General features: G+C 57.9%; 98 protein-coding genes (1 of these 98 only partly in view). 61 read left to right on the top strand and 37 right to left on the bottom strand.

Annotation, left to right across the window (positions count from 1 at the left end):
* A protein-coding gene (locus tag IM284_RS08930) for a 6-phospho-alpha-glucosidase (protein WP_041908712.1) crosses the window boundary here: on the bottom strand, positions 1-781 show its 5' portion. Its footprint begins 587 nt before the window's first position; the window shows 781 of its 1,368 coding nt (coding positions 1-781); the start codon lies at positions 779-781; its stop codon lies off the left edge, out of view.
* Positions 782-793: 12 nt separating this feature from the next.
* Positions 794-2,338, bottom strand: coding sequence for a PTS transporter subunit EIIC (locus IM284_RS08925; protein WP_041908714.1), 1,545 nt, complete (start codon positions 2,336-2,338; stop codon positions 794-796).
* A 287-nt stretch (positions 2,339-2,625) separates the two neighbouring features.
* On the opposite strand from IM284_RS08925, the gene IM284_RS08920 reads away from it, so the two are divergent.
* The 17 genes from IM284_RS08920 to IM284_RS08840 all read left to right on the top strand — a co-directional run bounded on the left by IM284_RS08920 (position 2,626) and on the right by IM284_RS08840 (position 26,942).
* Positions 2,626-7,578, top strand: a complete 4,953-nt coding sequence (locus IM284_RS08920; RefSeq protein WP_193055773.1) for an alpha-2-macroglobulin — start codon at positions 2,626-2,628, stop codon at positions 7,576-7,578.
* A gap of 1 nt (position 7,579) precedes the next feature.
* Positions 7,580-9,907 carry a peptidoglycan glycosyltransferase PbpC gene (gene pbpC, locus IM284_RS08915; protein ID WP_047368099.1) on the top strand — a complete coding sequence of 776 codons (2,328 nt, stop codon included), beginning with the start codon at positions 7,580-7,582 and terminating at the stop codon, positions 9,905-9,907.
* Positions 9,908-9,995: 88 nt separating this feature from the next.
* Positions 9,996-12,374, top strand: a complete 2,379-nt coding sequence (locus IM284_RS08910; protein ID WP_047368098.1) for a DMSO/selenate family reductase complex A subunit — start codon at positions 9,996-9,998, stop codon at positions 12,372-12,374.
* Positions 12,371-13,000, top strand: coding sequence for a DMSO/selenate family reductase complex B subunit (locus tag IM284_RS08905; RefSeq protein WP_003860631.1), 630 nt, complete (start codon positions 12,371-12,373; stop codon positions 12,998-13,000). Before IM284_RS08910 ends, IM284_RS08905 begins: the two co-directional genes overlap by 4 nt.
* The gene (locus tag IM284_RS08900; RefSeq protein ID WP_047368097.1) at positions 12,993-13,781 is read left to right on the top strand and encodes a DmsC/YnfH family molybdoenzyme membrane anchor subunit; all 789 of its coding nucleotides are present in this window, start codon (positions 12,993-12,995) and stop codon (positions 13,779-13,781) included. The genes IM284_RS08905 and IM284_RS08900 overlap by 8 nt, the downstream gene beginning before the upstream one ends.
* The gene (locus tag IM284_RS08895; RefSeq protein WP_047368096.1) at positions 13,781-14,656 is read left to right on the top strand and encodes a 4Fe-4S dicluster domain-containing protein; all 876 of its coding nucleotides are present in this window, start codon (positions 13,781-13,783) and stop codon (positions 14,654-14,656) included. The genes IM284_RS08900 and IM284_RS08895 overlap by 1 nt, the downstream gene beginning before the upstream one ends.
* A 123-nt stretch (positions 14,657-14,779) precedes the next feature.
* The gene (gene ndk / locus IM284_RS08890) at positions 14,780-15,211 is read left to right on the top strand and encodes a nucleoside-diphosphate kinase (protein ID WP_003860625.1); all 432 of its coding nucleotides are present in this window, start codon (positions 14,780-14,782) and stop codon (positions 15,209-15,211) included.
* Between the two features lie 147 nt (positions 15,212-15,358).
* Complete coding sequence (locus IM284_RS08885) at positions 15,359-16,525, top strand: bifunctional tRNA (adenosine(37)-C2)-methyltransferase TrmG/ribosomal RNA large subunit methyltransferase RlmN (RefSeq protein ID WP_028014062.1); 1,167 nt, start codon at positions 15,359-15,361, stop codon at positions 16,523-16,525.
* Between the two features lie 291 nt (positions 16,526-16,816).
* Positions 16,817-17,824, top strand: coding sequence for a cytoskeleton protein RodZ (gene rodZ / locus IM284_RS08880; protein ID WP_047368095.1), 1,008 nt, complete (start codon positions 16,817-16,819; stop codon positions 17,822-17,824).
* Between the two features lie 26 nt (positions 17,825-17,850).
* The gene (gene ispG / locus IM284_RS08875) at positions 17,851-18,969 is read left to right on the top strand and encodes a flavodoxin-dependent (E)-4-hydroxy-3-methylbut-2-enyl-diphosphate synthase (RefSeq protein WP_025757688.1); all 1,119 of its coding nucleotides are present in this window, start codon (positions 17,851-17,853) and stop codon (positions 18,967-18,969) included.
* An 80-nt stretch (positions 18,970-19,049) separates the two neighbouring features.
* Positions 19,050-20,324 (top strand): histidine--tRNA ligase, encoded by a 1,275-nt coding sequence (gene hisS / locus IM284_RS08870; RefSeq protein WP_028014060.1) that lies wholly within the window; start codon positions 19,050-19,052, stop codon positions 20,322-20,324.
* Positions 20,325-20,337: 13 nt separating this feature from the next.
* Positions 20,338-20,958, top strand: a complete 621-nt coding sequence (locus IM284_RS08865) for a YfgM family protein (protein WP_028014059.1) — start codon at positions 20,338-20,340, stop codon at positions 20,956-20,958.
* A 10-nt stretch (positions 20,959-20,968) separates the two neighbouring features.
* The gene (gene bamB, locus IM284_RS08860; protein ID WP_028014058.1) at positions 20,969-22,147 is read left to right on the top strand and encodes an outer membrane protein assembly factor BamB; all 1,179 of its coding nucleotides are present in this window, start codon (positions 20,969-20,971) and stop codon (positions 22,145-22,147) included.
* A gap of 112 nt (positions 22,148-22,259) precedes the next feature.
* Positions 22,260-23,735, top strand: coding sequence for a ribosome biogenesis GTPase Der (gene der / locus IM284_RS08855; protein WP_028014057.1), 1,476 nt, complete (start codon positions 22,260-22,262; stop codon positions 23,733-23,735).
* Between the two features lie 300 nt (positions 23,736-24,035).
* Entirely contained in the window at positions 24,036-25,580 is a 1,545-nt protein-coding gene (locus tag IM284_RS08850) for a peptide MFS transporter (RefSeq protein WP_047368094.1), read from the top strand.
* Between the two features lie 58 nt (positions 25,581-25,638).
* Positions 25,639-26,673 (top strand): oxidoreductase, encoded by a 1,035-nt coding sequence (locus tag IM284_RS08845; protein WP_047368093.1) that lies wholly within the window; start codon positions 25,639-25,641, stop codon positions 26,671-26,673.
* A 47-nt stretch (positions 26,674-26,720) separates the two neighbouring features.
* Positions 26,721-26,942, top strand: a complete 222-nt coding sequence (locus IM284_RS08840) for a zinc ribbon domain-containing protein (RefSeq protein ID WP_047368092.1) — start codon at positions 26,721-26,723, stop codon at positions 26,940-26,942.
* Here the strand turns inward: IM284_RS08840 and IM284_RS08835 are convergent.
* The 3 genes from IM284_RS08835 to xseA are packed head-to-tail and all read right to left on the bottom strand — an operon-like array spanning position 26,939 to position 29,741.
* Positions 26,939-27,289, bottom strand: a complete 351-nt coding sequence (locus tag IM284_RS08835; protein ID WP_047368091.1) for a protealysin inhibitor emfourin — start codon at positions 27,287-27,289, stop codon at positions 26,939-26,941. The genes IM284_RS08840 and IM284_RS08835 overlap by 4 nt on opposite strands.
* Positions 27,290-28,309: a M4 family metallopeptidase gene (locus tag IM284_RS08830; protein WP_047368090.1), complete on the bottom strand. Its 1,020-nt coding sequence runs from the start codon at positions 28,307-28,309 to the stop codon at positions 27,290-27,292.
* A 58-nt stretch (positions 28,310-28,367) separates the two neighbouring features.
* A complete protein-coding gene (gene xseA, locus IM284_RS08825) occupies positions 28,368-29,741 on the bottom strand; it encodes an exodeoxyribonuclease VII large subunit (protein ID WP_047368089.1) in 1,374 nt (457 codons plus the stop codon).
* 158 nt (positions 29,742-29,899) lie between these two features.
* On the opposite strand from xseA, the gene guaB reads away from it, so the two are divergent.
* Together guaB and guaA are read left to right on the top strand one after the other, a co-directional pair.
* On the top strand, positions 29,900-31,366 hold the full coding sequence (guaB, locus tag IM284_RS08820; RefSeq protein ID WP_014884799.1) for an IMP dehydrogenase: 1,467 nt from the start codon (positions 29,900-29,902) through the stop codon (positions 31,364-31,366).
* Positions 31,367-31,432: 66 nt separating this feature from the next.
* Positions 31,433-33,010, top strand: coding sequence for a glutamine-hydrolyzing GMP synthase (gene guaA / locus IM284_RS08815; protein WP_003860599.1), 1,578 nt, complete (start codon positions 31,433-31,435; stop codon positions 33,008-33,010).
* Between the two features lie 56 nt (positions 33,011-33,066).
* Here the strand turns inward: guaA and IM284_RS08810 are convergent, their stop codons facing one another.
* Positions 33,067-33,897 carry a MurR/RpiR family transcriptional regulator gene (locus IM284_RS08810; protein ID WP_008502123.1) on the bottom strand — a complete coding sequence of 277 codons (831 nt, stop codon included), beginning with the start codon at positions 33,895-33,897 and terminating at the stop codon, positions 33,067-33,069.
* A gap of 292 nt (positions 33,898-34,189) precedes the next feature.
* Between IM284_RS08810 and IM284_RS08805 the strand changes: the two genes are divergently transcribed.
* The 10 genes from IM284_RS08805 to iolB all read left to right on the top strand — a co-directional run bounded on the left by IM284_RS08805 (position 34,190) and on the right by iolB (position 47,311).
* Positions 34,190-35,695: a CoA-acylating methylmalonate-semialdehyde dehydrogenase gene (locus tag IM284_RS08805; RefSeq protein ID WP_047368088.1), complete on the top strand. Its 1,506-nt coding sequence runs from the start codon at positions 34,190-34,192 to the stop codon at positions 35,693-35,695.
* An 11-nt stretch (positions 35,696-35,706) separates the two neighbouring features.
* Positions 35,707-37,632, top strand: a complete 1,926-nt coding sequence (gene iolD, locus IM284_RS08800) for a 3D-(3,5/4)-trihydroxycyclohexane-1,2-dione acylhydrolase (decyclizing) (RefSeq protein WP_047368087.1) — start codon at positions 35,707-35,709, stop codon at positions 37,630-37,632.
* Positions 37,633-37,932: 300 nt separating this feature from the next.
* A complete protein-coding gene (gene iolG, locus IM284_RS08795; RefSeq protein ID WP_047368086.1) occupies positions 37,933-38,919 on the top strand; it encodes an inositol 2-dehydrogenase in 987 nt (328 codons plus the stop codon).
* A gap of 31 nt (positions 38,920-38,950) precedes the next feature.
* Positions 38,951-39,880 carry a sugar ABC transporter substrate-binding protein gene (locus tag IM284_RS08790; protein ID WP_041908742.1) on the top strand — a complete coding sequence of 310 codons (930 nt, stop codon included), beginning with the start codon at positions 38,951-38,953 and terminating at the stop codon, positions 39,878-39,880.
* A gap of 48 nt (positions 39,881-39,928) precedes the next feature.
* Entirely contained in the window at positions 39,929-41,476 is a 1,548-nt protein-coding gene (locus IM284_RS08785; RefSeq protein ID WP_028014046.1) for a sugar ABC transporter ATP-binding protein, read from the top strand.
* 11 nt (positions 41,477-41,487) lie between these two features.
* Entirely contained in the window at positions 41,488-42,516 is a 1,029-nt protein-coding gene (locus tag IM284_RS08780) for an ABC transporter permease (RefSeq protein WP_028014045.1), read from the top strand.
* Positions 42,517-42,524: 8 nt separating this feature from the next.
* Entirely contained in the window at positions 42,525-43,658 is a 1,134-nt protein-coding gene (locus tag IM284_RS08775; RefSeq protein WP_047368085.1) for a Gfo/Idh/MocA family protein, read from the top strand.
* A gap of 12 nt (positions 43,659-43,670) precedes the next feature.
* Positions 43,671-45,575 (top strand): 5-dehydro-2-deoxygluconokinase, encoded by a 1,905-nt coding sequence (gene iolC / locus IM284_RS08770; RefSeq protein ID WP_193051229.1) that lies wholly within the window; start codon positions 43,671-43,673, stop codon positions 45,573-45,575.
* Positions 45,576-45,586: 11 nt separating this feature from the next.
* Positions 45,587-46,477, top strand: coding sequence for a myo-inosose-2 dehydratase (iolE, locus tag IM284_RS08765; RefSeq protein ID WP_047368083.1), 891 nt, complete (start codon positions 45,587-45,589; stop codon positions 46,475-46,477).
* A 9-nt stretch (positions 46,478-46,486) separates the two neighbouring features.
* Positions 46,487-47,311: a 5-deoxy-glucuronate isomerase gene (gene iolB, locus IM284_RS08760; RefSeq protein ID WP_047368082.1), complete on the top strand. Its 825-nt coding sequence runs from the start codon at positions 46,487-46,489 to the stop codon at positions 47,309-47,311.
* An 89-nt stretch (positions 47,312-47,400) separates the two neighbouring features.
* Here the strand turns inward: iolB and IM284_RS08755 are convergent, their stop codons facing one another.
* The 3 genes from IM284_RS08755 to IM284_RS08745 are packed head-to-tail and all read right to left on the bottom strand — an operon-like array spanning position 47,401 to position 49,903.
* Positions 47,401-48,144 carry an alpha/beta fold hydrolase gene (locus tag IM284_RS08755; protein ID WP_047368081.1) on the bottom strand — a complete coding sequence of 248 codons (744 nt, stop codon included), beginning with the start codon at positions 48,142-48,144 and terminating at the stop codon, positions 47,401-47,403.
* Between the two features lie 12 nt (positions 48,145-48,156).
* Positions 48,157-48,624, bottom strand: a complete 468-nt coding sequence (locus IM284_RS08750; RefSeq protein ID WP_047368080.1) for a DUF6130 family protein — start codon at positions 48,622-48,624, stop codon at positions 48,157-48,159.
* A gap of 49 nt (positions 48,625-48,673) precedes the next feature.
* The gene (locus IM284_RS08745; RefSeq protein ID WP_047368079.1) at positions 48,674-49,903 is read right to left on the bottom strand and encodes an MFS transporter; all 1,230 of its coding nucleotides are present in this window, start codon (positions 49,901-49,903) and stop codon (positions 48,674-48,676) included.
* 97 nt (positions 49,904-50,000) lie between these two features.
* On the opposite strand from IM284_RS08745, the gene IM284_RS08740 reads away from it, so the two are divergent.
* A complete protein-coding gene (locus tag IM284_RS08740; protein WP_047368078.1) occupies positions 50,001-50,891 on the top strand; it encodes a LysR family transcriptional regulator in 891 nt (296 codons plus the stop codon).
* Here the strand turns inward: IM284_RS08740 and IM284_RS08735 are convergent.
* Positions 50,888-51,058, bottom strand: a complete 171-nt coding sequence (locus IM284_RS08735) for a YfgG family protein (RefSeq protein ID WP_023337595.1) — start codon at positions 51,056-51,058, stop codon at positions 50,888-50,890. The two genes, IM284_RS08740 and IM284_RS08735, sit on opposite strands and share 4 nt — an antisense overlap.
* Positions 51,059-51,429: 371 nt before the next feature.
* On the opposite strand from IM284_RS08735, the gene IM284_RS08730 reads away from it, so the two are divergent.
* Entirely contained in the window at positions 51,430-53,670 is a 2,241-nt protein-coding gene (locus IM284_RS08730) for an EAL domain-containing protein (RefSeq protein WP_192986434.1), read from the top strand.
* Between the two features lie 4 nt (positions 53,671-53,674).
* On the opposite strand, the gene ppx is transcribed toward IM284_RS08730, so the two are convergent.
* From ppx to purM, 4 genes are all read right to left on the bottom strand, one after another.
* On the bottom strand, positions 53,675-55,213 hold the full coding sequence (gene ppx, locus IM284_RS08725) for an exopolyphosphatase (protein WP_028014034.1): 1,539 nt from the start codon (positions 55,211-55,213) through the stop codon (positions 53,675-53,677).
* A gap of 3 nt (positions 55,214-55,216) precedes the next feature.
* A complete protein-coding gene (gene ppk1 / locus IM284_RS08720) occupies positions 55,217-57,277 on the bottom strand; it encodes a polyphosphate kinase 1 (RefSeq protein WP_028014033.1) in 2,061 nt (686 codons plus the stop codon).
* 182 nt (positions 57,278-57,459) lie between these two features.
* On the bottom strand, positions 57,460-58,101 hold the full coding sequence (purN, locus tag IM284_RS08715; RefSeq protein ID WP_047368077.1) for a phosphoribosylglycinamide formyltransferase: 642 nt from the start codon (positions 58,099-58,101) through the stop codon (positions 57,460-57,462).
* Positions 58,098-59,135 carry a phosphoribosylformylglycinamidine cyclo-ligase gene (gene purM, locus IM284_RS08710; RefSeq protein ID WP_041908759.1) on the bottom strand — a complete coding sequence of 346 codons (1,038 nt, stop codon included), beginning with the start codon at positions 59,133-59,135 and terminating at the stop codon, positions 58,098-58,100. The genes purN and purM overlap by 4 nt, the downstream gene beginning before the upstream one ends.
* Positions 59,136-59,401: 266 nt before the next feature.
* Between purM and IM284_RS08705 the strand changes: the two genes are divergently transcribed.
* The 4 genes from IM284_RS08705 to IM284_RS08690 all read left to right on the top strand — a co-directional run bounded on the left by IM284_RS08705 (position 59,402) and on the right by IM284_RS08690 (position 63,846).
* Entirely contained in the window at positions 59,402-60,832 is a 1,431-nt protein-coding gene (locus IM284_RS08705; protein WP_047368076.1) for a 6-phospho-beta-glucosidase, read from the top strand.
* 217 nt (positions 60,833-61,049) lie between these two features.
* Entirely contained in the window at positions 61,050-61,676 is a 627-nt protein-coding gene (upp, locus tag IM284_RS08700) for a uracil phosphoribosyltransferase (RefSeq protein ID WP_008501641.1), read from the top strand.
* 82 nt (positions 61,677-61,758) lie between these two features.
* A complete protein-coding gene (gene uraA, locus IM284_RS08695; RefSeq protein WP_017692944.1) occupies positions 61,759-63,048 on the top strand; it encodes a uracil permease in 1,290 nt (429 codons plus the stop codon).
* 96 nt (positions 63,049-63,144) lie between these two features.
* Positions 63,145-63,846, top strand: coding sequence for a DnaA inactivator Hda (locus IM284_RS08690; RefSeq protein ID WP_211438414.1), 702 nt, complete (start codon positions 63,145-63,147; stop codon positions 63,844-63,846).
* Between the two features lie 86 nt (positions 63,847-63,932).
* Here the strand turns inward: IM284_RS08690 and IM284_RS08685 are convergent, their stop codons facing one another.
* The 3 genes from IM284_RS08685 to celB are packed head-to-tail and all read right to left on the bottom strand — an operon-like array spanning position 63,933 to position 67,630.
* Positions 63,933-65,351, bottom strand: coding sequence for a M17 family metallopeptidase (locus IM284_RS08685; protein ID WP_193055775.1), 1,419 nt, complete (start codon positions 65,349-65,351; stop codon positions 63,933-63,935).
* Positions 65,351-66,307 carry a N(4)-(beta-N-acetylglucosaminyl)-L-asparaginase gene (locus IM284_RS08680; protein ID WP_047368074.1) on the bottom strand — a complete coding sequence of 319 codons (957 nt, stop codon included), beginning with the start codon at positions 66,305-66,307 and terminating at the stop codon, positions 65,351-65,353. Before IM284_RS08680 ends, IM284_RS08685 begins: the two co-directional genes overlap by 1 nt.
* 3 nt (positions 66,308-66,310) lie before the next feature.
* Positions 66,311-67,630: a PTS cellobiose transporter subunit IIC gene (gene celB / locus IM284_RS08675; RefSeq protein ID WP_047368073.1), complete on the bottom strand. Its 1,320-nt coding sequence runs from the start codon at positions 67,628-67,630 to the stop codon at positions 66,311-66,313.
* Between the two features lie 147 nt (positions 67,631-67,777).
* Here celB and IM284_RS08670 point away from each other — a divergent pair, with 147 nt between their 5' ends.
* Positions 67,778-68,602 carry a helix-turn-helix transcriptional regulator gene (locus IM284_RS08670; protein ID WP_047368072.1) on the top strand — a complete coding sequence of 275 codons (825 nt, stop codon included), beginning with the start codon at positions 67,778-67,780 and terminating at the stop codon, positions 68,600-68,602.
* On the opposite strand, the gene arsC is transcribed toward IM284_RS08670, so the two are convergent.
* Together arsC and bepA are read right to left on the bottom strand one after the other, a co-directional pair.
* Positions 68,599-68,955, bottom strand: coding sequence for an arsenate reductase (glutaredoxin) (arsC, locus tag IM284_RS08665; protein WP_047368071.1), 357 nt, complete (start codon positions 68,953-68,955; stop codon positions 68,599-68,601). The two genes, IM284_RS08670 and arsC, sit on opposite strands and share 4 nt — an antisense overlap.
* 13 nt (positions 68,956-68,968) lie before the next feature.
* On the bottom strand, positions 68,969-70,432 hold the full coding sequence (bepA, locus tag IM284_RS08660; protein WP_041908772.1) for a beta-barrel assembly-enhancing protease: 1,464 nt from the start codon (positions 70,430-70,432) through the stop codon (positions 68,969-68,971).
* 221 nt (positions 70,433-70,653) lie between these two features.
* On the opposite strand from bepA, the gene IM284_RS08655 reads away from it, so the two are divergent.
* On the top strand, positions 70,654-71,718 hold the full coding sequence (locus tag IM284_RS08655) for an AI-2E family transporter (protein ID WP_028014023.1): 1,065 nt from the start codon (positions 70,654-70,656) through the stop codon (positions 71,716-71,718).
* 95 nt (positions 71,719-71,813) lie between these two features.
* Here the strand turns inward: IM284_RS08655 and bcp are convergent, their stop codons facing one another.
* Positions 71,814-72,284, bottom strand: a complete 471-nt coding sequence (gene bcp / locus IM284_RS08650) for a thioredoxin-dependent thiol peroxidase (protein ID WP_014171119.1) — start codon at positions 72,282-72,284, stop codon at positions 71,814-71,816.
* The gene (locus IM284_RS08645; protein WP_028014022.1) at positions 72,284-72,853 is read right to left on the bottom strand and encodes a glycine cleavage system transcriptional repressor; all 570 of its coding nucleotides are present in this window, start codon (positions 72,851-72,853) and stop codon (positions 72,284-72,286) included. Before IM284_RS08645 ends, bcp begins: the two co-directional genes overlap by 1 nt.
* 145 nt (positions 72,854-72,998) lie before the next feature.
* Here IM284_RS08645 and dapA point away from each other — a divergent pair, with 145 nt between their 5' ends.
* The 6 genes from dapA (at position 72,999) to ypfH (ending at position 79,456) form a co-directional block, all read left to right on the top strand.
* Positions 72,999-73,877 (top strand): 4-hydroxy-tetrahydrodipicolinate synthase, encoded by an 879-nt coding sequence (gene dapA, locus IM284_RS08640; protein ID WP_028014021.1) that lies wholly within the window; start codon positions 72,999-73,001, stop codon positions 73,875-73,877.
* 16 nt (positions 73,878-73,893) lie between these two features.
* Positions 73,894-74,928, top strand: coding sequence for an outer membrane protein assembly factor BamC (bamC, locus tag IM284_RS08635; RefSeq protein WP_028014020.1), 1,035 nt, complete (start codon positions 73,894-73,896; stop codon positions 74,926-74,928).
* A 109-nt stretch (positions 74,929-75,037) separates the two neighbouring features.
* The gene (purC, locus tag IM284_RS08630; protein WP_023332985.1) at positions 75,038-75,751 is read left to right on the top strand and encodes a phosphoribosylaminoimidazolesuccinocarboxamide synthase; all 714 of its coding nucleotides are present in this window, start codon (positions 75,038-75,040) and stop codon (positions 75,749-75,751) included.
* A gap of 120 nt (positions 75,752-75,871) precedes the next feature.
* On the top strand, positions 75,872-76,741 hold the full coding sequence (locus IM284_RS08625) for a neutral zinc metallopeptidase (protein ID WP_041908778.1): 870 nt from the start codon (positions 75,872-75,874) through the stop codon (positions 76,739-76,741).
* Positions 76,741-78,687 carry a tRNA(Met) cytidine acetyltransferase TmcA gene (locus IM284_RS08620; RefSeq protein WP_047368070.1) on the top strand — a complete coding sequence of 649 codons (1,947 nt, stop codon included), beginning with the start codon at positions 76,741-76,743 and terminating at the stop codon, positions 78,685-78,687. The genes IM284_RS08625 and IM284_RS08620 overlap by 1 nt, the downstream gene beginning before the upstream one ends.
* Positions 78,688-78,760: 73 nt before the next feature.
* A complete protein-coding gene (gene ypfH / locus IM284_RS08615; RefSeq protein WP_047368069.1) occupies positions 78,761-79,456 on the top strand; it encodes an esterase in 696 nt (231 codons plus the stop codon).
* Positions 79,457-79,494: 38 nt separating this feature from the next.
* Here ypfH and IM284_RS08610 read toward each other — a convergent pair whose 3' ends face one another.
* Genes IM284_RS08610 through IM284_RS08600 form a run of 3 tightly spaced genes read right to left on the bottom strand, consistent with a single transcriptional unit; the run spans position 79,495 to position 81,204 of the window.
* A complete protein-coding gene (locus IM284_RS08610; protein WP_013098222.1) occupies positions 79,495-79,692 on the bottom strand; it encodes a YpfN family protein in 198 nt (65 codons plus the stop codon).
* Between the two features lie 24 nt (positions 79,693-79,716).
* Positions 79,717-80,844 (bottom strand): succinyl-diaminopimelate desuccinylase, encoded by a 1,128-nt coding sequence (dapE, locus tag IM284_RS08605; RefSeq protein WP_028014016.1) that lies wholly within the window; start codon positions 80,842-80,844, stop codon positions 79,717-79,719.
* Between the two features lie 3 nt (positions 80,845-80,847).
* On the bottom strand, positions 80,848-81,204 hold the full coding sequence (locus IM284_RS08600; protein WP_045261161.1) for an ArsC family reductase: 357 nt from the start codon (positions 81,202-81,204) through the stop codon (positions 80,848-80,850).
* 387 nt (positions 81,205-81,591) lie between these two features.
* On the opposite strand from IM284_RS08600, the gene ypfM reads away from it, so the two are divergent.
* A complete protein-coding gene (gene ypfM, locus IM284_RS08595; RefSeq protein WP_015572204.1) occupies positions 81,592-81,651 on the top strand; it encodes a protein YpfM in 60 nt (19 codons plus the stop codon).
* Positions 81,652-81,759: 108 nt separating this feature from the next.
* Here the strand turns inward: ypfM and acrD are convergent, their stop codons facing one another.
* Entirely contained in the window at positions 81,760-84,873 is a 3,114-nt protein-coding gene (acrD, locus tag IM284_RS08590; protein WP_048999955.1) for a multidrug efflux RND transporter permease AcrD, read from the bottom strand.
* A 142-nt stretch (positions 84,874-85,015) separates the two neighbouring features.
* Entirely contained in the window at positions 85,016-86,710 is a 1,695-nt protein-coding gene (narQ, locus tag IM284_RS08585) for a nitrate/nitrite two-component system sensor histidine kinase NarQ (protein ID WP_028014013.1), read from the bottom strand.
* A 236-nt stretch (positions 86,711-86,946) separates the two neighbouring features.
* Here narQ and nudK point away from each other — a divergent pair, with 236 nt between their 5' ends.
* Complete coding sequence (gene nudK, locus IM284_RS08580; protein WP_047364146.1) at positions 86,947-87,537, top strand: GDP-mannose pyrophosphatase NudK; 591 nt, start codon at positions 86,947-86,949, stop codon at positions 87,535-87,537.
* 109 nt (positions 87,538-87,646) lie between these two features.
* Complete coding sequence (locus IM284_RS08575) at positions 87,647-88,690, top strand: DUF1176 domain-containing protein (protein ID WP_047368067.1); 1,044 nt, start codon at positions 87,647-87,649, stop codon at positions 88,688-88,690.
* A gap of 23 nt (positions 88,691-88,713) precedes the next feature.
* Here IM284_RS08575 and tkt read toward each other — a convergent pair whose 3' ends face one another.
* Together tkt and tal are read right to left on the bottom strand one after the other, a co-directional pair.
* A complete protein-coding gene (gene tkt, locus IM284_RS08570) occupies positions 88,714-90,702 on the bottom strand; it encodes a transketolase (RefSeq protein WP_028014010.1) in 1,989 nt (662 codons plus the stop codon).
* Between the two features lie 19 nt (positions 90,703-90,721).
* Positions 90,722-91,672, bottom strand: coding sequence for a transaldolase (tal, locus tag IM284_RS08565; protein ID WP_047368066.1), 951 nt, complete (start codon positions 91,670-91,672; stop codon positions 90,722-90,724).
* A gap of 246 nt (positions 91,673-91,918) precedes the next feature.
* Here tal and maeB point away from each other — a divergent pair, with 246 nt between their 5' ends.
* Positions 91,919-94,198 (top strand): NADP-dependent oxaloacetate-decarboxylating malate dehydrogenase, encoded by a 2,280-nt coding sequence (maeB, locus tag IM284_RS08560; RefSeq protein WP_047368065.1) that lies wholly within the window; start codon positions 91,919-91,921, stop codon positions 94,196-94,198.
* Between the two features lie 64 nt (positions 94,199-94,262).
* On the opposite strand, the gene hemF is transcribed toward maeB, so the two are convergent.
* Together hemF and amiA are read right to left on the bottom strand one after the other, a co-directional pair.
* Positions 94,263-95,162: an oxygen-dependent coproporphyrinogen oxidase gene (gene hemF, locus IM284_RS08555; protein ID WP_047368064.1), complete on the bottom strand. Its 900-nt coding sequence runs from the start codon at positions 95,160-95,162 to the stop codon at positions 94,263-94,265.
* Positions 95,162-96,037, bottom strand: a complete 876-nt coding sequence (gene amiA / locus IM284_RS08550) for an N-acetylmuramoyl-L-alanine amidase AmiA (RefSeq protein ID WP_193055772.1) — start codon at positions 96,035-96,037, stop codon at positions 95,162-95,164. The genes hemF and amiA overlap by 1 nt, the downstream gene beginning before the upstream one ends.
* A 212-nt stretch (positions 96,038-96,249) precedes the next feature.
* Between amiA and IM284_RS08545 the strand changes: the two genes are divergently transcribed.
* From IM284_RS08545 to pdxK, 10 genes are all read left to right on the top strand, one after another.
* Positions 96,250-96,675, top strand: a complete 426-nt coding sequence (locus IM284_RS08545; protein ID WP_003861292.1) for a GNAT family acetyltransferase — start codon at positions 96,250-96,252, stop codon at positions 96,673-96,675.
* Positions 96,662-97,111, top strand: coding sequence for a DUF2919 domain-containing protein (locus IM284_RS08540; RefSeq protein ID WP_047368062.1), 450 nt, complete (start codon positions 96,662-96,664; stop codon positions 97,109-97,111). Before IM284_RS08545 ends, IM284_RS08540 begins: the two co-directional genes overlap by 14 nt.
* A gap of 63 nt (positions 97,112-97,174) precedes the next feature.
* Positions 97,175-97,750 carry an RpoE-regulated lipoprotein gene (locus IM284_RS08535; RefSeq protein WP_047368061.1) on the top strand — a complete coding sequence of 192 codons (576 nt, stop codon included), beginning with the start codon at positions 97,175-97,177 and terminating at the stop codon, positions 97,748-97,750.
* Between the two features lie 92 nt (positions 97,751-97,842).
* On the top strand, positions 97,843-98,742 hold the full coding sequence (locus IM284_RS08530) for a Dyp-type peroxidase (RefSeq protein ID WP_047368060.1): 900 nt from the start codon (positions 97,843-97,845) through the stop codon (positions 98,740-98,742).
* A 175-nt stretch (positions 98,743-98,917) separates the two neighbouring features.
* Complete coding sequence (locus tag IM284_RS08525) at positions 98,918-99,931, top strand: sulfate ABC transporter substrate-binding protein (protein WP_047368059.1); 1,014 nt, start codon at positions 98,918-98,920, stop codon at positions 99,929-99,931.
* Positions 99,931-100,764, top strand: coding sequence for a sulfate/thiosulfate ABC transporter permease CysT (gene cysT, locus IM284_RS08520; protein ID WP_004123378.1), 834 nt, complete (start codon positions 99,931-99,933; stop codon positions 100,762-100,764). The genes IM284_RS08525 and cysT overlap by 1 nt, the downstream gene beginning before the upstream one ends.
* Complete coding sequence (gene cysW / locus IM284_RS08515; protein WP_047368058.1) at positions 100,764-101,639, top strand: sulfate/thiosulfate ABC transporter permease CysW; 876 nt, start codon at positions 100,764-100,766, stop codon at positions 101,637-101,639. The genes cysT and cysW overlap by 1 nt, the downstream gene beginning before the upstream one ends.
* Positions 101,629-102,723 (top strand): sulfate/thiosulfate ABC transporter ATP-binding protein CysA, encoded by a 1,095-nt coding sequence (gene cysA / locus IM284_RS08510; RefSeq protein WP_047368057.1) that lies wholly within the window; start codon positions 101,629-101,631, stop codon positions 102,721-102,723. The genes cysW and cysA overlap by 11 nt, the downstream gene beginning before the upstream one ends.
* Before the next feature lie 67 nt (positions 102,724-102,790).
* Complete coding sequence (gene cysM / locus IM284_RS08505) at positions 102,791-103,702, top strand: cysteine synthase CysM (protein WP_041908803.1); 912 nt, start codon at positions 102,791-102,793, stop codon at positions 103,700-103,702.
* A gap of 5 nt (positions 103,703-103,707) precedes the next feature.
* Positions 103,708-104,544 carry a pyridoxine/pyridoxal/pyridoxamine kinase gene (gene pdxK / locus IM284_RS08500; RefSeq protein ID WP_028013997.1) on the top strand — a complete coding sequence of 279 codons (837 nt, stop codon included), beginning with the start codon at positions 103,708-103,710 and terminating at the stop codon, positions 104,542-104,544.
* Between the two features lie 44 nt (positions 104,545-104,588).
* Here the strand turns inward: pdxK and crr are convergent, their stop codons facing one another.
* The 5 genes from crr to cysZ form a co-directional block, all read right to left on the bottom strand.
* Positions 104,589-105,098 (bottom strand): PTS glucose transporter subunit IIA, encoded by a 510-nt coding sequence (gene crr / locus IM284_RS08495; protein ID WP_003861316.1) that lies wholly within the window; start codon positions 105,096-105,098, stop codon positions 104,589-104,591.
* Positions 105,099-105,138: 40 nt separating this feature from the next.
* Positions 105,139-106,866 carry a phosphoenolpyruvate-protein phosphotransferase PtsI gene (gene ptsI, locus IM284_RS08490; RefSeq protein ID WP_008501604.1) on the bottom strand — a complete coding sequence of 576 codons (1,728 nt, stop codon included), beginning with the start codon at positions 106,864-106,866 and terminating at the stop codon, positions 105,139-105,141.
* A gap of 44 nt (positions 106,867-106,910) precedes the next feature.
* A complete protein-coding gene (gene ptsH / locus IM284_RS08485) occupies positions 106,911-107,168 on the bottom strand; it encodes a phosphocarrier protein Hpr (protein ID WP_000487600.1) in 258 nt (85 codons plus the stop codon).
* A 317-nt stretch (positions 107,169-107,485) separates the two neighbouring features.
* On the bottom strand, positions 107,486-108,457 hold the full coding sequence (gene cysK, locus IM284_RS08480) for a cysteine synthase A (protein ID WP_047368056.1): 972 nt from the start codon (positions 108,455-108,457) through the stop codon (positions 107,486-107,488).
* A gap of 163 nt (positions 108,458-108,620) precedes the next feature.
* Entirely contained in the window at positions 108,621-109,382 is a 762-nt protein-coding gene (cysZ, locus tag IM284_RS08475; protein WP_028013995.1) for a sulfate transporter CysZ, read from the bottom strand.
* Between the two features lie 230 nt (positions 109,383-109,612).
* Here cysZ and zipA point away from each other — a divergent pair, with 230 nt between their 5' ends.
* The 3 genes from zipA to IM284_RS08460 all read left to right on the top strand — a co-directional run bounded on the left by zipA (position 109,613) and on the right by IM284_RS08460 (position 112,889).
* Entirely contained in the window at positions 109,613-110,587 is a 975-nt protein-coding gene (gene zipA / locus IM284_RS08470) for a cell division protein ZipA (RefSeq protein WP_047368055.1), read from the top strand.
* A 69-nt stretch (positions 110,588-110,656) separates the two neighbouring features.
* Complete coding sequence (ligA, locus tag IM284_RS08465; protein ID WP_193055771.1) at positions 110,657-112,672, top strand: NAD-dependent DNA ligase LigA; 2,016 nt, start codon at positions 110,657-110,659, stop codon at positions 112,670-112,672.
* Between the two features lies 1 nt (position 112,673).
* Positions 112,674-112,889: a DUF3820 family protein gene (locus IM284_RS08460; protein ID WP_003861328.1), complete on the top strand. Its 216-nt coding sequence runs from the start codon at positions 112,674-112,676 to the stop codon at positions 112,887-112,889.
* Here IM284_RS08460 and IM284_RS08455 read toward each other — a convergent pair.
* Positions 112,886-113,881, bottom strand: a complete 996-nt coding sequence (locus tag IM284_RS08455; protein ID WP_041908807.1) for a bile acid:sodium symporter family protein — start codon at positions 113,879-113,881, stop codon at positions 112,886-112,888. The genes IM284_RS08460 and IM284_RS08455 overlap by 4 nt on opposite strands.
* Positions 113,882-113,970: 89 nt before the next feature.
* Here IM284_RS08455 and IM284_RS08450 point away from each other — a divergent pair, with 89 nt between their 5' ends.
* On the top strand, positions 113,971-114,906 hold the full coding sequence (locus IM284_RS08450) for a LysR family transcriptional regulator (RefSeq protein WP_041908810.1): 936 nt from the start codon (positions 113,971-113,973) through the stop codon (positions 114,904-114,906).
* Here the strand turns inward: IM284_RS08450 and IM284_RS08445 are convergent.
* On the bottom strand, positions 114,903-115,241 hold the full coding sequence (locus IM284_RS08445; RefSeq protein ID WP_041908812.1) for a FlxA-like family protein: 339 nt from the start codon (positions 115,239-115,241) through the stop codon (positions 114,903-114,905). The two genes, IM284_RS08450 and IM284_RS08445, sit on opposite strands and share 4 nt — an antisense overlap.
* Positions 115,242-115,343: the final 102 nt, after the last annotated feature.

Below are 115,343 nucleotides of genomic sequence, written 5' to 3'. Positions count from 1 at the left end.
GGAAGTTATCCATAATCGGCTTGATGTTGCGCCAGGTTTTAACCCACGAAGGATCCGAGTGCTGCGGATCGGTTTTTGCGGCATCTTCCGTCAGCAGGCCAAACTTCGCGATATGTTTACGCAGCTCCGGTAATTTGTCCTCGCCGTCCACCAGCACGCGGGTAAACCAGCCGAAGTGGTTCAGGCCAAAGTAGTCCACCTCCAGTTTGCGACGATCGACACCCAGAATGGCCCCCATATTACGCATCGCCGCGACCGGCATATCGCAGATGTTCAGCACGCGAGCATTTGGTCGCAGGCGTCGCACACCCTCCGCGACGATCGCCGCCGGGTTGGAGTAGTTCACGATCCAGGCTTTCTCATGCGCGTAGCGATCCACCAGATCGATAAGCTCGACCATTGGCAGGATCGTGCGCAGTCCGTAGGCCAGCCCGCCGGGGCCGCAGGTCTCCTGGCCGACCACGCCGTGACGCAGCGGGATCTTCTCATCCTGCTCGCGCATTTTGTACTGGCCGACGCGCATCTGGGCGAAAACGAAATGCGCGCCGCTGAAGGCCACTTCCGGGTCACTGGTGACGGTAAATTTGATGCTCTGACTGTGGTCGCGAATCACTTTCTCAACCACCGGCGCAATGGTGTTCTGACGCGCCTCGTCGATGTCATAGAGGCGGATTTCGGCCAGCGGGAAATCCTGCAGGCGCACCATCAGGCTTTTCACAATACCCGGCGTGTAAGTGCTGCCGCCGCCGGCAATCGACAGAATGAATGGGGGTGTAAACATCTTTAGCTCCTTTCAGAGAAACGTCTCAACGGCTTCTCGCATTTTTTTGACGTGCAGCCCGTAGACCACCTGAACGTTGTTACCTTGTTTGATAACCCCTTTCGCGCCGGTCGCCTTCAGGCGCGGCTCGTCGATGATGGCAACATCCTTCACCGTGACGCGTAAGCGGGTGTAGCAGTTATCCACAACCTCAATATTTTCCCGGCCGCCCAAGCCCACCACGATGGACTCGCCCAGCCCGTCGTTATTGCCTTTCGCCTGGTACTCCTGCTTGCTGTAGAGGCGTGTCTCCTGATCTTCATCCTCACGGCCCGGCGTTTTCATGTTGAAACGCAGGATCAGGAAGCGGAACACCACGAAGTAGAGGGCAAACATGATCAGCCCAACCACGATGTACATCGGCCAGTTGGATTTCTCGGTGCCGAGCGGCAGGTTGTAGAGAATGAAATCGATAATCCCGTTGGCACCGATGGCATGAACGCCCAGCAGCGAGAACAGCATCATGCCAATACCGGTCAGGACCGCATGCACCACGAACAGTAGCGGGGCGACGAACAGGAAGGAGAATTCAATCGGTTCGGTTACGCCGACCAGCAGCGAGGTCAGCGCCGCCGGGATCAAAATAGCTTTCGCAACGGCTTTACGCTCCGGCTTCGCAGTCATGTACATCGCCAGCGCGGCGGCGGGCAGGCCGAACATCTTGCTGATGCCGCGCGCGTCCCACACTACCGTGCTGCTGAGCTGCTTCACGTCCGGGCAGGCCATCTCGGCGAAGTAGATATTGCGCGCCCCCTGGTAAGCCGTGCCGCACACCTCCTGCGTGCCCCCCAGTTCGGTATACAGGAACGGCGTATAAACCAGATGGTGCAGGCCGGTCGGCACCAGAATGCGCTCAAGGAAACCGTAGATCGCCACCCCGAACGGGCCGGAGCCTTTAATTGCCAGCGCCAGGGCGCTAATGCCATGCTGGGCAAACGGCCAGAGTTCGCTCATTACCACGCCGAGTAGCATAGAGACGGGCAACATGACAATCGCCACAAAACAGTGGCCGGAGTAAATCGCCATCGCGCCGTTAAACTGTACGCCGGAGTATTTGTTGTACAGATAACCGGAGAGCGCCCCGGTCAGGATCCCGGCGAAAACGCCCATCTCCAGCACCTGAACGCCCAGCACCATGCTTTGCCCGGCGGCTTTCATCTGCTCAGCAGGGGCAAGCTCGCCCTGCAGCTGCAGCGTCACGTTCATGGCGTTGATAAAGACCACGAAAGTCACCAGACCAATCAGCGCCGCGTAGCCTTTATCGCGCGTCGCCAGACCAATCGGGATCCCGACGGCAAACACCAGCGCCAGGTTGACCAGCACCGACACGGCAGATTTGGCGATCAGCTGGCCGATACTCTGGATAAGCGGATGGCCAAGGAACGGCAGGTATTCGGCCAGGTTACCGTTGCCCAGCACATTGCCAAAGGCGATAAACAGACCGACAATCGGTAAGATAAGTACCGGTCCGTATAATGATTTTCCGAAATTTTGTAGGGCGTTCACGGCTCGTTTCATGGCTTTCTCTCTTTTTGAACCGCGCACTCGGGGTGCGTCATGGTCATAAAACTAGCAGGCTCTGAGCGAACATATCCAGCTATCTTCTTGTTTTAAAAACAAATGACGTAAAAGGTAACATGTGACGTTATGCGCTGTGATCGCGGTTCCATCCCGGTGTAGCGGCGTGATGCCATTCTGCGAGGCGCTTTCCAGATTCTTAAATTGGACTTTTTGTATTAACGAAACTTGCGGATAATACTTATCCGGACGACGACCAACAGGCCCCCTCAGGCCAGGGACACAGGATGAAACCGTTTCGCTTAGCCGCGATCTCTCTCGCGCTGCTCACCACCTTTACGCTTGTCGGCTGTGATAACAGCGACGATAAACCTCAGGCTGCGGCTCCCGCAGCATCCACCGCATCAACACCGAAAGCCGCGGAAAAGCCCGACGCTGAAAAGCTGGCTAAAATGGCTGCCCAGAGTCAGGGAAAAGCGTTGACTCTGCTTGATGCGTCTGAAGTGCAACTGGACGGCGCCGCTACGCTGGTGCTGACCTTCTCTGTCCCGCTGGATCCGGAACAGGATTTCGCGAAGACGGTTCACGTCGTGGATAAGAAAAGCGGCAAAGTTGACGGGGCGTGGGAACTTGCGCCTAACCTGAAAGAGCTGCGCCTGCGCCATCTGGAGCCTAACCGTAATCTGGTTATCACCGTGGATCGTGGCCTGGTGGCGCTGAACAAAGCGACCTTTGGCATTGATTATGAAAAAGCCCTGACCACGCGAGATATAGAGCCGTCGGTCGGTTTCGCCAGCCGCGGCTCGCTGCTGCCGGGCAAAGTGGTGGAAGGGCTGCCGGTGATGGCGCTTAACGTCAACAATGTGGACGTCAATTTCTACCGCGTGAAGCCGGAATCGCTGGCCTCGTTTGTCAGCCAGTGGGAGTACCGCAACTCGCTGACCAACTGGGAATCTGACAATCTGCTGAAGATGGCGGAACTGGTCTATACCGGTCGTTTTGACCTCAACCCGGCGCGCAACACGCGTGAAAAACTGCTCCTGCCGCTTAAAGATATCAAGCCGCTTCAGCAGTCCGGCGTTTATATCGCCGTCATGAACCAGGCAGGGCACTACAACTACAGCAATGCCGCAACGCTCTTTACCCTGAGCGATATCGGTTTGTCTGCTCACCGCTATCATAACCGGCTGGACCTTTTCACCCAGAGCCTGGAAAACGGTGCAGCGCAGTCCGGCGTCACCGTCACGCTGCTGAATGACAAAGGTCAGACGCTCGCCGAAGCCAGCAGCGACGCCGACGGCCATGCGAAGCTTGAAACAGACAAAGAAGCCGCGCTGATCCTCGCCAGCAAAGACGGCCAGACTACGCTGCTCGATCTCAAGCTCCCAGCGCTCGACCTGGCAGAGTTCGACATCGCCGGTAGCCCCGGCTTCAGCAAGCAATTCTTTATGTTTGGCCCACGCGATCTCTATCGTCCGGGTGAAACGGTGATCCTAAACGGCCTGCTGCGCGACAGCGACGGAAAACCGCTTCCCGATCAGCCCGTGAAGCTTGACGTGCTGCGCCCGGACGGCCAGGTGGCACGCACGATCGTTGTTCAGCCTGAGAACGGCCTCTACCGCTTCAACTACCCGCTGGATAGCGGTGCCCAGACCGGCATGTGGCATATTCGCGCGAATATCGGTGATAACCAGCAGCGCCTGTGGGATTTCCACGTCGAAGATTTTATGCCCGAGCGTATGGCGCTCAATCTGACGGGACAAAAAGCACCGGTTTCCCCACAGGATGAGGTGGACTTCAACATCGTGGGCTATTACCTGTATGGCGCTCCGGCCAACGGCAATTCTCTTCAGGGCCAGCTTTTCCTGCGTCCGCTGCGTGAGGCCGTTGCTGCGCTGCCCGGCTTCCAGTTTGGTGATATTGCGGAAGAAAACCTGAGCCGCAGTCTGGATGAAGTGCAGCTTACGCTGGATGAGCAGGGGCACGGGCAGGTCACCATCGAAAGCCAGTGGAAAGAGGTACACTCGCCTCTTCAGCTGATCCTGCAGGCGAGCCTGCTGGAATCAGGCGGTCGTCCGGTGACGCGCCGCGCGGAGCAGGCTATCTGGCCGGCGGCGCAACTGCCGGGTATCCGTCCGCAGTTCGCCAGTAAGGCGGTCTACGACTACCGTACCGATACCACCGTCAACCAACCGATCGTCGACGAGAACGGCAACGCCAGCTTTGACATCGTCTATGCCGATGCCAGCGGCGCGAAAAAAGCGGTATCCGGCTTACAGGTACGCCTGATCCGTGAACGCCGTGACTATTTCTGGAACTGGTCCGAGAGCGAAGGCTGGCAGTCTCAGTTTGATCAAAAAGAGCTGATTGAGGGCGAGCAGGAGCTTAGCCTTAAGGCCGATGAAACCGGCAAAGTTACCTTCCCGGTGGAGTGGGGCTCATACCGTCTGGAAGTGAAAGCGCCTGATGATGTGGTCAGCAGCGTGCGCTTCTGGGCAGGTTACAGCTGGCAGGATAACAGCGACGGCACGGGTGCGGTGCGCCCTGACCGCGTGACCCTGAAACTGGATAAACCGGCCTATCAGCCAGGCGATACCATCCAGCTGCACATAGCAGCGCCAGCCGCAGGCAAGGGCTATGCGATGATCGAGTCCAGCGAAGGGCCGCTGTGGTGGAAAGAGATCGACGTACCGGCAAACGGGCTCGATCTTTCCATTCCGGTGGATAAAGCCTGGAAACGTCACGATCTCTATCTCAGTACGCTGGTGGTGCGTCCTGGCGATAAATCCAAATCCGCCACGCCGAAGCGCGCGGTTGGTCTGCTGCATCTGCCGATGGGCGACGAAAATCGCCGCCTGAACATTGCGCTGGATAACCCGCAGAAAATGCGTCCAAACCAGACGCTCTCTGTGAAAGTGAAAGCCAGCGTAAAAGAGGGGGCGGTTCCGCAGAAAGTGAACGTGCTGGTGTCGGCGGTGGACAGCGGCGTGCTGAACATTACCGATTACGTTACGCCAGATCCATGGCAGGCCTTCTTCGGCCAGAAGCGTTACGGCGCCGATATCTATGATATCTACGGCCAGGTCATTGAAGGGCAGGGCCGCATGGCCGGGCTGCGTTTCGGTGGTGACGGCGATGAACTCAAGCGCGGCGGTAAACCGCCGGTGAACCACGTCACCATTATTGCCCAGCAGGCTCAGCCGGTTACGCTGGATGCCAACGGAGAAGGCACCGTTACGCTGCCTATTGGTGATTTCAACGGCGAACTGCGTCTGATGGCGCAGGCGTGGACGGAAGATGATTTCGGCAGCAGCGAAAGCAAGGTTGTGGTGGCCGCGCCGGTTATTACCGAGCTTAATACTCCGCGCTTCCTGGCAAGTGGAGATACCTCACGGCTGACGCTGGATCTCACTAACCTGACCGACAAACCGCAATCGCTGAACGTCGCCCTGAGCGCGACAGGAAAAGTGTCGCTGGAAGGTGCACAGCCGCAGCCGGTTCAGTTGCCGCCGGGCGCGCGCAGTACCCTGTTTATTCCGGTGCGTGCGCTGGAGGGTTATGGTGACGGTGAGGTGACGGCGCAGGTTACCGGCCTGGAGCTTCCGGGCGAAACCTTTGCCCCGCAGCAGAAGAGCTGGAAAATTGGCGTACGTCCGGCATTCCCGGCGCAGACGGTCAATACCGGTGCCATGCTGAACCCCGGCGAGTCCTGGACCGCACCGGCGCAGCACAGCAACGGTTTCTCTCCTGCCACCCTGCAGGGGCAACTGCTGCTGAGCGGCAAACCACCGCTCAACCTGGCGCGCTATATTCGTGAACTGCAGGCGTATCCGTATGGCTGCCTGGAGCAGACCACCAGCGGCCTGTTCCCGTCACTCTATACCAACGCCGCGCAGCTTACCGCGCTTGGTATAAAAGGAGATACCGATGACCAGCGCCGTGCTGCCATTGATATTGGGATCTCCCGTCTGCTGCAGATGCAGCGTGACGATGGCGGTTTTGCCTTGTGGGATAAAAATGGCCCTGAAGAGTACTGGCTGACCGCCTATGTGACTGACTTCCTGGTGCGCGCGGGCGAGCAAGGTTATAGCGTACCTGCCGATGCGGTGAACAACGCCAACAACCGTCTGCTGCGCTACCTGCAGGATCCGGGCATGATGTCTATCCGCTACAGCGACGACGCCAAGGCCAGCAAATTTGCCGTGCAGGCGTATGCCTCGCTGGTGCTGGCGCGTCAGCAAAAAGCCCCGCTGGGCGCGCTGCGTGAAATCTGGGAGCGCCACGGGCAGGCGGCTTCCGGGCTGCCGCTGATGCAGCTGGGCATGGCGCTCAAACTGATGGGCGATGCGCCGCGCAGCCAGCAGGCGCTGGATCTGGCGCTCAAAACACCGCGTAACGACAGAAAAACATGGATGGCCGATTACGGCAGCCCGCTTCGCGATAACGCGCTGATGCTCTCCCTTCTGGAGGAGTATAAATTGCTGCCGGATGCGCAAAATACGCTGCTGAATGCTCTTTCTGAACAGGCATTCAGCCAGCGCTGGCTATCCACCCAGGAGAGCAATGCGCTGTTCCTGGCCGGACGTTCGCTGCAAACCCTGTCAGGCGCATGGCAGGCGAAAACCACGTTGTCTGATACCGCATCAGGCGGCGATAGGGCGCAGGTACAAAACGTAAGCGGCGACCAGCTTGGTGCGCTTCAGGTAACCAATACCGGCACGGCACCGCTGTGGGTACGTCTGGACAGCACCGGCTATCCGGAATATGCGCCTCAGCCGAGTTCCAACGTGCTGCAGGTTGAACGTCATATCCTGGCAACCGATGGCAGCAGCAAATCGCTCTCTTCGCTGAAAAGCGGTGAGCTGGTGCTGGTCTGGCTTGAAGTGAAAGCCAGCCAGAACGTTCCGGATGCGCTGGTTGTGGATCTCCTCCCTGCTGGTCTGGAGCTGGAAAACCAGAACCTGGCGAGCAGCAGCGCAAGCCTGCAGGACAGCGGCAGCGAAGTGCAGAACCTGCTCAGCCAGATGCAGCAGGCGGACATTCAGCACATGGAGTTCCGCGACGACCGTTTTGTGGCCGCCGTGCCGGTAAACAGAGGTCAGCCGGTTACGCTGGTTTATCTGGCCCGTGCCGTAACGCCGGGCACCTACCAGGTGCCGGTTCCGATGGTGGAGTCTATGTACTTTCCGCAGTGGCGGGCAACGGGTGCGGCCAGCGGCCCGCTGATTGTTGTTCCGTAATATGTTGATAGCGCGTCTGACACGCTCCCGCTGGCTTTGGCTGGCGGGAGCGCTTCTCGTTTTAGGGGGGCTGATTGTCGCCGCCGACCGCCTGTGGCCGCTGCCTCTGAAAGAGGTTAACCCCGCACGAGTTGTGGTGGACGAGAAGGGCGCGCCGCTCTGGCGTTTTGCCGACAGCGAAGGCATCTGGCGCTACCCGGTGACCATTGAAGAGGTTTCTCCCCGTTATCTTGAGGCTCTGATCCAGTACGAAGATCGCTGGTTCTGGGAGCATCCGGGCGTAAACCCGCTCTCTGTCCTGCGCGCCGCCTGGCAGGATCTCAGTTCCGGAAGAGTGGTTTCGGGAGGAAGCACGCTTACCATGCAGGTGGCACGCCTGCTGGATCCGCATCCGCGCACCTTTGGCGGCAAAATTCGCCAGCTCTGGCGGGCGATGCAGCTGGAATGGCACCTCTCTAAGCGTGACATTCTTACGCTCTATCTCAATCGTGCTCCGTTTGGTGGCACGCTGCAGGGCGTGGGAGCAGCAAGCTGGACCTACCTTGGGAAACCCCCGTCGCAGCTGAGCTACTCCGACGCGGCGTTGTTGGCGGTACTGCCGCAGGCACCCAGCCGTCTGCGCCCGGATCGCTGGCCCGAGCGGGCCGAAGCGGCACGCAACAAAGTGCTCGATCGCATGATGATTCAGGGCGTCTGGTCAGCAAAGCAGGTGAAGGAGTCCCGTGAAGAGCCTGTATGGCTGGCTCCCCGGCAGATGCCGCAACTGGCGCCGCTCTTTGCACGCATGATGCTCGGCAAAAGCCGCGACACAAAAATTGTCACTACGCTGGATGCCGGACTGCAACGGCAGCTGGAAGAGCTGGCGATGAACTGGAAATCCCGCCTGCCGGCACGCAGTTCGCTGGCGATGATCGTGGTCGATCATACCGACATGAAGGTGCGCGGCTGGGTCGGCTCGGTGGATATCAACGATGACACGCGTTTCAGCCATGTGGATATGGTTAACGCGATCCGATCCCCGGGATCGGTATTGAAACCGTTTATCTACGGTATGGCGCTGGATGATGGCCTGATCCATCCCGCCTCGCTGCTTCAGGACGTGCCCAGAAAAACCGGTGATTATCGCCCGGGAAATTTTGACAGCGGGTTCCACGGGCCGGTCAGCATGAGTGAAGCGCTGGTGCGCTCGCTCAACCTGCCAGCCGTCCAGGTGCTGGAAGCCTACGGTCCCAAACGGTTTGCCGGGATGCTGAGTAACGCAGGCCTGCCACTGATCCTGCCTGCCGGAGCGCAGCCGAATCTGTCGCTGATCCTGGGTGGCGCAGGCGCGAGGCTGGCAGATATCGCCGCCGCGTACAGCGCCTTTGCAAGGCATGGCAAGGCGGGCCGGCTGCGCTTACAGCCGGGCGACCCGCTAACTGAACGCCCGCTGTTATCGCCAGGTTCGGCGTGGATTATTCGCCGTATTCTGGCGAATGAAGCGCAGCCGCTGCCGGACAGTGCGCTGCCGCAAATTGCGCCGCTGGCGTGGAAAACGGGCACCAGCTATGGCTACCGCGATGCCTGGGCCATCGGTCTCAATGCCCGGTATGTAATAGGTATCTGGACAGGGCGACCTGACGGCACGCCGGTAGCGGGGCAGTTTGGTTTTGCCAGCGCGGTTCCGCTATTAAACCAGGTGAATAACCTGCTTCAGTCACGCTCGACAATAGACGAGGCCCGCCTGCCGCGCGATCCGCGCCCGGAAAGCGTTGGGCGGGGCGTGATCTGCTGGCCGGGCGGCCAGTCGCTGCCGGAAGGCAGTGAAAACTGTCGGCGTCGTCTTTCGACCTGGCTGCTGGAAGGGAGTGAACCACCCACGCTGCTGCTGCCGGAACAGGAAGGCATTCGCGGCATTCGTTTCCCGGTCTGGGTGGATAAAAAGGGCAAACGTGTGGCCGCAGATTGCTCCGATGCTACAGAGAAAGTCCTGGACGTCTGGCCGCTGCCGCTGGAGCCGTGGCTGCCCGCTGCTGAAAAAAGGGCTGCGCGTCTCCCTGCCCGATCAACTGACTGTCCGCCTCTGGACAATAACAATGTAGCGCCGCTTATGATTTCGGGTATCAGAGAGGGGGCTGTTATTAAGCGACTTCCCGGTGAAGGTAATGTCACGCTTTCTGTTATTTCAACAGGAGGGGAAGGGGAGCGCTGGTGGTTTTTAAATGGAGAGCCTTTAGCGGGGCGGAATTATAATTATTCATTAAAATTATATTTACCGGGTGAATATCAATTACTGGTAATGGATAAATCAGGCCAAACGGCGACGGTCAATTTTGAATTAGACCGTTAAGTATTACCTCTGAAGAGTTAGCTTGATAATTATCAATATGCGTTCCTGAAAAAAAACGAGAATGCGTTTTTATTTGTAGGAACGAGCAATGAAAGAGAATAAAAATCAGGAAGAGGGTCTTATTCCTGCCCTGTCCCGGCGGCATTTTATTCAGGCAGGATCGGCTCTGGCCGCACTCCCGTTTGTGGTGACAACCAGCAAAGCACGGGCACAGGGCACGGTGGCAGCAGACGTGACGCCTGAAGAAAAAGTCGTGCAGACCTGTAGCACGTTTGACTGTGGCGGGAAGTGTGATATTCGTGCTCACGTTAGTGAGGGCGTTGTAACCCGAATTTCTACCCGCCCGGACAATGCGTTAGATCCGGAGATGCCGATAATGCGCGCCTGCGTTCGTGGACGCGCGTATCGAAAATTTGTTTATCATCCCGATCGGCTTAAATATCCAATGAAACGCGTGGGTAAACGTGGCGAAGGAAAATTCGAGCGTATTACCTGGGACGAAGCCACCACGCTTATTGCGAATCAATTAAAAACGATTACGCAAAAATACGGCGCTGCCTCACGCTATGTGCATGTGGGCACTGCGGTATCCGGCGGAACGTTTTCCGGCGATAAAATGGTTCGTCGTCTGCTCAACTTAACCGGCGGCTATCTTGAAAGCTATCACTCGGTCAGTATGGGCAACACGGCGGCAGCCACGCCGTATACCTACGGCACCGCCGCCAGCGGCAGCTCTCTGGACACGCTGCTGGACACCAAACTGGTCATCCTCTGGGGGCATAACCCGACGGAGACGATCTTTGGTCACAGCAACTACTTCTATCAGAAGATGAAGCAAAACGGCACGCGCTTTATCGTTGTCGATCCGCGCTATTCCGATACGGTTTCCTCCTTGGCTGACCAGTGGATCCCGCTGCTTCCCACAACAGACAACGCCCTGATGGACGCCATGATGTACACGATCGTCACGGAGAACCTGCACGATCGCGACTTCATTCAGCGCTATACCCTGGGCTTTGACGAAGCATCCATGCCGGAAGGCGTTCCGGCCAATGAATCCCTGATGGCTTATCTGAGCGGCGCAAAAGATGGCGTGGCGAAAACGCCCGAGTGGGCAGAGAAAATCACCCACGTGCCTGCGCAGACCATTCGTCAGCTGGCGCGCGACTACGCAACCACCAAACCCGCCGCGCTGATCCAGGGCTGGGGACCGCAGCGCCATAACTGCGGCGAGCGCACCGCGCGCGGCTCGACGTTACTGGCAACGCTGACGGGTAACGTTGGGGTGAAGGGCGGCTGGGCGGCAGGCTATGGCGGCTGCGCTAATCGTAAATTTGCTGCCGGGCCGGAGATGCCGGATAACCCGGTAAAAGCCAAAATATCGGTGATGAACTGGGTGCAGGCCGCCGATGATGCTTCTAAGGTAACGGCGGAAGACGGCCTGAAGGATGCAGAGAAGCTGGACAGCAATATCCGCATCCTCTTCTCGCTGGCGGGAAATTATCTGGCTAACCAGAACCCGGATCTGCATCAGGCGACGCGCGTGCTGGAAGACGAGTCGAAAATCGAGTTTATCGTCGCAAGCGATCTGTTTATGACGCCGAGCGCCCGATACGCCGATCTTCTCCTGCCGGAAACCAGCTTTATGGAACGCTGGAATATCGGCGAAACCTGGGGCACGGCAAGCTATCTGATCCTGTCGGAAAAGCTGATTGAACCTGAATTCGAACGCCGTTCAGACTACGACTGGCTGCGGGAAGTTGCTGCTAAGCTTGGCGTCGAACCTGCATTCAGCGAGGGCCGTGACGAAAAAGCGTGGATTGAGCACATCTGGGAGCAGACGCGGCTCTCCATGCCAGATGAAAACCTGCCGGACTTCGCGACGTTACAAAAGACGCGCCAGCATCTTTTCAAAAGCGCGCCGTTCGTCGCTTTTGAAGACAATATTCGCGATCCGCAAAATCATCCGTTCCCAACGCCGTCCGGGAAAATTGAGATCTTCTCGAAGCGTCTGTACGACATGCAGCACCCGGAGATTCCGGCGCTGTCGCACTACGTGCCCGCCCACGAAGGGCCGGAAGACGAACTGGCGAAAACCTTCCCGCTGCAGCTGATCACCTGGAAAGGCAAAAACCGTGCTAACTCAACCCAGTACGCCAACCCGTGGCTGATTGAGGCGCAGCAGCAAAAGCTGTGGATCAACCCGCAGGACGCGCAAAAGCGCGGCATTTCCCAGGGGGATACCGTGCGCATTCATAACGCGCGCGGCATTTGTGAAATTCCGGCTGAAGTCACGCCGCGCATCATTCCGGGCGTTGTTGCCATGCAGGCAGGCGCCTGGTGGCAGCCGGACGAACAGGGCGTCGATAAAGGCGGCTGCGCGAACGTGCTCAGCTCTGCCCGTATTACCGCGCTTGCGAAAGGGAATTCCCATCAAACCATGCTGGTGGAGGTAGCTAAAGCATGAGTCAGTTTAAACACTACGCGCCGGTGAGCGATAAACAGCTGGGTTTCTATATTGACTCTTCCCGCTGCTCGGGCTGCAAGGCATGCCAGGTGGCGTGCAAAGACAAAAACAACCTTGAGGTCGGACGTCGTTTCCGTCGCGTATACGAAGTCAACGGCGGGAATTTCATCCCAACCGGGCAGGGCGGCGTTAGCAACAACGTTTTTGCCTACACGCTCTCTATTTCCTGTAACCACTGTGCGGACCCGATCTGCACCAAAAACTGCCCGACCACCGCAATGCACAAGCGTCCGGGCGACGGCATCGTGCGCGTCGATACGGACAAGTGCGTTGGCTGCGGCTACTGCGCGTGGTCTTGCCCTTACGGCGCGCCACAGCTCAACGAGCAGACCGGGCAGATGTCCAAATGCGATTTTTGCGTGGATCTGCAGGCGAAGGGCGAGCAGCCTGTCTGCGTGGCAACCTGTCCGCTTGAGGCGATCAAATTTGGGCCTATTGATGAACTTCGGGCGAAATACGGTGCGGTATGCGATGTGAAGGGCTTGCCTGATTCCTCGATTACAAAACCGAACCTGGTGATCAAAGCGCATCAGGGCGCAGAGAAAGAGGGGAAACGTCATGCATGAGTTACCGCTGCTGATTTTTACGCTGTTCCTGCAGGGATCGGTTGGCGTGACGCTCTGGCTGGCGTTCGGAGGAGCGCATACTACACCGCGTAGCGCGCTGCTGCCTGCCGCTGGGGCGTTTGTGCTGGCGAGCCTGGGGCTGCTCGCCTCAGCGCTGCATATGGGCTATCCGCTCAACGCCCTGAACGCGCTACGCCACGTCTCCAGTTCGTGGCTGAGCCGCGAGATTATCTTCGCCAGCCTTTACCTGGCGGCGCTTGGCCTCGCCGTGCTGCTGATGTTTTCCAATAAGCCAGGCTGGAAGCTGCTTTTGGCCGTGGCGGGTCTTGTCGGGCTGGTGGACGTGTTCTGCATGGCACAAATCTACATGCACGCGTCCGTGGTGACCTGGAAGCACATTAACACGCTGGTACTGTTTATCGGCTCGGTGGGTATCATCGGTTCATCCTGCATGGCAGTTGGGATGCGTTCCCAGACTACCTTGCGTGCGGCGGTTGTCATTATCACGCTGGTGGTGCTTGTGCGTCTGGTGATGCAGCCCGTCTGGCTGGCAGACATCACTGTCATGGACAATACCGTGGTGACGTTCCCTCACGCTCCGCTACGGATGCTCGAACAGCTGCGCGCGGTACATCTGCTGAGCTGGTGCGTGTCCGTTGCAGGTATGCTCTGCTTTGCTGCGGGCGGCCTGAAAGCGGCGCGCGGCACGCTGCTGCTGGGCAGCGCCTTGCTGATTGTGGGTGAGCTGATGCTGCGCTTCGTTTTCTTCAGTATTGGCTGATGGGCAGATTGACGTTTGCCCCGGCGATGGACGTGACGCATGCGTGCGTCCGTCGCCGTTTTCGCCACGCTTCCTGCTGCGCCTGCGCGGACGTTTGTCCAGCGCAGGCTTTTTCTTTTACGGAAACCGGCGTCTCGGTTGATGAAAATCGCTGTATTGAATGCGGTGACTGCCTGTTCGTCTGCCCCTCCGGGGCCATTACCGGCATCGCGCCGCGAAAGCGATTTCTGCGTGGAGATACCCTTGTTGGGCCTTTTACTGAACGCGCACCTGGGGTGAATGAGCTGCTGCTGTGGCACGCGCAATGCCAGGTTCGTTTTATCAGTATCGACGCAGAGCAATACCCTGACTGGCTGCTGGCGCTTGCCCGGCTTAATCTTGCGCTTCGTCGCCGTGGTGAAGCGGAGTGGGGGTTTAAGCTCATACCGATCGGCGAGGTGAATATCGCTCGTCGTGCGCTGATGCACGTTCCCCGCGAGGATGTAAAAGCCTGTCGCGTTTCCCCGGGGCCGCGGGAGCTGCGCAGGGCATTCTCGACATTTAGCGAGTCAGATATCGCACTCGATATTAATAAGTGCGTGCTGTGCGGTGCGTGCTGGCGAAGCTGCCCGGAAAACGCGATTCGGTTTGAGAACGCCGCGCTGGTGGTGGAGACCGGGCGCTGTACCGGCTGCGGTGGCTGTGAGGCAGTATGTCAGCACGAGGCGATAAACGTCGCAGAAACAGATGGACCGGCAAAAAACGTGGCCACTCCCGCATATAAAGCAGTTTGCCTGACGTGCCAGCGCCAGTTCTGGTCATTTACGCCTGATGAAAAGCAGTGCCCGCTCTGTTTACGCCATCAACACGGTATGCGAAATCCGGCCTGTTGCTAATCTTCGTCTCATTTTAAAAAAATGTTATGCAGAACCATAGGCAATGGCGCTATTGCTCTTTATAATCCGCGCCACACCATACTCAGGTATGCAAAACAACAGAACATTTTACAGAGGTTATCAATGGCTATTGAACGTACTTTTTCCATCATCAAACCAAACGCGGTGGCAAAAAACGTTATTGGCAGCATCTTCGCTCGCTTTGAATCAGCAGGGTTTAAGATCGTTGGCACCAAAATGCTGCACCTGACCGTTGAGCAGGCTCGCGGCTTCTACGCTGAGCACGAAGGTCGTCCATTCTTTGACGGCCTGGTGGAGTTCATGACCTCCGGTCCAATCGTGGTCTCCGTGCTGGAAGGCGAAAACGCGGTACAGCGTCACCGCGATCTGCTGGGTGCAACCAACCCGGACAACGCGCTGGCAGGTACCCTGCGCGCTGACTACGCGGACAGCTTCACCGAGAACGGCACTCACGGTTCCGACTCCGTTGAGTCTGCCGCGCGCGAAATCGCGTTCTTCTTCGCTGAAGGCGAAGTGTGCCCGCGCACTCGCTAATAATTTCGTAAATGCCGCGTGCAAACGTGGCATCCCTGCGCCAGACTTTGTACAATGCAACGCCCCGGACGAGCAGACCGCTTTCCGGGGCGTTTCTTTTCAACCCACCAAGGGCCACAACGTGTAACAACGAGGCCGGAAAAAATTATGTCTGAACTAGTGAATACCTCCGAAGTCGCCATTCCTGCGGTTCCCAATAAAAATGGAAAAATTAACCTGCTGGACCTGAACCGTCAGCAGATGCGCGAGTTCTTTAAAGATATGGGTGAGAAGCCGTTTCGTGCCGATCAGGTAATGAAATGGATGTACCACTACTGCAGCGACAACTTTGATGAGATGACCGACATCAACAAAGTGCTGCGCAACAAGCTCAAAGAAGTGGCTGAAATCCGCGCGCCGGAAGTGGTGGAAGAGCAGCGCTCGGCAGACGGCACCATCAAATGGGCGATTGCCGTAGGCGATCAGCGCGTTGAAACCGTCTACATCCCGGAAGACGATCGTGCCACGCTGTGCGTCTCTTCTCAGGTGGGCTGTGCGCTGGAGTGCAAATTCTGCTCTACGGCTCAGCAAGGTTTTAACCGTAACCTTCGCGTGTCTGAAATCATCGGTCAGGTCTGGCGCGCCGCGAAAATCGTGGGTGCAGCAAAAGTGACCGGCACGCGTCCTATCACCAACGTGGTAATGATGGGAATGGGCGAACCGCTGCTGAACCTGACCAACGTGGTGCCGGCGATGGAAATCATGCTGGATGACTTCGGTTTTGGCCTGTCCAAGCGCCGCGTGACGCTGTCTACCTCAGGCGTTGTGCCTGCGCTGGATAAGCTCGGCGACATGATTGACGTTGCGCTGGCTATCTCCCTGCACGCGCCAAACGATGAAATTCGTGACGAAATTGTACCGATTAACAAAAAGTACAATATCGAAACCTTCCTCGCTGCCGTGCGTCGCTACCTGGAGAAATCCAACGCAAACCAGGGCCGCGTCACCATCGAGTACGTGATGCTGGACCACGTCAACGACGGTACTGAGCACGCGCATCAGCTGGCTGAACTGCTGAAGGATACGCCATGCAAAATCAACCTGATCCCATGGAACCCGTTCCCGGGCGCGCCGTATGGCCGTAGCTCGAACAGCCGTATCGACCGTTTCTCCAAGGTGCTGATGGAGTATGGTTTCACCACCATCGTGCGTAAAACCCGCGGTGATGATATTGATGCTGCATGCGGACAGTTGGCCGGTGACGTCATTGACCGTACCAAACGTACCCTGCGTAAACGCATGCAGGGCGAGACCATTGCGGTTAAAGCTGTTTGATTATTATGCATCACGGCGCATTATCTACGCTGTGATGCATAATCTGACTGAATAATCAGTCAGATTCGTGACGTTTGATTAATAATTACGGTGCGTTTCATATGAGTTTCGGGCAGTATGTAACGACGTAACAACAGTTTAGCCACGCGGGCAGAGCTGCACTGTCATCTACCGGCTGACAGTCTTATACTGTCTGTTCAAGGTTAACTGACCTGAAGTTTCGCGGTGCGGGCGGCATTGTGACTCACCGGCACCTGAACCCTTTTTTTCACGTACCAGTAGTTGTAGCGAATGAATACTGAAGCCACTCACGACCAACATGAAGCACTCTCCACTGGCGTTCGTCTTCGCAACGCCCGTGAACAACTCGGACTCAGCCAGCAAGCTGTTGCAGAACGCTTGTGCCTGAAAGTTTCCACGGTTCGCGATATTGAAGAAGATAAGGCGCCTGCCGATCTGGCTTCAACATTTCTGCGCGGCTATATCCGCTCTTACGCAAAACTGGTGCACATCCCCGAAAACGAATTACTGCCAATGATGGAGAAGCAGGCACCGGTTCGTGCAGCAAAAGTTGCCCCGATGCAAACTTTCTCCCTGGGGAAACGTCGTAAAAAACGTGATGGCTGGCTGATGAGCTTTACCTGGCTGGTGCTGTTTGTTGTTGTCGGCCTGACCGGCGCATGGTGGTGGCAAAACCACAAGGCGCAGCAGGAAGAGATCACCACGATGGCCGATCAATCCTCCGCTGAACTCAATCAGGCGAGCAATGGTGGTGCCCAGAGCGTTCCGCTTAACACCGACGGTGCGGCGGCCTCAAGCGAGCCGCAAACAACGGCTCCGGCAACCGATGCAGCACAGGCTCCGGCCGCAACGGCGAACACCGCTGCGCCTCAGGCTCAGGATCAAAACGCGGTCGTCGCCCCTTCTCAGGCAAATGTCGATACTGCGGCGAACGTCCCTGCAGCGACTCAGCCGGCGAACAACGCCGCAGCGTCCCTGCCGACCGACCCGGCGGCAACCGCCGCGCCAGCCGCCGATCCAAACGCGCTGGTGATGAACTTCACGGCTGACTGTTGGCTGGAAGTGACTGACGCGACAGGTAAAAAACTGTTCAGCGGCCTGCAGCGGAAAGATGGCACGTTAAACCTAACGGGTCAGGCACCTTACAAACTTAAAATCGGCGCTCCGGCAGCGGTACAGATCCAGTATCAAGGAAAACCTGTCGACCTGAGCCGCTTTATCAGAACTAACCAGGTTGCACGTCTTACCGTTAATGCCGAACAATCAGCAGCACAGTAACAGACGGGCAACGCGGGAGATTTTTCATGCATAACCAGGCTCCGATTCAACGTAGAAAATCGAAACGGATTTACGTTGGGAATGTGCCAGTCGGCGATGGGGCACCTATCGCCGTCCAGTCGATGACCAATACGCGCACCACGGATGTGGAAGCAACGGTCAACCAAATCAAAGCATTAGAGCGTGTAGGCGCGGACATTGTTCGCGTCTCAGTGCCCACGATGGATGCCGCTGAGGCGTTCAAGCTGATCAAACAGCAGGTCAGCGTGCCGCTGGTTGCAGATATCCACTTCGACTACCGTATCGCGCTGAAAGTTGCTGAATACGGCGTTGATTGCCTGCGTATTAACCCGGGCAACATCGGCAATGAAGAACGCATTCGCATGGTGGTTGACTGCGCCCGCGACAAAAACATTCCAATCCGTATCGGCGTAAACGCCGGCTCTCTGGAAAAAGATCTGCAGGAAAAATATGGCGAGCCAACGCCGCAGGCGCTGCTCGAATCCGCCATGCGTCACGTCGATCATCTGGATCGTCTTAACTTCGATCAGTTCAAGGTCAGCGTAAAAGCCTCTGACGTTTTCCTGGCCGTTGAATCGTATCGCCTGCTGGCAAAACAGATCGACCAGCCTCTGCATCTCGGGATCACCGAAGCGGGCGGCCTGCGTAGCGGTTCGGTGAAGTCTGCGATCGGCCTGGGCCTGCTGCTCTCCGAAGGGATCGGCGACACCCTGCGCGTCTCGCTGGCGGCGGATCCGGTAGAAGAGATCAAGGTCGGTTTCGATATTCTGAAATCGCTGCGTATCCGCTCGCGTGGGATCAACTTCATTGCCTGCCCAACCTGTTCGCGTCAGGAATTTGACGTGATCGGCACGGTGAATGCCCTGGAGCAGCGTCTGGAAGACATCATCACCCCGATGGACGTCTCCATCATCGGCTGTGTCGTGAACGGTCCGGGTGAAGCGCTGGTCTCAACCCTGGGCGTAACCGGCGGTAACAAGAAAAGTGGTCTCTATGAAGATGGCGTTCGTAAAGATCGTCTGGATAATAGCGACATGATTGACCAGCTTGAAGCCCGCATCCGCGCCAAAGCCGCGATGATGGACGAGACACAGCGTATCAGCGTTCAGCAGGTTGAAAAATAACGTGATGGGAAGCGTGCCGCTTCCCATGTATGATTGAACCCATTCTTTGGGTTTTTTTTGTATATAGAAAGAGAATAAACGTGGCAAAAAACATTCAAGCCATCCGCGGCATGAACGATTACCTGCCTGGCGAAACCGCCATCTGGCAGCGCATTGAAGGCACGCTGAAGCAGGTGCTCGGCAGCTACGGTTACAGCGAAATCCGTTTGCCGATTGTAGAGCAGACCCCGTTATTCAAACGCGCGATCGGTGAAGTGACCGACGTGGTTGAAAAAGAGATGTACACCTTTGAGGACCGCAACGGCGACAGCCTGACCCTGCGTCCGGAAGGTACGGCGGGCTGCGTACGCGCCGGCATCGAACATGGTCTTCTGTACAATCAGGAGCAGCGCCTGTGGTATATCGGCCCGATGTTCCGCCACGAACGTCCGCAGAAAGGTCGTTATCGCCAGTTTAACCAGCTGGGTGTGGAAGTCTTTGGCCTGCAGGGCCCGGACATCGATGCCGAACTGATTATGCTGACCGCTCGCTGGTGGCGCGCCCTCGGTATCTCTGAGCACGTTTCGCTGGAACTGAACTCAATCGGTTCTCTGGAAGCGCGCGCTAACTACCGCGATGCGCTGGTGGCGTTCCTGGAGCAGCATAAAGAGAAGCTGGACGAAGACTGCAAACGTCGCATGTACAGCAACCCGCTGCGCGTGCTGGATTCCAAAAACCCTGATGTTCAGGCGCTGCTGAACGATGCCCCTGCGCTGGGTGACTACCTGGACGACGAGTCTCGCGAACACTTTACCGGCCTGTGCAAGCTTCTCGAAGCGGCGGGCATTGCCTACACCGTGAACCAGCGTCTGGTGCGCGGTCTGGACTACTACAACCGCACCGTATTTGAGTGGGTAACCACCAGCCTCGGTTCTCAGGGCACCGTGTGTGCCGGCGGCCGTTATGACGGTCTGGTTGAGCAACTGGGTGGTCGTGCGGCGCCTGCGGTTGGCTTCGCGATGGGTCTTGAGCGACTTGTTTTGCTGGTTCAGGCAGTTAATCCGGAATTTAAAGCAGATTCCGTTGTCGATATATACCTGGTGGCTTCAGGCGCGGAAACGCAGTCTGCGGCGATGCAGCTTGCCGAACGCGTGCGCGATGCGCTGCCGGGCGTTAAGCTGATGACCAACCATGGCGGCGGCAACTTCAAAAAACAGTTTGCTCGTGCCGATAAGTGGGGCGCAAGTATTGCACTGGTGCTGGGCGAGTCCGAAGTGGCTAACGGCGAAGTGGTAGTAAAAGACCTGCGCTCTGGTGAGCAGACAACGGTAACGCAGGACGGCGTTGCGGCGCACTTGCGCACTCTATTGGGCTAAGGAGAAAGACGGCGTGGAAATGTACGAGAACGAACACGATCAGGTCGACGCGATTAAACGCTTCTTTGCTGAAAACGGCAAAGCGCTGGTTGTTGGGGTTATTTTAGGTGTGGGTGCGCTGGTGGGCTGGCGTTACTGGAACAACCATCAGGCGGATTCCGCGCGCGGCGCGTCCCTGTCCTATGAAAATACCGTTAGCGCGATTCGTGCCGACCAGCCGCAAACGCTGGCTGCGGCAGAGAAATTTGCCGCTGACAACAAAAACACCTACGGTGCACTGGCAGCGCTGGAAGTGGCTCAGCAGTACGTTGATAAAAACGAACTGGATAAAGCCGCTGCTCAGCTGTCTCAGGGCCTTGCTGCTGCCAGCGATGAAAACCTGAAAGCGGTGATCAATCTGCGCCTGGCACGTATTCAGGTTCAGCAGAAAAAAGCTGACGACGCGCTGAAAACGCTCGATACCATCAAAGGCGAAGGTTTTGCTGCCATCGTTGCCGATCTGCGCGGTGAAGCACTGCTGAGCAAAGGTGACAAAGCAGGCGCGCGTAAAGCGTGGCAAGCTGGCGTAGAGAGCAAAGCGTCACCTGCGCTGAGCGAAATGATGCAGATGAAAATAAATAATTTGTCCGTCTGAGAGGGACCCGATGCAATTGCGTAAATTACTTCTGCCAGGACTGCTTTCTGTTACGTTATTAAGTGGTTGTTCACTGTTCAGTGGCGAAGAAGACGTTGTGAAAATGTCCCCACTGCCGACGGTTGAAAACCAGTTTACCCCATCCACCGCGTGGGATGTCTCCGTGGGTAGTGGGATTGGTGATTTCTATTCCAACCTTCATCCTGCGTATGCAGACAGCGTTGTCTATGCCGCTGACCGCAAAGGTACCGTGAAAGCGGTGAACGCCGATGACGGGAAAGAGGTCTGGTCTGTTAACCTGGCGGAAAAAGACGGCTGGTTCTCCCGTAAACCTGCACTGCTGTCTGGCGGCCTGACCGTTTCCGGTGGGCATGTCTACGTGGGCAGCGAAAAAGCGCAGGTTTACGCGCTGAATGCCAGCGATGGTTCTGTTGCATGGCAGACCGCCGTAGCCGGTGAATCCTTGTCACGTCCGGTCGTGAGCGACGGGCTGGTGCTGATCCATACCAGCAACGGCCAGCTGCAGGCGCTGAACGAAGCGGACGGTCTGGTGAAATGGACCGTTAACCTGGATATGCCTGCGCTCTCTCTGCGCGGTGAATCCGCACCTGCAACCGCATTTGGCGCTGCCATTGTGGGCGGTGACAACGGTCGCGTGAGCGCCGTGCTGATGCAGCAGGGCCAGATGATCTGGCAGCAGCGTATCTCGCAGGCCACTGGCTCAACGGAAATCGACCGCCTGAGCGACGTAGACACTACCCCGGTTATCGTTGACGGTGTGGTTTACGCCCTGGCCTATAACGGCAACCTGACCGCGCTGGACTTGCGCAGCGGCCAGATCATGTGGAAACGTGAGCTGGGCTCTGTGAATGATTTCATCGTGGACGGTAACCGCATCTATATGGTTGACCAGAACGATCGCCTGCTGGCGCTGAGCACCGAAGGCGGCGTGACGCTGTGGACGCAAAGCGATCTGCTGCACCGTCTGCTGACCGCGCCAGTGCTGTACAACGGTAGCCTGGTGGTTGGCGACAGCGAAGGCTATATGCACTGGGTTGATCCAGAGAATGGCCGCTTCGTGGCGCAGCAGAAAGTGGACGGTTCAGGCTTCCTGACCGACCCGGTTGTGGCTGACGGCAAACTGCTGATTCAGGCAAAAGACGGCACGCTGTACGCGATCACGCGTTAATTACCCGGCGGTTGTAGTATACTAAACGGCTCCTGTTCACTCAGGAGCCGTTTTGACATTTTTAAAAACGCCGCGAATGCGACGTTTATTTGAATTTTATGAGGCTTCAAACATGGTACCTGTGGTCGCGCTTGTCGGGCGCCCTAACGTTGGAAAATCCACTCTTTTTAACCGTTTAACACGCACCCGTGATGCGCTGGTTGCGGATTTCCCGGGGCTGACGCGTGACCGTAAGTACGGTCGTGCAGAGGTGGAAGGACGCGAGTTCATCTGTATTGATACCGGCGGTATTGATGGCACAGAAGACGGCGTTGAAACCCGCATGGCGGAACAGTCCTTGCTGGCGATTGAAGAAGCGGATGTCGTGCTGTTCATGGTAGATGCGCGCGCTGGCCTGATGCCGGCGGACTCCGCAATCGCTAAGCACCTGCGTTCTCGCGAAAAGCCAACTTTCCTGGTGGCGAACAAAACTGACGGCATCGATGCCGATCAGGCTATCGCGGACTTCTGGTCTCTGGGCATGGGGGATATCCACCCGATTGCGGCATCGCATGGTCGCGGTGTGACCAGCCTGCTGGAAACCGTTCTGCTGCCGTGGGTGGACGAAGTGAATCCGCCGGAAGAGGTGGACGAAGACGCCGCATACTGGGCGCAGTTCGAAGACGGTGAAGAGGGCGAAGAAGAAGAGCCTGAGGATGACTTTAACCCGCAGGATCTGCCGATCAAGCTGGCTATCGTAGGTCGTCCAAACGTAGGTAAGTCTACGCTTACTAACCGTATTCTGGGTGAAGAGCGCGTGGTGGTTTACGACATGCCGGGCACTACGCGTGACAGCATCTACATCCCGATGCAGCGCGATGAACGTGAGTATGTCCTCATCGACACTGCCGGTGTACGTAAGCGCGGAAAAATCACCGACGTGGTGGAGAAATTCTCCGTTATCAAAACCCTGCAGGCGATTGAAGATGCCAACGTGGTGCTGCTGGTCATCGACGCGCGTGAAGGTATCTCCGATCAGGATCTCTCTCTGCTCGGCTTTATCCTCAATAGTGGGCGCTCACTGGTCATTGTCGTCAACAAGTGGGATGGCCTGAGCAATGAAGTGCGCGAGCAGGTTAAAGAGACCCTGGACTTCCGTCTGGGCTTTATCGACTTTGCCCGCGTGCACTTTATCTCTGCGCTGCACGGCAGCGGCGTCGGTAACCTGTTCGAATCCGTGCGTGAAGCCTACGACAGCTCCACCCGTCGTCAGAGCACCGCTATGCTGACCCGTATCATGAATATGGCTGCAGAAGATCACCAACCGCCGCTGGTGCGCGGTCGTCGCGTGAAGCTGAAATATGCCCACGCCGGTGGCTATAACCCGCCAATCGTGGTGATTCACGGCAACCAGGTGAAAGACCTGCCGGACTCCTACAAGCGCTACCTGATGAACTACTTCCGTAAATCGCTGGACGTGATGGGCACGCCTATTCGTATCCAGTTTAAGGAAGGGGAAAACCCGTTCGCCAACAAGCGCAACACCCTGACGCCGAACCAGATGCGTAAGCGTAAGCGTTTGATTAAGCACATTAAGAAAAGCAAATAATCATTGCCGATCTCACAAAGGCCCGCGTTTATCGCGGGCTTTTTTTTGGCCCAATCATACCGTCGGTTCTCTCTGTGTGAAGTCAATCACTATTCACTCCCAACCATCTTTAAATCCAGAAAAGTAGACAATCGTCGAATTTTCATCTTAAAGTCCCTGGTCCGGTACTAGACAAAACTAGCGACTGGTTATCAAATGGTTAACTAACTTTTCGCCGCATGTAAAAAATCGGTCAGATACGTAACTGGCCGGCGTACCTGCTGGTGTTTACAAGCACGACACATACCTTTCGGGAGAATTATGCAATCCTCTGTTAATCACAAAGAGAGCCGAACCTTCTTCGGCCATCCTTATCCGCTCGGTTCGCTGTTCTTTACCGAGATGTGGGAGCGTTTCTCGTTCTACGGCATTCGCCCGCTGCTGATCCTGTTTATGGCCGCCACCGTCTATGACGGCGGGATGGGCCTGGCGCGTGAAAACGCCTCGGCGATTGTCGGTATTTTTGCCGGTACCATGTACCTGGCCGCGCTGCCGGGCGGCTGGCTGGCGGATAACTGGCTCGGCCAGCAGAGAGCCGTCTGGTACGGTTCGATTCTGATCGCGCTCGGCCACCTGTCGATTGCGCTGTCGGCTATCATGGGCAACAACCTGTTCTTTATCGGCCTGATGTTCATCGTGCTCGGCTCTGGCCTGTTCAAAACCTGTATCTCGGTGATGGTCGGCACCCTGTATAAAAAAGGCGATGCGCGTCGTGACGGCGGTTTCTCGCTGTTCTACATGGGCATTAATATGGGCTCGTTCATCGCCCCGCTGATTTCCGGCTGGCTGATAAAAACCCACGGCTGGCACTGGGGCTTTGGTATTGGCGGCATCGGGATGCTGGTGGCGCTGATTATCTTCCGCGTATTTGCGGTTCCGGCGATGAAGCGCTACGACAGCGAAGTCGGTCTGGACTCCACATGGAACAGCCCGGTGGTGAAGCGCAACGGCGTGGGCGTCTGGCTGCTGGCGCTGGCGGCAGGCGTGGCAACGCTCGTGACGCTGATCGCGCAGGGCGTGATTGTCATTAACCCGGTCGCGGTAGCCAGCGTGCTGGTCTACGTAATTGCGGCGTCCGTTGCCCTCTACTTCATCTACCTGTTCATCTTCGCGGGCCTGAACCGCAAAGAGCGCGCCAGGCTGCTGGTCTGCTTTATTCTGCTGGTCTCCGCCGCGTTCTTCTGGTCCGCGTTTGAGCAGAAGCCAACCTCGTTCAACCTGTTTGCCAACGACTATACTAACCGCATGATCGGTGATTTTGAAATTCCGGCGGTGTGGTTCCAGTCGATTAACGCCCTGTTCATCATCCTGCTGGCCCCGGTGTTCAGCTGGGCATGGCCAAAGCTCGCGAGCATGAACATTCGCCCGAGCAGCATCACCAAGTTTGTTATCGGTATTCTGTGTGCGGCAGCGGGCTTTGGCTTGATGATGCTGGCGGCACAGAACGTGCTGAGCAACGGCGGGGCGGGCGTGTCGCCGTTCTGGCTGGTGGGCAGTATCTTAATGCTGACGCTGGGTGAGCTGTGCCTGAGCCCGATCGGTCTGGCGACCATGACCCTGCTGGCGCCGGAGAGAATGCGCGGCCAGATGATGGGGCTGTGGTTCTGCGCCAGCGCGCTGGGGAACCTCGCGGCGGGCCTGATTGGCGGTCACGTGAAGGCCGACCAGCTGGATATGCTGCCGGATCTCTTCGCGCGCTGCTCCATCGCGCTGCTGATTTGTGCCGCAGTGCTGATCGTCCTCATTGTTCCGGTGCGCCGCATGCTGGAAAATGCACAAACTAAACCGGCAACTAGCGCCTCATAAACCTCAGTGTGCCGGGGCAGGCGTTATGCCCCGGCACTGTACTTCCTGAGGTGAAACCATGCAGTTAGGATTTGTTGGTCTTGGTGCGGTAGTGGAAACAGCGTATCTGCCCGCACTACGTAATCTGTTCGATGGCGCTGTTCGTTGTTTCGGCTTTGATGTTCTCCCCGCAAAGCACCCTGAAGGCGTTACGCGCTGCGCCTCGCTTGCGGCGCTTTTAGCCACCCCGCTGGATACCCTTTTTATTACCACCGCATCGCTGCACCACCTTGAGGTGCTTGAGCTGGCGATTGCCTCGCCGGTTCCGCGGATTGTGATTGAAAAACCGATTGTCGCCACGCTTCCTCAAATCGAAAAACTCAACGCGCTGCTGGCAACGCCCGGCGTGGCGTCCCGCGTGCTGGCGCTCGACCACTGGATGGCGCGCATCGAAACGGTGAAGCGGTCGCTGGTCGGCCATGTATCTGACATTGCCAGAATCGAAGGTTTTTTGCAGGAGCCGAGCGGATATAACGCCGCAGGGGAACCCATCGCGCTCAATTTCGCGACCGGAGAGCCGGATACCAGAACGCTTCGCCACCCGGACGGCGTGATTCTGGATATCGGAACGCACGTGCTGGCGATGCTGCGTGAAACGCTGCGCTATCTGGGCGGTCAGGACGATATGACGCTGCAGGTGGTAACGGCTAAAGACCGCCTGGGCCACTATATCGCAAAGGGTGACCAGACCACCGCGGAAGGCGAGGCGCACTTGCAGGGAACCATCAGCGGCGTGCCGGTGGATATCTGGCTTAATAAATACGCGGGACCCGCGGGCGGGCAAAAGGGCCTGCGTCTCTATTTACGCGACGGCCGCATTATCAACTACGACCGACGCGGCGCGGAAGATGTGCTGGAGCTAGTTAAAGGTAAGAATATTCAGCGCTGGCATATCCCCGGCACGATCTACGAACGCTGTCTTGCCGGTCATATTCTTGGCGCAAACAGTCTGTTTGAGCGCGATCCGCAGGAGGTGAGCCGCACAACGCGCCGCAGGATCGATGAGGTGGCGCTGCTGCTGACCTTGCAGCAACAGTTGCGTGGCCCGCACTGAAGACGTGGTAAAATTATCGCAGACCTGAACGCCCTGAAGGAGACACCATGACCATTACCTGCCCGGATTGCCAGGCACAGCTTGAACCCCTGAACGGGGCGGCGCACTGCGACAGCTGTAATAAAGATATTGCGCTCGAAGCCCGCTGCCCGGAGTGCCATCAGCCACTCCAGGTCTTAAAGGCCTGCGGGGCGGTGGACTATTTCTGCCAGAACGGCCACGGCTTAATTTCTAAAAAGCGCGTGGAGTTTGTTCCGGCCGAAAACTAATCGCACACGCAGTCTTCGCCTTTTTTCCACAGCTCGACCAGCGACTCGGGCGCTTCCTGCTCAGGTACCAGCACGATGATATCGGCATAGTGCGCCTGATTTTGGCCGGTCCAGATAATCTGGATACGGAAATAGCGCTGGTCACCGCTGCCGGGTGACGACTTCTGACCCGGCGGCTGACCGCGTGGAAAGGCCTGCTCCAGGATGCTCACCAGGCGCTGGCGCTGGGCCTCATTAAGCGAGGAGAGCGCGATGGTACGCTGGCCGCTCAGCTTAGGAATAAAAGCGACGCCGCCTTCCCGGGCCAGCTCAACCACGGCGTCATCCGTCAGTTCCGGAACCTGCATTTACAGCACTCCCACCTGTTCCCAGGCCTGTTTTATCGCCGCCCCAACGTCGCTACCGAAGCGTTTCTCTCCGTGCGCTATCGTCAGTTTTGCGAAGGCATCAAAATCCGCATCCTGCGCCAGATTGCGATCGCAAACCGTGTCGTACCAGGCATAACCGGCTTTTTCCCAGGCGTAACCGCCGATCGCCGTCGCGGCCAGGTAAAACGCCCGGTTGGGGATGCCGGAGTTAAGGTGGACGCCGCCGTTATCCTCGCGCGTTTTGATGAAATCTTTCATGTGCGCGGGCTGCGGGTCTTTGCCGAGCAGGGGATCGTCGTAGGCGGTGCCGGGTTCAGACATGGAGCGCAGCCCTTTGCCGTTAATGCCCGCGGCGAGCAGCCCTTCACCAATCAACCAGTCTGCTTTATCGGCGGTTTGCTTGAGATGGTACTGTTTCACCAGCGAACCAAACACGTCTGACAGGGACTCATTCAGCGCGCCCGACTGTTCGAAATAGATTAGCCCGGCTTCGGTCTCGGTGACGCCGTGGCTCAGCTCGTGCGCCACCACGTCGATGGCAATCGTAAAGCGGTTAAAGATCTCCCCGTCACCGTCGCCAAATACCATCTGCTGACCGTTCCAGAAGGCGTTCTGATATTCCCGACCGTAATGCACGGTGCCGGTCAAAATCAGCCCCTTATTATCGAGCGAATCGCGTTGATATTCTTTCCAGAAGAAATCATGGGTGATACCCAAATAATCGTACGCCTCATCCACGGCCACATCGCCATTCGACGGCTGGCCCTCGTAACGCACCTGGGTACCCGGCAGCTCCTGGGTCTGTTTCGCATCGTAGATATCGCGCTCAAGCTGACCGGCTTTATTCACGTGCGGCGCGGCGGGTTTGCCCGGCATATGCGCCATCAGCGTCTGGACGTGGGTTAAGGTCTGACGGGCATAGCGCTGCTGCGGTTCGGAACCGCTTTCGATAATACGACGAAGAATATAAGGGGGAATAACGCTACGAAGATGGGACATGCTGCTCTCCTTATTAAAAAAGGGAATAGCAGCAGTATAGTAAGTAACCGGCGAAGAATTATCCGGTTTTGCGCTGACGCGTCTTTTTCACCGGTTTAATTGATTTCACTTCGCTTTCCACCCAGCCGTCAGACAGGCGGGTGGTAAGAACGTCACCGGTGTTCACCTGTTTGGTTTGCTTCAGCACTTTGCCGTCCGCTGCTGTCGTTACGCTATAGCCGCGCGCCAGCGTGGAGAGGGGGCTGACGGCTTCCAGATGGGTCACCGCGTTGCCAAAACGCTCACGTGTGGTGCTCAGGCGCGCCCGGAGAGTCTCCGCCAGACGATATTCCAGCTGCTGAATGCGCGTTTGCGCACGATAGATTTTCGGCTGCGGATTCTGCTGGTTCAGGCGCTGGGTCACACGCTGCTGGCGCGTCACCGCGCGTTTAAGCTGATTATCAAGCGCAAAGTTCATGCGCTGACGCAGGCGTTCCAGCACGGTCTGCTGACGCGCCAGACGAAGCTGCGGGTGCTGCTGCTGAAGACGGTGATGAAGCTGGGTAAAGCGGCGGGTACGGTTGGCAAGGAAGTAGTCCATCGCCATCTCAAGACGCTGCTGGCCGTTCTGAAGCTGACGCAGCAGCTCCAGCTGGTTACGGCTCACCACTTCCGCCGCCGCGGACGGCGTAGGCGCACGCAGATCCGCAACAAAATCCGCGATTGTCACGTCCGTTTCATGCCCGACGGCGCTCACCACGGGGATCTCGCTTGCAAAGATTGCCCGCGCCACGCGCTCGTCGTTAAAGCTCCACAGGTCTTCCAGCGAGCCGCCGCCGCGCCCGACGATCAACACGTCACACTCCTTACGCGCATTTGCCAGTTCAATGGCGCGTACAATCTGACCTGGCGCATCGTCACCCTGAACGGCGGTCGGGTAGATAATGACGGGCAGGGAAGGATCGCGACGCTTCAGTACGTGCAAAATGTCGTGCAGGGCGGCACCGGTTTTCGAGGTGATGACACCCACGCAGTGGGCAGGTGAGGGCAGCGGCTTTTTGAACTGTTGGTCGAAAAGTCCCTCTTCGGAGAGCTTCGCCTTTAACTGTTCATACTTTTGCTGCAGCAGGCCTTCGCCCGCGGGCTGCATGCTTTCAACGATGATTTGATAATCGCCGCGCGGCTCATACAGGGTGATATTGGCGCGAACCAGAACCTGCTGGCCGTGCTGCGGACGGAACGTCACGCGACGGTTGCTGTTGCGGAACATCGCGCAGCGCACCTGGGCGGTATCGTCTTTTAAGGTAAAGTACCAGTGTCCGGAAGACGGTTGCGTGAAGTTTGAGATTTCACCGCTGATCCAGACCTGCCCCATTTCCTGCTCAAGCAGCAAACGCACCGTCTGATTAAGGCGGCTGACAGTATAAATTGAGGGGGATTGAGAGGATAACATGTGAGCGGGATCAAATTCTAAATCAGCAAGTTATTCAGTCGATAGTAACCTGCTGAGAGGCATTCGCAAGCATTTTTTCAAAAAAGTGTAGATGCAATCGGTTACGCTCTGTATAATGCCACGGCAATATTTAACCACCCAGGTCAGAGATATTGCCCATGCTACGTATCGCTAAAGAAGCACTGACGTTTGACGACGTCCTCCTCGTTCCCGCTCATTCCACCGTTCTGCCGAATACTGCCGACCTCAGCACGCAGTTGACGAAAACCATTCGTCTGAACATTCCTATGCTCTCCGCGGCAATGGACACCGTGACTGAAGCGCGCCTGGCTATCGCCCTGGCACAGGAAGGCGGCATTGGCTTTATCCACAAAAACATGTCTATCGAGCGTCAGGCGGAAGAAGTTCGCCGCGTGAAGAAACATGAGTCCGGCATCGTGTCCGATCCTCAGACCGTTCTGCCAACCACTACCTTGCACGAAGTGAAAGCGCTGACCGAACGTAACGGCTTTGCCGGCTACCCGGTAGTGACCGAAGACAATGAACTGGTGGGCATCATCACCGGTCGTGACGTGCGCTTCGTGACTGACCTGAACCAGCCTGTCAGCGTCTACATGACGCCAAAAGAGCGTCTGGTGACCGTCCGCGAAGGCGAAACTCGCGACGTGGTGCTGGCGAAAATGCACGAAAAACGCGTTGAGAAAGCGCTGGTTGTGGATGCGAACTTCCACCTGCGCGGCATGATCACCGTTAAAGATTTCCAAAAAGCAGAACGTAAACCGAACGCCTGTAAAGACGAGCATGGCCGTCTGCGCGTCGGCGCTGCCGTAGGCGCGGGTGCAGGTAACGAAGAGCGCGTTGACGCGCTGGTGGCGGCGGGCGTTGACGTCCTGCTGATTGACTCCTCTCACGGCCACTCCGAAGGCGTGCTGCAGCGTATTCGCGACACCCGTGCAAAATACCCTGACCTGCAGATCATCGGCGGCAACGTGGCGACGGGCGCAGGCGCTCGCGCGCTGGCTGACGCCGGCTGCAGCGCGGTGAAAGTGGGTATCGGCCCTGGCTCCATCTGTACCACCCGTATCGTGACCGGCGTGGGCGTTCCACAGATCACCGCGGTTTCTGACGCGGTTGAAGCGCTGGAAGGCACCGGTATTCCGGTTATCGCTGACGGCGGTATCCGCTTCTCTGGCGACATCGCTAAAGCCATCGCCGCGGGCGCTGCTGCCGTAATGGTAGGCTCCATGCTCGCTGGTACCGAAGAATCCCCGGGCGAAATCGAACTCTACCAGGGCCGTTCTTACAAATCTTACCGTGGGATGGGCTCCCTGGGCGCGATGTCCAAAGGTTCCTCTGACCGTTACTTCCAGACCGATAACGCTGCTGACAAACTGGTACCGGAAGGTATCGAAGGCCGCGTGGCCTATAAAGGCCGTCTGAAAGAGATCATTCACCAGCAGATGGGCGGCCTGCGTTCCTGTATGGGTCTGACCGGCTGTGGTACCATTGACCTGCTGCGTACCAAAGCGGAATTCGTACGCATCAGCGGTGCGGGTATCCAGGAGAGCCACGTTCACGACGTGACGATCACCAAAGAGTCCCCGAACTACCGTCTGGGCTCCTGATAAGTTTCCGCGCCCGGCTTCTGCCGGGCGCTTTGTTTTGTTTCACTTGCCTCGGAATTAGCGTCAATGACGGAAAACATTCATAAACATCGCATTCTCATCCTGGACTTCGGTTCTCAGTACACTCAGCTGGTCGCGCGCCGCGTGCGTGAACTGGGCGTTTACTGTGAGCTGTGGGCGTGGGATGTCACGGAAGCACAGATTCGCGAATTCAATCCAAGCGGCATCATCCTGTCCGGCGGCCCTGAAAGCACCACCGAAGAGAACAGCCCGCGCGCGCCGCAGTACGTGTTCGAAGCGGGCGTACCGGTATTCGGCGTCTGCTACGGCATGCAGACCATGGCGATGCAGCTGGGCGGCCACGTAGAAGGCTCTAACGAGCGCGAGTTCGGCTACGCGCAGGTTGAAGTCGTCACCGACAGCGCGCTGGTGCGCGGTATCGAAGACTCCCTGACCGCAGATGGCAAGCCGCTGCTGGACGTGTGGATGAGCCACGGCGACAAAGTCACCGCCATCCCGTCCGACTTCGTGACCGTTGCCAGCACCGAAAGCTGCCCGTTCGCCATCATGGCGAACGAAGAAAAACGCTTCTACGGCGTGCAGTTCCACCCGGAAGTGACCCACACCCGTCAGGGTATGCGCATGCTGGAGCGCTTCGTGCGTGACATTTGCCAGTGTGAAGCCCTGTGGACCCCGGCAAAAATCATCGACGACGCCGTTGAGCGTATCCGCCAGCAGGTTGGCGATGACAAAGTGATCCTCGGCCTCTCCGGCGGCGTGGACTCCTCCGTCACCGCGATGCTGCTGCACCGCGCCATCGGCAAAAACCTGACCTGCGTCTTCGTGGACAACGGTCTGCTGCGTCTGAACGAAGCGAAGCAGGTCATGGACATGTTCGGCGACCACTTCGGTCTGAACATCGTTCACGTGGAAGGCGAGCAGCGCTTCCTGGACGCGCTGAAAGGCGAAAACGATCCGGAAGCGAAACGTAAGATCATCGGCCGCGTCTTCGTGGAAGTGTTCGACGAAGAAGCGCTGAAGCTGGAAGACGTGAAGTGGCTGGCGCAGGGTACCATCTATCCGGACGTGATCGAGTCTGCGGCCTCCGCAACTGGTAAAGCGCACGTCATCAAATCTCACCACAACGTGGGCGGCCTGCCGAAAGAGATGAAGATGGGTCTGGTTGAACCGCTGCGCGAGCTGTTCAAAGACGAAGTGCGTAAGATCGGTCTGGAACTGGGTCTGCCGTACGATATGCTCTACCGTCACCCGTTCCCGGGTCCGGGTCTCGGCGTGCGCGTGCTGGGCGAAGTGAAGAAAGAGTACTGCGACCTGCTGCGTCGCGCGGACGCGATCTTCATCGAAGAGCTGCACAAAGCTGACCTGTACAACAAGGTAAGCCAGGCGTTCACCGTGTTCCTGCCGGTTCGCTCCGTCGGGGTAATGGGCGATGGCCGTAAGTACGACTGGGTTGTTTCCCTGCGTGCGGTGGAAACCATCGACTTCATGACCGCGCACTGGGCGCACCTGCCGTATGACTTCTTAGGCCGCGTGTCTAACCGCATCATCAACGAAGTGAACGGTATTTCCCGGGTGGTGTATGACATCAGCGGTAAGCCACCGGCTACGATTGAGTGGGAATGATTTCCCTCTGAATTAACACCCAAACCCTCTGCCTGCGCAGGGGGTTTTTTATTGCCTTATTTCCCTTCACCCAACCTATACGCCAGCGCCACCACCAGCGACTGCACCAGGCACAGCGTTGCCGACTGAGACCGGAACGCATCCACCTGCGCCTCTTTCACCACAAAGCAGAGATCGCTGAACGTTGCCAGCGGGCTTATCTGGCTGTCCGTAATCACGATCTGCCGGGCGCCGACGCTGGCGGCGGTTTCGCTGACCATCACCGTCTCTTCCGCGTACGGCGAGAAGCTGATCGACACCACGATGTCGCGCGCCTTAATGCGGCTGATTTGCTCGCGCAGCATCCCGCCCATGCCGTCGAGCAGAATAGGGCGGCACTCCAGGTGGCTCAGGGCATAGGTGAGGTAGGCAGCGACGCTAAACGAGCGGCGCAGTCCGGCGATGTAGATAGTGTCGGCGTCGGCCAGCAGCTGTACCGCGCGCTCCAGCATTTCCGGCTCGGCGCGGGCGGCCAGCTGCTGCAGCGCCTGCGCGTTCGAGCGGGCGAACTCCTGCAGAATATCGAGCGGCGTTTCCGGCACGGCCTCGCTCTCCATTTCGCGGAACAGCCGCGCGCGGTCGCTGTAGCTGGCAGTCTCCTCCACCAGGTTCATGCGAAACAGCTGTTTCATTTCGTTGAAACCGGTGAAGTCAAAGGCGTTAGCAAAGCGGATCAGCGTCGAAGGCGGCACGTCGGCGCGCTCGGCAATGACGGCAACCGTATCAAAGGCCACGCTGTTGGTGTTATCCAGAACGTAGCGGGAGACCTGCTGCAGCCTCTTGCTCAGGCTATCGTAGCGATCGCGGATTTGCTGCTGCAGTTCGTTCAGGCTGGTTGCTGTCGTCATGTTATCCCCCAAATACAGTCTGATGATTCTAAACGCAAAACCGCGTCTTTTAAATGTCGGCCATCCATCTGGCAGCAAAAATGAAACAGAAGCTTCAGTCATTTTCTCGCCTGAAATCCCTTAATAGCGCACGCAGCGTCAGTGTTGCTGGCTGTTAACATAAAAATCCATCCTTGATCACAATAATCATCATTTATTTTATTTCAACTTAAAATGGAATATTTGTTTCATATATAGTGTCCAGTACACAGCGTTCAGGTAACAGTCACGTATCAACAGCGAGAGGTTAAGGATGGAGACGGTAGCGAATTTTATTCACGGCGAATGTGTCACCGGTTCAGGCCAGCGCGTTCAGGCGATCTTCAACCCGGCCACCGGCGAGCAGATCCGCCAGGTGGTGATGAGTACGGCGCAGGAAACGGAGCAGGCGATTGCCGCCGCGCATCAGGCGTTTCCCGCGTGGGCGCGCCAGGCTCCGCTTAAGCGCGCGCGCGTGATGTTCCGCTTCAAGGCGCTGCTGGAAGAGAACATGACGCGCCTGGCCCGCATCATCAGCGAAGAGCACGGCAAGGTTTTCTCCGACGCGGTGGGCGAACTGACCCGCGGCCTGGAAGTGGTGGAATTTGCCTGCGGTATCCCGCATCTACAAAAGGGTGAACACTCTGCGAACGTCGGTACCGGCGTCGACAGCCACTCGCTGATGCAGCCGCTCGGCGTCTGCGCCGGGATCACGCCGTTTAACTTCCCGGCGATGGTGCCGATGTGGATGTTCCCCATTGCGCTGGCGACCGGGAATACCTTCGTGCTGAAGCCGTCGGAAAAAGACCCTTCTCTCGCGCTCGCGCTGGCACAGCTGCTAAAAGAGGCAGGCCTGCCGGACGGCGTCTTCAACGTGGTGCAGGGGGATAAAGAGTCCGTTGACGTGCTCCTGACCGACCCGCGCGTGCAGGCGGTGAGCTTTGTCGGCTCCACGCCGATTGCCGAATACATTTACCAGACCGCCTCCTCCCACGGTAAGCGCTGTCAGGCGCTGGGCGGCGCGAAAAACCACTGCATTTTAATGCCGGATGCCGACATGGAGATGGCGACCAACGCCATCATGGGCGCGGCCTACGGCGCGGCGGGGGAACGCTGCATGGCGCTTTCAGTGGTGCTGGCGGTGGGGGATAAAACCGCCGATGACCTCTGCACCCGGCTGGAAAAACAGATTGAAGCGCTACGCGTCGGGCCGGGGCTGGACCAGACGCCGGAAAACGAAATGGGGCCGCTTATCTCCTCCGCGCACCGCAGCAAGGTGCTGGGCTATATCGACAGCGGGGAAGCGCAGGGGGCGAAATTGCGCGTGGACGGGCGCGGCTTCAGCGTGAAGGGCCACGAGCAGGGCTACTTCGTCGGGCCGACGCTGTTCGATAACGTCACACCGGAGATGACCATCTATAAAGAAGAGATTTTTGGCCCGGTGCTTTCTGTGGTGCGGGTAGCAGATTACGCCTGCGCGGTGGACCTTATTAACCGCCATGAATATGGTAATGGCTCGGCGATCTTCACCCGTGACGGCGGCTGCGCGCGCCGCTTCTGCGAAGAGGTGCAGGCGGGCATGGTGGGGGTCAACGTGCCGATCCCGGTGCCGATGGCATTCCACAGTTTCGGTGGCTGGAAGCGTTCCATCTTTGGCGCGCTCAACGTACACGGCAACGACGGCGTGCGTTTCTACACCCGAATGAAAACCATCACCGCGCGCTGGCCGGAAATGCAGCAGGAGACAGGCGCTGCGTTCTCCATGCCGACGCTGGGCTGACAGGAGGCATTATGCAAACCGAACGTATGACCATGGCCCAGGCGCTGGTCCGGTTCCTGAATCAACAGTACGTCAGCGTTGACGGCAACGAAACGCCCTTCGTGGAGGGCGTGGCGACGATCTTTGGGCACGGCAACGTGCTGGGTATTGGCCAGGCGCTGGAGCAGGATCCCGGTCATCTGAAAATCATGCAGGGGTGCAACGAGCAGGGCATTGCCCACATGGCGACGGGATTCGCCAAACAGCACCGCCGCCAGCGCATTTTTGCCGTCACCTCCTCAGTCGGGCCGGGCGCCGCCAATATGGTCACGGCAGCGGCCACCGCCACGGCGAACCGCATCCCGCTTTTACTGCTGCCGGGCGATATCTACGCCAGCCGCCAGCCGGACCCGGTGCTGCAGCAGATCGAGCAGTATCACAATCTCAGCATCAGCACCAACGACTGCTTCCGTCCGGTTTCCCGCTACTGGGACCGCATCAACCGCCCCGAGCAGCTCATGAGCGCCATGCTAAGCGCGATGCGAACGCTTACTGACCCCGCAGATACCGGAGCGGTGACCCTCTGTCTGCCGCAGGACGTGCAAGGGGAAGCGTGGGACTACCCGCTAAGCTTCTTCGCGCGTCGGATGCACCACATCGAACGCCGTCCGCCCGATCCGCAGCGACTGGCGCAGGCGCGGGCGCTGATCGCCCGCAAGCGCCGTCCGCTGGTGGTGTGCGGCGGCGGCGTGCGCTACTCCGGCGCGCATGAGGCGTTTCGCGAATTTGTCGAGACGCTGCAGCTGCCGTTTGCCGAAACGCAGGCCGGGAAGGGGGCGCTGGTAAGTGACCACCCACTTAACCTCGGCGGCGTAGGGGTGACGGGGGGAATGGCCGCCAACCAGCTCGCGCCACAGGCTGACTTAGTGATTGGCGTCGGCACGCGCCTGACCGACTTTACCACCGGCTCCAAGGCGCTCTTTTCCCATCCGGATGTCGAATTCCTGCTGCTTAACGTGGCCGAGTTTGACGCCCTGAAGCTGGACGCCACCGCGCTGATTGCCGATGCCCAAACCGGGCTCCAGGCCTTAACCCACGCGCTCGGCGAGTATCGCAGCGGCTGGGGAGAGGCGATCGCCCAGGCGAAATCCGCGTGGCGCGATGAGTGCCGCCGCCTGTGGGATCGCCAGTGGCATCCGGACGACGCGCCCGAAGTGGCGGGGCATCTGGACGCGCAGCTGGCGGAATACGGCGAGACGCTTAATACCCGCCTGACCCAGACGCGGGTGCTGGGGCTGATCAATCAGCATGTGGAAGATAACGCCATCGTGGTGGGCGCGGCCGGTTCGCTGCCAGGAGATTTACAGCGCCTCTGGCAGGTCAAAACGCCGGACAGCTATCACCTGGAGTACGGCTACTCCTGCATGGGCTACGAGATTGCGGCGGCCATCGGCGCGAAGCTCGCCCGCCCCGGGCAGCCGGTTTACGCCATGGTGGGGGATGGCTCCTACATGATGCTGCACTCCGAGCTGCAAACCGCCGTACAGGAGGGCATTAAGGTCACCGTTCTGCTGTTTGATAACGCCAGCTTCGGCTGCATCAACAACCTGCAGATGGGGCACGGAATGGGCAGCTTTGGCACGGAAAATCGCCATCGCAACCCGGAAACCGGGCGGCTTGACGGGCCGCTGGTGAAAGTCGATTTTGCGCAAAACGCGGAAAGCTACGGCTGTCGCGCGTGGCGGGTGAACGACGAGCAGAGCCTGCTGGCGGCGCTTGAGGCGTCACGCGCCCATCCGGGCCCGACGCTGCTGGACATCAAGGTATTGCCGAAGACCATGACCCATGACTACGCCTCGTGGTGGCGAACCGGTGACGCGCAGGTGGCAGAGTCGTCTGCCGTGCGTGAGGCTGCGGAGCAAACGCAGGCGCAGGTGAAAAAAGCCCGTCAGTATTGAGTTTTCCTGTCTTAACGAAATTTTCATTTCATTTTCCCCTCACCCTAACCCTCTCCCAAAAGTGGAGAGGGGATGGGGTGGTGCACTCTTTTCTCCCTCGCTCCTTTGGGGAGAGGGCCGGGGTGAGGGGTGAGCAGTACCTTCTTTCATGTTGTGAGATTGATAACAAAAATTATCTCATACATCTCAAAAGTGTTAACCCGCACTCAAAAACATAATTTTCACTATTTATAAAAATGAAATAAATGTTTTATTTATAGGGTCGTTAGTTCACAGCATTCACCAACACCGGGAGCCGTTATGTTTAACATTGCTTTACTGGGCGCTGGCCGAATTGGCCAGGTACATGCAGCTAACATCGCCAGCCACGGCGCGACCACGCTCTGGTCCGTGGTTGACCCGAATCAGGAATTTGCCACCCGTCTCGCCGCACAGTATCAGGCCCGCCAGCAGAGCGTGGATGAGGCGATGACCGATCCTAACGTTCACGCCGTGCTGATCGCCTCCGCCACCGACACCCACGCGGATCTGATTGAAATGGCCGCCCGCCACGGCAAGGCTATCTTCTGCGAAAAGCCGGTACACCTCGACCTCGCCCGCGTGCGCGACTGCCTGAAAGTGGTTAAAGAGTACGACGTGCCGCTGTTCATCGGCTTTAACCGCCGCTTTGACCCGCAGTTCCGCCGCGTGAAAACCGATGCCCAGGCCGGGCGCATCGGCAAGCCGGAATCGTTGCTGATCATCTCCCGCGACCCGTCTCCGCCGCCTGCGGAGTACGTGCGCGTCTCCGGCGGCATGTTCCGCGATATGACCATTCACGACTTCGACATGGCCCGTTTCATCATGGGCGAAGAGCCGGTGTCGGTGTATGCCCAGGGCAGTAACCTGGTGGATCCGGCGATTGGCGAGGCGGGGGATATCGATACCGCGTTTATCGTTCTGAAATATGCCTCCGGCGCGATGGCGACCATCGTCAACAGCCGCCGCTCCTCTTACGGTTACGACCAGCGCCTGGAGCTGCACGGCTCCGAAGGGCTGCTGTGCGCCGGCAATATTCTGGAAAACCAGGTGCAGCACTACGGCAAACAGGGCTGCACCAGCGCGCTGCCGGAACATTTCTTCCTGCAGCGCTACAAATCCGCTTACGCCGCGGAATGGGAACACTTTGTTGCGGTCCTGCGCGGCGAAGCGGTGCCTGACTGCAGCGGCGATGATGGTGAACGTGCGCTGTACCTCGCGGATAAAGCGCTGGAGTCGCTGCGTAGCCAGCGCGAGATCGTCCTCTAAACACAACAACCCTACACAGAGAGACATAATAATGAAAAAACTGATCTTAGCCGCCCTCATCGCCATGACGTCCGGGGCCGCCCTCGCCGAAAACGAGCAGATTGTTTTCAGTACGCCAAACCTGGCCATGCCGTTTGAGGTTCACATGCAGCGCACGGCGGTGAAAGCCGCGAAAGAGATGGGCGTGAAGCTTCAGGTACTGGACGGGCAGGGCAGTTCACCCAAGCAGGTGGCTGACCTGGAAAACGCCATCACCCGCGGGGCGCAGGGCTTTATCGTCTCCCCGAACGACGTGAACGCGGTCTCCAGCGCGGTGGATGAAATTCAGGATGCGAAGCTGCCGGTGGTCACCCTAGACCGCTCCGTCGACAGCCAGAAGAAAGTGCCCCACTTTGGCGCCAACAACTACAAAGGCGGCCAGGCGATTGGCGACTTCGTCAAAACCAAATTCCCCGACGGGGCAGAGATCATCCTGCTCACCGGCCAGCCGGGCTCCTCCTCCAATATTGAACGCACCAAAGGGATCCGCGACAGCCTGAAGGCGGGCGGGGATAAATACAAGATCGTCGCCGATCAGACCGGCAACTGGATGCGTTCTGAAGGGATGCGCATCGTCGAAAGCGTTCTGCCTTCGCTACCGAAACGCCCGCAGGTGATCCTCTCCGCCAACGACGATATGGCGCTGGGCGCGATTGAAGCCCTGCAGAGCCAGGGCGTGAAGCCGGGTGAAATCCTCGTGACTGGCTTTGATGCGGTACCGGAAGCGCTGGCCCGCGTGCGCGACGGCTGGCTGGCGGTAACGGCGGATCAGCGTCCGGGCTTTGCGGTGCAGACGGCGATGAGCCAGCTGGTGGCCAACGTGCGCGAGAAGAAAGCCATCACCGGGGCCGACTACCCGCCAACGCTTATCACCAAAGAGAACCTGCAGCAGGCTGAGCGTATCGGTGAGGCCGGTAACTGATATGTCCCGAGCCGCCTCTGGCGGCTCAACATGAGGAGGAGCAGACCGATGTCGCAACCCTTACTGAAAGTGACCGACCTGGCAAAAAGCTTTTCCGGCGTCTGGGCGCTAAGCAGCGCCCAACTGACCGTCGGCGCGGGGGAGATCCACGCCCTGCTGGGGGAAAACGGAGCGGGAAAATCCACGCTGCTGAAGGCGCTTGCGGGCGCGCAGCCGCAAACCCGCGGGGATATCTGGTTCAACGGCGAAATGCTGCCGGTGGACGACTCCCCGGTGGAACGGCAGAACAAGGGCATTATCACCATCTATCAGGAATTCAACCTGCTGCCCAACATGACCGTCGCGGAAAACATGTTTCTCGGGCGCGAGCCGCGTAAACGGAACCTGATCGTCGACGAAAGGGCGGTAAATCAGGAGGCGCAGGTCATTCTCGATTACCTGCAGCTAAACGTTGCGCCGACCACGCCGGTCGCCCGTCTGAGCGTCGCCCAGCAGCAGATGGTGGAGATCGCCCGGGCGCTGACCCTCAACGCTCGCCTGATCATCATGGACGAACCTTCCGCCGCGCTGAGCGACAGCGAGGTGGAAAGCCTGCACCGCGTGGTGCGGGAGCTTAAAAACCGCGGCGTGAGCATTATTTATGTTACCCACCGCCTGCACGAAGTTTTCCAGCTCTGCGATCGCTTCACCGTATTTCAGGACGGCCGCTTCACCGGCACTGGCGCGGTAGCGGAGACCAACGTCGAACAGCTGATCCGCCTGATGGTCGGGCGCGACGTGGCCTTTAACCGTCGCCCCGCCAGCGAAACCCATCATCAAGACAAACCTGTCCGCCTGGCGGTGAAGGGGCTGAGCCGTGAAAAGCCGCCGCTGGATCCGCACGGCATCGCCCTGCACGACATCAGCTTCCACGTCCATGCCGGGGAGGTCTTAGGGATTGCCGGGCTGGTGGGCGCGGGACGCACCGAGGTGGCTCGCTGCCTGTTTGGCGCAGACGCCTTTACCTCCGGGAGCTTTGAGCTGGACGGCGTGCCGTACCAGCCGCGCGACCCGCTGTATGCCCTCGACCAGGGCGTGGCGCTGGTGCCCGAAGACCGTAAAAAAGAGGGGGCGGTGCTCGGGCTGTCGATTCGCGACAACCTGTCGCTCTCGTGCCTCTCCTCGCTGCTGCAGTGGCGCTGGTTCGTGAACACCCGCAAAGAGGACGATCTGATTGAGTCCTACCGGCAGGCCCTGCAGATCAAAATGGTCAACAGCGCGCAGGAGGTGCGCAAGCTCTCCGGCGGTAACCAGCAGAAGGTGATCCTCGCGCGCTGCATGGCGCTCAACCCGCGGGTGCTGATCGTCGATGAGCCGACGCGCGGCATTGACGTGGGGACCAAATCGGAAGTGCACCAGGTGCTGTTTGACATGGCGAAAAAGGGCGTGGCGGTGATCGTGATCTCCTCCGATCTGCCTGAAGTGATGGCGGTGTCTGACCGGATCATCACCCTCAGCGAAGGCCGGGTGACCGGCGAGATCCACGGTGACGACGCTAACGAAGAACGGCTGATGACGATGATGGCCATCAACCACAACGCCCTGAACGCGGCATAACGGAGTTTCTCATGACGCAGATGATTTCTAAAACGCAGGCCCCGGTCAAACGCGCCGGACGCATCGATCCCATCGCCTTCTTCGAGCGCTTCGGGGTGTTGATTTTCATGATCCTGCTGCTGATCTTCTTTCAGTCGCAGAACAGTAACTTTTTCTCTGAACGCAATATTTTCAACATCCTGACCGAAGTCTCCATCTACGGGATCATGGCCGTGGGGATGACCTTCGTCATTCTGACCGCCGGGATCGACCTCTCCGTGGGCTCCATTCTGGCGGTGTGCGCCATGACCGCGGCGTACGTCATTAAGGGCGATAACTTCACCACCGTCGACCCGAACGCCTGGGGCGGCATGAGCTGGCTGATCGGGCTGGGGATTTGTCTGGCGATGGGCACGGCGATTGGCTTCCTGCACGGTCTGGGCGTCACCCGCCTGCGCCTGCCGCCGTTTATCGTCACCCTCGGCGGGATGACCATCTGGCGCGGCCTGACCCTGGTGATCAACGACGGCGCACCGATCGCTGGTTTCGACCCCGGCTACCGCTGGTGGGGACGCGGCGAGCTGCTCGGCATCTCCATTCCGATCTGGATCTTCGCCATCGTCGCCGTCGGCGGCTATCTGGCGCTGCATAAAACCCGCTGGGGCCGCTTCGTCTACGCCATCGGCGGCAACCCGGAGGCGGCGCGCCTGGCGGGGGTTAACGTCAAGCGCGTGCTCGTCAGCGTCTACGTGCTGATCGGCTGTCTGGCCGGGCTGGCGGGCTTCATCCTGAGCGCGCGTCTGGGGAGCGCCGAGGCGGTGGCCGGTATCTCCTTTGAGCTGCGCGTTATCGCCTCGGTGGTGATCGGCGGTACCTCGCTGATGGGCGGCTACGGGCGCATCGGCGGCACCATTATCGGCTCCATCATTATGGGCATTCTGATTAACGGCCTGGTGCTGATGAACGTCTCGGCTTACTACCAGCAGATTATCACCGGGTTAATTATCGTTCTGGCGGTGGCGTTTGATACCTACGCCAAGAGCCGTCGCGGCGCACTGTGAGGATCGTGATGAAAGAGGTTCGTATTGGATTGATTGGCACCGGGTATATCGGCAAGGCGCACGCTATCGCTTATGCCCAGGCCCCGACGGTGTTCAACCTGCGCGGCAGGCTGGTGCGCGAGATGGTGGCGGAAGTCACGCCGGAGCTGGCGGCAGAGCGCGCCCGGGCGTTTGGCTTTAACCGTTCAACGGGAGACTGGCGGGCGCTGGTGGCCGACCCGGCCATTGACGTGGTGGATATTTGCTCACCTAACCACCTGCATAAAGAGATGGCGCTGGAGGCGATCCGCCACGGCAAGCACGTCTACTCGGAGAAGCCTCTGGCGCTCAACGCCCATGATGCGCGCGAGATGGTCGACGCCGCGAAGCGGGCCGGGGTGAAAACGCTGGTGGGGTTCAACTACATGAAGAACCCAACGGCGCAGCTGGCGAAGGAAATTATTGCCCGCGGCGAGATTGGCGAGGTGATCCACTTCTACGGCACCCACAACGAAGACTATATGGCCGACCCGCTGTCGCCCATCCACTGGCACTGCTTTAAAGAGACCGCCGGGCTGGGCGCGCTGGGCGACCTCGCGGCGCATATCGTCAATATGGCTCAGTACCTGGTGGGCGATATCGAGCAGGTCTGCGGCGATCTGAAGATCGTGGTCCCGGCGCGCCCGGCGAAGGCCGGATCGTCAGAGAAGATTGCGGTGGAAAACGAGGATCAGGCCCACGCTATGGTGCGCTTCGCGGGCGGGGCGCAGGGTGTTATTGAAACCTCCCGCGTCGCCTGCGGCCGCAAGATGGGGCTCTCGTACGTGATCACCGGGACGAAGGGCGCCATCAGCTTCACCCAGGAGCGCATGGCGGAGCTAAAGCTCTATCTGCATGACGATCCGGTGAACCGTCAGGGGTTCCGCACGCTGCTCGTCGGCCCGGCGCACCCGGACTACGCCGCGTTCTGCATGGGCGCAGGCCACGGAATTGGCTTTAACGATCAAAAAACGGTGGAAGTACGCGACCTGGTGGACGGGATTGCCGCCGACGCGCCGATGTGGCCGGACTTCGAAGAGGGCTGGAAGGTGTCGCGCGTGCTGGACGCGATTGCGCTCTCGCACCTGCAGGGCCGCTGGCTGAACGTGAACGACATTGTCTGATGAGGTATCAACGTGGAAAAGCAGTTTGATGTGATATGCATGGGCCGCGTGGCGGTAGACCTCTATAGTCAGCAGATTGGTGCCCGCCTGGAGGACGTGTCGAGCTTCGCCAAATACCTTGGCGGATCCTCCGGCAACGTGGCGTACGGCACCGCGCGCCAGGGACTGCGCTCGTCGATGCTGGCGCGCGTCGGCGATGAACATATGGGCCGCTTCCTGCGCGAAGAGCTCAACCAGGTAGGCTGCGATACCAGCCATCTGATTACCGATAAAGAGCGCCTCACGGCGCTGGTGCTACTCGGCATTAAAGACCGGGACACCTTTCCTCTGATTTTTTATCGCGATAACTGCGCGGATATGGCGATTACCGCCAGCGATGTGGATGAAAGCTACATTGCCTCCGCACGTTGTCTTGCCATCACCGGGACCCATCTTTCTCATCCGCAGACCCGCGAGGCGGTGCTGACGGCGCTGGGCTATGCCCGCCGTCACGGCGTGCGCACGGTGCTGGACATCGACTACCGTCCGGTGCTGTGGGGGCTCACCTCCTTAGGCGACGGCGAAACGCGCTTTATCGCCGCCGACCAGGTCACCCGCGAGCTGCAGGAGGTATTGCACCTCTTCGACGTCATTGTCGGCACCGAAGAGGAGTTCCACATTGCGGGCGGCAGCACGGATACCCTGCAGGCGCTGGGGCAGGTGCGCGCCGTCAGTGAAGCAACGCTGGTCTGCAAGCGCGGCGCGCTGGGCTGCTCGGTCTATACCGACGCCATTCCGCCCCGGCTGGACGACGGCCTGACGGTGACAGGCGTGCGCGTGGAAGTGCTGAACGTTCTCGGGGCGGGGGACGCGTTTATGTCCGGCCTGCTGCGCGGCTACCTGAACGACGAGGGCTGGGAGCAGGCGTGCCGCTACGCCAACGCCTGCGGCGCGCTGGTGGTCTCGCGCCACGGCTGCGCCCCGGCGATGCCGAGCAAAATCGAGCTGGATGACTATCTCTCCCGCGCTGCGGTTGTGCCGCGCCCGGATCTTGACCCGCGTCTTAACCATCTCCACCGGGTCACCACGCGCCGCCGCGAGTGGCCGGAGCTGTGCGTGATGGCCTTCGATCACCGCAGCCAGCTTGAGGATATGGCTATGCAGTGCGGCGCGTCGCTTAAGCGCATTCCGGCGCTGAAGCAGCTGATCCTGCAGGCCAGCCGCGAGGCGGCGAGCCGCGCCGGGCTTGAGGGCAAAGCCGGCCTGCTGTGCGACGGCACCTTTGGTCAGGACGCGCTGAACGCGATCACCGGGGAAGGGTGGTGGATTGGTCGCCCCATTGAGCTGCCGGGCTCCCGGCCGCTGGAGATGGAGCACGGCAACATCGGCACCCAGCTTATCAGCTGGCCGCAGGAGCACGTGGTGAAGTGCCTGGTCTTCTTCCACCCGGAAGACGCCCACGGCCTGCGCCTGGAGCAGGAGCAGAAAATCGCTGAGGTGTACCACGCCTGCTGCCGGTCCGGGCACGAGCTGCTGCTGGAGGTGATCCTGCCCGCCAGCATGCCGCGCAGCGACGAGCTCTACCTGCGCGCCATTTCCCGCTTCTACAACCTGGGCATTTACCCGGACTGGTGGAAGCTGCCGCCGCTTTCCGCCGACGGCTGGACGGCGCTCGGCGAGATTATCGAACGCCGGGACCCGCACTGCCGCGGGGTAGTGATCCTCGGTCTGGACGCTCCGGCGGAACAGCTGCGCGCGGGCTTCAAGGCCGCAGCGGGGCAGCCGCTGGTTAAAGGCTTCGCCGTGGGGCGCACGCTGTTTGGCGACGCCTCCCGCGCGTGGCTGAAGCACGATATTGACGATGCGCAGCTGGTGGCGCGCATCCGGGACAACTACCTGCAGCTTATCGCCTGGTGGCGCGAGCGCGGACACGCATAATGGAGATAACAATGAGTGTGCAATTAGGCATTAACCCGCTGACGTGGACGAACGACGATCTGCCTTCCCTCGGCGCGGAAACCTCGCTGGAGACCTGCCTGAGCGAAGGGAAAGAGGCCGGTTTTGCCGGCTTCGAGCTGGGCAACAAATTTCCGCGCGAAGCGCGCCTGCTTGGCCCGATTTTGCAGCGCCACGACCTGCAGCTGGTCTCCGGCTGGTACTCCGGCCGCCTGCTGGAGCGCAGCGTGGAGGCGGAGATCGCCGCCGTGCAGCCGCACCTGACGCTGCTGCGCGAGCTGGGGGCGAAGGTGCTGGTCTTTGCGGAAGTGAGCGGCTGCATTCACGGCGAGCAGCAGACCCCGGTGCATCTGCGTCCGCGCTTCCCTCAGGCGCGCTGGAAGGAGTACGGCGAGAAGCTCACCGAATTTGCCCGCTACACGCAGCAACAGGGAGTCCAGATTGCTTACCATCATCACATGGGTACGGTGATTGAGTCCGACGAAGACGTGGACAACCTGATGACCCACACCGGAGAGGCGGTGGGACTGCTGCTGGACACCGGTCACCTGACCTTTGCCGGGGCCGATCCGCTGTCGGTGGCGCAGCGCTGGGCGTCGCGCATCAACCACGTTCACTGCAAAGACGTGCGCGCCGACGTGCTGGCGGACGTGAAAAACCGCAAAACCAGCTTCCTCGATGCGGTGCTGAGCGGCGTGTTTACCGTGCCGGGCGACGGCTGCGTCGATTACCCGCCGATCATGAGTCTGCTGAAGGCGCAGGACTATCGCGGCTGGCTGGTGGTGGAGGCCGAGCAGGATCCGGCGATTGCCCATCCGCTGACCTACGCTCGTCTGGGGTATAACAACCTGAGCCGCCTGGCGCGCGACGCCGGGCTTATTTGAGGAGGTGACATGTCACGTCTGTTATCACGCTGGCAGCAGCCGAACGCGGAGGGGCGCACTCAGTCCGTCACCCCGGAACGCGCAGGGTGGGGGTACGTCGGGTTTGAGGCGTATGAGCTGCAGGAGGGGCAGACGCTGACGCTGCCCGCCGTCAGGGAAGAACGCTGCCTGGTGCTGGTCGCCGGGCGCGCCTCTATCACCACTCCTTCCGCGCAGTTTAACGATATCGGCGAGCGGATGAGCCCCTTCGAGCGCATCAAGCCGTGGGTGGTGTACGTTACCCCGCAGGAGACGGTGCAGGTGAAGGCGCTGACGGCGCTGGAGCTGGCGGTCTGCGCCGCGCCGGGCAAGGGCTCGTACCCGACGCGGCTGATTGCCCCGCAGGATATCGACGCTGAAGCGCGCGGCAAGGGGCACAACCAGCGCTACGTGCACAACATTCTGCCGGAAGACAAGCCCGCCGACAGCCTGCTGGTGGTGGAGGTCTGGACTAACGAGGGCTGTACCAGCTCGTACCCGAGCCACAAGCATGACACGGATAACCCGCCGCAGGAGACCTACCTGGAGGAGACCTACTATCATCGCCTCAACCCGGAGCAGGGGTTCTGCATGCAGCGCGTCTACACCGACGACAGAACGCTGGATGAGTGTATGGCGGTCTACAACCGTGACGTGGTGATGGTGCCGAAGGGGTATCATCCGGTGGCGACGATGGCCGGGTATGACAGCTACTACCTCAACGTGATGGCCGGTCCGGTGCGCAAATGGATGTTCACCTGGGAAGAGGACCACGCGTGGATTAATCGCGATTATCCCGCAGAGAGGGGGGGCTGAGACGGCCTTTCTTGTCGGGAGGCGCTGCGCTTACCCAGCCTACGAAATCGTAGGTTCGTGCAAGCGTAGCGCCGCCGGGCGAATTGTCCTCAGTGCGTCCGCCTCGCCTGCTCAATCGTCCGGGCGATGGCCTCAGGCTGACTCACCATCGACACGTGGCTCGCGGCCACCTCGGTGGTTTTCGCATGTATCGCCTTCGCCATCGCACGTTCCAGGTCGGGGTTGATCATCCGGTCATGCTTGCTGACCACAAACCAGCTCGGTTTATCATGCCACGCCGCGTGAGTCACCTTTTCACCAAACGCATCGGCTTTAATCGGCCCCTGCGTGGCCGCGATAGCGTTTTGTTCACCCGGCTTCACGTCAGGCGCGAAGTCCTTCCTGACGGCTTCTGTCGGCAGGTATAAATAGCCGTCCGCCGTTTTGGCGATGCCCGCGCTGCCCGGCGGCGGAGGGAAGCTACCTGCCAGATCCGCCGTCGACTGGCCGGAATCCGGCGCGAACGCCGCCACATAGACCAGCGATTTTACCCGTGCATCGTTGCCCGCCTCGCTAATCACGGTGCCGCCCCAGGAGTGGCCTACCAGCACCACGTCGCCGTGCGCCCGGGCGATGGCCCGTTTTGTGGCGGCAACATCATCATTAAGCGAGGTGAGCGGGAGCTGGACGGCAATGACCTCTGCGTGTTGTTTCTGCAGAAGGGTTATCACCTTATTCCAGCTGCTGCCGTCGGCAAACGCGCCGTGCACCAGCACGACGCTGGTTTTATTTTCTGCGAAGGCGCTGGCAGAAAGCGCCAGCAGGGCCGCCGTCAGTACAGACAGTGCTTTCATGTTCAGACTCCATTAAAAATGGTGGATCGCCGCGTGGGGCGGGACGGTGAATTCAATGGTTTTGTGGTCGAGCGGCTTGTGCGTCGGGTCAGCCAGGATGATCGTTACCTTGTGCTTGCCGGCGGGCAACCCCACCAGGATCACCGGCTCGCCGCTGGCGTCAGCCCAGTGCCACGGCGCACCGTCCACCACCACGTGAATGTGCCCGATGCGCGGGGTCACCTTGAGCGCCTCGGGGCCGAATACCGGCTCGATGCGCAGGTTTTCGGCCCGGTACTGAATAAACACCGCGCCTTTGCTCAGCGGCCCGGCAAGCGGCGGATCGACGATCAGTTTTGCAGGCGGTTGCGGCTGCGCCAGCGGGGCAACGGCGGCGGGGCCGTTAACGTCCGCGGCGCTCAGGTTGTCCAGCGGTGTGGCCTGGGCATGTGTTACAGAGGCCAGGACGAGCAGGGGTAAAATTGCGTAACGACGAATCATGGTTCTCTCCTCATCAGTTCTGAATGACGACAGGGAAAGAAAACCATTTTTATGTATCGGAGATATTTGCCGGAGGGGGCGTTTTGTACCCGTTTGTCAGCGCGTCGCGCGGGATACAGTGCGATACAGTTTGCCTACCGGGATGGCGCACGATCGCTATCGACAGCCCGGCAATCACCAGCGTTAACCCCGTCGACACTCCCATTGCACCCGCGATCCCCAGCGTTTTGTTCAGCCACGCATAGGCAAACGGTGCGGCTGCGGCCATCAGCTGGCCCGGGATAAGCAGCATACCCGTGCGGCGGGCATAGCTTTCCGTGCTAAACAGCTCCAGTGGCAGCGTGGCTTTTACTATGGTGACCAGCCCGTTGATGGCGCCGTAGCCCAGCACAAACCCGGCCGCACACCACGCAAAGAGGGGGCTGCTCATCCCCAGAATAAAGCAGAGCGGCATGGCGAGGGCGGTGAAGAGCGTGAGTTTGAAGGGGGTTAAGCGGCCGCCTGCCAGCACCTCCAGCGAGCGCGCGCCCGTCTGGCCGATCCCCCACAGCATGCCGATGGCGACCGGCAGGCCAAAGTGGGCAATAAACTCCGGCAGATGGGTGGAGGTGCCGTTAGAGACAAAGGTGATAAGGGCGATGAAGGCCGCATAAAGCCAGGCGTTACGCCGCTCGTTGCGCAGGGGCGGCGCGATGGCCTTCGTGTTTTCCGTCAGCCGCTGCCGGGGAAGCGTGCGGATCAGCACTGAGCTCAGCAGGCCAAGCAGGGCATAAATGCGTAACGCGTCCTGCCAGCTCATGATGTGAAGCAGGCCATCGCCCAGCGGCCAGAAGACGGCAGACGCCAGCCCGCCCATCAGCGTAATACGTGAGATCGTCCCACGTGCCTGCTGACCATATAGATTAACCAGCGCGGCGAACAGTGCGTCATACAGCGACAGACGCATCCCGATGCCGCACAGTAGCCAGGCGCCGTACCAGCCAGACAGCGTCCGGGTATACGCCATACCGGCGCAGCTTGCGGCAATCAGCAGCGTTCCGCCCATTACCACTTTCTGTCCGCCAAAGCGTGCCAGCAGACGGGCGACGAAAGGGGAGACCGCGGCCATCACCAGCATCGCCAGCGTCAGGCCGAGGTAAATCTGCGGCGCTGACCATCCCCGGTCGGCTGAAATGGTCCGCGCAAAGGTGCCGGGCAGATAAAACGAGATCCCCCAGTTGATAAGCTGATTACATCCGGCAGTAAGGGCAAGGCGACGAGGCAGGGCAGGTGTTTCCATTGTTTTTCATTCCGTTATGCAGTTGTCCTGAGCATAGCGAGCGCGGTATTGTGCTGGCAGGCCTGCAACCTTATGCGCTGTATAAGAGAAACTTTGAATGACGACGCTTAACCTTGGCTATCTCGCGACGTTCCGTCTGGTGATCCAGCGCGGCAGCTTTTCGGCGGCGGCGGATCTGCTGGGCATTTCCCAGCCCGCCGTTAGTCTGCAAATACGTCAGCTGGAGCAGTTTCTGCAAACGCGGCTGGTGGAGCGTACCGGGCGGGGCATTAAGGCCACGGCGGCAGGAGAGTCACTGCTGGTTCACGGAGAGCGCATTCAGCAGGTTGTGGACGAAACCCTGCAGTCCGTGAGCGCGTTCAGCCACGATGTCAGCGGGACCATTACGCTTGGCACGGGGGCGACGGCCTGTATCCACCTTCTGCCGCCCCTGCTGGAGCAGCTGCGCCGCGACTATCCGCTCCTGCGGGTGGGCGTAACAACGGGCAACACCCTCGATATCGTCAGGGCCATTGAAGAGAACCGTCTCGATATGGGGCTGGTGACGCTGCCGGTCAGCGGCAGAGCGCTGGACGTTATGCCAGTGATGGACGAGGAGTTTGTTTTTATCGCGTCGCGGGAACAGCAGGATGCTTTCAGGGAGTTAACCCCGGAGGCGCTCCATGCTCAGCCGCTAATCGCCTTTGAGTCTGGCAGCGGTACCCGGGCGCTCATTGATGGCTGGTTTGCGGCCAATGGGTTAGCGATCGCGCCGGTGATGCAGCTTGGCAGCATTGAGGCGATTAAGCGTATGGTTCGGGTGGGGCTCGGCTACAGTATCGTTCCGCGAATGGCGGTTGAGCATGATGCTGACCGTGAAGGGCTCTGCGTCATGTCGCTCACGCCCGTGCTGCAGCGCCAGCTCGCCATCGTGATGCGGCAGGACAAGATCCTCAGCAAAGGGATCGCGGGGATTATTCGGCTGGTGCAAAACCCATCGCAGGGCTAGCGGTCAGCGGCGTCGACGTTCAGGCTGGACTGCTGCGACTGGATTTTGTCCTGATGGTGATACCAGGCGCCGATGGAAGAGTAAACGAAGCGGCCAAAGAAAAACAGAAAGCTGATGAGCAGTATAATGCGGGTCATCCGGGTGTTAAAACGGTGTCGTTTGCGCATACGCGTGGCCTGACTCACTCTTCTTTTTCCTGGGCATGCCCTTCTGGGCGACGGGGATATTAAGGCACAGCGGAAAGAGAGGGTCAATTCCGTCATGTGTAAATAACCGTCAACGTTTACATTAATTATTGTTATTGAAATTAATATTTGCATTTACCATATTGATAATATGAAGAAAATTATTTCAAAAAAAAGCGGTGCAAAGCTTATTTGCGTAAAATAGTTTGATTTATGTCAACGGATTCCCGGCCCTGATATTTAAAATCCCTCCTCCATACCGTTCGCCCCGCACGTGGCCGGGCGGCGCCAGGTCAGGTTGGATGCCTGTCATTATTTTCCTTCTGGAGAAAAAGGGGTTTAACCGGGCATCTATGAACATTTTTGCTTTCCTGAAAAAGAATCAACACCGCTGGTGGGTATTGCCGCTTATTTTACCGGTGGTTTTACTTCCCGTACTGAGCGTGGCGAATACGTTCACGCACCTGGGCGACGGGATAGCGGCACTTTATTATTTACCGCTCTCGTTTTTGCTTTCGCTGATGATGTTTTTTGGTCTGGAAGCCCTTCCCGGGATCGTGTTGTCGCTGTTTATCCGCTATTACCCGTCGGTCGGGATGTTTGAAACCGTCGCCGGCGTGCTCCATTTTATTGTCCCTATAGTGCTTAGCTGGGGCGGCTACCGGGTGTTTGCGCCCAGACGCAATATGACGGCGTACGGCGACGTACGGCTGATGGCGCAGCGCATCTTCTGGCAGGCCTTCTGCCCCGCGACGCTGTTTCTGCTGTTGTTCCAGTTTGCGGTGTATCTGGGCGTGTATGAGAGTCGCCAGAGCCTGGCAGGGCTTAACCCCCTCAACATTCGCACGCTGATCAACTATCAGGCCTTGCTGGTCAGCGGTCTGACGGGCGTGCCGTTAAGTTATTTGCTGATCCGCCTGATTCGTCATCCGCGCTATCTCAAAAGCCTCATCTCGCAGATCCGTACCCAGATAGACAAAAAGGTGACGCGCGCTGAGTTTCTGATTTGGGCCATTGCGCTTGCCGGGCTGCTTTCGCTCCTGCTGCTGCCGATGAATGAAAACAGTTCGATTTTCACCACTAACTACACCCTGTCGCTGCTGATGCCGGTGATGCTCTGGGGAGCGATGCGCTTTGGCTATAAGCTGATTTCGCTTATCTGGATCCCGATACTGCTGGTGTCTATTCACTATTTTTACCGCTATATCCCCGTGAACCAGGGGTACGACATTCAGCTGGCAATCACCTCTTCCAGCTATCTGGTCTTCTCGTTTGTGGTGATTTACATGTCGATGCTGGCGACCCGGCAGCGGGCGGTGAACAAACGCTCCCGCAGGCTGGCGCTGCTCGACCCGGTTCTGCATATGCCTAACCTGCGGGCGCTCTCGCGCGATCTGGCGAAAAACCCGTGGTCAGCGCTCTGTTTACTCCGCGTTCCGGAGCTTGAAATTCTGGGCCGTAACTATGGCGTGTTACTGCGCATTCAGTACAAACAGCAGCTGGCGCAATGGATTAACGGCACGCTCCAGCCCAATGAGCAGGTCTATCACCTGACGGGCTGTGACATGGCGGTTCGCCTAAATGCCGAATCGCACCAGCAGCGGATTGAAACCCTGGACGAGCACATCAAGCAGTTCCGCTTTGTCTGGGACGGCATGCCGCTGCAGCCGCAGGTGGGGGTGAGCTACTGCTATGTGCGTTCGCCGGTTAACCACCTCTATCTGGTGCTGGGTGAGCTGGGGGTGGTGGCCGATCTGTCGCTCTCCTCTAACCACCCGGAAAATCTTCAGCAGCGCGGCGCCGTCCATCTGCAGCGCAGCCTGAAGGATAAAGTCGCGGTGATGAGTCGCCTGCAGCGTGCGCTGGATAACAACGCATTCACGCTGCTCGTTCAGCCCGTACGCGGCCTGCGTGGCGATAGCTATCATGAGGTCTTGCTGCGGATGACTGATGCAAACGGACTGTTGATCTCCCCTGAACAATTCCTGCCGATAGCCCAGGAGTTTGGCCTCTCTTCGCGGGTGGATTTGTGGGTGCTGGAGCATACGCTGCGCTTCCTCGCCGCGCATCGCGAACGGCTGCCCGGCCAGCGCTTTGCCATTAATCTGGCCCCTTCAACGGTGTGTCGGGTGCAGTTCCCGCTTGAGGTGAGTCGCCTGCTGGCGAAATATGCCATTGAGCCGTGGCAGCTGATCTTTGAAGTGACGGAGTGCAGCACCTTCTGCAACGCGGAGCAGGGGCTCCACATCCTGCGGCAGCTGCAGAAAATGGGGGTACGCATTGCGATCGATGATTTTGGTACCGGCTATGCGAGCTATGCGCGGCTGAAAAGCGTGGATGCGGACATTCTCAAAATCGACGGCGATTTCATCCGCAATATCGTCAACAACAGCCTGGATTACCAGATTGTGGCCTCTATCTGTCATCTGGCGCGCATGAAGAAGATGCTGGTGGTGGCGGAATATGTCGAGACCGAAGAGATACGTAGCGCGGTGCACGCGCTAGGCATTGATTATGTGCAGGGCTATCTGATAGGCAGACCGGCACCGCTTGAGTCACTGCTGGAAGCAGAGGCGTCCACGGCGGACGCCTGAGCCGTTACGCGGCGACGTCGGCGCTATCTTCTTCGATTTTGAGCATCCAGCCGGTGACCGCTTCCCAGTACTGCTGCTCTTTTTCCAGGTCCAGCAGGACCAGCGCGTTCTGGCTAAACCAGTCGTGCGGGAAGCTCAGCGTCCAGTGGTGATCGTCGGTTTTCAGCTTCAGCGTCGGCGGTGTGGTGGTGGCCTGACGCTGATTGTTCAGCAGCACGCCCAGGCGCAGCAGCTGAATAAGCGGCAGGAACTGCTTTTTCTTAAACAGCGTGAAGCGCGGCAGATCGTCGAGCTTGATGGCTTTACGGTGATAGCGCACCAGGGTCGCCATCATGGTTTGCTGCTCCTGGTTGAAGCCGGGCAGATCGCTGTTTTGCAGAATATACGCTGAATGGCGGTGCATCCCGCTGTGGTTGATGTTCAGCCCTACCTCGTGCAGCATCGCGGCCCATTTCAGCAGCGCGGCAAGCTGCGGGTGCGCCAGCTTGGGGTTCTGCTCCTGCCACTGCTCGTACATCTGCACCGTGGTTTCCAGGACGCGCTTCGCCTGCTCGCGGTCGATGTTGTACTGGTTGGCCAGGCTCTGCGCGGTGCGGCTGCGAATGTCCTGATGGCGGAAGCGGCCCTCCATCTCATACAGCACCCCCTCACGCAGCGCGCCGTCGGAAAGGCGCAGCTCTTTAATCGCCAGGGCGTCAAACACGCCGCAGAGAATAGCCAGGCCCGGCACGAAGACTGCCTTACGCTCGTCGGAAAGCCCCGGCAGGCTTAGGGCGTCAAAACTTTTATGCTTCAGCACCTCTTCGGTCAGCAGGGTCAGGCGTTCAGGCGTGATAAAACCGTCTTTTTCACCCATCGCCAGCAGCACTTCATGCGCCGCCTTGATGGTGCCCGACGCGCCCAGCGCCACGTTCCAGCCCTGAATGCGGTACTGCCAGGCCAGATTCTCCAGCTTCTGGATCGCAGCCATTTTCGCCCGCTGGAAGTTTTCACGGGTAATGGTGCCGCCGGGGAAGTACATCTGCGCGAAGCTGACGCAGCCCATGCGACGGCTCTCCACCAGGCGCGGCTCAAAGTCTTCGCCGATCACCAGCTCCGTAGAACCACCGCCGATGTCGATCACCAGCTTGCGCCCTTTTTCCGGCTGGGTATGTTCAACGCCCATGAAAATCAGACGCGCCTCCTCGTTACCGGAGATGATCTCAATCGGGTAGGGGATCACTTTTTCGGCCCGCTTGAGGAACTCCGGCGCGTTGAGCGCCTGGCGCAGCGTGTGGGTGCCCACGATGCAAACGCTGGAGGGCGAGAAGCCCTGCAGGCGTTCGGCAAACAGCGACAGGCAGTTTAAACCACGCTCCATCGCCTCTTCGCTGAGCATGCTGCGCTCATCAAGCCCATCCGCCAGGTGTACGCGCTGCTTCAGACGACCGATGATCTGCAGCGCGCCATCCACCTCACGGGCGATGACCATGTGAAAACTGTTAGAGCCAAGATCGACCGCGGCGTATTCCTGCGGGCGTGGGGTCTTATCATTTATCGGCATAGGTTAATCGGGTTGCTCGAGTGATTTGATATAGTCGTAAATCGCCAGCTGTGACCGCACTTTACGGCGGTTGCCGCGCGGTACGTAGCGGTTACTGAGTTCTTTGTCGATATAGCGCGCCTTCACCGTATCGCTGAACAGGATCTCGATAATATCGAGGATACGCTGTTTCAGACGCGGATCCAGCAGCGGCGTCGCGACTTCAATTCGATAGTCAATATTGCGCGTCATCCAGTCTGCCGAAGAGAGATAGACCTGCTTATCGCCCGCATTATCGAAAATATAGACCCTATCGTGCTCCAGGTAGCGGTCAACGATGCTGATAACGCGAATATTGTCGCTGATGCCTTCCAGTTCCGGAATAAGCGAGCACATGCCGCGGATCAGCAGGTTAACCGGCACGCCGGAGCTGGACGCCGCATACAGCCTGTCCACCAGCCCTTTATCGACCAGGTTGTTAAGCTTCAGCGTGATGCCTGACGACAAGCCTTTCTGGGCATTGGCGATCTCTTTATCGATCATATCGTACAGCAGGCGGCGCGAGTTCTGCGGTGAGACCAGCAGATAGTCGAAGCTCACCGGGCGGTACGGGTTTTCGATAAAGTTAAAGACCCGGCGCACTTCGTTGGTAATGCGGGCGTCAGCGGTTAAGAGCGAGTAGTCGGTATAAATACGCGCGGTTTTTTCGTTAAAGTTCCCGGTGCCGATGTGGGCATAGCGCACCACGTCATCACCCTCTTTACGCGAGATCAGGAACAGCTTGGCGTGAATTTTCAGACCCGGCGCGGAGAAGATCACGTGCACGCCCGCTTCCGTCAACCGGCGCGCCCAGTGAATGTTTGCCTCTTCGTCGAAGCGCGCCTGCAGCTCAACCACCACGGTGACTTTTTTGCCGTTGTGTGCCGCGTGGATCATCGCGTCGATGATGCGGGAATCTTTTGCCACGCGGTAGATGTTGATTTTGATCGCCAGCACGTTCGGGTCGAACGAGGCCTGACGCAGCAGCTCCAGCACGTGTTCAAAGGTGTGGTACGGGTAGTAGAGCAGCACGTCGCGCTCGCGGATGGCGTCGAATCCGTTGCGGAATTTATCGAACCAGATATGACGCAGGCGCGGCAGCGGTTTGTTCACCAGATTGGCTTTGCCAACGTTCGGGAAGCCAATGAAGTCTTTAAAGTTGTGGTAACGGCCACCCGGCACGATGGAGTCATAGCGCGAAATGGTCAGCTTCTCGCGCAGCATCTCCACCATGGCGTCCGGCATGTCGCGCTGATAGACAAAGCGCACCGGCTCGGCCGTCAGGCGCTGTTTCAGGCTGGAGGACATCAGCTCCATCAGGCTGGCCTCCATCTCGTGCACCAGGTCATATTCGGCGTCACGGGTCATCTTCATCGAGTAGGCGTTTAACGCATCGTAATCGAAGAAGCCTTTGAAAATGTCGTCCAGGCAGTAGCGCAGGATGTTATCCAGCAGGATCATCGGCTTGCGTCTGCGCGGGGTTTCCGGCGGCAGGTTCACAAAGCGCGGCACCTTGTCGGACGGGATCTCCAGCAGGGCATAACGGATGGATTCACCGCGAATAATTTCCACCGCCAGGTAGGTGTAGTCATCCTTCAGGAACTGCACCAGATCGGTTTCGCGGTTGATGAGAATCGGGGTAATGTGCTGGCGCAGGTACTGTTTAAAGTAGTGGCGCAGCCAGTTTTGTTGGTTAACGGAAAGCTGACGTTCGTTAATCAGGAAGATTTGATTGCGCGCCATCTCCAGCAGCAGTTCGTTATACAGGCCGTCAAATTCCTGATCGGCTTTCAGCACGCGGGACTGGATTTTGCCCAGCAGATGCCGCGAGTGCGAGTTTAAGCCCTGTTCTTCGCTGATGATGATGCGTCTTTTCAGCTCGGCAAAGCGAACCTTGTAGAACTCATCCAGGTTGTTGGAATAAATGCCTAAAAAACGCATGCGTTCGATCAGCGGGTTACTTTTGTCTGCCGCTTCCTGGAGTACACGTTCGTTAAATGCTAACCAGCTTAGCTCTTTCTCGATATATAACTTTTCCTGACCCATTACAGCTCACACTCCAGTTCAATCACAGGACGTGGTAAATCCGTCTCGTCCTTATTATGGCGAGCATTTCCACGATATGTCCAACAGTGCCAGAAAAGTATGACAGTTATTTTTTTTGTTGGGGAATTTAGCGGGTTGGGGGAGGGAATATCGGGTAGCGAAGCGCCACCCGACATAGCAAACTACTCTTCGGCCGCATAACCCTGCGGGGGCAACTTCACGCCGTCCAGCCAGGCTGCGCCGTCGCGCATCTCCAGACGCCCGTCGACAAACCAGCTTACCACCAGCGGGTAAATGGCGTGCTCCTGCGTCTGCACGCGTTCGGTCACGTCGTCTTCGTTGTCGCCGTCAAAGACCGGGACTTTCGCCTGCAGGATCACCGGGCCACCGTCCAGCTCGTCGGTCACGAAATGGACGGAGGTACCGTGCTCCTCGTCACCGTTTTCCAGCACCTGACGATGGGTATGCAGGCCGGGATATTTTGGCAGCAGGGAAGGGTGAATATTCAGCAGTCGACCGGCGTAGTGTTCGACGAAGGCCGGGCTCAGAATACGCATATAGCCCGCCAGCACCACGAGGTCGGGCGCGTAGGCGTCAATCTCCTGCACCAGCTCGCGGTCAAAGGCTTCACGTCCGGCGAACTGGCTGGCTTCCAGCGCGTGAGCGGGAATGTTCGCTTCCCGCGCGCGCTCAAGGCCGAACGCGTCGGCCTTGTTGCTGAAAACTGCCCGAATGGTGCCATTGATTTTGTTCTGTTTGCAGGCGTCTATGATGGCCTGCAAATTGCTTCCGTTGCCTGAAATGAGCACCACGATGTTTTTCATTCAATGACCACACGCTGTTCGGAATCGGAGGCTTTAATCGTACCGATTTTCCACGCGTTTTCACCTTTCTCGGTCAGCAGCTTAACCGCTTTATCCGCTTCGCTTGCCGGCAGGGCGATAACCATGCCCACGCCGCAGTTAAAGGTGCGGTACATTTCGTGAGAGCTCACGTTGCCTGCATTCTGCAGCCAGTTAAAGACGGCTGGCCACTGCCATGAGGATTCGTCGATCACCGCCTGGGTGTTGTCCGGCAGCACGCGCGGGATGTTTTCCCAGAAGCCGCCGCCGGTCAGGTGAGCAATAGCGTGAACGTCAACGTTCTCGATAAGCTCCAGCACGTTTTTCACGTAGATGCGGGTTGGGGCCAGCAGGTGGTCGGCCAGCGGTTTACCGTCCAGCTCGGTGGTCAGCGGATCGCAGCCGCTTACTTCGAGGATTTTACGCACCAGAGAGTAGCCGTTAGAGTGCGGGCCGCTGGAGGCCAGCGCGATCAGCACATCGCCATCGGCCACTTTGCTGCCGTCGATAATTTCTGATTTTTCTACTACGCCGACGCAGAAGCCCGCGACGTCATAATCTTCGCCGTGGTACATGCCCGGCATTTCAGCGGTTTCACCGCCCACCAGCGCACAGCCGGACTGCAGACAGCCTTCGGCGATACCGTTAATGACGCTGGCTGCGGTATCCACATCCAGTTTGCCGGTCGCGTAGTAATCGAGGAAGAACAGCGGCTCTGCGCCCTGAACCACCAGGTCGTTCACACACATCGCAACCAGATCGATACCGATCGTGTCGTGACGTTTTAAATCCATCGCCAGGCGCAGCTTCGTGCCTACGCCGTCAGTACCCGAGACCAGAACAGGTTCACGATATTTTTGCGGCAGCGCGCACAGTGCGCCGAATCCACCCAGACCACCCATGACTTCCGGGCGGCGGGTTTTCTTCACCACACCTTTGATTCGGTCAACCAGCGCATTACCTGCGTCAATATCAACACCGGCATCTTTGTAGCTGAGAGAAGTTTTGTTGGTCACGGCTTAAATCCCCACGCGATTGCATAGCTAGTAAGAAAAATCGGCGCAATTCTAACAGTCCAGGCAAACGTTTGCGAGCCTATTCTGGACGTGGGGATCTTTTTTTCTGTATAGCCCGTAAATGCAGCCAAACTTGACTCCGTTCACGAAAATGAAACCGGTTTCGGCGATCTGCTTGCAACGAATACCTCCTTTGCACATCATCGAACTGAAACCGGTTTCTGTAATTGTTTTTGCAGAAAATAACGCAGAATGAGGGAAAGCGAATGTCAGGATTCAAAGCAGATTTTCTGTGGGGTGGGGCCGTTGCGGCGCACCAGCTTGAGGGCGGCTGGAAAGAGGGCGGTAAGGGCGTAAGCGTTGCCGACGTCATGACCGCGGGCGCCCACGGCGTGCCGCGTGAAATCACCAACGGCGTGCTGGAGGGGAAAAACTACCCTAACCATGAGGCTATCGACTTCTACCACCGTTATAAAGAAGACATCAAACTCTTTGCCGAGATGGGGTTCAAATGCTTCCGTACCTCCATCGCCTGGACGCGTATCTTCCCGAAAGGCGACGAGCTGGAGCCGAACGAGGCGGGCCTGAAATTCTATGACGATCTGTTCGACGAATGCCTGAAGTACGGCATTGAACCGGTTATCACGCTTTCCCACTTTGAGATGCCGTTCCACCTGGTGACGGAATACGGCGGCTGGCGCAACCGTAAGCTGATCGACTTCTTCGTGCGTTTTGCAAAGGTCGTTTTTGAGCGTTACCAGCACAAGGTGAAGTACTGGATGACCTTTAACGAGATCAACAACCAGGCTAACTTCCACGAAGACTTTGCGCCATTTACCAACTCCGGGCTGAAGTACGCGCCTGGTGAAGACCGCGAGCCGGTGATGTTCCAGGCGGCGCACTACGAACTGGTGGCCAGCGCCCTGGCGGTGAAGGCGGGCCGCGAGATTAACCCGTCGCTGCATATCGGCTGCATGATTGCCATGTGCCCCATCTACCCGCTGACCTGTGCGCCGGACGACATGATGATGGCGATGAACGCCATGCACCGTCGCTACTGGTTTACCGACGTTCACGTGCGCGGCAAATATCCGCAGCATCTGCTCAACTACTTCGAACGTCGCGGCTTCGCGCTGGATATTACCGAAGAAGATAAGGCGGCGCTCACGCAGGGCTGCGTGGATTACATCGGGTTCAGCTACTACATGTCTTTCGCCACCAAAGCGACGGCAGATAACCCGGCGCTGGACTACGACGAGAGCAAGAGCCTGGTCTCCAACCCGTACGTGCAGAAATCCGACTGGGGCTGGCAGATTGATCCGGTCGGGCTGCGCTACTCTCTGAACTGGTTCTGGGATCACTATCAGCTGCCGCTGTTTATCGTTGAGAACGGCTTTGGCGCGATCGACGTGCAGGAGAGCGACGGCACGGTGAACGACCAGTACCGCATCGATTACCTTTCCGCACACATCCGCGAGATGAAAAAAGCGGTGGTGGAAGACGGCGTGGATCTGATGGGCTATACCCCGTGGGGCTGTATCGACCTGGTGTCTGCCGGAACGGGCGAAATGAAAAAACGCTACGGCTTTATCTTTGTCGATAAAGATAACGAAGGTAACGGCACCCTGAACCGCAGCAAGAAGAAATCGTTCGACTGGTATAAGCAGGTGATTGCGAGCAACGGCGATAACCTCTAATTGTCGGGTGGCGCTAACGCTTACCCGACCTACAATACACGTAGGCCCGCGTAAGCGCAGCGCCACCGGGCAAGACCCCGCACCCAAGCCGGAGCCCAGCCTCCGGTTTTTTTGTTTTTGATTGATGTACGTCAAGCAAGTAGGGTATGGCGCAATCCGAAAAAAGCGGTATAATCCCGCGATTTTTTTGCGGATGCCACCTCAGAGGAGAAAGAGAATGAAGATTGTGGAAGTGAAACACCCACTCGTTAAACACAAGTTGGGCCTGATGCGTGAGCATGACATCAGCACGAAGCGTTTTCGCGAACTGGCTTCTGAAGTGGGCAGCCTGCTGACCTACGAAGCAACCTCCGATCTGGAAACGGAAAAAGTGACCATCGAAGGCTGGAACGGCCCGGTGCAGGTTGAGCAGATCAAAGGTAAGAAAATTACCGTAGTGCCTATCCTGCGTGCCGGTCTTGGCATGATGGAAGGCGTGCTGGAGCACGTACCGAGCGCGCGCATCAGCGTGGTCGGTATCTACCGTAACGAAGAGACGCTGGAGCCGGTACCTTACTTCCAGAAGCTGGTCTCTAACATCGACGAGCGCATGGCGCTGGTGGTTGACCCAATGCTGGCGACCGGCGGTTCAATGATCGCCACCATCGATCTGCTGAAAAAAGCGGGCTGCAGCAGCATTAAGGTGCTGGTGCTGGTTGCGGCACCGGAAGGGATCGCGGCGCTGGAAAAAGCGCACCCGGACGTTGAGCTGTACACCGCCTCTATCGACCAGGGGCTGAACGAGCACGGGTACATCATCCCGGGGCTCGGCGATGCCGGCGATAAGATCTTTGGTACGAAATAATCGAATAACGATAAATAAGCCGACTTTGATAGTCGGCTTTTTTTTGAATAAAAACCAACAATACTACACAGAGGAAAACACTATGACGCGCCGTGCTATCGGGGTGAGTGAAAGACCGCCGCTTTTACAGACTATCCCGCTTAGTTTGCAGCACCTGTTCGCTATGTTTGGCGCAACCGTGCTGGTGCCAATCCTGTTTCACATTAACCCGGCTACCGTGCTGTTGTTCAACGGCATCGGTACGCTGCTGTACCTCTTTATCTGTAAAGGCAAAATCCCGGCGTATCTGGGGTCGAGCTTTGCTTTTATCTCGCCGGTGCTGTTGCTGCTGCCGCTGGGTTATGAGGTCGCGCTGGGCGGCTTTATCATGTGTGGCGTGCTGTTCTGCCTGGTCTCCTTCATTGTGAAGAAAGCCGGTACCGGCTGGCTGGACGTGATGTTCCCGCCTGCGGCGATGGGCGCCATCGTTGCCGTCATCGGCCTGGAGCTGGCAGGCGTGGCGGCGAATATGGCTGGTCTGCTGCCTGCTGATGGGCAGTCGCCGGACTCCAAAACCATTATCATCTCGCTGGTGACGCTGGGCGTGACGGTATTTGGCTCCGTGCTGTTCCGCGGTTTTATGGCGATTATCCCGATCCTGATCGGCGTGCTGGCGGGCTACGCGCTCTCCTTCGTCATGGGCGTTGTGGATACCACCCCGATTGCCGAGGCGCACTGGTTCGCGCTGCCAACTTTCTACACCCCACGCTTTGAATGGTTCGCCATTTTCACCATTCTGCCTGCCGCGCTGGTGGTAATTGCGGAGCACGTTGGCCACCTGGTGGTGACGGCGAACATCGTGAAGCGCGACCTGATCCGCGACCCGGGTCTGCACCGCTCCATGTTTGCCAACGGTTTCTCCACCATCATCTCCGGTTTCTTCGGTTCCACGCCAAACACCACCTACGGTGAAAACATCGGCGTGATGGCGATTACCCGCGTCTACAGTACCTGGGTTATCGGCGGCGCGGCGATCATCGCCATTCTGCTCTCCTGCGTGGGCAAGCTGGCGGCAGCGATTCAGATCATTCCTGTGCCGGTGATGGGCGGCGTTTCTCTGCTGCTGTACGGCGTGATCGGTGCCTCCGGTATTCGCGTGCTGATTGAATCCAAAGTGGATTACAGCAAGGCGCAAAACCTGATCCTGACCTCCGTTATCCTGATCATCGGCGTGAGCGGCGCGAAAGTGCACATCGGTGCGGCCGAGCTGAAGGGCATGGCACTGGCGACCATCGTGGGCGTGGGCCTGAGCCTGATTTTCAAGCTGATCTCGGTGATCCGCCCGGAAGAGGTGGTGCTGGACGCTGACGAAAGCGAAAAAGCCCCACACTGATCCATTAACTGGGCGAAGGATCGCCCGGTTCTCTCCTGGCGGGTTCCGTGTTAAACTCATCGCCGATTTTATGTAAGATCTCTGGTTGAGGTATTTCTGAACGGACCGGCACAGCTCTCTCTGCCACTCTATCTCCCTGACGACGAAACTTTTGCGAGTTTCTGGCCGGGTGATAACCCCTCTTTACTGGCTGCACTGCAAAACGTGCTGCGTCAGGATCACAGCGGATACATCTATATCTGGTCACGCGAAGGCGCGGGGCGCAGTCACCTGCTGCATGCGGCCTGTGCCGAGCTTTCGGCGCGCGGCGATGCGGTCGGCTACGTGCCGCTGGATAAACGTACCTGGTTTGTGCCTGAAGTGCTTGAGGGCATGGAACATCTCTCGCTGGTCTGCATCGATAATATCGAATGCGTGGCGGGGGACGAGCCGTGGGAAATGGCGATCTTTAACCTCTACAACCGCATTCTGGAGTCGGGCAAAACCCGGCTGCTGATCACCGGCGATCGTCCGCCGCGCCAGCTTAATCTTGGGCTGCCGGATCTGGCGTCTCGTCTGGACTGGGGACAAATCTACAAGCTCCAGCCGCTGTCAGATGAAGATAAGCTGCAGGCGTTACAGCTGCGAGCAAAGCAGCGCGGCTTTGAGCTGCCGGAAGACGTGGGCCGTTTCCTGCTCAAGCGTCTGGACCGTGAGATGCGCACCCTGTTTGATACGCTCGATCAGCTCGATCGCGCCTCCATTACCGCCCAGCGCAAGCTGACCATTCCGTTTGTGAAAGATATTCTTAAGCTTTGAGTTTTTTGCCCGGTGGCGGCTACGCCTTACCGGGCCTACGAAAACCGCTCCCCTTTTAGGCCGGGTAAGGCGCAGCCGTCACCCGGCTAAAGATCCCCCAGCAAGTGCTCCACCAGCAGCGGAATCGGCCTTCCCGACGCCACGCTCCTGCCGTTCTCGCGCCACAGCGCCGTGCCGCTGATGTCCAGATGCGCCCACGGGATCGTCTGCGGGCAAAAATGGTGCAGCAGCCACGCCGCCGACGCGCTGATTGCCGCGTTGTTTGTCGGGGTGTTGCACAGATCGGCAATCGCGCTGTCGGTCTGCTTTTTCAGCCGCGCATCCAGCGGCAGGGACCACACTTCGTCACCGCTCCGTTTTCCCGCCTGCGTCAACGCGGCGCGCAGCGGTTCATCCTGCGTCATCAGCCCGCTCAGCTCATACCCCAGCGCTTTCACCACCGCACCGGTTAAGGTCGCCATATCAATGATATAGCGCGCCTGCGGATGGCGCTGGCTGGCCCAGGCGATGGCATCCGCCAGCACCAGTCGGCCTTCGGCATCGGTGTTGTTGATTTCAACCGTCATGCCGTTGCAGGCCGTTGCTACCGAGCCGGGCTGCATGGCGTCCGGGCCGATGGCGTTTTCCGCCAGCGCCAGCACGCCCATGATGCGTACGGGCAGCGCCAGCTCTGCTACGGTCAGCATCAGCCCCAGCACGTTGGCCGCACCGCACATGTCGTATTTCATGATGTACATGCCTGCGCCTTCCTTCAGCCACAGGCCGCCGGTATCGAAGGTAATGCCTTTACCTACGTAGCAGCGCACCGGGCCGTCAGAAACGCCGTCGTAATGAATAGCCAGCAGACGTGGCGGGCAGGTCGCCCCTTTGCCGACGGCGTTCAGCAGCCCAAGACCCTGCTCAACAATAGCCTTTTCGTTCAGCACCTCGCAGCGCAGGGCAGGGTAGGCGGCACACAGTTTTTGCGCCTCTTCGACCATAAACTGCGGCGTACAGCGATCGGACGGTATATCCGCCAGGCGACGCGCTGCGACCATGCCGTGAGCGATGGCCTGCTGCTGGCGGAAAATTGTTTCCAGCTTTGCCTGTTGCTCCGGCAGGCAGAGGGCGGTGATGTGCTTAATACGAACGCACTCACTGGTTTTTTTCAGCTGTAAATCGCTCAGCCTGTGCGCCTGATTAAAGAGAAAACGCAGCACCTGCGCCAGCACTACCTCGTCGATATTTGTTGCGTCCAGCACGATATCTGCGCTGACGGGAGAGGCAAACAGCGGTCGCAGGGCGGCAAGCAGGCCTTCAGTGAGCGCGTCATGCCAGAGCGCATCCGGCAGCAGGGTGATGCGCGCAAAGGGCGCGCAGCCAAAGCGGGTGTCCGCGATGCCGTCAGAGTCACGCATTTCCGCAACAAGCGCGGTTTGCGGCAACTGCGCACAGGAGACGCGGGCGATTAAATGGCTTCGCGGCTTTGCGTCAGAAAGTGCGGTGATAAACTGATACGCAATCATCATGACTCCTCAATCGGTGCGCGGATCCGCGCGGCGTAGGCCTGCATCCACTCTTCGTCCACGGCGTGATAGTGCGTTTTCTCCCGCTGGCGCTCGGTACGAAAAACGGTGAGGGGCTGACGGGCCGTCGCCACCACAAACGAGAAGGTTTTGATGTTAGTGGCGGCGCCAAATTCGCCCCTGTTGTTCATGCACACCACGGAGAGATCGCCCACGCGACCGAAGCGCGACATCAGCTTGTCTTCCAGCTCGAACACCACGGAGTCTGCCGCCTGCTGCGGCGTCATACCCTGCGCCATGCGACGAACGATTTCGTAGCTCGTGCAGCCTTTCATTAGATCTTCACCGACGCCCGTAGCGGTGGCCGCGCCGGTTTCGCTGTCGCAGTAAAAGCCGGAGCCGATAATCGGCGAATCCCCAATGCGGCCGCGTTTTTTCATAAACAGGCCGCTGGTGGAGGTGGCAACGCTCATCGACCCCTGCTTATCGAGGCCGATAATGCCGACGGTGTCGTGTCCGTCGTACGGGCTTAAGCCCTTATCCAGCGTCTCGCGGCAGCGTTTGCGGTAGTGCTGCATAGCCCGTTCGGTGAGCATGCTTTTGTCGGCAAAGCCCTGACTTAGCGCCCATTCACGCGCGCCCTGGCCGACCAGCAGGCTGTTGTAGCGCTGGCGGCTGAGCGCGTGCGCCACGCGCACCGGGTTGGCGATATCCACCAGGTTCCCCACGGCACCGAACGCCAGCGTGTCGCCGTCCATGAATGCCGCGTCCAGCTCGACTTCGCCGTTTTCGGTCGGCAGCCCGCCGTAGCCGACGGATTTATAAAACGGAAAGTCTTCGACGGCGGCGACGGCATCAACCACCGCCGTAGCGACCGGTTTTCCCGCCTCCAGGGCAGACGCAGATTCCGTTACCCCTTCAAGCGCCATTCGCCAGGTTGCGATAATTCCCCACATGCTTTACTCCTGTTTTGCAAGGGTGGTGTCGGTTTGCGTAACGGTGGCAATTTCCGCCGCGCGGTACTGTTTGTCCACGATACGCATGAAAGGCAGGTACAGCATGGCGCCAATCAGCAGGTTGATTAGCTGCATCACGCTGCCGCTCAGGTGTCCGGTGACGATAAAACCGCTGATCACCGGCGGCAGCGTCCAGGGGATAAACACCCCGGTGGTGACGGCGACCGCGCCAACCTTCATCGCCGCATACTGCACGGTGACCAGCACCAGCGGCACCAGGTTGAACGGAATAAGCATGATCGGGTTCATGATCACCGGCAGGCCAAACAGAATTGGCTCGTTGATGTTAAACACTGACGCCCCGGCGCCGAGGCGCGCCACTTCGCGCATGTTTTTACTGCGGGCGAAAATCAGCATCGCAATCACCAGCGACAGCGTAGCACCCGCGCCGCCCATCCAGATCATGTCAAAAAACTGTTCCGTGATAATGTGCGGCGGCGTCGTCCCCGCCTGGATCGCGGCGATGTTGTCGGTCTGGTTTTCCATCCACAGCGGACGAATGATGCCGTTAATCATCGAGCCGGAGTTAATGCCCACTGACCAGAGAATGGTGATGCTGAAGACGGTCATCAGCGCACCGAAATAGGAGGTGCCGTAGTGGCGCACCGGGGTAGCAACCACTTCATAAATAAACTGGTGGATGGTGTTGTAGTGAGTGTTCTCGAAGACGATGCGGATACCCAGCACCAGAATCATCACCAGCAGGGCGGGGATCAGCGCCGCGAACGACTCCTGCACCGCAGGAGGCACGCCGTCCGGCATTTTAATGACCAGATTTTTGCGCTTCAGCCAGCAGAACAGCTCCGTCCAGAGCAGCGAGCCGATCATCGCCACGAACAATCCTTTGCTGCCAATCCACTCCACCGGCATCACGGTAATACCGCCGTTTTCCGCCACCTTAATAAACGGCGTCAGGATCAGAAACGCGACCAGCGCCAGAATGCCGCAGGAGATGCGGTCCTCGCCGTAGTGTTCCGCCAGGCGGAAGGCGACCAGGAAGCTGATGAACAGCGACATGGTGGAGAACACCGCGTTGAATGGAATTTCAATAATCGCGCTCCAGCTCTCACCAAAGGCCTGAGACATAAACTGCTGATAGGCCTGGTTAGGGAAGGAGGAGATAACCAGCAGAATGGAGCCGACGATAATAAATGGCATGAATGACACGTAGGCACCGCGAATGGCCCCGAGATGACGCTGCTGGGCCGTTTTCGCCGCCAGGGGCATCAGTTTTGCTTCAAGAAATCCCAGAACATTGTTCATTGTGAACTCCGTACAAGATTGAGGGGTGTTGTTTATGTTATGTCTGTGGATTATCAGTGAAGCGCGGCGAGCGAAAGGTGAAACCGGTCACAAAGCAATCGCCTGTGTTATATAAATCTCATATGATTAGTTAACGGAATTGTTGCGATGGAAATTAAACTTCACGCCAATGCGACCACCACGCCGCGCATCCGCCGCTATCTGCAACAGTCAGATAAAAGCGGCAGAGAGCTTGCCGTTGAGCTGGGGATCTCGGTCACGACCGTCAGGCGCTGGCGCAACCGCGACCAGGTTTCGGATAACCACACCACGCCAAAAGTGATACACAAAGCGTTGAGACAGGAACAGATTGCGCTGGTGAATGCGCTGCGCGACATCTCAGGGGCGCCGTTAGATGAACTGCTGCAGATGGTTAACGACGTGCTGGGGATCCGCGTTTCAAGGGCAACGCTGAATCGCTATCTCAAACCGGCCTCCGCGAAGCTAAAAGGGGGGCCGTTGCAGGGAATAAAAGCGCTGAAGGCTGGCATGCGGCCGCATACGCTGATGCTCCATCATCTGCCTTTATCCCTGCACATGGACGATGGGGGTGAACAACACCTGCTCTGGGCGCGCGAACCGGTGAGCGGCTGGTGCTATGCCCGGCTCTATGCGGGACTGTCGCCCCAGTTGCTCAATACCTGGACGCGGGCGCTGCTTGATGACTGTCCGGCTGATATACAATCTATTGAGACTTTTGGTTTTGAGCTGACGGAGGCTGCAAAAGATGTGGCTGTAAAAACGCATCCCCAAAAACACAACGCGCTTCAGGTAGCGGTGCCATTAGGCGATGTTATTCCTCGCGTGAATGATGAACCGGCGGGAGAAGTGTTGATCGCGCTGTGCGAGTTTTATAACCGGGGCAAAACGCAGAAAAAGCTGGGAGAGAGTACGCCGCAGGCGTTTCTGGAAGCGCTGCGGCGTAGGGACTAGAGAATTTCGAGCACATCTTCCGGCGGACGGCCAATGCGCGCCTTGCCGTTCGCCACCACAATCGGGCGCTCAATCAGCTTTGGATTGTCGACCATCGCCTGTACCAGCTCAGCCTCGGTGAGGCGGTTGTCATCCAGATTAAGCGATTTATACAGATCCTCTTTCTGACGCATCAGTTCGCGCGCGCTGCCCATCCCCAGCATGTGCAGCAGCTCGCGGATCGTCTGCGCGTCCGGCGGCGTCTCCAGATACAGCACCACTTCCGGGTCGATGCCGTTAGATTTCAGCAGGCTGAGGGTGTCGCGGCTCTTGGAGCAGCGAGGGTTATGGTAAATTTGTACCGCGTCTGTCATGACTTCTCCTTTATTACATCTTCTCGTACGGCTTAAAGCGTTGTTGCAGGCCGCGCAGCTGGTCGATACGCGCGTCGTAGCGGGCCTGCTGCAGGCTGCCGAGCTTCACCTGCGAGCTGGCGCTGCTGAGCAGGGAAATAGCCTGATCGAGACGGCCCGCCAGCGCCAGCCCTTCAGCACGCGCCGCCAGTTCCTGATCGCGGTTACCCAGTTGCCCCTGTGCCTGAGCGAGCAGCTCCCAGCCGTTCTGGTCGTCTTTATTGTTAAACGTGTAGCGGTTCAGAATGGTTACGGCCTGCGCAGGCTGACCGCCCTGCAAGTAAGCGTTCGCCAGGTTAAGCTGCAGCACCGGGTTGGTCCGTATGTCTTTCGCCCCTTTCAGGCGGTTAATCGCATCAGTGGCTTTTTTCTGCCCCAGATCGATATCCGTCGAGAGATCGAGATACCACGGATTGTTCGGGTCGGCTGCCAGCAGCGGCTGCAGCGCTTTACGCGCCTCGTCGTATTTACTGGCTTCCATCGCCTGTAGCGCCTGACCATACTGCGCGGCATTTTTTTCCCGCACGTTGCCTTTCGCCAGGGTATCCAGCAGATCGCTGGTGAGCTGGTTACGTCCGGAGTTGTACATGCCGAGCGTTCTTACTTTCGCCATGTAGAAGTCCTGCGAAGACTGCACGACCACCGGGCGCATCTGGTTGGCACGGTTGCGTGCGTCCGAGAGACGGCTTTCCGGCAGCGGGTGGGTGAGCAAAATTTCCGGCGGACGGGAAGAATACCGTGCCTGGTCGAGCAGTTTTTCCAGGAAGCTCGGCATGGCCTGCGGGTCAAAGCCGGAGCGCTGTAAAACCTGAATGCCGATGCGGTCAGCTTCCTGCTCGTTTTGCTGGGTGAAGCTGATCATCCCCTGACGCGTTCCTGCAAGCGTACCGGTCAGGGCCGCCATCCCGGCCTGCGGGCTGGCCATCGCCAGCAGAATAGAGCCCAGTGCGCCCACCCAGGTGAGCGGGGCGTTACGCTTCTGGTCTTCCATTGCACGCGCGAGGTGGCGCTGGGTAACGTGCGAAATTTCGTGCGCCATTACCGAAGCCAGCTGGCTTTCGTTGTCTGAGTAACGGAATAACGCCGAATGCAGCACCACGTTTCCGCCGAAGAAGGCGAAGGCGTTGATTTCGTCGTTATTAATCAAATAGAAGTGGAAGGGCGTTTTTACCGAGTCGGCGTGCGCCACCAGGCGCATCCCCAGCCCGTTAATGTACTGCACCAGCAAAGGGTCGTTGATCAGCGGGGCGCTACCGCGCAGCTGGCGCACATAGTAATCACCCATCTGCATCTCTTGCCCGATAGAGAGCGTGCTTCCTGCCGTGGTGCCCATGTCCGGCAATGAATCGGACGAGTCAGCGAAAGCGGGCAACACCTGACCGACCGTCACTGCGGCAATCAGTGTTGCAACCAGTGTTTTTCTCAACTGCCTGAACATAACCACTGTCCTGTATGTTGGAGGTGCTAATTTGACCGATGAACCGGCATATCGTTCATCTCTGCTGCCCTGCGAGTGTAGCCGTGTTACCGCATGAAGAAAATCCCATTCATCAGGCTTTTGCGGATTGTGACAGGGATACAAAAAGCGAAAGTCTTTTTTGTGACAGTTAGATACAATTCACCGTCTCACTCCCGCCAATCGATTCAGGGAAGGGTTGTATGCTCGAAATGTTAATGCAGTGGTATCGGCGTCGGTTCAGTGACCCGGAAGCCATTGCTTTGCTGGTTATTCTGGTTGCCGGGTTCGGTATTCTGTTCTTCTTCAGCGGCCTGCTCGCCCCTCTGCTGGTGGCGATTGTGCTCGCATACCTGCTGGAGTGGCCAACGGCGCGCCTGGAACATATCGGCTGTTCGCGCCGCTGGGCAACGAGTATCGTGCTGGTGCTGTTTGTCGGTATTCTGCTGCTGATGGCATTTGTGGTGATGCCGGTTGCCTGGCAGCAGGGGATCTACCTGATCCGCGATATGCCCGGCATGTTGAATAAGCTGTCTGATTTCGCCGCCACGCTGCCGCGTCGTTACCCCGCGCTGATGGATGCGGGGATCATAGATGCGATGGCCGAAAACATGCGCGCCCGCATCATGACGATGGGCGATTCGGTGGTGAAATACTCTCTGGCCTCGCTGGTGGGTCTGCTGACGCTGGCCGTCTATCTTGTGCTCGTGCCGCTAATGGTGTTCTTCCTGGTCAAGGACAAAGAGCAGATGCTGAACGCGGTACGCCGGGTGCTGCCGCGCAATCGCGGGCTGGCCGGGCAGGTCTGGCAGGAGATGAACCAGCAGATCACCAACTACATTCGCGGCAAGGTGCTGGAGATGATAGTCGTGGGGGTCGCCACCTGGATTGGCTTCCTGATCTTCGGCCTGAACTACTCGCTGCTGCTGGCGGTGCTGGTCGGATTTTCGGTTCTGATCCCGTATATCGGCGCGTTTGTGGTAACCATTCCGGTGGTGGGCGTTGCGCTGTTCCAGTTTGGGCTGGGTACTGAGTTCTGGAGCTGCTTTGCGGTATATCTCATCATTCAGGGGCTGGACGGTAACCTGCTGGTGCCGGTGCTGTTCTCCGAGGCCGTGAACCTGCATCCGCTGGTGATTATCCTGTCGGTGGTGATTTTCGGCGGGCTGTGGGGGTTCTGGGGCGTGTTCTTTGCCATTCCGCTGGCGACGCTGATTAAAGCGGTGGTGCACGCGTGGCCGGATGTGCCTGCGGTGGAAGAGAAGTAGTTTTTGTGCGGCCTGATGCCCTCACCCGACCCTCTCCCGCAGGGAGAGGGGGAAAACACTAAAAACGGCAACCTGGGTTGCCGTTTTGCTGTTTATCAGGCGCTTTGTTTCAGCCAGTTCAACACCACGTCGTGGTGGTTGCTGGTTTTGAAGTCGTCAAACACATGTTCAACTTTACCGTCAGCGTCAATCAGGAAGCTGATGCGGTGAATGCCGTCGTAGGTTTTACCCATAAAGGTCTTTTCACCCCAGACGCCGAACTGCTCGCAGACCTGGTGGTCTTCGTCGGAAAGCAGCGTGAAGTTCAGCAGCTCTTTTTCCGCAAATCGTGACAGCTTTTCTGGTTTATCCGTGCTGATTCCCAGCACTTCCACGCCGACTTTCTTCAACTCGTCCATGTTGTCGCGTAAGCCGCAGGCCTGTACGGTGCAGCCGGGGGTCATGGCTTTCGGGTAGAAATAGACCAGAACACGCTGTCCCTGGAAGTCGGTCAAATTTACTTGCTCACCGTCTTGATCCGGTAAGCTAAATTTCGGTGCGATGTCACCGGCTTTCAGTGGATTCATTACTCAACTCCATCCTGTTCGTGCTGCGAATAATTGACGACGCTTATACTGCCCTGCGCGTTTAATTCTGTACAGAGGGCTTTGAACGCTTGCTCGATATTTGACGCATCCTGCGAGGCAGGGCTGTGTGCGGTAATTTGAATAAAGAGCGTGGGAACGGTGCTTTCGTCGCCCGGCTGCGTGCGGGAGACGAGTTCGGCAATGTTCATCTGATGGCTGTCGAACAGCGCGGTAAAGCGCTCAATCAGATGCGGAGAATCAGGGACTTCAACCTGCACCCAGACGGTCGCGGGCATGGCCGGACGCGGGCGCGCGGTGGTGCGCTTCATGACGATCAGCAAATCCAGCTCCGCGCCTTTCAGCGGCAGGGTGGATTCAATAAGGGTAATGGCATTCCATGTTCCGGACAGCAGCATGATAAACGTGAACTCTTCGCCGAGCATCGCCAGGCGGCTGTCTTCGATGTTACAGCCGCAGCTGCTCACGTGACGGGTGATGGTGTTCACGATACCCGGCCTGTCGGCACCCAGCGCGGTGATAACCAGGTAATGTTGTGATGAGGTTGTCAAACCTGTTCTTCCTTTGCATGGTTAAGTCTTCCTAAGGAAAGCATAAAAAAAACGTGCATACAACCGCCAGAGGGCCTCAGGTCGCTTGCTTTTATTACAGTTCCAAACGTACCATTGAGGCTCTTGTTCGCACAGAGGATGGCTCATGTTCACGGGAAGTATTGTCGCGCTTGTTACACCGATGGATGAAAAAGGTAATGTCTGCCGGTCCAGCATGAAAAAGCTGATTGATTACCATGTCGCCAATGGAACCTCGGCGATCGTTTCGGTAGGGACTACCGGTGAATCTGCAACGCTGAGCCACGAAGAGCACGGCGATGTGGTTATGCTGACCCTGGAACTGGCTGACGGACGTATTCCGGTCATTGCGGGGACAGGTGCTAATGCGACCGCAGAAGCGATCAGCCTGACCAAACGTTTTAACGACAGCGGCATCGTAGGCTGTCTGACGGTCACCCCTTACTACAACCGTCCTACTCAGGAAGGTTTGTTCCAGCACTTCAAAGCCATCGCTGAACATACTGACTTGCCACAAATTCTGTATAATGTGCCGTCCCGTACCGGCTGCGATATGCTGCCGGAAACCGTTGGTCGTCTCTCGGAAGTAAAAAATATTATCGGTATTAAAGAGGCGACAGGGAACTTAAGCCGCGTTCATCAGATCAAAGAGCTGGTTTCAGACGACTTTATCCTGTTGAGTGGTGATGATGCGACCTCGCTGGACTTTATGCAGCTTGGTGGTCATGGCGTGATCTCCGTAACGGCGAACGTTGCGGCGCGCGATATGGCTGAAATGTGCAAACTGGCCGCAGCCGGTCACTATAATGAAGCGCGTGTCATTAATCAGCGTCTGATGCCGTTGCACAATAAATTATTTGTCGAACCCAATCCGATCCCAGTGAAATGGGCGTGTAAGGAGTTGGGGCTTGTAGCATCCGATACGCTGCGTTTGCCAATGACACCGATTACCGACCACGGTCGCGACATCGTCAGGGCAGCGCTGAAGCATGCCGGTTTGCTGTAAAGTTTAGGGAGATTTGATGGCTTATTCAGTACAGAAGTCGCGCCTGGCGAAGGTTGCGAGTGTTTCGCTTGTTATGCTGCTCGCTGCCTGTAGTTCAGACTCGCGCTACAAGCGCCAGGTGAGCGGTGATGAATCCTATCTGGATGCGACCCCGCTTGCTGAACTTCATGCACCGGCTGGTATGATCCTGCCGATTCAAAACGGCGATTATAATATTCCCGTGACCAACGGCAGCGGCCTGGTTGGTAAAGCGCTTGATATTCGTCCGCCAGCACAGCCTCTGGCGCTGGTAAGCGGGGCGCGTACCCAGTTCACCGGTGATACGGCGTCTCTGCTGGTTGAAAGCGCGCGCGGAAGCAATCTGTGGCCACAGGTCGTCAGCGTTATTCAGGCGAAGAATTACACCATTGATAAGCGCGATGACGCCAGCCAGACGTTAACCACCGACTGGATCGAGTGGAACCGTCTTGATGAAGATCAGCAGTACCGTGGACGCTATCAGGTCTCCGTGAAACCACAGGGTTACCAGCAGGCAGTTAACGTTAAGCTGTTGAACCTGGAGCAGGCGGGTAAACCGGTTGCGGATGCCGCCTCTATGCAGCGTTACAGCACTGAAATGCTGAACGTGATCGCCGCAGGTCTGGATAAGACCGCTACCGATGCCGCGAACGCCGCGCAGAACCGTAACGGCGTCACGTACGACGTTCAGAGCGGCGCGGATGACACCGGCCTGCCAATGCTGGTGGTGCGTGCACCGTTTAACCAGACCTGGCAGCGCCTGCCAGCGACGCTGGAAAAAGTGGGCATGAAAGTGACCGACAGCACCCGTTCAACCGGCAGCATGACGGCGACCTATAAGCCGCTGTCCGACAGCGCGTGGCAGGAACTGGGCGCCAAAGATCCTCAGCTTGCCTCCGGTGATTACAAGATTCAGGTAGGTGACCTCGATAACCGCAGCAGCCTGCAGTTTATCGATCCAAAAGGTCACACGCTGACCCAGGCGCAGAACGATGCGCTGGTCGCTGTCTTCCAGGCAGCATTCAGCAAATAAATACGAGGGCGGGTTAATCCCGCCCTTTTTATTTTCGTGCTACGCAAACGTGTGCGTGGCATAATATACCCCGTTTTGAACGCAAATTATCACACCAGGAGTAATGAAGATGCAGAAGCAAGCTGAGTTGTATCGTGGCAAAGCGAAGACCGTATACAGCACGGAGAACCCGGATCTGTTGGTGCTCGAGTTCCGCAATGATACGTCAGCAGGGGATGGCGCACGCATTGAGCAGTTCGATCGTAAAGGCATGGTGAACAACAAGTTCAACCACTTCATTATGACCAAACTGGCCGAAGCGGGTATCCCGACCCAGATGGAAGCGTTGCTGTCCGATACGGAATGTCTGGTGAAAAAACTGGATATGGTTCCGGTTGAGTGCGTGATTCGTAACCGTGCGGCAGGCTCCCTGGTGAAGCGTCTGGGCATTGAAGAAGGTATTGAGCTGAATCCACCGCTGTTCGACCTGTTCCTGAAAAACGATGCCATGCACGACCCAATGGTCAACGAATCCTACTGCGAAACCTTCGGCTGGGTGAGCAAAGAGAACCTGGCGCGCATGCAGGAACTGACCTACAAAGCCAACGACGTGCTGAAAAAGCTGTTTGATGACGCGGGCCTGATCCTCGTCGACTTCAAGCTGGAGTTTGGTCTGTTCAAAGGTGAAGTGGTGCTGGGCGACGAGTTCTCCCCGGACGGCAGCCGCCTGTGGGATAAAGAAACCCTGGATAAAATGGACAAAGACCGTTTCCGTCAGAGCCTGGGTGGCCTGATTGAAGCGTACGAGGCGGTAGCTCACCGTTTAGGCGTTAAGCTCGACTAAGTTCCTCAGTTGCCAAAGGATGTTCGCATCCTTTGGCGTCTTACCTTTGTTTCCTATGGTAATCTTGCCGTTAACCGCCTACGATCATAGCTATTATTAATGGAATAGTTCGAGGTGGTTATGCGCTGGCAAGGGCGTCGTGAAAGTGACAATGTAGAAGACAGACGCAGTGATGGTGGCGGCGGTCCTTCAATGGGCGGGCCCGGCTTCCGCTTACCCAGCGGCAAGGGCGGTATCATCCTGCTGATTGTGGTGCTGGTCGCAGGTTACTACGGGGTCGACCTCACCGGTCTGATGACCGGTCAACCGCTGCAGCAGCAACAGCATTCTCAGCGCTCCATCAGCCCGAATGAAGATGAAGCGGCCAAATTTACCTCCGTTATTCTCGCCACAACTGAAGACACCTGGAGTCAGCAGTTCGAGAAGATGGGGCGCACCTACCAGCAGCCTAAGCTGGTGATGTACCGGGGCGCAACCCGCACCGGATGCGGTACCGGGCAATCTGTGATGGGGCCGTTCTACTGCCCGGCAGACGGCACCGTCTATATCGATCTCTCTTTTTACGATGACATGAAACGCAAGCTTGGCGCTGACGGTGATTTTGCTCAGGGCTACGTTATCGCGCATGAAGTCGGCCATCACGTGCAAAAGCTGCTGGGGATTGAGCCCAAAGTGCGCCAGCTTCAGCAGAACGCGTCTCAGGCCGAAGTGAACCGCCTTTCCGTCAAAATGGAACTGCAGGCGGACTGCTTCGCGGGCGTCTGGGGCCACAGCATGCAGCAGCAGGGCGTGCTGGAATCCGGGGATCTTGAAGAGGCATTAAACGCGGCTGAGGCCATCGGCGATGACCGTTTGCAGCAGCAGAGCCAGGGCCATGTCGTGCCGGACAGTTTCACTCACGGTACGTCACAGCAGCGCTACAGCTGGTTCAAGCGCGGCTTTGACAGCGGCGATCCGGCCCAGTGTAATACCTTCGGCAAAGCCATGTGATGGTGTCGTTTGAACATCTGACGCGCGAGCTTGAGCGTACCGGGCACCGCCGTCTGGTGGTGCTCACTGGCGATGAACAATGGACGTTGAGCCAGGCGGCTGGCCTGCGTGATGCCTTTCCGGGAGACTGGCTGTGGCTGGAGGAGAATCCCTCAAAAGCCGTTAGCGGGCTGCTGGGACGCGAATATCTGCACGCCGTTTTTGACGCGCGTGCCGGGTTTGATGTTTCAGCCTTTGCCGCACTCAGCGGGACGCTGCGCGCCGGAAGCCTGCTGGTGCTGCTGGTGCCGCCTCTCGCTGACTGGGCCGACAGGCCCGACGGCGATTCCGTGCGCTGGAGCGACAGCGCGGAACCCATCGCCACCCCGCGCTTCGTTCACCATTTTTGCCGGACCCTTGCCGCCGATGCGGATGCGATCGTCTGGCAACAGCATCGTCCTCTCTCTCTTCCCGCTGCGCCGGATTCGCCCGCCTGGCAGCCAGCCAGCGGCGAGCCGCAGCGCGAGCAGGCGGAGATCCTCGACGCGCTTCTGACCATGCCTGCGGGCGTCGCTGCCGTGACGGCACCGCGGGGGCGCGGAAAGTCAGCCCTGGCGGGGATGCTGCTCAACAGCATTCAGGGGAGTGCGGTGGTCACTGCACCGGCCAAAGGGGCAACGGATGTCATTGCGCGCTTCGCTGGCGAGCGTTTTCACTTTATGGCCCCGGATGTGCTGCTGGCCTCCACCACAGAAGCCGACTGGCTGATTGTTGATGAAGCCGCAGCCATCCCCGGCCCGCTGCTGGACAAGCTGGTGTCGCGCTTTCCCCGCGTGTTGCTGACCACCACTGTCCAGGGTTATGAAGGCACGGGCAGGGGGTTTCTGCTTAAGTTCTGCGCCCGGTTCAGCGGGCTGCGGCGTTATACCTTATCCACCCCCATTCGCTGGGCGGCCGGGTGTCCGCTTGAGCGGATAGTGGCGAATACGCTGCTGTTTGACGACGCGCTTATTGACCGCAAACCGGAAGGTGACGTGCGTATACGGTTGCTGGAGCCGCGGATGTGGGAGAGCGACCCGGCGCGCGTGGCAAGCGTGTATGAACTGCTGTGTGCCGCGCACTACCGGACGTCCCCGCTCGATTTACGCCGGATGATGGATGCCCCCGGCCAGCACTTTGCGGTTGCACACGCGGGTGCGGATATGGCGGGCGCGCTCTGGCTGGTGGAAGAGGGGGGATTGCCCCCCGATCTGAGCCGCGCGGTGTGGGCGGGCTTTCGTCGTCCTCGCGGGAACCTTGTGGCGCAGTCACTGGCGGCGCACGGCGGGTCGCCTCTCGCGGCGACGCTGAAGGGGCGGCGGATTAGCCGCATTGCGGTGCATCCCCACCGTCAACGGGAAGGCATCGGCCAGCGGCTTATTCGCAGCGTCAGCGGTGAAGATTATCTCTCGGTAAGCTTTGGCTATACCGACGAGCTGTGGCGTTTCTGGCGGCAGTGCGGCTTTGTGCTGGTGCGAATGGGCAGCCATCGGGAAGCCAGCAGCGGGTGCTACACGGCGATGGCCTTATTGCCGCATAGCGAGGCCGGGCACCGCCTGTGCGCGCAGGAGCACCAGCGCCTGTGTCGTGATATGCGCGTTCTTTCAGCCTGGAACGGTGAAAAGATCCCGGTGACCGATGCCTGGGAAACTACCCTTAATAGTGACGACTGGCTGGAGCTGGCGGGGTTTGCCTTTGCGCACCGGGCGTTTTCAACCTCGGTTGCTGCCCTGACGCGGCTGGTGTTAGCTACAGACATGCCGCTTCCGGCGCTGCGCGGGAAAATAGAGGGTAAGACGGAGGAGATGGGGCGAAAAGCGCTGCTGGCTAAACTGCGGAGTGAAACCGCGCAAGCGCTTGAGAGCCTTGATTATTCCCGCTGCCAGCAGCTGAAAGCCGACATTTTGCAATGGCAATTTTTTCAATGACTTCTTCAGTAAAGTGGCATGGTCATTACCCCGCAGAGGCGTAAAATCCTGCTCATCAATTAAGGAGACCGCCATGAAACACGACCATTTTGTTGTTCAAAGCCCTGACAAACCGGCTAAACAGTTACTGCTCCTGTTTCATGGCGTGGGCGATAATGCCGTCAATATGGGACAGATTGGCCGCTGGTTTGCGCCCGTTTTTCCGGAAGCATTGATCGTCAGCATCGGCGGCGTGGAGCCGTGCGGTCCAGACGGACGGCAGTGGTTCCCGGTTCAGGGCGTGACGGAGGAGAACCGTCAGGCGCGAATTGATGCGATCATGCCCACGTTTATCGACATCGTGCGCTACTGGCAGCAGCAGAGCGGCGTAGGCGCTGACGCAACGGCGCTGATTGGCTTCTCGCAGGGGTCAATCATGTCGCTGGAAAGCGTAAAAGCGCAGCCCGGTCTGGCTTCTCGCGTCATCGCCTTTAACGGGCGTTATGCAACGCTACCGACAAGCGCGACCACGCAGACCACCATCCATCTCATTCACGGTGGTGAAGATCGGGTGATTGAGCTTTCGCATGCGGTAGCTGCCGATGAAGCGCTGGTGCGCGAGGGCGGGGATGTGACGCTGGATATTGTTGACGATCTGGGCCACGCGATCGACGACCGCAGCATGCAGTTTGCGCTCGACCATCTGCGCTATACCGTGCCGAAGCACTATTTTGATGAAGCGCTCAGCGGCGGCAAGCCAAATGATGATGATATTGTTGAGTTTATGTGAGGTTATCCCCTCTCCACAGGAGAGGGGATACAGACCGATTACTTCTTCTGGTCTTTCTTCGGCCAGTCGTCGTCATCGTCCCACTTGTCGTTAAAATCACGGTGCGGCGGGAGATCCGGCTTATTCGCGAGAAACTTTTTGTGGTCAACGCGCTTAAGGTCTTTAATCACGTTCAGCAGTACGCCGACCAGAAACACCAGCACCAGAATCCACCAGTACTTTGCAAGCCAATCCATTCGCTATTCCTCTCTGAGCGCTCGTCAGGCGACGAGTTGCTCCATAATACGTTGATACATGCGGGCCAGAAGTTGTAAATCGGCTGCGTTCACACACTCGTTGATTTTGTGAATCGTCGCGTTAACCGGACCCAGTTCGACAACCTGTGCACCCATGCGGGCGATAAAGCGTCCGTCTGAGGTGCCGCCCGTCGTCAGCAGCTGCGGCTTAATTTCATTATAGTGCTCAATGGCGTTCACCACCGCATCCACCAGCTTGCCGCGCTGCGTCAGGAACGGCTGGCCGGAAAGCCACCAGTCAACGGTGTAGCGCAGGTTGTATTTTTCCAGCAGAGCGACAACGCGCGCTTTGATCGTCTCGTCGGTCAGTTCGGTACTGAAGCGGAAGTTGAACTGGACGAAGAAATCTCCCGGGATGACGTTGTTGCTGCCGGTTCCGGCCTTGACGTTGGCGATCTGCATGCTGGTCGGCGGGAAGAACTCGTTGCCTTTATCCCACTCGATGCCTACCAGTTCGTTCAGCATTGGCGCGGCGCGGTGGACCGGGTTATCGGCCAGATGTGGGTAGGCCACATGCCCCTGAACCCCATGTATGGTCAGGTTACAGGTCAGCGAGCCGCGGCGACCATTTTTGACGACATCCCCCACCACTTCGGTACTGGACGGCTCACCGACCAGACAGTAGTCAAGACGTTCATTGCGCGCCATCAGCGCCTCAACGACCTTCACGGTACCGTTATGGGCGCTGGCTTCTTCATCGGAGGTGATCAAGAACGCGAGACGGTTTTTGTGGTTCGGATGCTGAGCCACAAAGCGCTCTGCCGCCACAACCATCGCCGCCAGCGAGCCTTTCATGTCTGCCGCGCCGCGGCCGAAGAGCATGCCATCGCGGATGGTCGGCTCAAACGGCGGATTAATCCAGCGATCAGCGTCACCCGCGGGAACGACGTCAGTGTGCCCGGCAAAGGCCAGCGTTTCGCCCTGGCCACGCCACGCCCAGAAGTTCTGGGTGTCGCCAAAATCCATGCGCTCAACGGTAAAACCGATGGCGCGCAGGCGCTCAATCATTAATGCCTGACAACCTGCGTCGTCCGGGCTAAGGGAGGGACGGCGAATAAGCTGTTGAGTCAGCTCAATGACCGGGCATGACATACACTACACCTCTACGAAAAAGTCAGAATAAAGGGTTTCACTGAAACCCAGCAGCATAGGCTGACCTGGCTTGCAGAGCAATGGGCGTTTGATAATTGCCGGCATGTCGAGCATCAACTTTGCCGCGCTGTCGGCGTCAACGATGCTGGCGCGCACGGATTCGTCCAGCTTACGCCAGGTGGTGCCGCGGGTGTTCAGCAGCGCTTCCCATCCCAGTTCGTTAATGGCGGTATGCAGAAATTCTGCATCAAGCCCGTCGGCACGATAATCGTGGAAGCGGTACTCGACGTTATTAGTTTCCAGCCAGCGGCGTGCTTTTTTGATGGTGTCGCAATTTTTAATGCCGTACATCACAACCATGTTGAATCCTTTTGCTCTTATGGCGATTAAACGTTCAGTAAATTCGAAGATATATCTTTAGGTGGAATATAACACACTCAGGAATGCTCTGGATTTACACTTCTTCTTAATTCAACTCACACTTGTACGCTGAATATACTTTCACCATTTAAGCATAGATGTCCACCGTGTTTAAATTCTGAATAAACTCAGCGCGTAAAATAAAACTCACCCGTTCGTAGGGCTATTTCAAAATATTGCTGGCCGTCACACAAAATTTAAACTCCTCCGTTCATATTTATCATAAATCCCCAACGGTGGCGGGGTACAATCACAGCGATTGGTTAAACAGTCTTCACAATGATGATACGTTTTCGTAGAATGCGCATAATAATAAGAGAGGTTGTTATGATTGAACGTGAACTGGGGAACTGGAAAGATTTTATCGAAGGCATGCTTCGTAAATGACATTCAGTAAGAATTGCAAGAGCACTAAAATAAGTAAAATAACCATAGTGTGAATTAATCACACAATAAAAAGGCGGCCGATTAAGCCGCCTTTTTTATGACTGCGGGTTATTCCTGTCGCTCCCGGAGCGGGAAGCGACGACGCACCAGCACAAAGAACAGCGGCACAAAATAAATCGCCAGGATGGTGGCCGAAATCATCCCACCCATGACGCCGGTACCCACCGCATGCTGGCTGCTTGAGCCTGCACCCGTGCTGGTTGCCATCGGCAGTACGCCAAAAATAAACGCCAGTGAGGTCATCAGGATCGGACGTAGGCGCTGGCGGCAGGCGTGCAGCGTGGCGGCCATCAGCTCGTGGCCTTTGGCATTCATCTCGTTGGCAAACTCAACGATCAGAATGGCGTTTTTCGCCGACAAGCCGATCACCGTAAGTAGCCCCACCTGGAAGTAAACGTCGTTCTCCAGGCCGCGCATCCAGGTCGCCAGCAGCGCACCGATAACCCCAAGCGGCACCACCAGCATGACCGAGAACGGAACCGACCAGCTCTCATACAGCGCGGCAAGGCAGAGGAAGACCACCAGCAAAGAAAGCGCATAGAGGGCAGGGGCCTGCGCCCCGGAGAGGCGTTCCTGGTAAGACATGGCCGTCCATTCCAGACCAAAACCGGCGGGCAACTGCTGCACCAGTTTTTCCATGGTATCCATGGCGGTACCGGTGCTGACGCCCGGCGCGGCTTCCCCGACGATCTCAACCGCAGAATAGCCGTTATAGCGCTCCAGACGCGGCGAACCGCTCTCCCAGCGCGAGGTGGCAAAGGCGGAGAAGGGGACCATCCCGCCAGAATTATTACGTACAAACCAGCGATTAATATCATCCGGCAACATGCGGAACGGCGCGGCTGCCTGGACATACACTTTTTTCACGCGGCCGCGATCCATAAAGTCATTTACGTAGCTTGAGCCCCATGCGGTTTGCAGGGTGTCGTTGATATCCTCGATCGACACGCCCAGCGCCTGCGCCTTACGCTGGTCGATATCCACCTGAAGCTGCGGGCTGTCGTCAAGACCGTTGTGACGAACGCGGGTCAGGCCGGGATCTTTCCCTGCTAGTTCTAGCAGCTTATCGCGCGCGGCCATCAGAGCCGAGTGGCCCGCGCCGGCGTGATCCTGCAGCTCCATATCAAACCCGGCGGAACTGCCCAGGCCGCTGATCGCGGGCGGGCTGCTGGCAAAGACGCGCGCCTCTTTAATGCGGGCAAACGCTTTGGTCGCGCGTTCGATGATGGCGAACGAGGTTCCCGTTCTGGCATCGCGTTCGTCCCAGTCTTTCAGGCGGACAAACATGCGGGCGACGTTCTGCCCGTTCCCGCCCGGGCCGGAGCCGACGGTAGAGAAGACCGAAACAACGTTATTTTTCTCTTTGGTGAAGAAGTACTGCTCAACGTTCTGAACCACCTTCAGTGTCTGCTGCTGGGTGGATCCGCTCGGGAGCTGCACCGAGGTGATGAACATCCCCCGGTCCTCCTGCGGCAGGAACGAGGTGGGAAGATGCAAGAACAGCCACACCATGCCGCCCAGCAGCACAACGTAAATCATCATCCAGCGCAGGCTGCGGTGTAGCACTTTGCCGACGGCAGATTCATACCGCTCGGCGTTGCGGTTGAACATGCGGTTAAACCAGCCGAAGAACCCTTTCTGGCCGTGATGTTCCCCTTTGTGCAGCGGCTTAAGGAGGGTGGCGCAGAGCGCGGGAGTGAGGATCAGCGCCACCAGCACGGAGAGCACCATCGCCGAGACGATGGTAATTGAGAACTGACGGTAAATCGCCCCGGTTGTACCGCCAAAGAAGGCCATCGGGATAAAGACCGCCGACAGCACCATCGCGATACCGACCAACGCCCCCTGAATTTGTCCCATCGATTTACGCGTCGCCTGACGCGGGGAAAGCCCCTCTTCGCTCATGATGCGCTCGACGTTTTCGACCACCACGATGGCATCGTCCACCAGCAGGCCAATCGCCAGCACCATGGCAAACATCGTCAGGGTGTTGATGCTGTAGCCGAACGCGTAAAGCACCGCAAAGGTGCCCAGCAGCACCACCGGGACGGCAATGGTGGGGATCAGCGTGGCGCGGAAGTTTTGCAGGAACAGGTACATGACCAGGAACACCAGGGCGATCGCTTCCAGCAGGGTTTTGACTACGTCCTCAATCGAGGCTTTAACGAAGGAGGTGGTTTCATAGGCGACCTTGTACTCCAGCCCGTGCGGGAAATACTGCGACAGTTCGTCCAGACGGTCCAATACCAGCTTCGCCGTCGCCATTTCATTTGCGCCGGAGGCCAGCTTAATTCCCAGTCCAGAAGCCGGGTTGCCGTTAAAGCGGCTCAGGTAATCGTATTTCTCCGCACCCATTTCCACCTTAGCAACGTCGCCCAGACGCACTTCTGAGCCATCCTGATTCACGCGCAGGGTGATGTTGCGGAACTGGTCCGGGGTCTGAAGCAGAGATTGCGAATTAATGGTGGCGTTCAGGGCCTGTTTATCGACGGAAGGCGTGCCTCCCAGTTGCCCCACGGCAATTTGGGCGTTCTGTGCTTTGATGGCGTCCGTCACGTCGGTCGCCGTCATCTGATAGCTGTTCAGCTTGTTGGGATCGAGCCAGATACGCATCGAGTACTGTGAGCCATAGGCGTCGATATCCCCCACGCCGTTAATACGGCTGAGCGGGTCCTGAATATTACTGGCGACGTAGTCCGCAATGTCCTGTTTATCCATTGAGCCATCGGTGGAGACAAACGCGATGGTCAGAATGTTGGTATCACCGGTTTTACGCACGGTGACGCCCTGGTTCTGCACGGCCTGGGGCAATTTACGCATGGCCGACTGCAGCTGGTTTTGTACCTGCTGTACCGCTTCGTCCGGGTCGGTGCCCGCCTCAAAGCTCAGGGTAACCGTGGCCTGTCCCGTGGCGCTGCTTTGGGAGGACATGTACATCAGGTTATCGAGACCCGTCATGTTCTGCTCGATAACCTGCGTCACGGTATTTTCCAGCGTTTGTGCGGACGCGCCGGGGTAGTTTGCTGTGACACGCACGTTAGGCGGTGCCAGATCGGGATATTGCTCAACGGGAAGAGAAGTAATCGCCAGGACACCTGTCAGACACAACAGGATGGCAAGCACCCAGGCAAAAATGGGGCGATCGATGAAAAAATTCGCCATGAAAGTGTGACCTCGTTTTGCTGCACGTCATTATTGTTTATTGCCCGCATCACTTTAGCGGTAAGGCCCAGGCCAAACGTGGAGAAATAAAGGAGATAATGTAAATTATCATGCGCTTTTCCCGGCGCTTCCCCCTTTACCATTATTTACCTGTTAACGGCGCGGGTGCGGGGAACGTCACGCTGACCTGCGTGCCGCCGTTTTGCGGCTGCGAGAAGTGCAGCATTCCGCCGAGCCGTTGCGCGCGTTCTCGCATAATGTTCAGCCCGTAGTGTCCCGGCGGCTCGCTGGCCTCGCCAATCCCGATGCCGTTGTCGCGAATGCTGACGCTGTGCGTGCCGTCCACGGCGGTCACGCAGCTGACGGTGATCTCGCTGGCCTGCGCGTGCTTAATCGCATTCAGGACGGCCTCCCGCACGATCTGCAGCAAATGCACCTGCTTCTGCGCGTCAAGCGCCAGGGTGGAGAGGCGGCAGTCGAGGTGCAGCTTCGCCTGCGTCTGGCTCTGCAGGGCATCGAGGGACTCCTGCAGCGCCGCGGGTAAATTCGCATGGTTTAGCGTCAGGCGGAAGGTGGTCAGCAGCTCGCGCAGCTGCTGCCAGGCGTTGTTCAGCTCGCGGGAGAAGTCGGTGATGATCGTCTGCGCGGAGGCATTTTCCGCCGGCACGGCGTGTTTAAGCAGCGTGAGCTGGATCCGCAGATAGGAGAGTACCTGCGCCAGCGAATCATGCAGCTCGCGGGCGATGGTGGCGCGCTCCTCCATCAGCAGCAGCTGCTGGTAATGCTTCTGCGCCTGGTTAAAGTACAGCCCACGTCCGAGCATGGTCGCCACGCTTCTCATCAGCGGAAGAGGAACGCTGCCCGTCTCGCTTTGCCAGCGCAGCTCGCCGTAGAGGGTATCCTGCATCAGCACCGGCAGGGTTTGCAGAGAAATGCCGCTCACCTCTGTTCCTTCACACAGCCGCCAGTCGTCGCTGGTGCGTAGCTCCAGGTAATTCATCTGCGTGTATTCATGCACAATCTGCAAAATATGCCGGAAGCACAGGCTGTCTATCTGCCCGGTATTCAGCGCCTGGGAGCATTTGAACAGCATGTCGAGCTGCTGGTGGGCTTCATGCAAATGCCGCGTCTTTTCCGCGACGGAGGCTTCGAGCGACCGATAGAGAGTATGTAGCTCGCCCGACATATGGTTGAAGGCGCGGGAGAGCTGGCCCAGCTCGTTGGGGAGCGCGGTGTCCGGCGCCGGGGTGGTAAATTCCCCTCGCTCAATGCGTTCGCTGGCGGCCACCAGGTTGTTCAGCGGCAACACCACCTGGCGACGGATGCGCCGCAGGGTAAACAGCGTCAGCAGCAGGATCCCGAGCGCGCCAGCCAGAGAGAGGAGGGTCACCGTCTGGATTTTATTTTCGGTGTAGTGCTGGAGGGCGAGCACAAAGGCATCAATGCGGCCGACAAAATCCTCAATGTGAGCGTCATACCATGCGCTGTCGCCGCGGGCGATGTGCTTGTCCATGTCCAGCCAGGCCACATGCAGCTGCTGATAGCGCGCCTTGACGTTGTCCGGGACGTACCAGCGGTTCAGCTTCTCCAGGGAAGGCGCGCTTAACGTTCGCTGCCAGTTCTCACGATGCGCCATAAGGGAGGGGCTGTTGCGCTGCATCTCGTAGCCGAGGCGGTAGCTCTGCATGCGCAGCGAGCCCGCAATGTTGATAGCTTCGGCGTCACGCTGGCTGCTGGCAAGCGTCAGCAGCGCGACGGTGCTGGTCAGCACGGACAGGGCAATGATCGAAAAGAAAGCCCAGGCAAGGCTTCCGGAAACGGGGCGTTTAACGGTCACGGAACGGATCTCTGCATAAAATGGCTCAGCCACAGGTCATGGGCAGTTGTACATTGCCTGATAACGCGGTGGCGAGCAAATAGCTTATTCATACTAAAGATAAGGTTATTGATCCAAAAGCCGCTTTGGGCATTAACCTGAAATCTGGCGAGAAGTAACGCGCCGCCTGAGCCGACGGACGACAAAGCGGGCTTCACGGGGTAGTATAAACAGACTCATTTAGCCGTGGAGCCCGTATGTCCCTGAACATTACCGTTATCAAAGACAAAATCCTTTCTGAAAATTACTTTGTCCTGCGTAACATCACTTACGATTTAACCCGTAAGAACGGTGACGTGATTCGCCACAAACGCGAAGTCTACGACCGGGGCAATGGCGCAACCATTCTGCTGTATAACCGTGAAAAGCAAAGCGTGGTGCTGATTCGCCAGTTTCGGGTCGCGACCTGGGTCAACGGCAATGCGGACGGACGCCTGATTGAAACCTGCGCCGGCCTGCTTGATGACGATGAGCCGGAAGTCTGCATCCGCAAGGAGGCCGTTGAGGAGACCGGTTTTGAAGTGGGCGAGGTGCAAAAAGTCTTTGAGCTTTTTATGTCCCCTGGCGGGGTGACCGAGCTGGTCCATTTCTTCATTGCGGAATACACCGATGCCCAGCGCACGCATCGCGGCGGCGGCGTGGAGGATGAAGACATTGAAGTGCTGGAAATGCCTTTCACCCAGGCCGTTGAGATGGTGAAAAGCGGCGAGATCCGCGACGGTAAAGCGGTGATCCTGTTGCAGTATCTGCAAACCAGCGGCTTAATGAATCCTAAACCGATGCCGTGATAACGTGTATTTCAGATAAATCTATCCGATAAATCCGATTGAGCCCGCCCGCCCTGGGCACGAAGATACGCCCCAGATTGACCTTTTCGTTTCCGGGGCTGTGCCATTCATGCGCTACTGCGTTTTGCTTTTCTTCTTTTTCTGCGTGCTACCCGCACCTCTGGTGTGGGCTGCGCCCGCGCAGCAGTCTTTTTCAGACTGGCAGGTTACCTGCAATAACCAGAATTTTTGTGTTGCCCGGAATACCGGCGAGCATCGCGGTCTGGTCATGACGCTGAGCCGTAGCGCAGGCGCGAAAACGGACGCCAGCCTGCGCATCGATCTCGGCGGGCTTTCGGCCCCGCCGGTTAAAGAGCCTGACATTGCCCCGCGCCTGCTGCTCGACAACGTTCCGTTAAAGCTCAATTCGCAGCACTGGCAGTTAACCCCCTGGCATCTCAAAACTGAAGATGCGGGTACCATCACCACGTTTCTGAAAAACATTCAGGAAGGGCAGGCGCTGACCCTGCGCGGGGGGAAGCAGACGATCTCGCTGGTCGGTCTGAAGGCGGCGCTGTTGTTTATCGACGCCCAGCAGAAGCGCGTGGGCAGCGAAACGGCATGGATTAAAAAAGGAGATAGCCCGCCGCTGAGCGTGCCTCCAGCACCGGCATTAAAAAAGGTGGCCGTGGTGAACCCGACGCCGACGCCGCTGACGCATAGCGAGCTGAACGATCTGCTGGATTATGGGACGTGGCGGATGAACAACAGCCAGTGCTCGCTGGATCCTAACCGTCGTGAAGTACGCGTCACTGCATTAACGGATGACAAAGCGCTGTTGATCGTCAGCTGTGAAGCGGGGGCCTATAACACGGTCGATCTGGCGTGGCAGGTCTCACGTAAAAAACCGTTCGCCGCCCGTAGCGTCAGGTTACGTCTGCCGTTCACCCCCTCCAGCCAGAGCAGCGACATGGAGCTGATGAACGCCCGCTTTGATGAGAAAACGCGCGAGTTGACGACGCTGGCGCTGGGACGCGGTATTGGAGACTGCGGGATCCAGACGCGCTGGCGTTTTGATGGCCAGCGCTTCCGCCTGGTGCGCTACGCGGAAGAGCCAAGCTGTGATAGCTGGAATGGGCCAGACGCCTGGCCCACGCTGTGGATCACTCGCTAGTTTTGCCGGATGGCGCTGTCGCACTACAACACGCTCAGCGCTTTCTCCACCACGTTCTCAACGGTAAAGCCGAAATACGGGAATAGTTTGTCGGCAGGAGCGGATTCACCGTAACCCCGCATGCCCACAATTGCCCCTTTCAGCCCCACGTACTTATACCAGTAGTCGGCAATACCCGCTTCCACCGCCACGCGCGCCGCAACGCTGGAAGGCAGCACCGATTCCCGATACGCCTCGTCCTGCGCGTCAAAAATATCCGTTGAAGGCAGAGATACCACGCGCACCGCGTGACCTTCGGCGGTCAGCTTCTCCGCCGCTTTCACCGTGATTTCCACCTCGGAACCGGTGGCAATCAGGATCACGTCCGGCTTACCGCCGCTGTCCTTGAGAATATAGCCGCCGCGGGCGATGTTTTTTACCTGCTCCGGCGTGCGCTCGATCTGCGCCAGGTTCTGGCGCGACAGGATCAGCGCCGTAGGTCCGTTATGACGCTCAACGGCCAGCTTCCAGCCCACCGCGGCTTCCACCTGGTCGCACGGACGCCAGGTGCTGAAGTTTGGCGTTAAGCGCAGGCTCGCCAGCTGCTCTACCGCCTGGTGCGTCGGACCATCCTCACCCAGCCCGATGGAGTCATGGGTGTAGACCATAATCTGCCGGGCCTTCATCAGCGCCGCCATACGCGCCGCGTTTCGGGCGTACTCGACGAACATCAGGAAGGTGGCGGTGTAAGGCACGAAGCCGCCGTGATGGGCGATGCCGTTGGCAATCGCGGTCATCCCGAACTCGCGCACGCCGTAGTGGATGTAGTTCCCGGCAATGTCTTCCTTCAGGGATTTAGAGCCTGACCAGATGGTCAGGTTGCTTGGCGCCAGATCCGCCGAGCCGCCGAGCAGCTCAGGCAGGAGAGGGCCAATCGCGTTCAGGGTATTTTGCGACGCCTTACGGGTAGCGATTTTCGCCGGGTTGGACTGCAGATTTTCTATCAGCGCCTGGGTTTTATCGTCCCAGTCTTCCGGCAGGCCGCCGCTCATGCGGCGGGAAAACTCGGCGGCCAGCTCCGGGTGCGCTTTTTTGTAGGCGGCAAATTTTTCGTTCCAGGCCTGCTGCGCTTTTTCACCCGCTTCGCGCGCATCCCATGCTCTGTAGATCTCTTTCGGGATCTCAAACGGCGGATATTTCCAGCCCAGTTTCTGGCGGGTTAACGCCACTTCCTCTTCGCCCAGCGCCGCGCCGTGCGCCTCTTCTTTGCCCGCTTTGTTCGGCGAGCCGAAGCCAATGGTGGTACGGCAGATAATCAGGGACGGTTTGTCCTTCACGCTCTGCGCTTCCTGAATCGCTTTTTTCACCGCTTCAGGATCGTGGCCGTCAATCTCGTGCACCACATGCCAGTGATAGGCCTCAAAGCGTTTTGCCGTGTCATCGGTAAACCAGCCCTCGGTTTCCCCGTCGATGGAGATGCCGTTGTGGTCATAGAAGCCAATCAGCTTGCCGAGCCCCAGCGTGCCCGCCAGCGAGCAGACCTCGTGGGAGATCCCCTCCATCAGGCAGCCGTCGCCCATAAAGACATAGGTGTAGTGATCGACAATCTCGTGGTCGGGCTGGTTGAACTGCGCGGCCAGCGTACGCTCGGCAATTGCCAGGCCGACGGCATTCGCCAGCCCCTGGCCCAGCGGGCCGGTGGTCGTTTCCACGCCCGGTGTATAGCCGATCTCCGGGTGGCCCGGCGTTTTGGAGTGCAGCTGGCGGAAGTTTTTTAACTCCTCAAGCGGCAGATCGTAGCCAGAAAGGTGCAGCAGGCTGTAGAGCAGCATCGAGGCGTGGCCGTTGGAGAGAATAAAACGGTCGCGGTCGTACCAGGTTGGGTCAGTGGGGTTGTGCTTCAGGAAGTCGTTCCACAGCACTTCGGCAATATCGGCCATCCCCATCGGGGCGCCAGGGTGGCCGGAATTGGCTTTTTGTACGGCATCCATGCTGAGGGCGCGAATGGCGTTAGCGAGCTCTTTACGGGACATAGTTCACTCCGTGGCAAGGTTAAAGTTTGGCGGCGAGAAGATCTTCGAGTTTTCGCTGGTCGACGGCGAACTGGCGGATGCCGTCCGCCAGTTTTTCCACGGCCATAGGGTCCTGATTATGCTCCCAGCGGAACTCCGCTTCGGTCATGGCTTTCGGTTTTGGCAGTACGGTAGAGGTCGGCACCAGCTTGCGGATCACCGTTTCGTCGCTCTCCTGCAGCTTTTTCAGCAGATCAGGGGAGATAGTCAGACGGTCGCACCCTGCGAGCGCCAGGATCTGCTCGGTGCGGCGGAAGCTGGCACCCATCACGATGGTTTCGTAGCGGTGCTGCTTGTAATAATCGTAGATATTACGCACCGACTTCACGCCCGGATCCTCTTCCACCACGTACGGGTCCATCGGCTGTTTCGCCTGATACCAGTCGTAGATGCGCCCGACAAACGGCGAGATCAGGAACACGCCCGCTTCGGCACAGGCGCGCGCCTGAGCAAAGGAGAACAGCAGCGTCAGGTTGCAGTGGATCCCCTCTTTTTCCAGAACCTCTGCCGCGCGGATGCCTTCCCATGTGGACGCGAGCTTGATCAGAATGCGTGACTTATCGATCCCCTGTTCCTGGTAGAGCTCCACCAGGCGGCGCGCTTTGTTAATACTCTTTTCCTGATCGAATGAGAGGCGGGCATCTACTTCGGTCGACACGCGCCCCGGAATGCTTTTCAGAATTTCCGCACCAAAATTAACCGCCAGCTTGTCGCTGGCTTCAGCAACCTGCTGCTCCTGCGTTTTCCCGCGCTGTTTACCGTAGGTAATCGCGTCGTCAATCAGATGACTAAAGTGGGCAAGCCCCGCCGCTTTCAGAAGCAGCGAAGGGTTGGTGGTCGCGTCCTCTGGCTGATAGTGGCGAATCGACTCGATATCGCCGCTGTCTGCAACCACGGTGGTGAATTGTTTGATGCCGTCTAGCTGGTTCATAAATAATTACTCCTTGGAAATAAAAGAGTTAGATGAGTGCGTTAGTTCACACTTCTGAGAAAATCATGATGGACTTAACAAAAAAGCATAGCAGACGGGGCAGGCATTGCTTTTGAGACGGGTAACATGGCTGTTATAAATTGATAACAATTTTTAATGTGTGATGGTGAGAGTTTGGCAGCCTTCAAAGTTTATGCGCTGCTCAGCGGCGATACTATCTGACCGATACGTAAAAGGAATAACAAGATGGACGATCAGTTAAAACAGAGTGCCCTCGATTTTCACGAGTTCCCTGTCCCCGGTAAAATTCAGGTCTCCCCAACCAAGCCGCTGGCGACCCAGCGCGATCTGGCGCTGGCCTACTCGCCGGGCGTGGCTGCGCCGTGTCTGGAGATCGAAAAAGATCCGCTGGCGGCCTACAAATACACCGCGCGCGGCAACCTTGTCGCCGTTATCTCTAACGGTACGGCGGTGCTGGGCCTGGGTAACATTGGTGCCCTGGCCGGTAAACCGGTGATGGAAGGGAAGGGCGTACTGTTTAAGAAATTCGCCGGTATCGACGTGTTCGATATCGAAGTGGACGAACTCGATCCCGATAAGTTCATCAACGTGGTGGCCGCGCTGGAGCCGACCTTCGGCGGGATCAACCTGGAAGACATCAAAGCGCCGGAATGTTTCTATATCGAGCAGAAGTTGCGCGAGCGTATGAACATTCCCGTGTTCCATGACGACCAGCACGGCACGGCGATTATCAGCACCGCTGCCATTCTCAACGGCCTGCGCGTGGTGGAGAAAAATCTGTCTGACGTGCGCATGGTGGTCTCCGGCGCGGGCGCGGCGGCCATCGCCTGTATGAACCTGCTGGTGGCGTTGGGCATGCAGAAACACAATATCGTGGTCTGCGACTCTAAGGGCGTTATCTACAAAGACCGCGAGCCGAACATGGCGGAAACCAAAGCGGCGTATGCCGTGGAAGATGACGGCAAGCGCACGCTTGAGGACGTGATTGACGGCGCGGATATCTTCCTCGGCTGTTCAGGCCCGAAAGTGCTGACCCAGGAAATGGTGCAGAAAATGGCACGCGCGCCGATGATCCTGGCGCTGGCGAACCCGGAACCGGAAATCCTGCCGCCGCTGGCGAAAGCGGTGCGCGAAGACGCCATTATCTGTACCGGCCGTTCGGACTACCCGAACCAGGTGAACAACGTGCTCTGCTTCCCGTTCATCTTCCGCGGGGCGCTGGACGTTGGCGCAACGGCGATCAACGAAGAGATGAAGCTGGCCGCCGTTCACGCCATCGCCGAGCTGGCGCACGCTGAGCAGAGCGAAGTGGTCGCCTCCGCGTACGGGGATCAAGATCTGAGCTTTGGCCCGGACTACATCATTCCAAAACCGTTCGATCCGCGCCTGATTGTCAAAATTGCGCCAGCCGTTGCCAAAGCGGCGATGAACTCCGGCGTGGCGACGCGTCCGATTCAGGATTTCGACGCGTACGTCGATAAACTCACCGAGTTTGTCTACAAAACCAACCTGTTTATGAAGCCTATCTTCTCTCAGGCTCGCGCAGACGCGAAGCGCGTGGTGCTGGCGGAAGGGGAAGAGGCGCGCGTGCTGCACGCCACGCAGGAGCTGATCACCTTAGGGCTGGCGAAGCCGATCCTGATTGGTCGTCCGAGCGTGATCGAGATGCGCATTCAGAAGCTGGGCCTGCAGATTAAGCCGGGCGTGGACTTCGAGATCGTTAACAACGAATCCGATCCGCGCTTCAAGGAGTACTGGAACGAATATTACGCGATCATGAAGCGTCGCGGGATCACCCAGGAGCAGGCGCAGCGGGCGGTGATCAGCAATACTACGGTTATCGGCGCGATCATGGTCCATCGCGGCGAAGCGGATGCGCTGATCTGCGGCACCATCGGCGATTACCACGAGCACTTTAGCGTGGTGCAGGAGATCTTTGGCTATCGCGACGGCGTGCACACCGCCGGGGCGATGAACGCGCTGCTGCTGCCGAGCGGCAACACCTTTATTGCCGATACCTACGTGAACGACGATCCAACCCCGGACGAGCTGGCGGAGATCACCGTGATGGCCGCCGAGACCGTGCGTCGCTTTGGTATTGAGCCGAAGGTGGCGCTGCTGTCGCACTCAAACTTTGGTTCGTCTAAATCCGCGGCGGCGTGCAAAATGCGCCAGACTCTGGAACTGGTGCGCGAGCGTGCGCCGGAGTTGATGATTGACGGGGAAATGCACGGTGATGCCGCGCTGGTGGAGAGCATCCGCAACGAACGTATGCCGGACAGCCCGCTGAAGGGATCGGCGAACATCCTGATTATGCCGAACGTGGAAGCGGCGCGTATCAGCTACAACCTGCTGCGCGTCTCCAGCTCTGAAGGGGTGACCGTAGGACCGGTGCTGATGGGCGTGGCAAAACCGGTGCACGTGTTAACGCCGATTGCCTCCGTGCGTCGTATCGTGAACATGGTGGCGCTGGCGGTGGTTGAGGCGCAGACGCAGCCGCTGTAAGGGCGCGTGTGCTTACCCGACCTGGGGATTGAGTAGGCCGGATAAGCGCAGCGCCATCCGGCAGTTAAATCCAGTCGCGTACTTTAAGGAACTCACTCAAGGCAGCCTCCGGGCTGCCTTCTTTTGGCTCGTAGCTGTACTCCCAGCGCACCAGCGGCGGCATCGACATCAGAATCGACTCCGTGCGTCCGCCGGTCTGCAGGCCGAACAGCGTCCCGCGATCCCACACCAGGTTGAACTCCACGTACCGCCCGCGACGATAAAGCTGGAACTCACGCTCGCGCACGCCGTAGTCGGTGTTTTTACGGCGTTCGACAATCGGCAGGTACGCGTCGGTGAACCCTTCACCCACCGCGCGCATAAAGCTAAATGCCGTATCAAAATCCGGCGTGTTGAGATCGTCAAAGAACAGCCCGCCGATGCCGCGCTGCTCGTCGCGGTGCTTCAGATAAAAGTAGTCGTCGCACCACTTTTTATATTTCGGGTAAACGTCTTCGCCAAACGGCAGGCAAAGGTCCCGCGCGGTGGTGTGCCAGTGCACGGCATCCTCTTCGAAGCCGTAGTAGGGCGTCATGTCGAAACCGCCGCCAAACCACCAGACCGGATCGGCTCCTGGCTTCTCCGCGATGAAAAAGCGGACGTTGGCGTGGCTGGTCGGAACAAACGGGTTATGCGGGTGGATCACCAGCGAGACGCCCATCGCTTCGAAGCTGCGGCCCGCCAGCTCAGGGCGGTGCGCGGTAGCGGACGCGGGCATGGCGTCGCCGTGAACGTGGGAAAAATTCACGCCCGCCTGTTCGAAGATGCCGCCGTTACGCAGCACGCGGCTGCGCCCGCCGCCGCCCGCTTCGCGCTGCCAGCTATCTTCCTGGAATTCACCGCCGTCTGCGGCGGCCAGTTTCCGGCAAATCTCATCCTGCAGCTGCAGCAGGAACGTTTTGACCAGCTGTGCATTAGGTTTCATCAGCGTTTCCTGGAGTGCGCTTTCTGGTTATCGAACCAGTTGAAGTAACTGATAATGCCGGAGGCGATGGCGTTGGCGATCTTCTGGCGAAACGCCGTGGTGCCGAGCAGGCGCTCTTCTTCCGGATTGGTAATAAAGGACGTTTCCACCAGCACGGACGGGATGGACGGTGACTTCAGCACCACAAACGCCGCCTGTTCCGTGCTTTTACTGTGCAGACGGTGCACCGGCTTAATCCGCTTGAGGATATGCGAGCCGAGCGTCAGGCTGTTTTTGATGGTGTCCGTTTGCACGAGATCGAACAGCACCTGCTGCAACAGATGATCTTTATCCGTGGCTTTCTTCCCGGCTACTTCATCCGCCCGGTTTTCGCGATCGGAAAGGTATTTCGCCATGGCGCTACTGGCGCCGCGGTTGGAGAGGGCAAACACCGACGCGCCCGCGGCGGAAGGGTTTGTGAAGCCATCCGCGTGAATGGACATAAACAGGTCGGCGCCGTGCTTGTGGGCAATTTCCACGCGGTCATACAGCGGAATGAACGTGTCGCCCGTACGCGTCAGGCGGGCGTCAATGCCGTTGCTGCGTAAAATCAATCGCACATTTTTTGCAATTGCCAGCACGACGTGTTTTTCTTTCGAACCGTTTCTGCCGATGGCGCCGGTATCAATACCGCCGTGGCCCGGATCGAGCATCACCAGACGCTTTGCGCCCGGCTTTTTGGTTTTCGGTTTGCTGTGTCCGTTACTGGTTTTGAGCGTGCTCTCGTCTTTTGCCTGAACCTGCTTAGCGATGCCCGTTAACGTTAAGGCCGCCAGCCCCGCTTTGAGAACCTGACGACGCGATGTGAGTGCTTTTAATGGTTTGAATGTGCTCATGCGGCCTGAATACTGAAAAATGGGGTCCTGGTGTTATATCGTATCGTGTTTCCCGTTACGACAGTCCTTATTGAGAATTGTTTTACTTTTCATTTCAATACGTGACAAAGTGACATTATGCCAAATTTTGGCGAGATTTTCCCCGGTTATTGGCTAAACGCCCCGTTCACGCCATAATCACTGTTTTTAAACCCGAAAAGGCGGTTAATACCATGGAGATACGCGTTTTTCGCCAGGAAGATTTCGAAGAGGTGATCACCCTTTGGGAGCGCTGCGATCTGCTGCGTCCGTGGAACGATCCGGAAATGGATATCGAACGTAAGGTGAATCACGACGTTAGCCTGTTTCTGGTCGCGGAAGTGAACGGCGAGGTGGTCGGGACGGTAATGGGCGGCTACGACGGCCACCGCGGCTCGGCCTATTATCTGGGCGTCCACCCGGAATACCGGGCGCGCGGCATCGCCAACGCGCTGCTCAATCGTCTGGAAAAGAAACTCATCGCCCGCGGCTGCCCGAAAATCCAGATCATGGTGCGGGAAGATAACGACGTGGTGCTGGGCATGTATGAGCGTCTGGGCTACGAGCACGCCGACGTGCTGACGCTGGGTAAGCGCCTGATCGAAGATGAAGAGTACTGAGATCCACCCGGCTGACTATGACGCGCAGGGCCGCGTCAGGCTGCCGTTTTTATTCTGGTGCGTTTTGCTCCTCCAGGCCCGTACCTGGGTACTGTTTGTGATGGCCGGTGCGTCGCGCGGGCAGGGCGATACGCTGCTGAATCTCTTTTATCCCGACCACGATGCCTTCTGGCTCGGCTTACTGCCGGGTGTACCGGCGGTGTTGGCTTTTTTGTGCAGTGGTCGACGGCATGTAATCCCGCGTCTGTGGCGTGCGCTTCGCTGGCTGCTGATCCTCGCCCAGATTGCGCTGCTGTTCTGGCAACCCGTGCTCTGGTGGCTGGGTGAACCGCTTTCCGGTATCGGCATCGCGCTGGTGGTGGCGGATATTGTGGCGCTGATGTGGCTGCTGACGAATCCCCGCTTACGCGCCTGTTTTACGCAAGAGTCAGATTAGCGCGGCACTTTTTGCCGATGCCGCACTCCAACAAGCGTTGATTTAATTAGAAAGGACGTTTCAATGAAATCGCTGCGTTTACTTTTATGCGCTCTCCCGCTGGCGTTAACCGGCTGTTCGACGCTCTCCTCCATTAACTGGTCCGCCGCGTATCCGTGGAACTGGTTTGGCTCTTCCACCGAAGTGACCGAGCAGGGCGTAGGAAAAATTACCGCGTCAACGGCGCTCGATCAGGACGCCATTCAGGATGCCCTGAGCAGTGACTATCGCCTGCGTAGCGGGATGAAAACCGAGAATGGCAACATTGTGCGTTACTTTGAAGCGCTGAAGGGCGACAAGCTGGCGCTGGTGATTAACGGTGATAAAGGGACGGTGAACCGCATTGCCGTGCTGGACGAAGATATTCCGACCGCCAGCGGCGTAAAGGTGGGCACCCCGTTTAGCGATCTTTATAAACAGGCCTTTGGCAACTGCAGCAGCGCTCCTTCAGACGATGGCGTGGCGGTGGAATGTAAGGCGGAAGGCAGCCAGCACATCAGCTATGTCTTCACCGGAACCTGGAGCGGTCCGGAAGGATTGATGCCCTCTGACGACACGCTGAAGAGCTGGAAAGTGAGCAAAATACACTGGAAGCAGTAATTTGCGCCTGAACAAACCGCCTCGCTGAAATCCGGGTATAATAGCCGCCATCAATGCCACGCTGACGTGGCATTTTTATTTCAGGAGGAGCGATGTCTCAGGTTCAGAGTGGCATTTTGCCAGAACATTGCCGCGCGGCGATTTGGATTGAAGCCAATGTTAAAGGGGACGTGGATGCCCTGCGTGCGGCCAGTAAAGTTTTCGTTGATAAACTGGCCACCTTCCAGGCCAAATTCCCGGACGCCCATCTGGGTGCAGTTGTCGCTTTCGGCAATAACGTCTGGCGTCAGCTGAGCGGCGGCGAAGGCGCGGAAGAGCTGAAGGATTTTATCCCTTATGGCAAAGGCCTGGCGCCAGCCACCCAATACGACGTGCTGATCCACATCCTCTCTCTGCGCCACGACGTGAACTTCTCCGTTGCTCAGGCGGCGGTTGAAGCGTTTGGCGACAGCATCGACGTGCAGGAAGAGGTTCACGGCTTCCGCTGGGTGGAAGAGCGCGATCTGAGCGGCTTCGTTGACGGCACCGAAAACCCGGCGGGTGAAGAGGTTCGTCGCGACGTGGCGGTCATCAAAGACGGCGTGGACGCGGGCGGCAGCTACGTGTTCGTCCAGCGCTGGGAGCACAACCTCAAGCAGCTTAACCGCATGAGCGTGCACGACCAGGAGATGATGATTGGCCGCACCAAAGAAGCCAACGAAGAGATCGACGGCGATGCGCGCCCGGTGACCTCGCACCTGTCCCGCGTCGACCTTAAGGAAGACGGCAAGGGGCTCAAAATTGTTCGTCAGAGCCTGCCGTACGGCACGGCAAGCGGCACGCACGGCCTCTACTTCTGCGCCTACTGCGCGCGGCTGCACAATATTGAGCAGCAGCTGCTGAGCATGTTCGGTGACACTGACGGCAAGCGTGACGCCATGCTGCGCTTCACCCGCCCGGTAACCGGCGGCTACTATTTTGCGCCGTCCGTTGAGCGCCTGCTGGCGCTGTAAAACGCTCTCCATACGTAGGCCGGGTAAGCGTTAGCGCCACCCGGCAATTTTCCCCGCACCCTTATTCCCTTTTCTGCTTGTAAATCACCAAACGGTATATAAAACCGTTACTCCTTTCATCCCCGTTATAAATATTATGACTATAAGATAGTCATCACATTTATAAGGGTGCGCAATGGCCGTTACTGTACTGAAAAAAGGAACTCTGGCGCTGGCAGGTTTACTGCTGGTGGCCCAGGCGCAGGCGACCGAGCTGCTGAACAGCTCGTATGATGTCTCCCGCGAGCTGTTTGCCGCCCTTAACCCACCGTTCGAGCAGCAGTGGGCGAAAGAAAACAATGGCGATAAGCTGACCATCAAGCAGTCCCACGCCGGTTCATCCAAGCAGGCGCTGGCGATTTTGCAGGGGCTGAAAGCAGATGTCGTGACCTACAACCAGGTGACTGACGTGCAGATCCTGCACGACAAGGGCAAACTGCTCCCGGCTGACTGGCAGAGCCGCTTGCCAAACAATAGCTCGCCGTTCTACTCCACCATGGGCTTCCTGGTGCGTAAGGGCAACCCGAAGAACATCCACGACTGGAGCGACCTGGTGCGTTCCGACGTGAAGCTGATTTTCCCGAACCCAAAAACTTCAGGTAACGCGCGCTACACCTATTTAGCCGCGTGGGGCGCGGCAGACAAGGCTGACGGTAAGGATAAAGCGAAGACCGAGCAGTTCATGACCCAGTTCCTGAAAAACGTCGAAGTGTTTGATACCGGCGGCCGCGGCGCGACCACGACTTTCGCCGAGCGTGGTCTGGGCGACGTGCTGATCAGCTTCGAATCCGAAGTGAACAACATTCGCAAGCAGTACGAAGCGCAGGGCTTCGAGGTGGTTATTCCGAAAACCAACATCCTGGCTGAGTTCCCGGTGGCGTGGGTGGATAAAAACGTGCAGGCGAACGGCACCGAGAAAGCGGCAAAAGCCTATCTCAACTACCTGTACAGCCCGCAGGCGCAGGCCATCATCACCGATTACTACTACCGCGTGAACAATCCGGACGTAATGAACAAGCTGAAGGACAAATTCCCGCAGACCGCGCTGTTCCGCGTGGAAGATCATTTCGGCTCCTGGCCTGAGGTGATGAAAACGCACTTTGCCAGCGGCGGTGAGTTAGACAAACTGCTGGCGGCGGGGCGTAAGTAATGTTTGCAGTCTCGACTAAACGCGTGCTGCCGGGCTTTACCTTAAGCCTCGGGACCAGCCTGCTGTTCGTCTGCCTGATCCTGCTGTTGCCGCTCAGCGCGCTGGTGATGCAGCTTGCTCAGATGAGCTGGGCGCAGTACTGGGACGTGGTCACCAACCCGCAGGTGGTGGCGGCCTATAAGGTGACGCTGCTGTCGGCGTTTGTTGCCTCCATTTTTAACGGCGTGTTTGGCCTGCTGATGGCGTGGATCTTAACCCGCTATCGCTTCCCGGGCCGTACGCTGCTTGATGCCCTGATGGATCTGCCGTTTGCGCTGCCGACGGCGGTTGCGGGCTTAACCCTCGCGTCGCTCTTCTCCGTGAACGGGCTGTACGGCGAGTGGCTGGCGAAATTTGACATCAAGGTGACCTATACCTGGCTCGGGATCGCGGTGGCGATGGCCTTTACCAGCATCCCGTTTGTGGTGCGTACCGTGCAGCCGGTACTGGAAGAGCTGGGTCCGGAATACGAAGAAGCGGCGGAAACGCTGGGCGCCACGCGCTGGCAGAGCTTCCGCAAAGTGGTTCTGCCGGAGCTCTCTCCGGCGCTGATGGCAGGCGTCGCGCTGTCGTTTACCCGCAGTCTGGGTGAGTTCGGCGCGGTGATTTTTATCGCCGGGAACATCGCCTGGAAAACGGAAGTCACCTCGCTGATGATTTTCATCCGCCTGCAGGAGTTTGATTATCCGGCGGCGAGCGCGATTGCCTCGGTGATCCTGGCGGCCTCGCTGCTGCTGCTGTATTCGATTAACACTCTGCAAAGTCGCTTTGGTCGACGTGTGGTAGGTCACTGATGGCGGAAGTTACGCAATTGAAGCGATACGATGCGCCCCGCATCAACTGGGGTAAATGGTTTCTGATTGGCGTGGGCGTGCTGGTTTCCGCCCTCATTCTCGTCGTGCCGACGATTTATATCTTCGTCCAGGCGTTCAGCAAGGGGCTGATGCCCGCGCTGGAGAACCTGGCGAACCCGGACATGCTGCACGCAATCTGGCTGACGGTGCTGATTGCGCTGATCACCGTGCCGGTGAACCTGGTCTTCGGTACGCTGCTGGCCTGGCTGGTGACGCGCTTTAACTTCCCGGGACGTCAGCTGCTGCTGACCCTGCTGGATATTCCGTTTGCCGTGTCGCCTGTTGTTGCCGGTCTGGTTTACCTGCTCTTTTACGGCTCCAACGGCCCGCTGGGCGGCTGGCTGGATGAACATAACCTGCAGATCATGTTCGCCTGGCCGGGCATGGTGCTGGTGACGATCTTCGTGACCTGTCCGTTCGTGGTGCGTGAGCTGGTGCCGGTGATGTTAAGCCAGGGCAGCAATGAAGACGAAGCGGCCGTTCTGCTTGGCGCATCCGGCTGGCAGATGTTCCGCCGCGTGACGCTGCCGAACATCCGCTGGGCGCTGCTTTACGGCGTGGTGCTGACCAACGCCCGCGCCATCGGTGAGTTTGGTGCGGTGTCGGTGGTTTCCGGCTCGATTCGCGGTGAAACGCTGTCGCTGCCGCTGCAGATTGAACTCCTGCAGCAGGACTACAACACCATCGGCTCGTTTACTGCCGCAGCGTTGCTGACGCTGATGGCCATTTTGACCCTGTTTTTGAAGAGTATGGTGCAGTGGCGTTTAGAGAATCAGGAAAAACGTCAGCATCAGGAGGGAATTCATGAGCATTGAGATTGCCAATATTAAGAAGTCTTTTGGTCGCACCCAGGTGCTGAATGATATCTCACTGGATATCCCTTCCGGACAAATGGTGGCGCTGCTGGGGCCGTCTGGCTCGGGCAAAACGACGCTGCTGCGGATCATCGCCGGGCTTGAGCACCAGACCAGCGGGCACATCCGCTTCCACGGCACCGACGTGAGCCGCCTGCACGCCCGCGATCGTAAAGTGGGTTTTGTCTTCCAGCATTACGCGCTGTTCCGCCACATGACCGTTTTCGACAATATCGCCTTTGGCCTGACGGTGCTGCCGCGTCGTGAACGCCCGGATGCAGCAACCATTAAGGCGAAAGTAACCAAACTGCTGGAGATGGTGCAGCTGGCGCATCTGGCGGACCGTTTCCCGGCGCAGCTTTCCGGCGGGCAGAAGCAGCGCGTGGCGCTGGCGCGCGCGCTGGCCGTTGAGCCGCAAATACTGCTGCTGGATGAACCCTTCGGCGCGCTGGATGCGCAGGTGCGCAAAGAGCTGCGTCGCTGGCTGCGCCAGCTGCATGAAGAGCTGAAATTCACCAGCGTCTTCGTGACCCACGATCAGGAAGAGGCGATGGAAGTCGCGGACCGCGTGGTGGTCATGAGCCAGGGCAACATCGAGCAGGTTGACGAGCCGGAACAGCTCTGGCGCGAGCCGGCGACCCGCTTCGTGCTGGAGTTTATGGGCGAGGTGAACCGCCTGCAGGGCACCATTCGCGGCGGTCAGTTCCACGTCGGCGCGCACCGCTGGCCGCTGGGCTACACCTCCGCGCATCAGGGGCCGGTCGATCTGTTCCTGCGCCCGTGGGAAGTGGACGTCAGCCGCCGCACCAGCCTGGATTCCCCGCTGCCGGTGCAGGTGCTGGAAGCTAGCCCTAAAGGTCACTACACCCAATTGGTGGTACAGCCGCTGGGCTGGTATACCGAGCCGCTGACCGTGGTCATGCGCGACGACGTACCGCCGCACCGGGGTGAGCGCCTGTTTGTCGGGCTGCAGCATGCGCGCATCTATAACGGTAAGGAGCGGATTGAGACGCGCGAGGATATTGCTCTGGCGGAGTCAGCCTGATAGGTTATTGAGTATGTTTTTCGCCCGGTGGCGTGATGCTTACCGGGCTTTTTATTGAGTAAAAATCGTGAATACACTCGAACACACCATCGGCAACACCCCTCTGGTCAAGCTTCAGCGCATGGGATGTGCCAACGGCAGCGAAATCTGGGTCAAACTCGAAGGCAATAACCCGGCAGGGTCGGTGAAAGACCGCGCGGCGCTGTCGATGATTGTCCAGGCTGAGAAACGCGGTGAAATTAAGCCAGGCGATGTGCTGATTGAAGCCACCAGCGGCAACACCGGTATCGCGCTGGCAATGATTGCGGCGCTGAAAGGCTACCGCATGAAGCTGCTGATGCCGGACAACATGAGCCAGGAGCGCCGCGCCGCGATGCGCGCCTACGGGGCCGAGCTGATTCTGGTAACCAAAGAGCAGGGGATGGAAGGGGCGCGAGACTTAGCGTTAGCAATGGCCCAGCGCGGCGAAGGTAAACTGCTCGATCAGTTCAATAACCCGGACAACCCGTACGCGCACTACACCACCACCGGGCCGGAAATCTGGCAGCAAACCGGCGGGCGCATCACCCATTTTGTCTCCAGCATGGGCACCACCGGCACCATTACCGGCGTGTCGCGTTTTTTGCGCGAGCAGGAGAAACCGGTCACCATTGTTGGTCTGCAGCCGGAAGAGGGGAGCAGTATTCCGGGCATTCGCCGCTGGCCTGCGGAGTATATGCCAGGCATCTTTAATGCGCAGCTGGTGGATCGGGTGCTGGATATTCATCAGCGCGAGGCGGAGAATACCATGCGTGAACTGGCCGTGCGTGAAGGCATCTTCTGCGGGGTCAGCTCGGGGGGCGCGGTAGCGGGGGCGTTGCGCGTGGCGCAGGCAAATCCCGGTGCGGTCGTGGTGGCGATTATCTGCGATCGCGGCGATCGCTATTTGTCTACCGGCGTCTTTGGTGAAGAGAGTTATTCGCAGGGGGCGGGGATTTAAGCGTCATGGAGATGATTCTATTCCGGGATAACACTCGGGCGCAGCAAACCGACATTGTCGCGGTGCAGTCGCAGGTGGTTTACGGCAGCGTGGGGAACAGCATTGCTGTGCCGAACATTCGAACCCACAGGCTGAACGTGACCGCCGTGCCGACGGTGCTGTTTAGCAACACGCCGCATTACGACACCTTCTACGGCGGGGTGATCCCCGACGAGTGGTTCAGCGGCTACCTGAAGGCGCTGGAAGAGCGCGAGATCCTGCGCGAGCTTAAAGCGGTCACAACCGGCTATATGGGCAGCGCCAGCCAGATCGCGCTGCTGGCGCAGTGGCTGAGGGCGGTCAAAGCGCAGCATCCTGACCTGCTGGTGCTGGTCGACCCGGTTATCGGCGATATCGACAGCGGAATGTACGTGAAGCCGGATATCCCGGAAGCCTACCGGGAACACCTGCTGCCGCTGGCGCAGGGGATTACGCCAAACGTCTATGAACTGGAAGTGTTAAGCGGTAAGCCGTGCCGGACGCCGGAAAGCGCTATTGCCGCCGCGCAGGGGTTGCTTTCTGACACTCTGAAATGGGTGGCGATCACCAGCGCGCCGGTCGCCGACGACCCGCAAAACATCCACGTGGTGCTGGTGACGCGTGAGGGCGTGACCGTCAGCGCTCATCCCCGCGTAGAAACCGATCTGAAAGGGACGGGGGATCTGTTCTGTTCAGAACTGGTGAGCGGAATTGTTGAGGGGAAAACCGTTGCCGACGCCATTCGCATGGCCGGCGATCGGGTGACTGACGTGATGCTTTATACCCAGTCGAAAGGCTACGACGAGCTTATCCTCCCTGCATAAACAAAAATGGCGCCCGAAGGCGCCATTTTTCTGTGCGGCAAGAATTACTTCTTGATGCGGATAACCGGGGTTTCGCCCACGGTGACGCTGCCAGACAGTTTGATCAGTTCTTTGATTTCGTCCATGTTGGAGATAACAACCGGCGTCAGGGTAGACTTGGCTTTTTCTTCCAGCAGTGGCAGATCGAATTCAATCACCGGGTCGCCAACTTTAACACGCTGGCCTTCTTCCGCGATACGCTTGAAGCCTTCGCCTTTCAGTTCAACGGTGTCGATACCGAAGTGAACGAACAGTTCGATACCGCTATCAGATTCGATAGAGAACGCATGGTTGGTTTCAAAAATTTTACCGATGGTGCCGTCAACTGGAGCAACCATTTTGTTGCCAGTTGGTTTGATAGCAATGCCATCACCAACGATTTTCTCAGCAAACACTACATCCGGCACGTCTTCGATGTTGACGATCTCGCCGGAGAGCGGAGCAACAATCTCAATAGTTCCGGAGTCTTTCTTATCATCAGAAACCAGAGATTTCAGTTTATCGAACAAACCCATGATCTTCTCCTAAGCAGTAATTTGGGCCGCATCTCGTGGATTAGCAGATTGTTTTTTCTTCAATGAACTTGTTAACCAGCGTCATTAACTCGTCCGTTGTCGGTTGAGCAAGAGCCTGCTCTGCTAACACCTTCGCATCTTCGAAGTTCGTGTTACGGATAATCTTCTTAATGCGCGGGATGGAAATGGCGCTCATAGAGAATTCGTCCAGACCCATACCCAGCAACAGAAGTGTAGCACGTTCGTCGCCTGCAAGCTCACCACACATGCCAGTCCATTTACCTTCTGCATGAGAAGCATCAATAACTTGCTTGATCAAGTTCAGTACGGACGGTGACATTGGCTGGTAGAGATGTGAAATCATATCATTACCACGGTCAACTGCCAGGGTGTACTGCGTTAAATCATTGGTACCGATACTAAAGAAATCAACTTCTTTGGCTAAATGACGCGCAATGGTCGCCGCTGCTGGTGTTTCCACCATCACGCCGATCTCAATTGACTCGTCAAATGCTTTACCTTCGTCGCGCAGTTCCTGTTTGTAGATTTCGATCTCTTTCTTCAGTGCACGCACTTCTTCAACAGAGATGATCATCGGGAACATGATGCGCAGCTTACCGAAAGCGGAGGCACGCAGGATAGCGCGAACCTGGTCACGCAGGATCTCTTTACGATCCATCGCGATACGCACGGCACGCCAGCCCAGGAACGGGTTCTCTTCTTTCGGGAAGTTCATGTACGGCAGCTCTTTGTCGCCACCGATGTCCATGGTACGGACGATAACCGCCTGCGAGCCACACGCTTCTGCGACGGCTTTATACGCAGCAAACTGCTCTTCTTCCGTTGGCAGCGCGTCGCGGTCCATGAACAGGAATTCTGTACGATAGAGACCAACACCTTCCGCACCGTTGCGCTCAGCGCCATCAACGTCGCGTACGGTACCGATGTTTGCGCACACTTCTACCTGATGGCCGTCCAGGGTGATGGCTGGCAGGTCTTTCAGCTTAGCGAGTTCCGCTTTTTCAGTCGCAACCTGCTCCTGAACCGCGCGCAGTTTTTCGATCTCTTCGTTAGTTGGGTTGACGTAAACCAGATTGTTTACGGCATCCAGAATCAGATAGTCGCCGTTTTTCACCTGAGAGGTGACGCTACCGGTGCCCACGATCGCAGGCAGTTCCAGAGAACGCGCCATGATTGAGGTGTGGGAGGTACGGCCACCCGCGTCGGTGATGAAACCGAGAACCTTTTTCAGGTTCAGCTGTGCGGTTTCAGACGGGGTGAGGTCAGCGGCAACCAGGATCACTTCATCCTGAATCGCGCTCAGGTCGATAATGGCCAGGCCCAGGATGTTGCGCAGCAGGCGCTTACCGATGTCACGTACGTCAGCCGCACGCTCTTTCAGGTATTCATCATCCAGCTCTTCCAGGGCAGTTGCCTGACCTTCGATAACTTCATGCGCAGCCGCGTCGGCCGTCATGCCTTTATCTTTAATCAGGGCTATGATTTCCTGCTCCAGCTCCTCATCTTCGAGCAGCATGATGTGCCCTTCGAAGATGGCTTCTTTTTCTTCACCGAAAGTTTCGCCAGCTTTAGTTTTGATCGCTTCCAGTTGCGCAGATGCCTTGGCACGACCGCTCAGAAAACGTTCAACTTCCTGATCAACCTTGTCGGCAGAAATTTTTTTCCGGTCGATGACGATCTCGTCTTCTTTCAGCAGCAGTGCTTTGCCGAAAGCGATACCCGGGGATGCTAAAATGCCTGAAATCATAACCCTACCTTACTTGTGACTGATATTTAAAAGAACCCGGAAACTTACTCGAGCTCAGCCATCAGTTTAACCAGATGCTCAACTGCTTTCTGCTCGTCTTCACCTTCAGCAGAGATGGTAACAACGGTGCCCTGAGTCAGGCCCAGAGTCTGCAGTTTGAACAGGCTTTTTGCGCTAGCGCTTTTGCCGTTGGAAGTTACAGTGATTTCAGAAGTGAAGCCTTTCGCTTCTTTAACAAACTGAGCAGCAGGGCGGGTGTGCAGACCGTTCGGAGCGGTAATGGTAACTTCTTGCTGGAACATTGTATTTCCCCAACTTATAGGTTTAGTGTTGTGGAACTAAAGTCTAGCCTGGCGGCTTAACTTTAGCCTGTATTGTTAGCGCTGACGTTTCAATCGTCATTAAACATTATGCAGCGAAAGGAAGACTTGAACCAAATCATAAAATCGATTCAGCAAGGGTATTTCGTTCACTGATTAATTTCACGCTTCAAAATAATTGCTGGTTTAAATACCAGACACATCGGGGTGAAGCAATGCCAGGAGGGTCAAAAGTTTGAAGCAGGCCACAAAAAAGCACCCGAAAAGGTGCTTTTTTACGCGTTATTAACATACTGGCACTACTGTTGCAGCTCTTTTTCCGTGAACAGATCGGCAAACAGTGCGGTGCTCAGGTAACGCTCACCCGAAGAAGGAAGGATAACCACAATATTCTTATTGGTAAAGGCTTCATCTTCCTGAAGTTTGAGCGCTGCCGCAACGGCCGCACCGGAAGAGATACCCGCCAGAATGCCTTCTTCATCCATCAGACGACGCGCGGTAGAGATGGCTTCTTCGTTCGTGATGGCAACGACTTTATCGATCAGCTTCAGATCCAGGTTACCCGGAATGAAGCCCGCGCCGATGCCCTGAATTTTATGCGGGCCAGGCTTAAGCTCTTCACCCGCCAGCGCCTGAGCGATAACCGGGGAGTCGGTAGGTTCAACGGCAACGGTAATCAGCTCTTTTTTACCTTTTGTGCCTTTAATATAGCGAGACACGCCGGTCAGCGTGCCGCCGGTGCCGACGCCGGAGATAAATACGTCAACCTGGCCGTCAGTATCTTCCCAGATTTCCGGACCGGTGGTCTTCTCGTGAATTTCAGGGTTAGCCGGGTTGCTGAACTGCTGCAGCAGAAGATATTTCGCCGGATCGCTGGCCACGATCTCTTCCGCTTTCTGAATGGCCCCTTTCATGCCCTTCGCGCCTTCGGTCAGGACCAGGTTCGCCCCCAGCGCTTTGAGCAGTTTGCGACGTTCGATGCTCATGGTTTCCGGCATGGTCAGGGTCAGCTTGTAGCCGCGTGCGGCAGCAACATAGGCCAGAGCGATACCGGTGTTACCGCTGGTCGGTTCCACCAGCTCAACGCCTGGCTTCAGCGCGCCGCGTTTTTCAGCATCCCAAATCATGTTTGCACCGATGCGGCATTTTACGCTGAAGCTCGGGTTGCGTGATTCGACCTTCGCCAGAATGCGTCCATTACCGATACGGTTCAGTCGAACCAGGGGCGTATGACCGATAGTCAGCGAGTTGTCTTCATAAATCTTACTCATGGCCTGTCCTTAACTGTATGAAATTGGGATTCCGACCCAGCATACCTGCTAAGCAGGTAGGGGGAAGTAAGGAATTCGCATATCTATATACTGCAAGGAAATAATGGGGATCAGTATGGAATAAGGGGCGGCATAAGCCACCCCTGCTTTACACATTTTTGCATTATTTCCATAACGCGTGCTTAGCACGATAACAGTCCACCCACATCGCCGTCGCGCCGCAAACCGCAACCGGCATGATGAACAAATTAAGGAAGGGAATCATGGTGAACAGGCTGGTCAGCGCGCCGAACTGCATATTGGCGACCTTCCGGGTGCGCAGAGCGGTGCGCATCGCTTTAAACGGCACCTTGTGGTTATCGAACGGATAGTCGCAGTACTGGATGGCCAGCATCCAGGCGCTGAACAGAAACCACAGCACCGGCGCAACCGTCTGGCCAATGCCGGGGACAAAGTAGAGGGCAAGCAGTACAACCGCGCGGGGGAGGTACCAGGCAAACTTCTGCCACTCGCGCTTCATAATGCGCGGGATATCTTTCACGATCCCCAGCACGCCCGTGTCCGGTGGCGTCGCGCCGGTAAGCCGCGCCTCCAGCTGTTCCGCCAGCAGGCCGTTAAACGGCGCGGCTATCCAGTTCGCGATCGTTGAGAATAAATAGCCGAATACCAGCAGCACGGAGATGACCGCCACCGGCCAGAGCAGGTAGTTAAGCCACTGCAGCCAGTCCGGCACGTAGCTCATCAGCGACGGGATCCAGCTTTCGAGCTTTGTGAACAGCCACCAGAACGCGCCGCCCATCAGAATAATGTTGATCAGCAGCGGCAGAATGACGAAGCGACGGATACCTGGCAGTGAAACCAGCTTCCAGCCCTGAGAAAAATACCAGACGCCGCTGCGCGGGGGAGAAGACGATGTTGAAACCATAACCAGGCTGTACTCCTTTTTTCACAACCAGTGGAATTGCCCGCCTATATTATCCACTTGCGGACCAATGACCAGTTCGGAAATGTTCGAAAAACCAGCAAAAAGCACGATTTACTTCATCTTTATGCTGCGAATGCTCTGCACACACTTGCACTTGACGTAAACGGCAAATACTCTTAGTGAGTAAATGTTTGCCGTGGTGGCAAGGTGTTAGAACAACAGAGAATATAATGATGCAGGATTTGCGTCTGATATTAATCATTGTTGGCGCGATCGCCATAATCGCTTTACTGGTACATGGGTTCTGGACCAGCCGTAAAGAACGTTCCTCGATGTTTCGCGATCGCCCACTGAAGCGCATGAAGTCCAGTCGTGATGATGATGACACTGAAGATGACATCACCGGTAGCGACGACGACGGCGTGGGTGAAGTTCGTGTTCATCGGGTCAATACTGCGCCCGGCGCGGCTCATGGGGAGCATGAAGCCCCCCGCGCTCCGCAGCACCAGTATCAACCGCCGTATGCCTCTGCCCAGCCGCGCCAGCCAGCGCCGCAGCCAGTGGAAGAACCTGTACGTCAGCCGCCGCAACCGCCTGTCCAACAGCAGCCCGCTGCGCCACAGCCGGTTCAACAGCAACCTGTGCAGCAGCCCGTGCAACAGCAACCTGTGCAACAGCCGCAGCAGCCTGTTCATGTACAGCCTGCGCCGCAGCCCGCTCCGGCTCCGCACGTTGAGCCAGAGCCGGTCGTCGAGCCTGAACCGGTTGTTGAAAAGCCGCAGCGTAAAGAAGCGGTGATCATCATGAACGTGGCCGCGCATCACGGCAGCCATCTCAACGGTGACGTGTTGCTCAACAGTATTCAACAGGCAGGCTTCAAGTTTGGCGATATGAACATTTTCCATCGCCACCTGAGCCCTGACGGTAGTGGTCCGGCGCTGTTTAGCCTGGCCAATATGGTCAACCCAGGCACCTTTGACCCGGAAATGACCGGTGATTTCGTGACACCGGGTGTCACTATCTTTATGCAGGTACCGTCCTACGGCGACGAGCTGCAAAACTTCAAGCTGATGCTGCAGTCCGCTCAGCACATCGCTGATGAAGTGGGTGGTGTGGTGCTCGACGATCAGCGTCGAATGATGACCCCGCAGAAGCTGCGCGAGTATCAGGACCGCATCCGCGAAGTGAAGGAAGCCAACGCGTAATTGTCGCGTTTACTTCAACTCCTCCTCAACCCCCGCCTGTCGGGGGTTTTTTCTCATTGATGGTGCGATATGGACTCAATCGAACAACAACTCACTGAACTGCGAACCACGCTTCGCCATCATGAATATCTCTATCATGTTATGGACGCACCGGAAGTGCCTGATGCGGAGTATGACCGGCTGATGCGCGAGCTGCGCGAGCTGGAGGCGCAGCACCCGGAACTGATTACGCCAGATTCTCCGACCCAGCGCGTCGGCGCCGAGCCGCTGGGGGCTTTCAGCCAGGTGCGTCACGAAGTGCCGATGCTGTCGCTGGACAACGTCTTTGATGAAGAGAGCTTCCTCGCGTTTAACAAGCGCGTGCAGGACCGTCTGAAAAGCAGCAATTCCCTCACCTGGTGCTGCGAGCTGAAGCTCGACGGCCTGGCGGTCAGCCTTCTCTATGAAAACGGCGTGCTGGTGCGTGCCGCCACGCGTGGCGACGGTACGACGGGTGAAGACATCACCACTAACGTGCGAACCATCCGCGCGATCCCGCTGAAGCTGCAGGGAGACAACATTCCCGCGCGTCTGGAAGTGCGCGGCGAGGTGTTCCTGCCGCAGGCGGGATTCGAGAAAATTAACGAAGAGGCGCGTCGCACCGGCGGGAAAGTGTTTGCTAACCCGCGTAACGCGGCGGCAGGCTCTCTGCGCCAGCTTGACCCGCGCATCACCGCGAAGCGACCGCTTACTTTCTTCTGCTACGGCGTCGGTATTCTGGAAGGTGGTGAGTTACCGGATACGCACCTCGGGCGTCTGCTGCAGTTTAAAGCCTGGGGCCTGCCGGTGAGCAACCGCGTTCAGCTCTGCGACTCGCCGGAAGCGGTGCTGGCGTTCTACCACAAAGTGGAAGAGGACCGTCCGACGCTCGGCTTTGATATTGATGGCGTTGTCATCAAGGTCAATTCGCTGGCGCTGCAGGAGCAGCTGGGCTTTGTGGCGCGTGCACCGCGCTGGGCGGTGGCGTTTAAATTCCCTGCCCAGGAGCAGATGACCTTCGTTCGCGACGTGGAATTTCAGGTGGGCCGTACGGGCGCTATTACTCCGGTCGCTCGACTGGAGCCGGTGCAGGTCGCAGGCGTGCTGGTGAGTAACGCTACGCTGCACAACGCCGATGAAATCGAACGCCTCGGCCTGCGCATCGGTGACAAAGTGGTGATTCGCCGCGCGGGCGATGTTATCCCGCAGGTGGTGAACGTTGTTGAGTCAGAACGTCCTGATGATACGCGCGAGGTCGTTTTCCCGACCCACTGCCCGGTATGCGGCTCTGACGTAGAGCGTGTGGAAGGCGAAGCGGTGGCCCGCTGTACGGGCGGCCTGATCTGCGGCGCGCAGCGTAAAGAGTCGCTTAAGCACTTTGTTTCCCGTCGCGCAATGGACGTTGACGGCATGGGCGACAAGATTATCGATCAGCTGGTTGAGAAAGAGTATGTCCATACGCCAGCGGATCTGTTCAGGCTCACGGCGGGCAAACTGACCGGTCTGGATCGCATGGGGCCGAAGTCAGCCCAGAACGTGGTTAACGCGCTGGAAGCAGCGAAAGAGACGACCTTCGCCCGCTTCCTGTACGCGCTGGGCATTCGTGAAGTCGGCGAAGCGACGGCGGCAGGTTTAGCCGCGTACTTTGGTACGCTGGAGGCGCTGGAAAAGGCAAGCATCGACGAGCTGCAGAAAGTGCCGGACGTCGGCATCGTCGTCGCCACGCACGTCTTTAACTTCTTTGCCGAAGAGAGCAACCGCGAGGTCATCGGCAAGCTGCTGGAAGAGGGCATTAAATGGCCTGCGCCGGTGGTAGTCAACGCCGAAGAAATTGATAGCCCATTTGCCGGTAAAACCGTGGTGCTAACCGGTAGCCTTAGCCAGCTTTCACGCGACGATGCAAAAGCGCGTCTGGTGGCGCTGGGGGCCAAAGTGGCGGGCAGCGTGTCGAAGAAAACCGACCTGGTGATTGCCGGCGAAGCTGCGGGTTCGAAGCTGGCGAAAGCCCAGGAGCTCGGCATTGAGGTTATCGACGAAGCAGAAATGATGCGCCTGTTAGGAGAGTAACGTGGAGAAAGAGCAGCTCGTTGAGATCGCCAATACGGAAATGCCTTTCGGTAAATACAAGGGCCGCAGGCTGATCGATTTGCCGGAGGAGTACCTGCTGTGGTTCGCCCGCAAGGACGAATTCCCCGCCGGGCGCCTGGGCGAGCTGATGGCTATCACGTTACTGATCAAAACCGAGGGGCTGACCCAGCTGGTGCAGCCCCTGAAGCGTCCTTAAGCCTTCGCGGCGCGGGTCTCTTCCTGCGCCAGCTTTTCCGTCTGGCGCTTGTAGCGACGCGCCAGCACCGCGCAGACCATCAGCTGGATCTGATGGAAAATCATCAGCGGCAGCACCATCATCCCGATCACCGAGGTGGGGAACAGAATGTTCGCCATCGGGATGCCGTTCGCCAGGCTCTTTTTGGAGCCGCAGAAGACGATGGTGATCTCATCGGCTTTGCTGAAGCCGCATTTGCGCGCCACAAAAACGTTCACCGCAATGACAATTGCCAGCAGAACGAGGCTGACCACCACGATAAACAGCAGCGAGCCTGCACCCACCTTATGCCAGATCCCGTTTACGACCGCTTCGCTGAAGGCGGAATAGACCACCAGCAGAATCGAAGACTGGTCGGTTTTGGAGATCCATTTCTTATGCTTCGCCACGAACGCCCCGGTCCACGGACGTGAGAGATGGCCCAGGACAAACGGCAGCAGCAGTTGCAGGCAGATTTTGCCGACTTGCTCAAGGTTACCTTCCGCGCCGTGCATGTTCATCAGCAGGCCCACCAGCAGCGGGGAGACGAAAATCCCCAACAGGCTGGATGCCGATGCGGAGCAGACCGCGGCTGCAACGTTCCCTCCGGCAAGAGAGGTAAAGGCAATGGCAGACTGCACGGTGGCCGGGAGAATACAGAGATACAGGAAACCGGTGTAGAGCGCCGGATCGACGTTAACCGGTGCCCACCAGGCAAACAGCACCCCGAGGATCGGGAACAGAATAAACGTGCTGCACATCACCCAGAGGTGCAGTCGCCAGTGGCTACCGCCAGCGATAATCGCCTCGCGGGAGAGCTTTGCGCCGTGCATAAAGAACAGCAGTGCGATGGCGGCTGTCGTCAGTCCCTCAAAAAAAGGGACGAAACCGCCGCGAGCAGGGAAGAACGAGGCCAGTAAAACGGTGGCCACCAGGGTGAGCGTAAACGGATCAAGAATACGAAATAGTTTCATAATGACTCCTGAAAACAGATGTCGCTATTGTGCTTTTTTCCATTTGAGAAATAAAATTGATTTATTGCATCCATTCATGAATTAAACAGATGAATTATTCCCTACGCCAGCTTCGCATTTTCGTCACCGTCGCCCATGCCCGCAGCTTTAGCCGGGCAGGGGAGATGATTGGCCTGAGCCAGTCGGCGGTCAGCCACAGCGTGAAGGAGCTGGAAAACCAGACCGGCGTTAGGTTGCTTGATCGCACCACGCGCGAAGTGGTCCTGACCGAAGCGGGGCAGCAGCTGGCCCTGCGTCTTGAACGGCTGCTTGATGAGCTGAACAGCACGCTCAGAGACGTGGGGAGGCTGGGGCAGCAGCTGTCGGGCACCGTGCGGGTTGCGGCCAGCCAGACGATATCCGCGCACCTTATCCCGCAATGTATTGCCGAGGGAAACCATCGCTATCCTGATATTGATTTTGTCCTGCATGACAGACCGCAGCAGTGGGTGCTGGAGAGCATCCGCCAGGGCGATGTGGATTTTGGTATTGTGATCGATCCTGGCCAGGTGAGCGATCTGGAATGCGAAAGCGTTCTTTCTGAGCCTTTTTTGCTGCTCTGCCGTGACGACGACCCGCTGGCAGCGTTGCTCGAGGTCAGCTGGCAGTCCCTGCAGGGGGCGAACCTGGTTTTACAGGATTATGCCTCAGGCAGCCGTCCGCTGATTGATTCCGCGCTGGTGAATCAGGGCGTTAAGGCAACGATCGTGCAGGAGATTGGTCATCCGGCCACGCTGTTTCCGATGGTGGAAGCCGGAATTGGCATCAGCGTGTTGCCCGCTCTGGCGCTTCCCCTGCCGCAGGGAAGCCAGCTGGCGGTGAAGCGGCTGACGCCCGTTGTCGAACGAAAGCTGATGCTGGTGCGGCGAAAAAATCGTTCTCTCTCGGGTGCGGCGCAGGCCATCTGGGAAGTGGTGCGTATCCAGGCACAACGATTAACCGAGGCCCGCATACGCGATCCACTGTTTAACGCATCAGACGATTAGATGTAGATATCAATCTGATTAGTGTCTGACGGGCTATTCACGCCTTCTACTTTGCCCAGTTTTTGATCCTGCTTCTTCTGAGCTTCTTCGGCCTGCTGGCGCTGCAGTGCGGCGAGCTGTGCCTGCAGCACTTTGATCTGGGTCTGAATCAGTTCCTGCTGCTTCTTCTTCTCATCTGCACTGCCGGGGCTGTTTGCCAGCTCTTTTAACTGCTGGGTCAGCTTTTTGATCTTGTCGAGAATGCGGGTGATTTGCGCAGAGATATCGTTACTGCTCGAAGTGCCACTCGCGCCGCTGGTTTGAATCTGTTGGGTTGAAGCCTGAATGGTCGTCATACTTTTTCCTCGCGTTATAAAACAGAGGTATCGGCACCGACGGGATTAGCTTGAGGAAAATGCGGCAGGTTCACATTTTTATATCGCAGATAGCAAAAAAGC

The sequence above is a fragment of the Enterobacter cloacae complex sp. P12RS genome (genome assembly GCF_014895875.1).
Lineage (GTDB): Bacteria > Pseudomonadota > Gammaproteobacteria > Enterobacterales > Enterobacteriaceae > Enterobacter > Enterobacter bugandensis.
Note: the sequence above shows the minus strand (reverse complement) of the source record. Positions and strands in the feature narration are given on the sequence as shown.

Coding starts and splice junctions, on each gene's coding strand:
- IM284_RS08925 (WP_041908714.1), bottom strand. CDS start 2,338: ATGAAACGAGCCGTGAACGCCCTACAAAATTTCGGAAAATCATTATAC.
- IM284_RS08920 (WP_193055773.1), top strand. CDS start 2,626: ATGAAACCGTTTCGCTTAGCCGCGATCTCTCTCGCGCTGCTCACCACC.
- pbpC (WP_047368099.1), top strand. CDS start 7,580: ATGTTGATAGCGCGTCTGACACGCTCCCGCTGGCTTTGGCTGGCGGGA.
- IM284_RS08910 (WP_047368098.1), top strand. CDS start 9,996: ATGAAAGAGAATAAAAATCAGGAAGAGGGTCTTATTCCTGCCCTGTCC.
- IM284_RS08905 (WP_003860631.1), top strand. CDS start 12,371: ATGAGTCAGTTTAAACACTACGCGCCGGTGAGCGATAAACAGCTGGGT.
- IM284_RS08900 (WP_047368097.1), top strand. CDS start 12,993: ATGCATGAGTTACCGCTGCTGATTTTTACGCTGTTCCTGCAGGGATCG.
- IM284_RS08895 (WP_047368096.1), top strand. CDS start 13,781: ATGGGCAGATTGACGTTTGCCCCGGCGATGGACGTGACGCATGCGTGC.
- ndk (WP_003860625.1), top strand. CDS start 14,780: ATGGCTATTGAACGTACTTTTTCCATCATCAAACCAAACGCGGTGGCA.
- IM284_RS08885 (WP_028014062.1), top strand. CDS start 15,359: ATGTCTGAACTAGTGAATACCTCCGAAGTCGCCATTCCTGCGGTTCCC.
- rodZ (WP_047368095.1), top strand. CDS start 16,817: ATGAATACTGAAGCCACTCACGACCAACATGAAGCACTCTCCACTGGC.
- ispG (WP_025757688.1), top strand. CDS start 17,851: ATGCATAACCAGGCTCCGATTCAACGTAGAAAATCGAAACGGATTTAC.
- bamB (WP_028014058.1), top strand. CDS start 20,969: ATGCAATTGCGTAAATTACTTCTGCCAGGACTGCTTTCTGTTACGTTA.
- der (WP_028014057.1), top strand. CDS start 22,260: ATGGTACCTGTGGTCGCGCTTGTCGGGCGCCCTAACGTTGGAAAATCC.
- IM284_RS08850 (WP_047368094.1), top strand. CDS start 24,036: ATGCAATCCTCTGTTAATCACAAAGAGAGCCGAACCTTCTTCGGCCAT.
- IM284_RS08845 (WP_047368093.1), top strand. CDS start 25,639: ATGCAGTTAGGATTTGTTGGTCTTGGTGCGGTAGTGGAAACAGCGTAT.
- IM284_RS08840 (WP_047368092.1), top strand. CDS start 26,721: ATGACCATTACCTGCCCGGATTGCCAGGCACAGCTTGAACCCCTGAAC.
- IM284_RS08835 (WP_047368091.1), bottom strand. CDS start 27,289: ATGCAGGTTCCGGAACTGACGGATGACGCCGTGGTTGAGCTGGCCCGG.
- IM284_RS08830 (WP_047368090.1), bottom strand. CDS start 28,309: ATGTCCCATCTTCGTAGCGTTATTCCCCCTTATATTCTTCGTCGTATT.
- xseA (WP_047368089.1), bottom strand. CDS start 29,741: ATGTTATCCTCTCAATCCCCCTCAATTTATACTGTCAGCCGCCTTAAT.
- guaB (WP_014884799.1), top strand. CDS start 29,900: ATGCTACGTATCGCTAAAGAAGCACTGACGTTTGACGACGTCCTCCTC.
- guaA (WP_003860599.1), top strand. CDS start 31,433: ATGACGGAAAACATTCATAAACATCGCATTCTCATCCTGGACTTCGGT.
- IM284_RS08810 (WP_008502123.1), bottom strand. CDS start 33,897: ATGACGACAGCAACCAGCCTGAACGAACTGCAGCAGCAAATCCGCGAT.
- IM284_RS08805 (WP_047368088.1), top strand. CDS start 34,190: ATGGAGACGGTAGCGAATTTTATTCACGGCGAATGTGTCACCGGTTCA.
- iolD (WP_047368087.1), top strand. CDS start 35,707: ATGCAAACCGAACGTATGACCATGGCCCAGGCGCTGGTCCGGTTCCTG.
- iolG (WP_047368086.1), top strand. CDS start 37,933: ATGTTTAACATTGCTTTACTGGGCGCTGGCCGAATTGGCCAGGTACAT.
- IM284_RS08790 (WP_041908742.1), top strand. CDS start 38,951: ATGAAAAAACTGATCTTAGCCGCCCTCATCGCCATGACGTCCGGGGCC.
- IM284_RS08785 (WP_028014046.1), top strand. CDS start 39,929: ATGTCGCAACCCTTACTGAAAGTGACCGACCTGGCAAAAAGCTTTTCC.
- IM284_RS08780 (WP_028014045.1), top strand. CDS start 41,488: ATGACGCAGATGATTTCTAAAACGCAGGCCCCGGTCAAACGCGCCGGA.
- IM284_RS08775 (WP_047368085.1), top strand. CDS start 42,525: ATGAAAGAGGTTCGTATTGGATTGATTGGCACCGGGTATATCGGCAAG.
- iolE (WP_047368083.1), top strand. CDS start 45,587: ATGAGTGTGCAATTAGGCATTAACCCGCTGACGTGGACGAACGACGAT.
- iolB (WP_047368082.1), top strand. CDS start 46,487: ATGTCACGTCTGTTATCACGCTGGCAGCAGCCGAACGCGGAGGGGCGC.
- IM284_RS08755 (WP_047368081.1), bottom strand. CDS start 48,144: ATGAAAGCACTGTCTGTACTGACGGCGGCCCTGCTGGCGCTTTCTGCC.
- IM284_RS08750 (WP_047368080.1), bottom strand. CDS start 48,624: ATGATTCGTCGTTACGCAATTTTACCCCTGCTCGTCCTGGCCTCTGTA.
- IM284_RS08745 (WP_047368079.1), bottom strand. CDS start 49,903: ATGGAAACACCTGCCCTGCCTCGTCGCCTTGCCCTTACTGCCGGATGT.
- IM284_RS08740 (WP_047368078.1), top strand. CDS start 50,001: ATGACGACGCTTAACCTTGGCTATCTCGCGACGTTCCGTCTGGTGATC.
- IM284_RS08735 (WP_023337595.1), bottom strand. CDS start 51,058: ATGCGCAAACGACACCGTTTTAACACCCGGATGACCCGCATTATACTG.
- IM284_RS08730 (WP_192986434.1), top strand. CDS start 51,430: ATGAACATTTTTGCTTTCCTGAAAAAGAATCAACACCGCTGGTGGGTA.
- ppx (WP_028014034.1), bottom strand. CDS start 55,213: ATGCCGATAAATGATAAGACCCCACGCCCGCAGGAATACGCCGCGGTC.
- ppk1 (WP_028014033.1), bottom strand. CDS start 57,277: ATGGGTCAGGAAAAGTTATATATCGAGAAAGAGCTAAGCTGGTTAGCA.
- purN (WP_047368077.1), bottom strand. CDS start 58,101: ATGAAAAACATCGTGGTGCTCATTTCAGGCAACGGAAGCAATTTGCAG.
- IM284_RS08705 (WP_047368076.1), top strand. CDS start 59,402: ATGTCAGGATTCAAAGCAGATTTTCTGTGGGGTGGGGCCGTTGCGGCG.
- upp (WP_008501641.1), top strand. CDS start 61,050: ATGAAGATTGTGGAAGTGAAACACCCACTCGTTAAACACAAGTTGGGC.
- uraA (WP_017692944.1), top strand. CDS start 61,759: ATGACGCGCCGTGCTATCGGGGTGAGTGAAAGACCGCCGCTTTTACAG.
- IM284_RS08685 (WP_193055775.1), bottom strand. CDS start 65,351: ATGATTGCGTATCAGTTTATCACCGCACTTTCTGACGCAAAGCCGCGA.
- IM284_RS08680 (WP_047368074.1), bottom strand. CDS start 66,307: ATGTGGGGAATTATCGCAACCTGGCGAATGGCGCTTGAAGGGGTAACG.
- celB (WP_047368073.1), bottom strand. CDS start 67,630: ATGAACAATGTTCTGGGATTTCTTGAAGCAAAACTGATGCCCCTGGCG.
- IM284_RS08670 (WP_047368072.1), top strand. CDS start 67,778: ATGGAAATTAAACTTCACGCCAATGCGACCACCACGCCGCGCATCCGC.
- arsC (WP_047368071.1), bottom strand. CDS start 68,955: ATGACAGACGCGGTACAAATTTACCATAACCCTCGCTGCTCCAAGAGC.
- bepA (WP_041908772.1), bottom strand. CDS start 70,432: ATGTTCAGGCAGTTGAGAAAAACACTGGTTGCAACACTGATTGCCGCA.
- IM284_RS08655 (WP_028014023.1), top strand. CDS start 70,654: ATGCTCGAAATGTTAATGCAGTGGTATCGGCGTCGGTTCAGTGACCCG.
- bcp (WP_014171119.1), bottom strand. CDS start 72,284: ATGAATCCACTGAAAGCCGGTGACATCGCACCGAAATTTAGCTTACCG.
- dapA (WP_028014021.1), top strand. CDS start 72,999: ATGTTCACGGGAAGTATTGTCGCGCTTGTTACACCGATGGATGAAAAA.
- bamC (WP_028014020.1), top strand. CDS start 73,894: ATGGCTTATTCAGTACAGAAGTCGCGCCTGGCGAAGGTTGCGAGTGTT.
- purC (WP_023332985.1), top strand. CDS start 75,038: ATGCAGAAGCAAGCTGAGTTGTATCGTGGCAAAGCGAAGACCGTATAC.
- IM284_RS08625 (WP_041908778.1), top strand. CDS start 75,872: ATGCGCTGGCAAGGGCGTCGTGAAAGTGACAATGTAGAAGACAGACGC.
- IM284_RS08620 (WP_047368070.1), top strand. CDS start 76,741: ATGGTGTCGTTTGAACATCTGACGCGCGAGCTTGAGCGTACCGGGCAC.
- ypfH (WP_047368069.1), top strand. CDS start 78,761: ATGAAACACGACCATTTTGTTGTTCAAAGCCCTGACAAACCGGCTAAA.
- IM284_RS08610 (WP_013098222.1), bottom strand. CDS start 79,692: ATGGATTGGCTTGCAAAGTACTGGTGGATTCTGGTGCTGGTGTTTCTG.
- dapE (WP_028014016.1), bottom strand. CDS start 80,844: ATGTCATGCCCGGTCATTGAGCTGACTCAACAGCTTATTCGCCGTCCC.
- IM284_RS08600 (WP_045261161.1), bottom strand. CDS start 81,204: ATGGTTGTGATGTACGGCATTAAAAATTGCGACACCATCAAAAAAGCA.
- acrD (WP_048999955.1), bottom strand. CDS start 84,873: ATGGCGAATTTTTTCATCGATCGCCCCATTTTTGCCTGGGTGCTTGCC.
- nudK (WP_047364146.1), top strand. CDS start 86,947: ATGTCCCTGAACATTACCGTTATCAAAGACAAAATCCTTTCTGAAAAT.
- IM284_RS08575 (WP_047368067.1), top strand. CDS start 87,647: ATGCGCTACTGCGTTTTGCTTTTCTTCTTTTTCTGCGTGCTACCCGCA.
- tkt (WP_028014010.1), bottom strand. CDS start 90,702: ATGTCCCGTAAAGAGCTCGCTAACGCCATTCGCGCCCTCAGCATGGAT.
- tal (WP_047368066.1), bottom strand. CDS start 91,672: ATGAACCAGCTAGACGGCATCAAACAATTCACCACCGTGGTTGCAGAC.
- maeB (WP_047368065.1), top strand. CDS start 91,919: ATGGACGATCAGTTAAAACAGAGTGCCCTCGATTTTCACGAGTTCCCT.
- hemF (WP_047368064.1), bottom strand. CDS start 95,162: ATGAAACCTAATGCACAGCTGGTCAAAACGTTCCTGCTGCAGCTGCAG.
- amiA (WP_193055772.1), bottom strand. CDS start 96,037: ATGAGCACATTCAAACCATTAAAAGCACTCACATCGCGTCGTCAGGTT.
- IM284_RS08545 (WP_003861292.1), top strand. CDS start 96,250: ATGGAGATACGCGTTTTTCGCCAGGAAGATTTCGAAGAGGTGATCACC.
- IM284_RS08540 (WP_047368062.1), top strand. CDS start 96,662: ATGAAGAGTACTGAGATCCACCCGGCTGACTATGACGCGCAGGGCCGC.
- IM284_RS08535 (WP_047368061.1), top strand. CDS start 97,175: ATGAAATCGCTGCGTTTACTTTTATGCGCTCTCCCGCTGGCGTTAACC.
- IM284_RS08530 (WP_047368060.1), top strand. CDS start 97,843: ATGTCTCAGGTTCAGAGTGGCATTTTGCCAGAACATTGCCGCGCGGCG.
- IM284_RS08525 (WP_047368059.1), top strand. CDS start 98,918: ATGGCCGTTACTGTACTGAAAAAAGGAACTCTGGCGCTGGCAGGTTTA.
- cysT (WP_004123378.1), top strand. CDS start 99,931: ATGTTTGCAGTCTCGACTAAACGCGTGCTGCCGGGCTTTACCTTAAGC.
- cysW (WP_047368058.1), top strand. CDS start 100,764: ATGGCGGAAGTTACGCAATTGAAGCGATACGATGCGCCCCGCATCAAC.
- cysA (WP_047368057.1), top strand. CDS start 101,629: ATGAGCATTGAGATTGCCAATATTAAGAAGTCTTTTGGTCGCACCCAG.
- pdxK (WP_028013997.1), top strand. CDS start 103,708: ATGGAGATGATTCTATTCCGGGATAACACTCGGGCGCAGCAAACCGAC.
- crr (WP_003861316.1), bottom strand. CDS start 105,098: ATGGGTTTGTTCGATAAACTGAAATCTCTGGTTTCTGATGATAAGAAA.
- ptsI (WP_008501604.1), bottom strand. CDS start 106,866: ATGATTTCAGGCATTTTAGCATCCCCGGGTATCGCTTTCGGCAAAGCA.
- ptsH (WP_000487600.1), bottom strand. CDS start 107,168: ATGTTCCAGCAAGAAGTTACCATTACCGCTCCGAACGGTCTGCACACC.
- cysK (WP_047368056.1), bottom strand. CDS start 108,457: ATGAGTAAGATTTATGAAGACAACTCGCTGACTATCGGTCATACGCCC.
- cysZ (WP_028013995.1), bottom strand. CDS start 109,382: ATGGTTTCAACATCGTCTTCTCCCCCGCGCAGCGGCGTCTGGTATTTT.
- zipA (WP_047368055.1), top strand. CDS start 109,613: ATGATGCAGGATTTGCGTCTGATATTAATCATTGTTGGCGCGATCGCC.
- ligA (WP_193055771.1), top strand. CDS start 110,657: ATGGACTCAATCGAACAACAACTCACTGAACTGCGAACCACGCTTCGC.
- IM284_RS08455 (WP_041908807.1), bottom strand. CDS start 113,881: ATGAAACTATTTCGTATTCTTGATCCGTTTACGCTCACCCTGGTGGCC.
- IM284_RS08450 (WP_041908810.1), top strand. CDS start 113,971: ATGAATTATTCCCTACGCCAGCTTCGCATTTTCGTCACCGTCGCCCAT.
- IM284_RS08445 (WP_041908812.1), bottom strand. CDS start 115,241: ATGACGACCATTCAGGCTTCAACCCAACAGATTCAAACCAGCGGCGCG.